The organism is Pseudomonas sp. H3_E07 (assembly GCF_054668895.1).
Genome location: NZ_CP162795.1, coordinates 1,344,383 through 1,457,017, shown reverse-complemented (window position 1 = coordinate 1,457,017; position 112,635 = coordinate 1,344,383). Strand labels below are relative to the sequence as shown.

104 protein-coding genes (2 of these 104 only partly in view) are annotated in these 112,635 nt (G+C 60.6%); 65 read left to right on the top strand and 39 right to left on the bottom strand.

From position 1 onward, the window contains the following. The 4 genes from AB4O08_RS06650 to recX all read left to right on the top strand — a co-directional run. Positions 1 to 365: the 3' portion of a lysis system i-spanin subunit Rz gene (locus AB4O08_RS06650; RefSeq protein WP_010212694.1), read on the top strand. It extends 130 nt beyond the left edge of the window; only the last 365 of its 495 coding nucleotides appear in the window; its start codon lies off the left edge, out of view; the stop codon is at positions 363 to 365. A gap of 81 nt (positions 366 to 446) precedes the next feature. After that, positions 447 to 947 (top strand): CinA family protein, encoded by a 501-nt coding sequence (locus tag AB4O08_RS06645; protein ID WP_010212691.1) that lies wholly within the window; start codon positions 447 to 449, stop codon positions 945 to 947. Between the two features lie 84 nt (positions 948 to 1,031). Further along, a complete protein-coding gene (recA, locus tag AB4O08_RS06640) occupies positions 1,032 to 2,090 on the top strand; it encodes a recombinase RecA (RefSeq protein WP_003189042.1) in 1,059 nt (352 codons plus the stop codon). Positions 2,091 to 2,098: 8 nt separating this feature from the next. Then, positions 2,099 to 2,566: a recombination regulator RecX gene (recX, locus tag AB4O08_RS06635; protein WP_021492459.1), complete on the top strand. Its 468-nt coding sequence runs from the start codon at positions 2,099 to 2,101 to the stop codon at positions 2,564 to 2,566. Between the two features lie 62 nt (positions 2,567 to 2,628). On the opposite strand, the gene AB4O08_RS06630 is transcribed toward recX, so the two are convergent. Together AB4O08_RS06630 and AB4O08_RS06625 are read right to left on the bottom strand one after the other, a co-directional pair. Further along, entirely contained in the window at positions 2,629 to 3,741 is a 1,113-nt protein-coding gene (locus tag AB4O08_RS06630; RefSeq protein ID WP_010212688.1) for an LOG family protein, read from the bottom strand. Between the two features lie 276 nt (positions 3,742 to 4,017). Next, positions 4,018 to 4,458: a PA3611 family quorum-sensing-regulated virulence factor gene (locus AB4O08_RS06625; RefSeq protein ID WP_010212685.1), complete on the bottom strand. Its 441-nt coding sequence runs from the start codon at positions 4,456 to 4,458 to the stop codon at positions 4,018 to 4,020. Positions 4,459 to 4,637: 179 nt separating this feature from the next. On the opposite strand from AB4O08_RS06625, the gene AB4O08_RS06620 reads away from it, so the two are divergent. From AB4O08_RS06620 to AB4O08_RS06610, 3 genes are all read left to right on the top strand, one after another. Further along, positions 4,638 to 5,357, top strand: coding sequence for a tRNA-uridine aminocarboxypropyltransferase (locus tag AB4O08_RS06620; protein WP_460114764.1), 720 nt, complete (start codon positions 4,638 to 4,640; stop codon positions 5,355 to 5,357). A gap of 138 nt (positions 5,358 to 5,495) precedes the next feature. Further along, on the top strand, positions 5,496 to 6,146 hold the full coding sequence (gene erdR, locus AB4O08_RS06615) for a response regulator transcription factor ErdR (RefSeq protein WP_021492458.1): 651 nt from the start codon (positions 5,496 to 5,498) through the stop codon (positions 6,144 to 6,146). 75 nt (positions 6,147 to 6,221) lie between these two features. Next, a complete protein-coding gene (locus AB4O08_RS06610; RefSeq protein WP_010212679.1) occupies positions 6,222 to 6,584 on the top strand; it encodes a diacylglycerol kinase in 363 nt (120 codons plus the stop codon). Positions 6,585 to 6,587: 3 nt separating this feature from the next. On the opposite strand, the gene AB4O08_RS06605 is transcribed toward AB4O08_RS06610, so the two are convergent. After that, positions 6,588 to 7,514: a LysR family transcriptional regulator gene (locus tag AB4O08_RS06605; RefSeq protein ID WP_010212678.1), complete on the bottom strand. Its 927-nt coding sequence runs from the start codon at positions 7,512 to 7,514 to the stop codon at positions 6,588 to 6,590. A 123-nt stretch (positions 7,515 to 7,637) separates the two neighbouring features. On the opposite strand from AB4O08_RS06605, the gene fpr reads away from it, so the two are divergent. Continuing rightward, positions 7,638 to 8,417, top strand: a complete 780-nt coding sequence (fpr, locus tag AB4O08_RS06600) for a ferredoxin-NADP reductase (RefSeq protein ID WP_003189055.1) — start codon at positions 7,638 to 7,640, stop codon at positions 8,415 to 8,417. A gap of 147 nt (positions 8,418 to 8,564) precedes the next feature. Here the strand turns inward: fpr and tsaA are convergent, their stop codons facing one another. The 5 genes from tsaA to rimO all read right to left on the bottom strand — a co-directional run bounded on the left by tsaA (position 8,565) and on the right by rimO (position 12,535). Next, positions 8,565 to 9,260: a tRNA (N6-threonylcarbamoyladenosine(37)-N6)-methyltransferase TrmO gene (tsaA, locus tag AB4O08_RS06595; RefSeq protein ID WP_154847032.1), complete on the bottom strand. Its 696-nt coding sequence runs from the start codon at positions 9,258 to 9,260 to the stop codon at positions 8,565 to 8,567. Between the two features lie 3 nt (positions 9,261 to 9,263). Continuing rightward, positions 9,264 to 9,725 carry a YehS family protein gene (locus AB4O08_RS06590; RefSeq protein ID WP_010212675.1) on the bottom strand — a complete coding sequence of 154 codons (462 nt, stop codon included), beginning with the start codon at positions 9,723 to 9,725 and terminating at the stop codon, positions 9,264 to 9,266. Positions 9,726 to 9,790: 65 nt separating this feature from the next. Further along, entirely contained in the window at positions 9,791 to 10,501 is a 711-nt protein-coding gene (locus tag AB4O08_RS06585; protein ID WP_042571732.1) for an rRNA pseudouridine synthase, read from the bottom strand. A 125-nt stretch (positions 10,502 to 10,626) separates the two neighbouring features. Continuing rightward, entirely contained in the window at positions 10,627 to 11,097 is a 471-nt protein-coding gene (locus tag AB4O08_RS06580) for a GNAT family N-acetyltransferase (RefSeq protein ID WP_021492456.1), read from the bottom strand. A 97-nt stretch (positions 11,098 to 11,194) separates the two neighbouring features. Further along, entirely contained in the window at positions 11,195 to 12,535 is a 1,341-nt protein-coding gene (rimO, locus tag AB4O08_RS06575; protein WP_005785474.1) for a 30S ribosomal protein S12 methylthiotransferase RimO, read from the bottom strand. A gap of 288 nt (positions 12,536 to 12,823) precedes the next feature. Between rimO and AB4O08_RS06570 the strand changes: the two genes are divergently transcribed. Together AB4O08_RS06570 and AB4O08_RS06565 are read left to right on the top strand one after the other, a co-directional pair. After that, the gene (locus tag AB4O08_RS06570; RefSeq protein ID WP_460114763.1) at positions 12,824 to 14,725 is read left to right on the top strand and encodes a potassium transporter Kup; all 1,902 of its coding nucleotides are present in this window, start codon (positions 12,824 to 12,826) and stop codon (positions 14,723 to 14,725) included. 127 nt (positions 14,726 to 14,852) lie between these two features. Then, positions 14,853 to 15,959, top strand: a complete 1,107-nt coding sequence (locus AB4O08_RS06565) for an NADH:flavin oxidoreductase/NADH oxidase (protein WP_460114762.1) — start codon at positions 14,853 to 14,855, stop codon at positions 15,957 to 15,959. Positions 15,960 to 16,006: 47 nt separating this feature from the next. Here the strand turns inward: AB4O08_RS06565 and AB4O08_RS06560 are convergent, their stop codons facing one another. Beyond that, positions 16,007 to 17,176, bottom strand: coding sequence for a DUF418 domain-containing protein (locus AB4O08_RS06560; RefSeq protein ID WP_047541328.1), 1,170 nt, complete (start codon positions 17,174 to 17,176; stop codon positions 16,007 to 16,009). Between the two features lie 2 nt (positions 17,177 to 17,178). After that, positions 17,179 to 17,775, bottom strand: a complete 597-nt coding sequence (locus tag AB4O08_RS06555; RefSeq protein ID WP_021492454.1) for a TetR/AcrR family transcriptional regulator — start codon at positions 17,773 to 17,775, stop codon at positions 17,179 to 17,181. Between the two features lie 255 nt (positions 17,776 to 18,030). On the opposite strand from AB4O08_RS06555, the gene AB4O08_RS06550 reads away from it, so the two are divergent. Continuing rightward, positions 18,031 to 18,216: a hypothetical protein gene (locus AB4O08_RS06550; RefSeq protein WP_010212665.1), complete on the top strand. Its 186-nt coding sequence runs from the start codon at positions 18,031 to 18,033 to the stop codon at positions 18,214 to 18,216. 100 nt (positions 18,217 to 18,316) lie between these two features. Here AB4O08_RS06550 and AB4O08_RS06545 read toward each other — a convergent pair whose 3' ends face one another. The 9 genes from AB4O08_RS06545 to AB4O08_RS06505 form a co-directional block, all read right to left on the bottom strand. Next, positions 18,317 to 19,942 (bottom strand): glucan biosynthesis protein D, encoded by a 1,626-nt coding sequence (locus tag AB4O08_RS06545; protein ID WP_010212664.1) that lies wholly within the window; start codon positions 19,940 to 19,942, stop codon positions 18,317 to 18,319. 345 nt (positions 19,943 to 20,287) lie between these two features. Then, on the bottom strand, positions 20,288 to 22,150 hold the full coding sequence (locus AB4O08_RS06540; protein ID WP_010212662.1) for a flavin monoamine oxidase family protein: 1,863 nt from the start codon (positions 22,148 to 22,150) through the stop codon (positions 20,288 to 20,290). A 63-nt stretch (positions 22,151 to 22,213) separates the two neighbouring features. Further along, entirely contained in the window at positions 22,214 to 23,638 is a 1,425-nt protein-coding gene (locus tag AB4O08_RS06535; RefSeq protein WP_198832086.1) for a gamma-aminobutyraldehyde dehydrogenase, read from the bottom strand. Positions 23,639 to 23,815: 177 nt separating this feature from the next. Further along, positions 23,816 to 24,625 carry an ABC transporter permease gene (locus AB4O08_RS06530; protein WP_021492451.1) on the bottom strand — a complete coding sequence of 270 codons (810 nt, stop codon included), beginning with the start codon at positions 24,623 to 24,625 and terminating at the stop codon, positions 23,816 to 23,818. Next, complete coding sequence (locus AB4O08_RS06525) at positions 24,615 to 25,544, bottom strand: ABC transporter permease (protein ID WP_460114761.1); 930 nt, start codon at positions 25,542 to 25,544, stop codon at positions 24,615 to 24,617. Before AB4O08_RS06525 ends, AB4O08_RS06530 begins: the two co-directional genes overlap by 11 nt. A gap of 1 nt (position 25,545) precedes the next feature. Beyond that, entirely contained in the window at positions 25,546 to 26,580 is a 1,035-nt protein-coding gene (locus tag AB4O08_RS06520) for an ABC transporter ATP-binding protein (RefSeq protein ID WP_010212654.1), read from the bottom strand. A 200-nt stretch (positions 26,581 to 26,780) separates the two neighbouring features. Beyond that, positions 26,781 to 27,932, bottom strand: coding sequence for a putative ABC transporter substrate-binding protein YdcS (gene ydcS / locus AB4O08_RS06515; protein WP_047541333.1), 1,152 nt, complete (start codon positions 27,930 to 27,932; stop codon positions 26,781 to 26,783). A gap of 71 nt (positions 27,933 to 28,003) precedes the next feature. Continuing rightward, positions 28,004 to 29,461, bottom strand: coding sequence for a gamma-aminobutyraldehyde dehydrogenase (locus tag AB4O08_RS06510; protein ID WP_010212652.1), 1,458 nt, complete (start codon positions 29,459 to 29,461; stop codon positions 28,004 to 28,006). Between the two features lie 133 nt (positions 29,462 to 29,594). Beyond that, positions 29,595 to 30,506: a LysR family transcriptional regulator gene (locus AB4O08_RS06505; protein ID WP_460114760.1), complete on the bottom strand. Its 912-nt coding sequence runs from the start codon at positions 30,504 to 30,506 to the stop codon at positions 29,595 to 29,597. 168 nt (positions 30,507 to 30,674) lie between these two features. Between AB4O08_RS06505 and AB4O08_RS06500 the strand changes: the two genes are divergently transcribed. The 17 genes from AB4O08_RS06500 (at position 30,675) to AB4O08_RS06420 (ending at position 47,955) form a co-directional block, all read left to right on the top strand. Continuing rightward, positions 30,675 to 31,385 (top strand): tellurite resistance TerB family protein, encoded by a 711-nt coding sequence (locus AB4O08_RS06500; RefSeq protein WP_010212650.1) that lies wholly within the window; start codon positions 30,675 to 30,677, stop codon positions 31,383 to 31,385. A gap of 148 nt (positions 31,386 to 31,533) precedes the next feature. Next, positions 31,534 to 33,156: a methyl-accepting chemotaxis protein gene (locus AB4O08_RS06495; RefSeq protein WP_010212648.1), complete on the top strand. Its 1,623-nt coding sequence runs from the start codon at positions 31,534 to 31,536 to the stop codon at positions 33,154 to 33,156. After that, positions 33,156 to 33,668: a chemotaxis protein CheW gene (locus AB4O08_RS06490; RefSeq protein ID WP_106118933.1), complete on the top strand. Its 513-nt coding sequence runs from the start codon at positions 33,156 to 33,158 to the stop codon at positions 33,666 to 33,668. The genes AB4O08_RS06495 and AB4O08_RS06490 overlap by 1 nt, the downstream gene beginning before the upstream one ends. Continuing rightward, on the top strand, positions 33,665 to 34,924 hold the full coding sequence (locus AB4O08_RS06485) for a CheR family methyltransferase (protein ID WP_460114759.1): 1,260 nt from the start codon (positions 33,665 to 33,667) through the stop codon (positions 34,922 to 34,924). Before AB4O08_RS06490 ends, AB4O08_RS06485 begins: the two co-directional genes overlap by 4 nt. Further along, positions 34,921 to 35,622, top strand: coding sequence for a chemotaxis protein CheW (locus tag AB4O08_RS06480; protein WP_010212644.1), 702 nt, complete (start codon positions 34,921 to 34,923; stop codon positions 35,620 to 35,622). The genes AB4O08_RS06485 and AB4O08_RS06480 overlap by 4 nt, the downstream gene beginning before the upstream one ends. Then, the gene (locus AB4O08_RS06475) at positions 35,619 to 37,883 is read left to right on the top strand and encodes a hybrid sensor histidine kinase/response regulator (RefSeq protein WP_010212643.1); all 2,265 of its coding nucleotides are present in this window, start codon (positions 35,619 to 35,621) and stop codon (positions 37,881 to 37,883) included. Before AB4O08_RS06480 ends, AB4O08_RS06475 begins: the two co-directional genes overlap by 4 nt. After that, positions 37,880 to 38,890 carry a chemotaxis response regulator protein-glutamate methylesterase gene (cheB, locus tag AB4O08_RS06470; RefSeq protein ID WP_010212641.1) on the top strand — a complete coding sequence of 337 codons (1,011 nt, stop codon included), beginning with the start codon at positions 37,880 to 37,882 and terminating at the stop codon, positions 38,888 to 38,890. The genes AB4O08_RS06475 and cheB overlap by 4 nt, the downstream gene beginning before the upstream one ends. Positions 38,891 to 38,941: 51 nt before the next feature. Beyond that, positions 38,942 to 39,943, top strand: coding sequence for a response regulator (locus AB4O08_RS06465; RefSeq protein ID WP_010212639.1), 1,002 nt, complete (start codon positions 38,942 to 38,944; stop codon positions 39,941 to 39,943). Between the two features lie 239 nt (positions 39,944 to 40,182). Next, positions 40,183 to 41,278, top strand: a protein-coding gene (gene prfB, locus AB4O08_RS06460; RefSeq protein WP_100215725.1) for a peptide chain release factor 2 whose coding sequence is annotated in 2 segments (ribosomal slippage) — positions 40,183 to 40,254 and positions 40,256 to 41,278 — 1,095 coding nt in all. Because the reading frame shifts where the segments join, the coding sequence is not laid out codon by codon here. An 83-nt stretch (positions 41,279 to 41,361) separates the two neighbouring features. Then, positions 41,362 to 42,861 carry a lysine--tRNA ligase gene (lysS, locus tag AB4O08_RS06455; RefSeq protein WP_044286716.1) on the top strand — a complete coding sequence of 500 codons (1,500 nt, stop codon included), beginning with the start codon at positions 41,362 to 41,364 and terminating at the stop codon, positions 42,859 to 42,861. A gap of 106 nt (positions 42,862 to 42,967) precedes the next feature. After that, complete coding sequence (locus AB4O08_RS06450; RefSeq protein ID WP_016979842.1) at positions 42,968 to 43,684, top strand: TetR/AcrR family transcriptional regulator; 717 nt, start codon at positions 42,968 to 42,970, stop codon at positions 43,682 to 43,684. A gap of 145 nt (positions 43,685 to 43,829) precedes the next feature. Next, positions 43,830 to 44,378: a hypothetical protein gene (locus AB4O08_RS06445; RefSeq protein ID WP_021492448.1), complete on the top strand. Its 549-nt coding sequence runs from the start codon at positions 43,830 to 43,832 to the stop codon at positions 44,376 to 44,378. A 21-nt stretch (positions 44,379 to 44,399) separates the two neighbouring features. Then, positions 44,400 to 45,677, top strand: a complete 1,278-nt coding sequence (locus AB4O08_RS06440; RefSeq protein ID WP_010212629.1) for a flavohemoglobin expression-modulating QEGLA motif protein — start codon at positions 44,400 to 44,402, stop codon at positions 45,675 to 45,677. 156 nt (positions 45,678 to 45,833) lie between these two features. Continuing rightward, positions 45,834 to 46,739 (top strand): alpha/beta hydrolase, encoded by a 906-nt coding sequence (locus tag AB4O08_RS06435; protein WP_010212627.1) that lies wholly within the window; start codon positions 45,834 to 45,836, stop codon positions 46,737 to 46,739. Then, positions 46,736 to 47,062: a hypothetical protein gene (locus AB4O08_RS06430; protein ID WP_010212625.1), complete on the top strand. Its 327-nt coding sequence runs from the start codon at positions 46,736 to 46,738 to the stop codon at positions 47,060 to 47,062. Before AB4O08_RS06435 ends, AB4O08_RS06430 begins: the two co-directional genes overlap by 4 nt. Before the next feature lie 168 nt (positions 47,063 to 47,230). Beyond that, positions 47,231 to 47,575, top strand: coding sequence for a hypothetical protein (locus tag AB4O08_RS06425; RefSeq protein WP_010212624.1), 345 nt, complete (start codon positions 47,231 to 47,233; stop codon positions 47,573 to 47,575). A gap of 185 nt (positions 47,576 to 47,760) precedes the next feature. Continuing rightward, the gene (locus AB4O08_RS06420) at positions 47,761 to 47,955 is read left to right on the top strand and encodes a hypothetical protein (RefSeq protein WP_460114758.1); all 195 of its coding nucleotides are present in this window, start codon (positions 47,761 to 47,763) and stop codon (positions 47,953 to 47,955) included. 29 nt (positions 47,956 to 47,984) lie between these two features. Here the strand turns inward: AB4O08_RS06420 and AB4O08_RS06415 are convergent, their stop codons facing one another. From AB4O08_RS06415 to AB4O08_RS06405, 3 genes are all read right to left on the bottom strand, one after another. Beyond that, the gene (locus tag AB4O08_RS06415) at positions 47,985 to 48,770 is read right to left on the bottom strand and encodes an OmpA family protein (protein WP_010212622.1); all 786 of its coding nucleotides are present in this window, start codon (positions 48,768 to 48,770) and stop codon (positions 47,985 to 47,987) included. 55 nt (positions 48,771 to 48,825) lie between these two features. After that, on the bottom strand, positions 48,826 to 49,251 hold the full coding sequence (locus AB4O08_RS06410; RefSeq protein ID WP_010212621.1) for a DUF4398 domain-containing protein: 426 nt from the start codon (positions 49,249 to 49,251) through the stop codon (positions 48,826 to 48,828). A 270-nt stretch (positions 49,252 to 49,521) separates the two neighbouring features. Further along, entirely contained in the window at positions 49,522 to 49,866 is a 345-nt protein-coding gene (locus AB4O08_RS06405) for a hypothetical protein (RefSeq protein WP_010212620.1), read from the bottom strand. A gap of 185 nt (positions 49,867 to 50,051) precedes the next feature. On the opposite strand from AB4O08_RS06405, the gene ppc reads away from it, so the two are divergent. The 7 genes from ppc to AB4O08_RS06370 all read left to right on the top strand — a co-directional run bounded on the left by ppc (position 50,052) and on the right by AB4O08_RS06370 (position 57,269). Continuing rightward, positions 50,052 to 52,679, top strand: a complete 2,628-nt coding sequence (gene ppc, locus AB4O08_RS06400; RefSeq protein WP_042571737.1) for a phosphoenolpyruvate carboxylase — start codon at positions 50,052 to 50,054, stop codon at positions 52,677 to 52,679. A gap of 297 nt (positions 52,680 to 52,976) precedes the next feature. Further along, positions 52,977 to 53,624 (top strand): adenylate kinase, encoded by a 648-nt coding sequence (gene adk, locus AB4O08_RS06395; protein ID WP_010212617.1) that lies wholly within the window; start codon positions 52,977 to 52,979, stop codon positions 53,622 to 53,624. 90 nt (positions 53,625 to 53,714) lie between these two features. Further along, complete coding sequence (gene tsaB / locus AB4O08_RS06390) at positions 53,715 to 54,401, top strand: tRNA (adenosine(37)-N6)-threonylcarbamoyltransferase complex dimerization subunit type 1 TsaB (RefSeq protein ID WP_042571738.1); 687 nt, start codon at positions 53,715 to 53,717, stop codon at positions 54,399 to 54,401. A 160-nt stretch (positions 54,402 to 54,561) separates the two neighbouring features. Further along, on the top strand, positions 54,562 to 54,852 hold the full coding sequence (locus AB4O08_RS06385; protein ID WP_016979856.1) for a hypothetical protein: 291 nt from the start codon (positions 54,562 to 54,564) through the stop codon (positions 54,850 to 54,852). After that, entirely contained in the window at positions 54,852 to 55,712 is an 861-nt protein-coding gene (locus AB4O08_RS06380) for a DUF72 domain-containing protein (protein WP_042571740.1), read from the top strand. The genes AB4O08_RS06385 and AB4O08_RS06380 overlap by 1 nt, the downstream gene beginning before the upstream one ends. 27 nt (positions 55,713 to 55,739) lie before the next feature. After that, entirely contained in the window at positions 55,740 to 56,567 is an 828-nt protein-coding gene (locus AB4O08_RS06375) for an isocitrate lyase/PEP mutase family protein (RefSeq protein WP_042571741.1), read from the top strand. A gap of 3 nt (positions 56,568 to 56,570) precedes the next feature. After that, positions 56,571 to 57,269: an extensin-like domain-containing protein gene (locus tag AB4O08_RS06370; RefSeq protein ID WP_042571742.1), complete on the top strand. Its 699-nt coding sequence runs from the start codon at positions 56,571 to 56,573 to the stop codon at positions 57,267 to 57,269. Positions 57,270 to 57,272: 3 nt separating this feature from the next. On the opposite strand, the gene AB4O08_RS06365 is transcribed toward AB4O08_RS06370, so the two are convergent. Beyond that, positions 57,273 to 57,893: a hypothetical protein gene (locus AB4O08_RS06365; protein ID WP_010212611.1), complete on the bottom strand. Its 621-nt coding sequence runs from the start codon at positions 57,891 to 57,893 to the stop codon at positions 57,273 to 57,275. 96 nt (positions 57,894 to 57,989) lie between these two features. Here AB4O08_RS06365 and AB4O08_RS06360 point away from each other — a divergent pair, with 96 nt between their 5' ends. Next, entirely contained in the window at positions 57,990 to 58,772 is a 783-nt protein-coding gene (locus AB4O08_RS06360; RefSeq protein WP_021492440.1) for a class I SAM-dependent methyltransferase, read from the top strand. A 190-nt stretch (positions 58,773 to 58,962) separates the two neighbouring features. Here AB4O08_RS06360 and AB4O08_RS06355 read toward each other — a convergent pair whose 3' ends face one another. After that, positions 58,963 to 59,598: a TetR/AcrR family transcriptional regulator gene (locus tag AB4O08_RS06355; RefSeq protein ID WP_010212608.1), complete on the bottom strand. Its 636-nt coding sequence runs from the start codon at positions 59,596 to 59,598 to the stop codon at positions 58,963 to 58,965. A 93-nt stretch (positions 59,599 to 59,691) separates the two neighbouring features. Here AB4O08_RS06355 and AB4O08_RS06350 point away from each other — a divergent pair, with 93 nt between their 5' ends. Continuing rightward, a complete protein-coding gene (locus AB4O08_RS06350) occupies positions 59,692 to 60,792 on the top strand; it encodes an efflux RND transporter periplasmic adaptor subunit (protein WP_021492439.1) in 1,101 nt (366 codons plus the stop codon). Positions 60,793 to 60,798: 6 nt separating this feature from the next. Then, positions 60,799 to 63,864 (top strand): efflux RND transporter permease subunit, encoded by a 3,066-nt coding sequence (locus AB4O08_RS06345; RefSeq protein WP_010212605.1) that lies wholly within the window; start codon positions 60,799 to 60,801, stop codon positions 63,862 to 63,864. A 437-nt stretch (positions 63,865 to 64,301) separates the two neighbouring features. Here AB4O08_RS06345 and AB4O08_RS06340 read toward each other — a convergent pair whose 3' ends face one another. The 3 genes from AB4O08_RS06340 to plsB are packed head-to-tail and all read right to left on the bottom strand — an operon-like array spanning position 64,302 to position 68,005. Next, a complete protein-coding gene (locus AB4O08_RS06340) occupies positions 64,302 to 64,991 on the bottom strand; it encodes a DUF4197 domain-containing protein (protein WP_010212601.1) in 690 nt (229 codons plus the stop codon). Positions 64,992 to 65,032: 41 nt separating this feature from the next. After that, the gene (locus AB4O08_RS06335; protein ID WP_176332289.1) at positions 65,033 to 65,434 is read right to left on the bottom strand and encodes a YbaY family lipoprotein; all 402 of its coding nucleotides are present in this window, start codon (positions 65,432 to 65,434) and stop codon (positions 65,033 to 65,035) included. Between the two features lie 51 nt (positions 65,435 to 65,485). Next, positions 65,486 to 68,005 (bottom strand): glycerol-3-phosphate 1-O-acyltransferase PlsB, encoded by a 2,520-nt coding sequence (gene plsB, locus AB4O08_RS06330; RefSeq protein WP_021492436.1) that lies wholly within the window; start codon positions 68,003 to 68,005, stop codon positions 65,486 to 65,488. A gap of 182 nt (positions 68,006 to 68,187) precedes the next feature. On the opposite strand from plsB, the gene AB4O08_RS06325 reads away from it, so the two are divergent. Then, positions 68,188 to 68,397, top strand: coding sequence for a cold-shock protein (locus AB4O08_RS06325; RefSeq protein ID WP_003219353.1), 210 nt, complete (start codon positions 68,188 to 68,190; stop codon positions 68,395 to 68,397). Between the two features lie 140 nt (positions 68,398 to 68,537). Here AB4O08_RS06325 and AB4O08_RS06320 read toward each other — a convergent pair whose 3' ends face one another. The 4 genes from AB4O08_RS06320 to AB4O08_RS06305 all read right to left on the bottom strand — a co-directional run bounded on the left by AB4O08_RS06320 (position 68,538) and on the right by AB4O08_RS06305 (position 73,777). After that, the gene (locus AB4O08_RS06320) at positions 68,538 to 68,915 is read right to left on the bottom strand and encodes a hypothetical protein (protein ID WP_010212596.1); all 378 of its coding nucleotides are present in this window, start codon (positions 68,913 to 68,915) and stop codon (positions 68,538 to 68,540) included. 54 nt (positions 68,916 to 68,969) lie between these two features. Beyond that, positions 68,970 to 69,779, bottom strand: a complete 810-nt coding sequence (locus AB4O08_RS06315) for a putative RNA methyltransferase (RefSeq protein ID WP_010212595.1) — start codon at positions 69,777 to 69,779, stop codon at positions 68,970 to 68,972. Continuing rightward, positions 69,779 to 70,930 (bottom strand): succinyl-diaminopimelate desuccinylase, encoded by a 1,152-nt coding sequence (gene dapE, locus AB4O08_RS06310; RefSeq protein ID WP_021492435.1) that lies wholly within the window; start codon positions 70,928 to 70,930, stop codon positions 69,779 to 69,781. The genes AB4O08_RS06315 and dapE overlap by 1 nt, the downstream gene beginning before the upstream one ends. A gap of 255 nt (positions 70,931 to 71,185) precedes the next feature. Beyond that, positions 71,186 to 73,777, bottom strand: coding sequence for a glycosyltransferase (locus AB4O08_RS06305; RefSeq protein WP_176332288.1), 2,592 nt, complete (start codon positions 73,775 to 73,777; stop codon positions 71,186 to 71,188). A gap of 217 nt (positions 73,778 to 73,994) precedes the next feature. On the opposite strand from AB4O08_RS06305, the gene tcdA reads away from it, so the two are divergent. Beyond that, positions 73,995 to 74,804, top strand: a complete 810-nt coding sequence (gene tcdA, locus AB4O08_RS06300) for a tRNA cyclic N6-threonylcarbamoyladenosine(37) synthase TcdA (RefSeq protein ID WP_010212589.1) — start codon at positions 73,995 to 73,997, stop codon at positions 74,802 to 74,804. Between the two features lie 112 nt (positions 74,805 to 74,916). Here the strand turns inward: tcdA and AB4O08_RS06295 are convergent, their stop codons facing one another. From AB4O08_RS06295 to AB4O08_RS06280, 4 genes are all read right to left on the bottom strand, one after another. Then, positions 74,917 to 75,330: a SufE family protein gene (locus tag AB4O08_RS06295; protein ID WP_010212588.1), complete on the bottom strand. Its 414-nt coding sequence runs from the start codon at positions 75,328 to 75,330 to the stop codon at positions 74,917 to 74,919. Beyond that, positions 75,327 to 76,532: an aminotransferase class V-fold PLP-dependent enzyme gene (locus AB4O08_RS06290; protein ID WP_010212587.1), complete on the bottom strand. Its 1,206-nt coding sequence runs from the start codon at positions 76,530 to 76,532 to the stop codon at positions 75,327 to 75,329. Before AB4O08_RS06290 ends, AB4O08_RS06295 begins: the two co-directional genes overlap by 4 nt. 64 nt (positions 76,533 to 76,596) lie before the next feature. Then, positions 76,597 to 77,631 (bottom strand): 2,3,4,5-tetrahydropyridine-2,6-dicarboxylate N-succinyltransferase, encoded by a 1,035-nt coding sequence (gene dapD / locus AB4O08_RS06285; protein ID WP_010212585.1) that lies wholly within the window; start codon positions 77,629 to 77,631, stop codon positions 76,597 to 76,599. Between the two features lie 33 nt (positions 77,632 to 77,664). Then, a complete protein-coding gene (locus AB4O08_RS06280; protein ID WP_231501198.1) occupies positions 77,665 to 77,973 on the bottom strand; it encodes an arsenate reductase in 309 nt (102 codons plus the stop codon). Positions 77,974 to 78,240: 267 nt separating this feature from the next. On the opposite strand from AB4O08_RS06280, the gene AB4O08_RS06275 reads away from it, so the two are divergent. Beyond that, the gene (locus AB4O08_RS06275; RefSeq protein WP_021492431.1) at positions 78,241 to 79,884 is read left to right on the top strand and encodes a Na+/H+ antiporter; all 1,644 of its coding nucleotides are present in this window, start codon (positions 78,241 to 78,243) and stop codon (positions 79,882 to 79,884) included. Between the two features lie 13 nt (positions 79,885 to 79,897). Here the strand turns inward: AB4O08_RS06275 and dapC are convergent, their stop codons facing one another. The 3 genes from dapC to map all read right to left on the bottom strand — a co-directional run bounded on the left by dapC (position 79,898) and on the right by map (position 84,810). Beyond that, a complete protein-coding gene (gene dapC, locus AB4O08_RS06270) occupies positions 79,898 to 81,097 on the bottom strand; it encodes a succinyldiaminopimelate transaminase (protein WP_010212472.1) in 1,200 nt (399 codons plus the stop codon). Positions 81,098 to 81,245: 148 nt separating this feature from the next. Then, complete coding sequence (locus AB4O08_RS06265) at positions 81,246 to 83,948, bottom strand: [protein-PII] uridylyltransferase (protein ID WP_021492430.1); 2,703 nt, start codon at positions 83,946 to 83,948, stop codon at positions 81,246 to 81,248. A 73-nt stretch (positions 83,949 to 84,021) separates the two neighbouring features. Next, positions 84,022 to 84,810, bottom strand: a complete 789-nt coding sequence (gene map / locus AB4O08_RS06260; RefSeq protein WP_010212469.1) for a type I methionyl aminopeptidase — start codon at positions 84,808 to 84,810, stop codon at positions 84,022 to 84,024. A gap of 387 nt (positions 84,811 to 85,197) precedes the next feature. On the opposite strand from map, the gene rpsB reads away from it, so the two are divergent. The 23 genes from rpsB to ispD all read left to right on the top strand — a co-directional run bounded on the left by rpsB (position 85,198) and on the right by ispD (position 111,394). Further along, positions 85,198 to 85,935 (top strand): 30S ribosomal protein S2, encoded by a 738-nt coding sequence (rpsB, locus tag AB4O08_RS06255; protein ID WP_102061743.1) that lies wholly within the window; start codon positions 85,198 to 85,200, stop codon positions 85,933 to 85,935. A 203-nt stretch (positions 85,936 to 86,138) separates the two neighbouring features. Further along, the gene (gene tsf, locus AB4O08_RS06250; protein ID WP_010212467.1) at positions 86,139 to 87,002 is read left to right on the top strand and encodes a translation elongation factor Ts; all 864 of its coding nucleotides are present in this window, start codon (positions 86,139 to 86,141) and stop codon (positions 87,000 to 87,002) included. 211 nt (positions 87,003 to 87,213) lie between these two features. Beyond that, positions 87,214 to 87,957 (top strand): UMP kinase, encoded by a 744-nt coding sequence (gene pyrH / locus AB4O08_RS06245; RefSeq protein WP_003172271.1) that lies wholly within the window; start codon positions 87,214 to 87,216, stop codon positions 87,955 to 87,957. Beyond that, the gene (gene frr, locus AB4O08_RS06240; RefSeq protein ID WP_010212461.1) at positions 87,954 to 88,511 is read left to right on the top strand and encodes a ribosome recycling factor; all 558 of its coding nucleotides are present in this window, start codon (positions 87,954 to 87,956) and stop codon (positions 88,509 to 88,511) included. Before pyrH ends, frr begins: the two co-directional genes overlap by 4 nt. 17 nt (positions 88,512 to 88,528) lie before the next feature. Then, positions 88,529 to 89,284: a polyprenyl diphosphate synthase gene (gene uppS / locus AB4O08_RS06235; protein WP_010212460.1), complete on the top strand. Its 756-nt coding sequence runs from the start codon at positions 88,529 to 88,531 to the stop codon at positions 89,282 to 89,284. Next, entirely contained in the window at positions 89,285 to 90,091 is an 807-nt protein-coding gene (locus AB4O08_RS06230; RefSeq protein WP_010212458.1) for a phosphatidate cytidylyltransferase, read from the top strand. Next, positions 90,088 to 91,278: a 1-deoxy-D-xylulose-5-phosphate reductoisomerase gene (gene ispC / locus AB4O08_RS06225; RefSeq protein WP_021492428.1), complete on the top strand. Its 1,191-nt coding sequence runs from the start codon at positions 90,088 to 90,090 to the stop codon at positions 91,276 to 91,278. The genes AB4O08_RS06230 and ispC overlap by 4 nt, the downstream gene beginning before the upstream one ends. Before the next feature lie 53 nt (positions 91,279 to 91,331). Beyond that, entirely contained in the window at positions 91,332 to 92,684 is a 1,353-nt protein-coding gene (gene rseP, locus AB4O08_RS06220; RefSeq protein ID WP_010212455.1) for a sigma E protease regulator RseP, read from the top strand. A 74-nt stretch (positions 92,685 to 92,758) separates the two neighbouring features. Further along, positions 92,759 to 95,146, top strand: a complete 2,388-nt coding sequence (gene bamA / locus AB4O08_RS06215) for an outer membrane protein assembly factor BamA (RefSeq protein WP_021492426.1) — start codon at positions 92,759 to 92,761, stop codon at positions 95,144 to 95,146. Positions 95,147 to 95,191: 45 nt separating this feature from the next. Beyond that, positions 95,192 to 95,695, top strand: a complete 504-nt coding sequence (locus AB4O08_RS06210; protein WP_003219314.1) for an OmpH/Skp family outer membrane protein — start codon at positions 95,192 to 95,194, stop codon at positions 95,693 to 95,695. A 3-nt stretch (positions 95,696 to 95,698) separates the two neighbouring features. Next, positions 95,699 to 96,754 (top strand): UDP-3-O-(3-hydroxymyristoyl)glucosamine N-acyltransferase, encoded by a 1,056-nt coding sequence (lpxD, locus tag AB4O08_RS06205; RefSeq protein ID WP_010212451.1) that lies wholly within the window; start codon positions 95,699 to 95,701, stop codon positions 96,752 to 96,754. A 111-nt stretch (positions 96,755 to 96,865) separates the two neighbouring features. Then, positions 96,866 to 97,306, top strand: coding sequence for a 3-hydroxyacyl-ACP dehydratase FabZ (gene fabZ / locus AB4O08_RS06200; RefSeq protein ID WP_003172281.1), 441 nt, complete (start codon positions 96,866 to 96,868; stop codon positions 97,304 to 97,306). Further along, on the top strand, positions 97,303 to 98,079 hold the full coding sequence (gene lpxA, locus AB4O08_RS06195) for an acyl-ACP--UDP-N-acetylglucosamine O-acyltransferase (protein ID WP_010212450.1): 777 nt from the start codon (positions 97,303 to 97,305) through the stop codon (positions 98,077 to 98,079). Before fabZ ends, lpxA begins: the two co-directional genes overlap by 4 nt. Before the next feature lie 2 nt (positions 98,080 to 98,081). Continuing rightward, positions 98,082 to 99,221 carry a lipid-A-disaccharide synthase gene (gene lpxB / locus AB4O08_RS06190; protein ID WP_021492425.1) on the top strand — a complete coding sequence of 380 codons (1,140 nt, stop codon included), beginning with the start codon at positions 98,082 to 98,084 and terminating at the stop codon, positions 99,219 to 99,221. Positions 99,222 to 99,223: 2 nt separating this feature from the next. Beyond that, positions 99,224 to 99,850, top strand: coding sequence for a ribonuclease HII (gene rnhB, locus AB4O08_RS06185; protein ID WP_031290979.1), 627 nt, complete (start codon positions 99,224 to 99,226; stop codon positions 99,848 to 99,850). A 73-nt stretch (positions 99,851 to 99,923) separates the two neighbouring features. Then, a complete protein-coding gene (gene dnaE, locus AB4O08_RS06180; protein WP_042570667.1) occupies positions 99,924 to 103,445 on the top strand; it encodes a DNA polymerase III subunit alpha in 3,522 nt (1,173 codons plus the stop codon). 137 nt (positions 103,446 to 103,582) lie between these two features. After that, positions 103,583 to 104,530, top strand: coding sequence for an acetyl-CoA carboxylase carboxyltransferase subunit alpha (locus AB4O08_RS06175; protein ID WP_010212445.1), 948 nt, complete (start codon positions 103,583 to 103,585; stop codon positions 104,528 to 104,530). A 174-nt stretch (positions 104,531 to 104,704) separates the two neighbouring features. Next, entirely contained in the window at positions 104,705 to 106,024 is a 1,320-nt protein-coding gene (tilS, locus tag AB4O08_RS06170; protein WP_457244165.1) for a tRNA lysidine(34) synthetase TilS, read from the top strand. A 273-nt stretch (positions 106,025 to 106,297) separates the two neighbouring features. Next, on the top strand, positions 106,298 to 107,929 hold the full coding sequence (locus AB4O08_RS06165; protein ID WP_010212443.1) for a CTP synthase: 1,632 nt from the start codon (positions 106,298 to 106,300) through the stop codon (positions 107,927 to 107,929). Positions 107,930 to 107,934: 5 nt separating this feature from the next. Then, complete coding sequence (gene kdsA / locus AB4O08_RS06160; protein ID WP_010212442.1) at positions 107,935 to 108,780, top strand: 3-deoxy-8-phosphooctulonate synthase; 846 nt, start codon at positions 107,935 to 107,937, stop codon at positions 108,778 to 108,780. Positions 108,781 to 108,937: 157 nt separating this feature from the next. Next, the gene (eno, locus tag AB4O08_RS06155) at positions 108,938 to 110,227 is read left to right on the top strand and encodes a phosphopyruvate hydratase (RefSeq protein WP_460114757.1); all 1,290 of its coding nucleotides are present in this window, start codon (positions 108,938 to 108,940) and stop codon (positions 110,225 to 110,227) included. Between the two features lie 184 nt (positions 110,228 to 110,411). Further along, the gene (gene ftsB, locus AB4O08_RS06150) at positions 110,412 to 110,690 is read left to right on the top strand and encodes a cell division protein FtsB (protein ID WP_003231201.1); all 279 of its coding nucleotides are present in this window, start codon (positions 110,412 to 110,414) and stop codon (positions 110,688 to 110,690) included. Next, positions 110,687 to 111,394, top strand: a complete 708-nt coding sequence (gene ispD, locus AB4O08_RS06145; protein WP_010212439.1) for a 2-C-methyl-D-erythritol 4-phosphate cytidylyltransferase — start codon at positions 110,687 to 110,689, stop codon at positions 111,392 to 111,394. Before ftsB ends, ispD begins: the two co-directional genes overlap by 4 nt. Before the next feature lie 129 nt (positions 111,395 to 111,523). Here ispD and AB4O08_RS06140 read toward each other — a convergent pair whose 3' ends face one another. Then, entirely contained in the window at positions 111,524 to 112,420 is an 897-nt protein-coding gene (locus AB4O08_RS06140) for a LysR substrate-binding domain-containing protein (RefSeq protein ID WP_010212436.1), read from the bottom strand. 109 nt (positions 112,421 to 112,529) lie between these two features. Between AB4O08_RS06140 and AB4O08_RS06135 the strand changes: the two genes are divergently transcribed. Continuing rightward, a protein-coding gene (locus tag AB4O08_RS06135) for an S-(hydroxymethyl)glutathione dehydrogenase/class III alcohol dehydrogenase (protein WP_010212435.1) crosses the window boundary here: on the top strand, positions 112,530 to 112,635 show its beginning. It continues 1,007 nt past the right edge of the window; only the first 106 of its 1,113 coding nucleotides appear in the window; its start codon is at positions 112,530 to 112,532; its stop codon lies beyond the right edge, outside the window.

The window sequence follows — 112,635 nt, the reverse complement described above, 5'->3', positions numbered from 1 at the left end:
CAGCGCAGACGCAGGCAGCCCTGTACCAGAAGCAGGTCGAGCAGGATAAGCGGCTGGCCCTTGAGCAACAGCTCAGTGCCGATGATCAACGACATGCCCGGGAGTTGAGCGATGCCCAACGTAACCAAGCTATTTTGCGCGACCGCCTGGCCACTGCTGATGTGCGGTTGTCAGTCCTTCTCGACGCTTCCAGTGGCTGTCCGGTGCCAGCCTCCACCGCCCCCGGCAGCGTGGTTCATGCAGCCCCGCGAGCCCGACTTGACCCGGCGCATGCTCAGCGAATTATCGGCATCACCGACGACGGTGACAGCGCCTTGATCGCCTTGCGCGCGTGCCAGGCTTACGTGCGTGCCGTCGCCCGTTAGCGTCTTGAGACAGTCCGTCACTTGCGCGTGCGAGCGGCTCCTGTAGGGTAGGCGAACCCCCGCCCACGTCTGGAGACGACCGTGAAGGAAATCACTCAACTGGCTGCTGAATTGGGGCGCCGCTTGCAGGTGCTCAATGCCCATGTCACCACTGCCGAGTCCTGCACTGGCGGTGGAATCGCGGAAGCCATCACGCGGATTCCGGGGAGTTCGGCCTGGTTCGAGGCGGGGTATGTCACCTATTCCAACCGTCAGAAGACCCGGCAGCTGAATGTGCCGGAAATGCTGTTTTCAAAAGTCGGCGCTGTCAGCCGGGAAGTGGTGGAAGCGATGGTCCGCGGCGCACAGGAAAAAAGCCTGGCGCGTTTTGCTGTCGCCGTCAGCGGTGTGGCGGGGCCGGATGGCGGTTCGCCGGACAAACCGGTGGGCACTGTATGGCTGGCTTTCGGCGTGGGCGAGGACGTCACGGCCGAAGTTGAACACTTCACCGGCAACCGCGACGAGGTCCGCCGACAAACGGTAAAGGCCGCGCTAGAGGGCTTGTTGCGACGAGCTGCAGCAGAAATAGAAAATCAGGGGTAGGCGATCTCCGATCTTTGTGGAACAATACTGTCTACTTATACAGGTGTTGGCCGCCCCGGCCTTATTGATTACGTGAGGACTTTAATGGACGACAACAAGAAGAAAGCCTTGGCTGCGGCCCTGGGTCAGATCGAACGTCAATTCGGCAAGGGTGCCGTAATGCGTATGGGCGATCACGACCGTCAGGCGATCCCGGCTATTTCCACTGGCTCTCTGGGTCTGGACATCGCGCTCGGCATTGGCGGCCTGCCAAAAGGCCGTATCGTTGAAATCTACGGTCCTGAATCTTCCGGTAAAACCACCCTGACCCTGTCGGTCATTGCCCAGGCGCAGAAAATGGGCGCCACCTGTGCGTTCGTCGACGCCGAGCACGCCCTGGACCCTGAATACGCCGGCAAACTGGGCGTCAACGTTGACGACCTGCTGGTTTCCCAGCCAGACACCGGTGAGCAAGCCCTGGAAATCACCGACATGCTGGTGCGCTCCAACGCCATCGACGTGATCGTGGTCGACTCCGTGGCTGCCCTGGTGCCTAAGGCTGAAATCGAAGGCGAAATGGGTGATATGCACGTGGGCCTGCAAGCCCGTCTGATGTCCCAGGCGCTGCGTAAAATCACCGGTAACATCAAGAACGCCAACTGCCTGGTGATCTTCATCAACCAGATCCGTATGAAGATCGGCGTGATGTTCGGCAGCCCGGAAACCACCACCGGTGGTAACGCGCTGAAGTTCTACGCTTCGGTCCGTCTGGATATCCGCCGTACTGGCGCGGTGAAAGAAGGTGACGAGGTTGTGGGTAGCGAAACCCGCGTCAAAGTCGTGAAGAACAAAGTGGCTCCGCCTTTCCGTCAGGCCGAGTTCCAGATTCTCTACGGCAAGGGTATCTACCTGAACGGCGAGATGATCGACCTGGGCGTGTTGCACGGTTTCGTCGAGAAATCGGGTGCCTGGTATGCCTACAACGGCAGCAAGATCGGCCAAGGCAAGGCCAACTCGGCCAAGTTCCTGGCGGACAACCCGGACATTGCTGCCACACTTGAAAAGCAGATTCGCGACAAGCTGCTGACCGCCGCTCCAGACGTGAAAGCTGCCGCCAACCGCGAGCCGGTTGAAGAAGTGGAAGAAGCTGATACTGACATCTGAAGCACGCGATGACAGTTGTACTGGATACACTCGTCGCCGTTCGGCGCACTGCGATGGACCTGCTCGCTCGCCGCGAGCATGGTCGAGTCGAGCTGACGCGTAAACTGCGTCAGCGCGGCGCGGAGCCCGAAATGATTGAAACCGCCCTCGACCGCCTGACGGAAGAGGGACTGCTTTCCGAATCCAGATACCTCGAAAGCTTTGTCTCCTACCGAGCCCGCTCCGGCTACGGCCCGGCGCGGATTCGCGAGGAGCTGAGCCAGCGTGGCCTGCAACGCGCCGATATCGACCTTGCCCTGCGAGAGTGCGGGATCAGCTGGCAGGCGCAGTTGGAAGACACCTGGCGGCGCAAGTTCTCTGGCCATCTACCGATTGATGCCAAGGAACGGGCGAAGCAGGGGCGATTCCTGAGCTATCGGGGGTTTTCGATGGAGATGATCAGCCGATTATTGAGCGGCAGGGATTTGGACGACTGATCTCTTGAACAAGCAAAAGACCCACTATGAAAATAGTGGGTCTTTTTTTTTGCCTCAGAAAATCACGCCGGCTCCGGCGCCACCCGTTGCTGTGCCTTGCCCTGAGCCTGAGCCCAGTTCTCCGGCAGGTTGATGTAGTCCACCAGCTCCCGTAGCCGGCCCTGATCGCGCCCGTTGAAGTTGAACACCAGCCGCGTCAAATGGCTGAACCTCGGTTCATCATGTTCCTCGCCGGTATACGCCAGCTGTTGGAACTCTCCACTCAGCCGCAGGCTGGCAAACTCGCTCTGTAAATGGGCCAATGCTCGTTCACTGAGTGGGTGGTTCATGCGCACCACAAACTCGCGTTTCAGCCAGCGGGTGGAGTGGAAGTTGGCATAAAACTGGTTGATCTCGTCCACCGCCTCTTCGGCGCTGTACACCAGGCGTATCAGCTTGAGGTCAGTGGGAAGGATGTAGCGATTGGCTTCCAGCTGGCTGCGGATAAAGTCCAGGGCGCCTTGCCAGAACCCGCCACCGGGTGCGTCCAGCAGCACCACCGGGACCAGAGGGCTCTTGCCGGTTTGAATCAGGGTCAGCACTTCCAGTGCTTCATCCAGGGTGCCGAAGCCGCCTGGGCACAGCACCAGGGCATCGGCTTCCTTGACGAAGAACAGCTTGCGGGTAAAGAAGAAGTGGAAGGACAGCAGGTTCTCAGTGCCATCAATCGTTGGGTTGGCATGTTGTTCAAACGGCAGGGTAATGTTGAATCCCAGGCTGTGTTCCAGGCCCGCGCCTTCGTGGGCGGCGGCCATGATGCCGCCCCCACCGCCGGTGATCACCATCAGGTCCGAGCGCGCCAGTGCCGCGCCGACTTCCCGGGCCAGTGCATACAACGGGCTTTCCACCGGGGTGCGAGCCGAGCCGAATACCGTCACCTTGCGGCGACCCTTGAACTGTTCGAGTACGCGGAAGGCATTGTCCAGTTCGCGGATGGCTTGCAAGGTGATCTTGGCGTTCCAGCGATTGCGGTCGTCCTGGGCCATGCGCAGCACGGTGAGGATCATGTCGCGATACAAGGGGATGTTCGGGCTGTTGGGGGCGATCAGCTGGAGTTGTGCGTCGACCTGCTGCGTGAGGTCGGTACCGTGTTGTTCAAAATGTCGGAGCAGGCGGTCATTCGGTTCGTAAGGCATTCAACTTCTCCTTCTTGCAGGGCACCTTCGCCGGAGGCTACGACACTGCTTGTGTCGCTGTTTGCCGCAGGGAGGCAACCTTCTTTTGCCCTGAAAATGTTACAGAACAGCATGAAAAGCGCTGTGAATGAAAGGTCGGGATGACTTGATCATGGGCCGGAAAACCCTTGGCTGGCAACCACTTATTGGCCGCCCAGTAGGGAGTCTAGCTGCCTGGTAGGACTTGAAGCGGGGGGAGTGCGCGCCACCGGACGGTAGCGCGCGAAGGTCAAGCCGTTACTTTTTCTTTTTTGCCGCAGCCGGTGCCGGGCAATCCGCTTCCACGAACTTTACTGAAGCCACAGGACGGTTGGTCTTGTTCTCAGTGATTTCGTAACGCATCACCGCACCCTTGGCCATCAGCTCGCGGTAGCCCTTGTTCAGGCATACGCTCTGGCCGAGCTGGAAATACACAGCCTTGGGGTTGGCGCGCATCTGTTCGGCGCGATCAGGCAAGACGCTCAGGTGATCGATCAGTTGCATGCCTTCAACGGTGTAGGCCACTTCCAGGGTTTTTTCGTCGATTTCCCGGGGCAGGTCTTTGTTGCTCTCAGCCGCAACGCTTTGCAGCTTCCGGTTCATTTGGGCCTCCAGCAGCGAGGCCGCCTGGGCGCACACGGGCAATACCAGCGCGAGGGCGACGGATGGGGCGACAAGACGCAGCATGGAACGCAGCATGAAACTCTCCTGATTCGGTTACTGGTGCATAGACCAGCCACTGCGCTGTGCGTTCAGTGGCGCGCAATTATAGGTGAGCCCTGGCCACTACAGCCAGGCGTATCGCTGGTAAACTGCCACCACTTCAGCCGTCCACGAGTTTTCTCCGTGTCGATTTACCCGTTCCACCGGCGCATCCAATGAGCCACGCCGTTTCCCGACTGCGCACCCAGCGCCTGGCCCGTGCCGTCCGTCCGTTCCTCAATCGTGGTTCGCGTGCCGAGCGCTGCCCCGGCTGCCGGGTCATTCCTGAGTATTGCCTGTGTGCCTGGCGACCCAAAATCGCCGCAACCTCAGCGATGTGCCTGCTGATGCATGACGTGGAACCCATGAAACCCAGCAATACCGGTTGGCTGATCGCCGATGTGATCGACGACACCACGGCGTTCGCCTGGTCGCGCACCGAGGTCGATCCTGACCTGCTGACCTTGCTGGCTGACCCGCAGTGGCAGCCCTATATCGTATTCCCCGGCGAATTCGTCGCGCCGGAGCGTGTGGTCAGTGAAGTGAAGGTGGGACAGAGCAAGCGCCCGCTGTTCATCCTGCTGGACGGCACCTGGAGTGAGGCGCGCAAAATGTTCCGCAAAAGCCCCTACCTGGAGCATTTGCCGGTGCTCAGCCTGGCGCCGGAACAGCTGTCGCGCTACAAGTTGCGGCGTTCCAAGCGCGACGACCACTTCTGCACCGCCGAAGTCGCCGCTCTGTGTCTTGAATTGGCGGATGATCGGGTAGCCAGTGAAGTCCTGGACGCCTACCTGGATGTATTCAGCACCCATTACCTGGCCGCCAAGTTCCAGATGCCGCTGGATCCGGCGGACTCTGTTCATGCGCGCCTTGCTCCCTATATTTCGACGGTATAACCAGTCGACGTTTGCATGATGGCACCACGAACCCGCAACCCGCTAAAATCCCCACGGGCGTAGCGCTTGACCCTCCAGGCTACGCTGGGCATGCTGGGCGCCGATCAGGGCACCCCTGAAAACAGGATCATTTAATCAATGGCCACATACGAAATCCTGATAGCCGATGACCACCCGCTGTTTCGCAGTGCACTGCACCAGGCCGTGACCTTGGGCCTTGGTTCGGACGTACGCCTGGTCGAAGTGGCCAGCATTGCCGAGCTGGAAGCCCGCCTCACCGAAAAATCCGACTGGGACCTGGTGCTGCTCGACCTGAACATGCCCGGCGCCTACGGTTTCTCGGGATTGGTGCTGTTACGCGGTCAATATCCTCAGATCCCCGTGGTGATGGTCTCGGCCCAGGAAGAGGCCGACGTGGTGGTGCGTTCCAAGGAGTTTGGCGCCAGTGGTTTCATTCCCAAGTCCAGTGCGATGGAAGATATCCAGAAAGCCGTGCGCACCGTGCTCGATGGCGATGTGTCCTGGCCGCCGCGGGCGTTTGAAGAAATCAACGTGTCCGACGAAGCCAAGGCTGCCCGTGATGGTCTTGCCAGCCTGACACCGCAGCAGTTCCGCGTGCTGACCATGGTCTGCGAAGGCTTGTTGAACAAGCAGATTGCCTATGAGCTGAGCGTGTCGGAAGCGACGATCAAGGCCCATGTGACGGCGATTTTCCGCAAGTTGGGCGTGCGAACGCGTACCCAGGCGGCGCTGCTCTTGCAACAACTTGAGTCAATTTCGCAGCACTAAGCGGCCCCCGATTCACGCTTTTTTGACTTTGCGTGATCTAGTTTCCCCACTCCTTTGGTTCAGTTGCCTACGTCTATGTCGCCTTTCAAGGGTCAAACCGGTATCAAACGTATCTTCAATGCAGGGGGGTATTCCCTCGATGGCCTGCGCGCAGCATTCACTGGCGAGGCGGCGTTCCGTCAGTTGGTGTTGCTCAACGTCATCCTGATCCCGCTGAGTTTTTTCCTGAATGTCAGCCGGGTCGAGCGTGCCTTGCTCATCGCGGTGTGCCTGCTGGCGTTGATCGTCGAGTTGCTCAATTCGGCGGTGGAGGCGGCGATCGACCGCATCTCCCTGGATCGACACCCGCTCTCGAAAAATGCCAAGGACATGGGCAGCGCCGCCCAATTCGTCGCGCTGACCATGATCACCCTGGTCTGGGGCGTGATCCTGATCTAACCCTCAGGCAATGCTCGGCAGCACGATCTCGTCGCTGCGCTGCACCCCAGCGGTGAAGGCGCGGCACAGCTCCAGGAATTCTCGCATCGCCGAGGTCTGGTACTTCTGTTTGTGCCAAATGAAGTAGAACTGCCGGGCCAGGTCGAGATCCGGGGTTTCCACCGGCACCAGGCTGCCACGGCGAAACGCGTCACGCAGCGCCAGCCGTGAAATGCAGCCAATCCCCAGCCCTGACTCCACCGCTCGTTTGATCGCCTCGGTATGCTCCAGCTCCAGGCGGATATTCAGCGCGCTACGGTGATGGCGCATGGCTTGGTCAAAGGTCAGGCGTGTGCCTGAGCCTTGTTCCCGCAGGATCCACGCCTCATGGGTCAACTCGTCCATGCTCGCCACGCCACGCTTGGCCAGGTGATGCTGCGGCGCGCAAAACACCACCAGTTCATCTTCCACCCAGGTTTGCACCTCGATGTCCGGGTGGCTGCAGTCGCCTTCTATTAGACCCAGGTCAATTTCGTAGTGCGCTACCTGGTGCACGATATGGGCAGTGTTCTGCACATGCAGCTTCACCTGGCTCTCGGGATGTTGCTGCATGAAGCTGCCAATCAACAGGGTCGCCAGGTAATTGCCGATGGTGAGGGTGGCGCCGACCGCCAAGGAACCGAAGCCTGACTTGCCGTTGAGCAAGTCCTCGATCTCCTTGGCCTGGTCCAGCAGCGCCACCGCCTGGGGCAAAAGCTGATGACCGAGCGCGTTGAGGCTCAGGCGCTTACCCGCGCGGTCGAATAATTGGCAGCTGGATTGGCGCTCCAGCTCAGTGATCGAGGTGCTGGCGGCGGATTGAGATAAGGCCAGAAGGCCAGCAGCGCGCGAGACGCTTTCCTGCTGGGCGACGGCGACGAAGACTTGCAGTTGACGGAGAGTAAATCGCATATCGATATAACCGATAACCCTTATCTTAATAATCCAGTTAACAGATATTGTCGCCGCCATTAGAATGCTGTGCAATTGCGCAACTACATTTGGCGCAGACCCATTTCCAGGAGTCCCCCGTACATGAGCAACATGAACCACGAGCGTGTCCTCAGTGTTCATCACTGGAACGACACTCTGTTCAGCTTCAAGTGCACCCGCGATCCGGGCCTGCGCTTCGAGAACGGTCAGTTCGTGATGATCGGCCTGCAACAACCCAACGGCCGCCCGCTCATGCGCGCTTACTCCATTGCCAGCCCGAACTGGGAAGAGCATCTGGAGTTCTTCAGCATCAAGGTGCCGGATGGCCCGCTGACTTCCCAATTGCAGCACTTGAAGGAAGGCGACGAGATCATCATCAGCAAAAAACCGACAGGCACCCTGGTGCTTGACGATTTGAAGCCGGGCAAACACCTGTACCTGCTCAGCACGGGCACTGGCCTGGCTCCCTTCATGAGCGTGATCCAGGACCCGGAAACCTACGAGCGCTTTGAAAAAGTGATCCTGTGCCACGGCGTGCGTTACGTCAACGAAGTCGCGTATCGCGAATTCATCACAGAGCACCTGCCGCAAAACGAGTTCTTCGGCGAAGCCCTGCGCGACAAGTTGATCTATTACCCGACCGTGACCCGCGAGCCGTTCGAAAACGAAGGGCGCCTGACCGACCTGATGCGCAGCGGCAAGCTGTTCAGCGACATCGGGCTGCCGCCGATCAACCCCGAGGACGACCGCGCGATGCTGTGCGGCAGCCCAAGCATGCTGGACGAAACCAGCGAAGTGTTGAACAGCTTCGGCCTGAAAGTTTCGCCACGGATGCGTGAGCCGGGTGATTACTTGATCGAGCGGGCGTTCGTCGAGAAATAAACACTGATCCAAAAATGTGGGAGCCAGCTTGTGTGGGAGCAGGCTTGCCTGCGATGCAGACGCCTCGGTCTTTAGTTAAACCGAGGTGATGCAATCGCAGGCAAGCCAGCTCCCACAAAAAGCAGCTCCCACACTGGTTTTCGGGGTTTATCCCGCTGGAAGCACTTCCAGCACACAAATCACCCCAGCCTCGGGATAGTGCCAACGCACATCCACGTCCCAGAACTGTGCGCCATATTCCCGTTCTGGCCCTGGCGTCTGGTACGCCGGCCGTGGATCCTGTGCCAGGCACTGATCGATCAGTTCCACCAGTGGCTCGCCAAGGCGCTGGGCATGGCCTTGTGCCTGTTGCAGGGCAGTCTTCAGCCACTGCACGGGGATCAGCTGCGGCGCGCCGCTGGCGATGTCGTTGGTGGCCGTGTCGACGATGTCGGCATACGGCACATACGGCTTGATATCCAGCACCGGTGTGCCATCGAGCAGATCAATCCCGGAGATCCACAGCCGCCCCGGCTCCATCTTGTCCAGCTTCACCACTGACTGGCCGATGCCATTCGGGCGGTGCGTGGCGCGGGTGGCGAACACGCCCATGGACGTATTGCCACCCAGGCGAGGCGGGCGCACTTTCAGGCGGGGCTTGTCTTCCAGGGCTTGGTGGAACAGGAACAGCAACCACACATGGCTGACCTGCTCCAGGCCCTGTACTGCCTCGCCACCGTCGAACGGCGCCACCAGCTCCAGCACGCCACGGGCGGCCGGTGCCAGTTGCGGTTGGCGTGGGATGGCAAACTTCTCCTTGAAGCAGGAGCGCACGAAGCCGACGGGCGAGACGTTGTAACTCATGGCTTACGCGCGAACCCGCAGGGTCAGGCCCTTGAGGAAGTTGCGCAGCAACTGGTCGCCGCATGGGCGATAGTTGGTGTGGCCGAACTTGCGGAACAGCGCGCTCAGCTCAGGCTTGGACACCGGGAACTCGGCGGCTTTGAGGATGGCGTGCATGTCGTCTTCCTTCAGCTCGAAGGCCACGCGCAGCTTCTTGAGGATGATGTTATTGGTCACCGGGGTTTCGATCGGCTGTGGCGGACGGCTTTCGTCCTTGCCGCGCTTGAAGATCACCAGGCCATCGAGGAAGTGCGCCATGACTTCATCCGGGCAGAACACGAAGCCTTCTTCCTCATCTTTCTTGAGGTAGGTCAGCAGGTCGTCCTTGGTCACGTCCATGCCGCCGAGCTTGATGATCTCGACCATCTTGTTGTCGCTGATGTCGAGCATGTAGCGCACGCTGCGCAGTACGTCGTTGTGAATCATGGTGGGCAATCCTGGTATTCAACTGAGGGCGCCGCCCATCAGGCGGCGCCGGGAAAAAGGGCGGCTTAGAACTTCTCTTTGCCGGACAGGTAACGCCATTGGCCGACCGGCACCTTGCCGATGGACACGCCGCCGATGCGGATACGACGAATGGCGATGACTTTGAGGCCAACCGCTTCACAGAACAGCGCGATCACGCCTGGCTGCGGGTTTTTCATCGCGAAGCGCAGGCGGTTTTCGTTCTGCCAGCTGGCTTTGACCGCCGGCAGTTCCTTGCCTTTGTAGGTCAGGCCGTGGTTCAGGCGATTGAGGCCGTGGGCAACCATGTCGCCTTCGACTTCCACCACATACTCCTGTTCGATCTTGGCGGCATCGGCGGTCAACTTGCGCAGAATCTTCCAGTCCTGGGTAAACACCAGCAGGCCGCTGGCCTTGGCTTGCAGGTCGGCACTGGCGGTGAGGCGCAGGAAGTGGCCCTTGAGCGGGCGCTTGCCGAAGCGGTGTTCCTCCGAGAGCGTCTCGGCGCTGATCGATGCCATGGCCGTCTCGGCATCTATGCCGGCCGGGGCGTGCAGCAAGATGGTCACCGGCTCGGGCACGGTGGCCTTGGCGTCCGGGTCGAGTGCGACCTTCTGGGTGGTGACCTTGAACTGTGGTTCGTCGATCACTTCACCGTCCACCGAGACCCAGCCGCCTTCGATGAACAGCTCAGCCTCCCGACGGGAGCAACCGACCAGTTCGATAAGGCGTTTGGAGAGGCGTATGGGGTCAGTCATGACATGGGCCGTAGCAAAAGGGGGCAGCTATTGTACCTGCCTGGCGCCGGTTAATCCCGGCCCCATTTCAGTGCCGTCGCTTTTTGTGGGCGCTGGCTTGCCTGCGATGGCATCGCCTCGGTTCGTCAGCCACTGCGCAGGTGTTGCTGCTGGCGCAAACGCATATGCAGCAACGGATAGGGCTGGCCCAGGCCGTCATGTTCCGTGCGCCCGATCACCTCGAACCCCTGTTTGAGGTAGAAGCCCAAGGCCTGGGGATTCTGCTCGTTCACTTCCAGCTCGTCGGCATTCATATGCTCGATCGCATAGCGCAGCAATTGCCGGCCAAGGCCCTGGCCACGGTGCTGCGGGTCGATAAACAGCATCTCGACCTTGCCTGCGGCGACGCCGGCAAACCCGGTGATGCGTTGGTGCGAGTCTTTGGTGCAAATCAGCATCACCGTGTCCAGGTAGTGAGTCAGCACGAGGTTCCTCAGTAGCTCGATGTAGCTGTCCGGCAGGAAATCATGGGTAGCCCGCACCGAGGACTCCCAGATTTCAGTCAGTTTTTGATAATCGCTGGATTTAGGTGTGTGGATAACCGAATGCCGACGCATGCTCGCTGCCCCTGCCGATGATTGGCGATGGGCAAACGATAGACCTAAAAAAGCCCCACATCTTGATCAGATGCAGGGCTTTTTACAGTGTTACCGATCAGTCGCGCTTTTCAGCCCACAGGTCGTATTCGTCGGCATCGGTCACGGTGCACCAGACCTTGTCGCCCGGCTTCAGGCCGCTGGCGTCGTCGATAAACACGTTACCGTCGATTTCCGGTGCATCGAAGAAGCAACGACCAACCGCGCCTTGTTCATCGACTTCGTCGATCAGGACTTCGATTTCCTTGCCGATGCGCAGTTGCAGGCGCGCCGAGCTGATGGCCTGCTGGTGCGCCATGAAACGCTCCCAACGGTCCTGCTTGACGTCGTCCGGCACCACGGCCAGGTCCAGCAGGTTGGCCGGGGCACCTTCAACCGGCGAATACTGGAAGCAGCCGACGCGGTCCAGTTGGGCTTCGGTCAGCCAGTCCAGCAGGTACTGGAAGTCTTCCTCGGTTTCGCCGGGGAAGCCGACGATGAACGTCGAGCGGATGATCAGTTCCGGGCAGATCTCGCGCCAGTTCTTGATGCGCGCCAGGGTCTTGTCTTCGAAAGCCGGGCGTTTCATGGCCTTGAGCACTTTCGGGCTGGCGTGCTGGAACGGAATGTCCAGGTACGGCAGGATCTTGCCGGCGGCCATCAGCGGGATCAGCTCGTCCACATGCGGGTACGGGTAGACATAGTGCAGGCGCACCCACACACCCAGGCTGCTGAGGGCTTCGCACAGTTCGGTCATGCGGGTTTTTACCGGCGCGCCGTTCCAGAAACCGGTGCGGTATTTCACGTCGACGCCGTAGGCGCTGGTGTCCTGGGAGATCACCAACAGCTCTTTGACGCCGGATTTGACCAGGCGCTGGGCCTCGTCCAGTACGTCGCCGACCGGGCGGCTGACCAGCTTGCCGCGCATCGATGGAATGATGCAAAAGCTGCAGCTGTGGTTGCAGCCTTCGGAAATCTTCAGGTATGCGTAATGGCGTGGTGTCAGCTTGATGCCCTGCGGCGGCACCAGGTCGATCAGCGGGTTGTGGTCCTGGCGCGGTGGCACCACGTCGTGCACCGCGTTGACTACCTGCTCGTACTGCTGCGGGCCGGTCACCGCCAGCACGCTCGGGTGCACGTTGCGGATATTGCCTTCTTCCACGCCCATGCAGCCGGTCACGATGACCTTGCCGTTTTCCTTGATCGCTTCGCCGATCACTTCCAGGGATTCCGCCTTGGCCGAATCGATAAAGCCGCAGGTGTTGACCACCACCACGTCGGCGTCCTGGTAAGTGGACACAACGTCATAGCCTTCCATACGCAGTTGCGTGAGGATGCGCTCGGAGTCGACCAGAGCCTTCGGGCAACCCAGGGAAACAAAGCCAACCTTGGGGTTGGCCTTTGCGATGGTGGTGGACATGTCTAACCTCGGTATTGAATGACGCCGCCAGTCGGGCACGACAGGGCTGCGGACGGGCGCTTGGTGCGCCTCTGATCAAAAAGTGCGCAATTCTAGCGACGGGCAACGCACTTGACCAGCTTTATGCAGGGAAATGCGACGAGTGCTGCGCTATGCTTCGCGCCGTTGCGCGTAGGTAAAGTCCTAAGGTCAACAAAACGTCTGTTACGAGAAGTAAAACAGCGCATGCTAGGGTCAGCTTAGACGCGTTGTAATAAAAGACCGCAGGTCAAAGGGCAGGAGTTGTTGATGGGTCACGCGAGTAATCAGGCAGCAGGTGCCGAGCATTCAAACGCCAAGCCGATTGGTATGCTGGTGGCAGCGGTTGGGGTGGTTTATGGCGATATCGGGACCAGCCCGCTCTACACCCTTAAAGAGGTGTTCAACGGCGGTTATGGGGTTCAGGTCAATCATGACGGCGTGCTGGGGATCCTGGCGCTGATCTTCTGGTCGCTGATCTGGGTGGTGTCGATCAAATACATGCTGTTCGTGCTGCGCGCCGATAACCAGGGCGAGGGCGGCATCATGGCGCTCACCGCACTGGCACGACGGGCGGCGGGGGAGCGCAAGAAGTTGCGCAGTTTCCTGGTGGTGTGTGGCCTGTGCGGCGCGGCGCTGTTCTACGGCGACAGCATGATCACCCCGGCGATTTCCGTCTTGTCCGCTGTTGAGGGCTTGGAGCTGGCCTTCGACGGCCTGGAAAAATGGGTAGTGCCGATCGCCCTGGTGGTTCTGGTCGCGCTGTTCCTGATCCAGAAACATGGCACCGACCATATCGGCAAGCTGTTCGGTCCGGTGATGGTGACCTGGTTCCTGGTGCTGGGTGGTTTGGGTGTGTATGGCATCACCCTGCACCCTGAAGTGCTCAGTGCCATGAACCCGATCTGGGCGGTGCGCTTCTTCGAGGCTCATCCTGGGATTGGCGTGGCCATCCTCGGCGCGGTGGTGCTGGCACTGACCGGCGCCGAAGCCCTCTACGCCGACATGGGCCACTTTGGCCGCAAACCCATCGCTCGCGCCTGGTTCATGCTGGTGTTGCCGGCGTTGGTGCTCAATTATTTCGGCCAGGGCGCCATGCTGCTCGGTGATCCGGAAGCCGCGCGCAACCCGTTCTACTTGCTGGCGCCTAGCTGGGCGCTGATCCCGCTGGTGGTGTTGTCCACCCTGGCCACGGTGATTGCGTCCCAGGCGGTGATTTCCGGTGCGTTCTCGTTGACGCGCCAGGCGATCCAGCTGGGCTACATCCCGCGCATGCATATCCAGCACACTTCCAGCGCCGAACAGGGCCAGATCTACATCGGCGCGGTGAACTGGTCGCTGATGGTCGGTGTGATCCTGCTGGTACTGGGCTTCGAATCGTCCAACGCATTGGCATCGGCCTACGGCGTGGCGGTGACCGGCACCATGCTGATGACCACCATTCTGGTGTCGGCAGTGATGCTGCTGCTGTGGAAGTGGCCTCCGATTCTGGCCGTGCCGGTCCTGGTCTGCTGCCTGTTGGTGGACGGCCTGTACTTCGCTGCCAACGTGCCGAAGATCATCCAGGGCGGCGCCTTTCCGGTGCTGGCGGGGATCGTGCTGTTTGTGCTGATGACAACCTGGAAACGCGGCAAGCAATTGCTGGTGGACCGCCTCGACGAGGGCGGCCTGCCGTTGCCGATCTTTATCGGCAGTATCCGCGTGCAGCCGCCCCATCGCGTGCAGGGCACCGCCGTGTTCCTCACCGCGCGCCCGGACGCCGTGCCCCACGCGCTGTTGCACAACCTGCTGCACAATCAGGTGCTGCATGAGCTAGTGGTGCTGCTGACGGTGGTCTACGAGGATATTCCCCGCGTGCCGGCCGCACGGCGGTTCGAGGTGGACGCCTACGGCGAAGGCTTTTTCCGCGTGATCCTGCACTTTGGTTTTACCGACGAGCCGGACGTGCCCGAAGCGCTGAAGTTGTGTCACCTCGATGACCTGGACTTCAGCCCGATGCGCACCACCTACTTCCTCAGCCGCGAAACGGTGATCGCCTCGCGGATCAAGGGCATGGCCCGCTGGCGTGAGGGGTTGTTCGCCTTCATGTTGAAGAACGCCAACGGCAACCTGCGCTTCTTCAAACTCCCGGTAAACCGGGTGATCGAACTGGGTACCCAGGTCGAAATGTAAGCTGTTGCTGCACGGGGGCCGGCAATCGGCTCCCGCTTTCCTTTCTGAACCCTGTGCAATCCAGCGTTGTCGACTAGGCTCTAAGCACCGTTTGAATAGTGCCCACAGAACCCAGAAGAGGTGCGCCATGAGTCAGCTGCTCGAACCCTACACGCTCCGTCAATTGACCCTACTAAACCGCATCGCGGTCTCGCCGATGTGCCAATACTCGGCGCAAGATGGCCTGGCCAATGATTGGCACCTGGTGCACCTTGGCAGCCGTGCCGTCGGTGGTGCCGGGCTGATTTTCACCGAAGCCACCGCCGTAACTGCCGATGGCCGCATTACCGCCCAGGACCTTGGGTTGTGGAATGACGCACAGATCGAACCGCTGCAACGCATCACGCGTTTCATCGCTGCCCAAGGCGCGGTGGCCGGTATTCAACTGGCCCACGCCGGGCGCAAGGCCAGCACTCATCGGCCTTGGATCGGCAAGCATGGCAGCGTCAAAGTGGAAGAGGGCGGCTGGACACCGGTGGGGCCATCACCCATTGCCTTCGACCCCCAGCACACCCCACCCAAGCAGTTGGACGAAGGCCAGATCCAGCAAGTGATCGCCGACTTCGTCGCCGCCGCCAAGCGCGCGTTGACCGCAGGCTTCGAAGTGGTGGAAATCCACGCGGCTCATGGTTATCTGCTGCATCAATTTCTCTCACCCATCAGCAACCAGCGCCAGGACCAGTACGGCGGCTCGTTCGAAAACCGCATCCGCCTGGTGCTGCAAGTGACCCAGGCTGTGCGTGATGTCTGGCCCCAAGAGCTGCCGCTGTTTGTGCGGGTCTCGGCGACCGACTGGGTGGAAGACGGCTGGAACCCCGATGAAACCGTGGAGCTGGCGCGTCGCCTGAAGGACTTGGGGGTGGACCTGATCGACGTCTCGTCCGGTGGCACCGCCGCCAATGCCGAGATTCCCACCGGCCCCGGCTACCAGACCCGCTTCGCCGAGCGCGTGCGCAAAGAGTCGGGCGTGGCCACCGGCACCGTTGGCATGATCACCGAGCCAGCCCAGGCCGAGCACATCCTGCGCACCTGTCAGGCGGATATCATCTTCCTGGCCCGCGAGCTGTTGCGTGACCCGTACTGGCCGTTGCATGCCGATGATGACCTGGGCGGGCGCAAGGCCATCTGGCCGGCGCAATATCAGCGAGCGACGCACCGGGATCAGCCGATTCATGAGTCGGACCTGCGCGATTGACCTTCTGGGCTCTGCCATAACCCACCGCTGACCACGGTGGGTTTTTTCTAGGCCGTGCGCCGCCAGTTCGGCCAGGCCCACAGCGTCGCCGCGCGTAGCAGCCACTCCATCGGCCCATAAGGGTGGGTACGCAGCCAGCGTGCACTCAGCCACAGTTGCAGGGCAAAGATCCCAAGTGCCACAGGCAACATCAGCAGCGGGGCGAGCGTGTTGATCAGGCCTGCGCCATAGCCGCTGAACAGCAACCCCAGCAGTACCGATTGCAGCAGGTAGTTGCTCAGGGCCATCTTGCCCACCGGGGCCAGCCAGTGGCACAGCCAAGGCCCGGCGGCAGAGCTGAACAGTGCGAGCATCAGCAGGGCATAGGCGGCGCTCAATAACGGTGCCGTGAGTTGCCCCACGCCAAAGGCAAAGGTTTCCAGGCCGCCACCGGGGGCATAGGCGGCGCTCAAGGCATAGATCATTGCGCCCAACAGGCCTGCGGGCAGTGTGATGAGCAGCAAGCGGCTTAGGCGCGGCTGCCAGGCGTACGGGGCTACCAACAGCTGGCGTCGTCCGGCGGCATAACCGAAGAAGAACATCGCCAGGGCGCTAGGCCCTTGCAACAACCATAACGCCTGCACGGTGCTCCACAGATGGCCACTGTGAAAACGCAGGGTATCCACTGCACTGCCAGTAAACGCCACGAGTTTGTCTGCGGCGTCGGGGCTTGAGACCCCGGTCAGGTTGCCTTCCAATGCTTGCAGCACACCCAGCAGCATCCACGCCGAACAGGCGGTCACCACCAGGCAAATGCCCCAACGGTACGCCTTGGCCGGAGACAGGTTGCGAGCCGCCAATAGCACCAGGCCGAGCAAGGCATAGGTGGAAAGAATCTCCCCGTAATACAGTGCAGCGCCGTGGGCCAGCCCCAGGGCCAGCAGGGCCAATTGCCGGCGCACCATTCGCGGTGCGAAAGCAGCATTGGCACGTTCGGCGGCGGCCATCTGTAAGGTAAAGCTGTAGCCGAACAGAAAGGAAAACAGCAGGTAGAACTTGGTTTCGAACAGCAGCGAAATGACAAACCGGACCACGTGGTCGACGGTGCCGGCATAGTCGGGGTTGGTGAGGGTTGATGCGTAATAAGGGTCGGCGAACGCGCAGATATTCACGGCCAGAATGCCAAACAGGGCAAAGCCGCGTAACGCATCGACGTGCACCAAGCGTGTCGGGGTCATCTTCAGCGCCCTTGCAGCAGGTGCACCACCAGGCCGCGCAGCACTTGCGTCTGTTGGTCCGGGTGGAAGTCCGCATCGGCTGCGACGCGGGCGAACATGCCATCGATCAGGGTGGCCAGCCAACTGGCGGCTTCAGGCGCAGAGAGTGATGTGTGAAGTTGCCCGGCGCGGTCGGCGGCCTTGATCAACGCTTCCAGGCCTTCGCGCAAATAGCGGTCGTTGGCCTTCATCAGGTGTGCCACCGCTTCATCGCGGTGGCCCAAAGCGGAAATCTCCAAGGCCAGGCCGGCGTAGTGGCGGTCGCAGGCCAAATGGCAGGTGTGGTCGACAAACGCCAGCAAAGTCGCCATCGGGTCTTCGGCGTCGGCCAGAGGTGCCATGCCCTGCCGAATCTGCTCACCTTCGCGCGCCACCAACGCCAGCAGCACTTCATGCTTGCTGGCGAAGTAATGGAACAGGTTACCGGCGCTCATTCCGGCGGCGGTGCAGATGTCGGCTGTGCGGGTAGCGACAAACCCGGCTTCGGCGAAACACCGGGATGCGGCATCAAGCAGCGCCATGCGCTTGGTTTCGCGTTGTTGCGGATCGACGGTGCGCATAGTGGGTTCATTAATTAATTGAGTGGTCACTCAATTAAATGGTGCGTAGGAAAATACTGCAAGCTTTTTGCTCAAAACCCATTATTTAAGTTTTTACTCTAAAAAATCCCACGCTTGGCAAGATCGTTTCTACGCTTAGAGTAAGTCTGATTTCTGGCCCAGGAAGTCAGTCGGTTTGTTCATTGAGGCATTGCGCTTCATGGGCGGCGGTTATGGGCAAAGGGAGTATTTGATGGATATCAGGAGAAGCAGTCCATGGCCAAGTCCTATGGTGTAGCGGGGGTGGTGGCGTCGTTTCTGGCCCGCAGTGTGTCTTTACGGGGCCGAAGGCTGAGTTCGGATGAGGTGGAACTGCTGACGCAGTATCGCGCCCTGACCGAGAGCGATCAGGTGGCGATGCGCTATTTGATGGGGGCGATGAAGAGTGTGTCGCGGTTTTGAGCACCTGTAGGCGCTGGCTTGCCAGCGATGCAGGCACCGCGATGCGTCAGTCGCACCGCAGTGATGCCATCGCCGGCAAGCCAACGTCTACAAGGGACGATCAGGTGTACTTACGCTGGTCCGGTGCCGGCGGGAAGTACTGATACAACCAGGTTTCACTCAAGGTGCGGTCCTGGGTGCGGATAAACAAGCGCAGTTCCACCGGCTCCACGCTGTCGCTGGTCGGGTACCAGTCAAACAGAATGCGGTAGCCCTTGATGTTATCCAGCACCAGCACGCTGAAATCCTTGACCTGACCGTGGGAGCACGTCACCACCGGCTCGATCCCGGTGCCCGGTGGCAGGCGATCCAGGCCGCCGCCCTTGAAGTCCACGGCAAAACGGCGCGCCCACACCGGTGGGTAGTGTTCACCTGGTGCCCAACCTTCAGTAAAGCCTCCCATCCCCGAACGAGTAGCGTCGACTTGCGCCAACGGTGTGCTTACCGGCGGCAGCGCGCTCCAGTACAGCTTGTAGCCGTAGTTGAGCGAGTCGCCGGCCGCCACGGGTTTTTTCGGGGTCCAGAAGGCCACGATGTTGTCGAGGGTTTCGCCGGTTGTAGGAATTTCCAACAGGTCGATGGAGCCTTCGCCCCACGCAGTGGTCGGTTCGACCCACAGGCTTGGGCGCTTGCTGTACCAGTCCACAGTGTCCTGGTAGCTGGCGAACTCATGGTCGGTCTGCACCAGGCCGAAGCCTTTCGGGTCTTTGTCGGCGAACGCGTTGAATTGCAACTTGGCCGGGTTGTTCAGCGGGCGGCAGATCCACTCGCCGTTGCCGCGCCACATCGCCAGGCGGTCCGAATCGTGGATCTGCGGGTGGATGGTGTCGCACATACGGCGTTCGTGAGTACCGCAGCTGAACATGCTGGTCATTGGTGCGATACCCAGTTGTTCAATGGTGGTACGCGCATTGATGTGCGCGTCGATCGCCATCACCACCTGGTTGGCCTGGCAGTCGATATCGAAGCGGTAGGCGCCGGTAGCGCTCGGCGAATCGAGCAGGGCATAGACCACGAAGCGTGTGGCGTTCTTGTCCGGGGTTTCAAACCAGAACTGCGTGAAGTCGGGAAACTCCTCGCGTTTTTTTGCGTAGGTGTCGATGGCCAGGCCACGGGCCGAAAGGCCGTACTGCCCGGTACTGTCCACCGCGCGGAAGTAGCTGGCGCCGAGAAACGACAGCACGTCATGACGGTCCAGCTCCGGCGCCTTGAACAGCTTGAAGCCGGAAAAGCCCAGGTCGCCAGTCAGTTGCTGGGTGTCGACGGTGGTCTTTTCATAGTTGAACAGCGACGGCCGGAAATGTACCTCTCGCGCTTCGCGGGTCTTGGGGTCAACACTGTGCATGCGCACCGGGGTCTTGAAGCCCATGCCGACGTGGAAGAACTGCACATCCAATTGGCCGTTCAATTCCTTCCACAGCGAATGGTTACCGTCGTAGCCGATGGCGTTGAAATTCTGTGGCGTCATGGTCGCCAGTGTCGGCGGCAGTACCTGTTTGGTGTCCTTGTAAGCGGTCCCGGCGAGTTGTTTGGCCTGGGCCTTGAGCGATTCGAAGTCGAACGCCACGGCCTTGCCATCGGCAGCACGGTTCCCCGCCCAGGCCTGGGCGGCGAGCAGGCCGCTGGCCGACAAACCGGTGTAAGCCGCAATGGCCATGGACGCTTTGAGCAAATTCCTGCGGTGCATAGAGACAACCTGTCGTGAGCAAATCCCGCGCCGTTCCTGGCACGTGCTGGATCAGAAATTACGGTTCGGACATGCCTTCGACCAAACGCAACGGACATTAAACAGACGCTGGATAGCTTAAGCGGTTCGATGACGTAGGAAAATTGATTGATGGCGGGGTGATGGCGTTGCAAGTGAAACAAGGTGTTGCAGGGGGGGCGAGCGAACACACTCCTCAGGAAAGAAGACGACCCCATGTAGGAGCGGGCTTGCCTGCGATGGCATCAGCTCGGTCAGACTGGAGGCCGAGTCGACCGCATCGCAGGCAAGCCCGCTCCCCCATTAGGTTCAGGCGTCAGGTCACGTTCAGGCCACTTCGCCCGCTGCCCTGTACGCCTCATCAATCGCCGCATGGGCATACGCACTCCACGCCGCATCCGAGTTAGCGATACTCACATGCCCCACCGGCTTTTTCGCCAGCTTCATCAACGCTTCGCTTTCATCGGCATCATCGAACAAGCTGTTGGAGAAGGTCGCATAACCGTGTGACCAGCGGTTGACAGTGATCGCCAGGATGTCGGTCTCATGGTTGAACCCACCCGGCCCGAGCATACGTTGCAACTGATCACGCAACTGCGCTTCCAACTGCTCGAACGTCTGCCCATACAGTTTGCCCCGCCCGGCACGGGCCTGGTCGCGGGCGTTCATGCCGCTGTTGGGGCTGGTGGGCACGTAGACCATGTGCAAGCCGATCGGCTGTGTCGGGTCGCGCGGGTGGTCGTAGCCTCCCATGCTCACCGGGTAGTCCAACTTGATGCGGCTGTAAGGCTGGGTCGCCGCGTAGATCTCATGCACGCCCAGTGTCTGGAACGACTGCCAATTACGGATCACCACCTTGGTGTACACCAGCGGGTATTTTACGTTCTGGCTCAGGGCATGGGCCTGCGGCGCCGGCAGATCCTTCAACAGGTACGGGATCATCATGTTGTAGCAGGCCAGGATGCAGCGTTTGCCGCGCACCTGTGCGAGTTGTCCGCCACGGCTGTAGCCGATATGCACGCCGTTGTCGACGTTACGCACGCTGACCGCCGTGCTGTTCAAGCGCAATCGCACGGCTGCCTTGGGCTGGTCGAGCTTGGCGTAGTCGAACGTCGCCAGCACGATATCGTCCATGGTATGCCCTGGCGCCACCCCCGGGATCAGGCTGCGCACCAGCAAGCGCGCCACCGAGGCATTCCCATCGGGGAAGTGGTAGATGTAGGGCTCTTCCATTTCCGCTGCCGCTTCTTCGCTGATGGGCGCCAGGTTCATCCCGGCAAAGCCTGGGAAACCCACGCTGTAGGCGTCAGCCGAAGCGACGGCATCAATGCTCAACGCCATGAAGTCATTGGTGCGGCTCTGGAAATACTTCACCGCGCCTTCCGATAATCCTACGTTCTTGAGCAGAAAATCGCGGTAGCTGGTTGCTGCCAAGTAGTCGGCCTTTTCTTCGGCAGTCTTGCCCGGCAGGTAATCCTTGGGCGCCATGTGCAGCTCGATCAGGGCCTGGCGGTCTGCCGCTGGCAATGGGAAGTCATTGATGAAATCGCGGATGGCGCGGGCATTCAGCTGGCCTGGTGCAACATCGTCAGCCACCATCGGGGTCGGGTCGCCGGTCACCAGTTTGTCTTCGCCGAAGTTTTCCTTGTCGAAGAACACCCCGCGCGACAGTCCCAGGCCTGGGTAGAACTGGCGATCGAAGGCGGTTTCAAAGCGCTTTATATTCACCCCGAGCGTTTTCAACAGCCCGTTCACTTCCTTGCTGTACAGGTGGTTGGGCGACTGGAAAGCCTCGCTCCCGCCGTAGCCGATGATCATGCGGCCACCGGCCTGGAATTCGTTGCGCTTGGCGTGGCCGCCGAAGTCGTCGTGGTTTTCCAAGATCAGGATCTTCGCCTTGGGGTGTTTTTCGCGGTAGAACCACGCCGCCGACAAACCACTCAAGCCACCACCGACCACCACCAGGTCGTAATCCTCGGTGATCGGCAGTTTGTCGGTGTCGAACACCTTCTTTTCCCAGCCCATCTGGTGCGCCACTTCGAACGAGCCGGCATGGCTGCCGCGCAGGCCGGTGAGGGCAGGTGGGTAGTAACGGCCATCGGGGGCGGCTTGCAGGATTTGCAGCGGGGTCATGCCAGCGGCAATCGTGATGGCGACGCCGTTGAGGAAGTCGCGGCGGGTGATATCCATGGGAGATCCTGAAAATTATTGTTATAGGTTCCCGGCATCCAGAACGGATGCCGGGTTAAATCGTCAGTGCTTGAACATCACATGGCGCACGCTGGTGTAGTCCTCCAACCCATACATGGACATGTCCTTGCCATACCCGGACAGTTTCTGACCGCCGTGGGGCATTTCGCTGACGAGCATGAAGTGGGTATTCACCCACGTGCAGCCGTACTGCAGGCGTGCGGCCAAGCGGTGGGCGCGTCCTACATCGGCGGTCCACACGGACGACGCCAGGCCGTAGTCCGAATCGTTGGCCCAACCGAGCACCTGCGCTTCATCAGTGAACCGAGTCACCGATACCACCGGCCCGAACACTTCGCGGCGCACGATCTCATCGTCCTGCTGCGCGTCGGCCAGCACGGTCGGTTCAAAGAAGAAGCCATTGCCTTCCACCGCCTTGCCGCCGGTGACCAGGCGAATGTGCGACTGCGCCACGGCGCGTTCGACGAAACCTGCGACACGGTCGCGATGCTGCGCGGTAATCAATGGGCCCAGCTCGGTGGCCGGGTCATCCTGCAAGCCGTACTTGATGCTGGCGACCGCCGCGCCGAGTTTCTCGACAAACTGCTCGTAGATCTCCGCTTGCGCGTAAATCCGACAGGCTGCGGTGCAATCCTGACCGGCGTTATAGAAGCCGAAGGTGCGGATGCCTTCCACGGCGGCGTCGATGTCTGCGTCGTTGAAGATGATCACTGGCGCCTTGCCACCCAGCTCCATGTGCATGCGCTTCACGCTGTCGGCGGTGCTGGAGATGATGTTTGCGCCGGTGGCGATGGAGCCGGTCAGCGACACCATGCGCACTTTCGGGTGGTTCACCAGCGGGCTGCCGACGGTTGGCCCGCGGCCGAACACCAGGTTGAGCACACCGGCCGGGAAGAGGTCAGCGGCCAGTTCGACCATGCGCAGGGCCGTCAGCGGGGTTTGTTCCGACGGCTTGAGCACCACGGTATTGCCGGCGGCGAGGGCCGGGGCGATTTTCCAGGCAACCATCATCAGTGGGTAGTTCCACGGTGCGATGGACGCAATCACGCCCACCGGGTCGCGGCGGATCATCGAGGTGTGGCCGGGCAGGTATTCACCGCCTGCCGAACCGCTCATGCAACGGCTGGCGCCGGCAAAGAAACGGAATACATCGGCAATCGCCGGGATCTCATCATTCAAGGCGGCGCTGTAGGGCTTGCCGCAGTTGTCCGATTCCAGCTGGGCCAGCTCTTCGCCATGGGCTTCGATCACGTCCGCCAGTTTCAGCAGCAACAGCGAGCGGTCTTTGGGTGCGGTTTGCGACCAGCTTTCGAACGCCGCATCGGCTGCGCGCACGGCGGCGTCGACCTGGGCTTCGCTGGCTTCGTTGATTTCCGCCAGCACGCGGCCGAGCGCCGGGTTGAATACAGCCTGGGCCGGGCCTTCGCCTTCTACCAGTTGGCCGTTGATCAGCAGTTTGGTTTGCATGGTTCAGCTCTCCTAAAACGAGTGTTTACCCCTGAGCAAATGCGGTTCAAATGTGGGCGCTGGCTTGCCCGCGATAGCGGTGGATCAGCCAGCCGATTCATCAACTGACAGCCTGCGATCGCAGGCAAGCCAGCTCCCACACTGAACCGTGTTTCTTCAGTGGCAGGGTCTTGTCAGTTATTTACCGCCACTCCCCGCCACGCTTTCACCGCCGCGGGTCAGGTAATAGGCACCGAGAATCGGGAACATCGTCACCAGCATCACCAGCATGGCGACCACGTTGGTCACCGGCACATCCCGTGGGCGGCTGAGCTGGTTGAGCAGCCACAAGGGCAAGGTGCGTTCGTGGCCGGCGGTGAAGGTGGTGACGATGATTTCGTCGAACGACAGCGCAAAGGCGAGCATGCCGCCGGCCAGCAGTGCCGAGCCCAGGTTGGGCATGATGATGTAGCGGAAGGTCTGCCAGCCGTCGGCACCCAGGTCCATCGACGCTTCGATCAGGCTGTGGGAGGTGCGGCGCAAACGTGCGATGACGTTGTTGTAGACGATCACTACGCAGAAGGTCGCGTGGCCGACGATGATGGTGAACATCCCCGGCTCGATGCCCAGCGTCTTGAAAGTCGCCAGCAACGCGATACCGGTGATGATCCCCGGCAGCGCAATCGGCAGGATCAACATCAGCGACACACCTTGCTTGCCGAAGAACTCGCGGCGATACAGCGCAGCCGAGGCCAGGGTGCCGAGCACCATGGCAATCAGGGTAGCGATGGCCGCAATCTGCAACGACAGCTTGATGGCTTCCAGCACGTCCGGCCGGGCGAACGCCACGCTGAACCACTTCAGGGTGAAGCCCTGGGGCGGAAAGCTGAACGCGGCTTCTTCGGTGTTGAAGGCGTAGAGAAAGATGATCAGGATCGGGAAGTGCAGAAATACCAACCCGCCCCAGGCTGCAATCTTCAGACTCATACTTGATTTTTCAGAGTGCATCGAAGGCCCCCAGGCGTTTGACGATGGACAGGTAAACCGCGATCAGCACGATCGGTACCAGAGTGAACGCCGCCGCCATGGGCATGTTGCCGATGGCGCCTTGCTGGGCGTAGACCATGCCGCCGACGAAGTAGCCGGGCGGGCCCACCAGTTGCGGCACGATGAAGTCGCCCAGCGTCAGCGAGAAGGTAAAGATGGAGCCGGCGGCAATCCCCGGAATCGACAGTGGCAGGATCACCTGCATGAAGGTCTGACGCGGCTTGGCGCCAAGATCCGCCGAGGCTTGCAGCAACGACGGCGGCAGTCGTTCCAGGGACGCCTGGATCGGCAGGATCATGAACGGCAGCCAGATGTAAACGAACACCATGAAGCGCCCCAGGTGCGAGGTGCTCAAGGTGCTGCCGCCCACGCCGGGAATGCCCAGCACGAACTGCAACACCGGCTCCAGGCCCAGGTGCTGCACGAACCACTGCGCCACGCCGCCCTTGGCCAGCAGCAAGGTCCAGGCATAGGCCTTGACGATGTAGCTGGCCCACATCGGCATCATCACCGCGATGTAGAAAAACGCCTTGGTCTTGCCCGTGGTGTAGCGCGCCATGTAGTAGGCAATCGGGAAAGCAACGATGGCGCTGGCGATCGACACCGCGATCGCCATGCTCAGGGTGCGCACGATGATGTCGAAGTTCGACGGCTGGAACAGCGCGGCGAAGTTGGCCAGGGTCAGGTCCGGCGTGACCGCCATGGTGAAGTCGTCAAACGTATAGAAGCCTTGCCACAGCAGGGTCAGCAGCGAACCCAGGTAGATCGCGCCGAACCAGATCAGCGGCGGCACCAGCAGCATCGCCAGGTAGAGGTTGGGCTTGCGGTACAGCAGGTTGGAAAACCTGCGCATCGGCGGTTGGGAAAGGGCCAGGGTCATGTCACACCTCGCCTGCGATATCGGTCAGCGGCACCATGGCTTCACGGGCCCAGCGCGCGGTGAGGGTCTGGCCGACCTGGTGGCCGGCAGTGGTGTCCAGCCACTGGTTGTTGGCGCGGCTGATATTCAGGGCCTGGCCGTTTTCCAGCTTCAATTCATAGCGGGTGGCGCTGCCCTGGTACTGGATATCGTGGAGCAAACCGCTGATTTCCACTTCGCCGGTGCCCAGCGGGCCTTCGGCAAACCGCACATGTTCCGGGCGGATCGAGAAGGGTTGCGCGGTGCCGCCGAGGCGCTGGGCCAGCTCGCCACGAATCACGTTGGAGGTGCCGACGAACTCGGCGACGAACGACGTGGCCGGTTTCATATAGAGGTTGCGCGGCGTGTCGACCTGTTCGATGCGGCCTTTGTTGAACACCGCTACGCGGTCGGACATCGACAACGCTTCGGTCTGGTCGTGGGTCACGAAGATAAAGGTGATGCCCAGTTGGCGTTGCAGCTTCTTCAACTCACTTTGCATCTGCTCGCGCAGCTTGAGGTCGAGGGCTCCCAGGGGTTCATCGAGCAGCAACACCCGTGGGCGGTTGACCAGAGCGCGAGCCAGGGCGACACGTTGGCGTTGGCCGCCGGAGAGCTGTACCGGCTTGCGGTCGCCATAGCCGCCGAGGGCGACCATTCCCAGGGCTTCTTCGGCACGGTTCATACGCTCGGTCTTGCCCACGCCCTTGACCTTGAGGCCGTAGGCCACGTTGTCGCGCACATTCATATGGGGGAACAGCGCGTAATCCTGGAATACAGTGTTGACGTCACGCTGATACGGCGGCAACCCCGCGGCTTCCTCGCCATGGATGCGGATCGAGCCCGCGCTCGGCTGCTCGAACCCGGCTATCAGGCGCAGGCAGGTGGTCTTGCCCGAGCCGGAAGGGCCGAGCATGGAAAAGAACTCGCCGTCCTGGATATCGATGGAAACCCGGTCAACGGCTTTCACTTCGCCGAACTGACGGGAAACGTGAGTGAATTGGACTGCAAGCGTCATGGTGCGGTGCTCCAAAAAGGCGCGGGTCGTCGCAGCGGCCGGCCTGGACTTCTGAAAAAACGGGATAGCGGTGTACGCGGTCAAAATGTGGGAGCGGGCTTGCTCGCGAATGTGGTGTTTCAGCCAACACATCTGTAACTGACCCACCGCTTTCGCGAGCAAGCCCGCTCCCACCTTTTGTCCTGCGTTGTCAGGAAGGCTTAGCGGCCGCCCATGATCGCGATGTAATCCTGGGTCCAGCGGCTGTACGGCACGAACTTGCCGCCTTCAGCCTGCGGGGTTTTCCAGAAGGCGATCTTTTCGAACTGGTCGAAACCGTTGGTCTTGCAACCCTCGGCGCCGAGCAACTCGCTTTCCTTGCACGCCGCGGGCACCGCCGGCAGCGAACCAAACCAGGCGGCAACGTCGCCCTGGACTTTCGGCTGCAGCGACCAGTCCATCCACTTGTAGGCGCAGTTCGGGTGCTTGGCCTCGGTGTGCAACATGGTGGTGTCGGCCCAGCCAGTGGCGCCTTCCTTAGGAATGGTCGAGGCAATCGGCTGCTTCTCGTTCTGCAGGCCGTTGACCTGATACGGCCAGGCGCTGGAGGCCACCACACCTTCGTTCTTGAAGTCACTCATTTGCACGGTGGTGTCGTGCCAGTAGCGGTGGATCAGCGGTTGCTGGGCGCGCAGCAGTTCGAGCACGGCCTTGTACTGGGTTTCGGTCAGTTCGTAGGGGTTCTGGATGCCCAGTTCCGGCTTGGTCGACTTGAGGTACAGCGCCGCATCGGCGATGTAGATCGGGCCGTCATACGCTTGCACGCGGCCTTTGTTCGGCTTGCCGTCCGGCAGGTTCTGCGCGTCGAAAATGACATTCCAGCTGGTGGGCGCGGTCTTGAACACGTTGGTGTTGTACATCAACACGTTCGGGCCCCACTGGTACGGGGTGCCATAGGTTTGTTGGCCGACCACGTACCACGGCGCATCTTTCAGGCGTGGGTCGATGTTCTTCCAATTGGGAATCAGCGCGGTGTTGATCGGCTGCACGCGCTTGCCGACGATCAACCGCAGTGACGCATCGCCCGACGCGGTCACCAGGTCATACCCGCCCTTGGCCATCAGGCTGACCATTTCGTCAGAGGTGGCGGCGGTTTTCACATTGACCTTGCAGCCGGTTTCCTTCTCGAAACCGGTGACCCAGTCGTAGGCCTTGTCACTTTCGCCACGTTCGATATAGCCGGGCCAGGCGACGATATCCAGCTGGCCTTCACCGGCGCCCACCGCTTTGAGCGGTTCGGCGGCCTGGAGGCTGGCGCTGGCCAGCAGCGCGGTGGTCAGGGCACTGAGCAGTGCAGTCTTGTGCGCAGACATGGGGGTTCCCTCTTCTTTAATTATGGTCGGGGCAGTGTTTGAAGCCGGTAACGCAAAGCTTAATTGTTGTTTTAAAGATGCTGGCCGTGGCGCGCCATGATGTGGCGCACCACGCTGTAGTCCTGCAGCGAATCGCTGGACAGATCTTTCCCATACCCCGAGCGCTTCAAGCCGCCGTGGGGCATTTCGCTGACCAGCATGAAATGGCTGTTGATCCAGGTGCAGCCGTATTGCAGGCGCGCCGCCACCTGCATGGCCTTATCAAGGTTCTGGGTCCATACCGAGGACGCCAGGCCGTATTCGGAATCGTTGGCCCAGTCCACCGCCTGTTCCAGCTCATCGAAGCGCGTCACCGTGACCACCGGGCCGAACACTTCGCGCTGCACGATTTCGTCGTTCTGTTTACAGCCGGCGAGCAGGGTGGGCTGGTAATAGAAGCCCGCGCCGGAATGCACGGCGGCACCGGTGATGCGTTCGATATGCGGTTGGCCGAGGGCACGCTCGACAAAACTGGCGACCCGGTCGCGCTGGCGCGTGCTGATCAGCGGGCCGAGTTCATTGTCGGCATCACGTTTACCGGCAAAACGCAGGCTGCTGACCGCTGCGCCCAGCTCGGCGACCAGTTTGTCGTGGATACCGGCCTGGGCGTAGATGCGGCACGCGGCAGTGCAGTCCTGACCGGCGTTGTAATAGCCGTAGGCGCGTACCCCGTCGACCACGGCGTGCAGGTCGGCGTCGTTGCATACGATCACTGGGGCCTTGCCGCCCAGTTCCAGGTGCGTGCGTTTTAGGGTTTTTGAGGCGGCTTGCAGAATCTTCTGCCCGGTGACGATATCGCCGGTCAACGAAACCATGCGCACTTTGGGATGGCTGACCAAGTGACTGCCGACGCCTTCGCCGCCGCCACACAGAATGTTGATCACGCCGCGTGGCAACAGTTCTTTCAGGACCGGAGCCAGGGCCAGGATCGACAGCGGCGTGTGTTCCGATGGTTTGAACACCAACGTATTACCGGCGGCCAAGGCTGGGGCGATTTTCCACGCAGCCATCATCAGCGGGTAGTTCCACGGCGCAATGGATGCCACCACGCCAATCGGGTCGCGACGCACCATGCTGGTGTAGCCCGGCAGGTATTCACCGCTCAGTTGTCCGGTCTGGCAGCGCACGGCGCCGGCGAAGAAACGGAACACGTCGACGGTGGCGCTCAAGTCATCCTGGCGGGCCAGGTGCAACGGCTTGCCGCAGTTCAGGGACTCCAGGCGGGCCAGGTAGTCGGCTTGTTTTTCGATGGCGTCGGCAATGCCGAGCAGGATGTTCGAGCGCTGCTGCGGCGTGGTACGCGACCAACCGGCAAAGGCGCGGTGGGCGGCGAGGATCGCGGTTTCCACCTGCTCGGCGCTGGCTTCGGCGATTTGGGTAAGCACTTCACCGGTGGCCGGGTTGAGGATCGGCTCGGCAAAACCCTGGCCATGAACCAGTTCGCCGTCGATCAGCAACGCAGTGAGTAGCGGGGTGGGCGCGCCGGGCATTTTTCGCGATCTCTTTTCTTGTGTGGCCATGGGCGTTCTCTTACAAGGCGCCTGACCTTCTCTTATGGGATGAACAGAGACTAGAGGTCAGGCGCGAGGTCAACAAATACTAAATACTGAATGCAGCATTCGATTAAATAGATGGCTTGCGTGGGTGCGGCTGTTCGCGGGCGACGGTTAGGAACGGGTCTACCAGCGTCGGACGCGCGGTGCCACGGCGCCACGCCAGGCCGACATCGAGGGTCTGGCTGAGGTCGGCAAGCGGCCGCGCTTCAATGATGTCGCCCTCAAGCGACCAGGGCCGGTAGGTCATGTCCGGCTGGATCGATACGCCCAGGCCGGCGGCCACCAGGCTGCGAACGGCCTCGGTAGAGGCGGTGCGCAAGGTCACGCGGGGTTGCAGGCCCGCACTCGTCCACATGCGCTGGGCGTTGTGGCCCATTTCGTCGACGTTCAACTGAATCAGCGGCTCACGCGCCACATCGGCCAGGTTGATACTGTCGTGTTCCAGCAATGGATGTTGCGCCGGTAGCCACAAACGGTGGGGCGAATGGGTAAGGACTTCGGTCTGCAGGGCGTGGCGGTCTTCCAGGTTGGAGAGAATCAGCACGCCCACGTCGATTTCGCCGCTGACCAGCAAATGCTCGATATACGGGCGTTCATCCTCCATCACGCGGATTTCCACATTAGGATAGGCGCGCTGGAAGCGGGTCAGCAGGTCCGCGAGGTAATAGCCCGCCACCAGGCTGGTCACGCCGATGGTCAACTGTCCGGCGACTTGATCGGTGCTCTGTTGCAGGCTGCGCTTGGCGTTGTCGACGGTGGCCAGAATGAGGTGTGCCTGGCGCAGGAATTGATGGCCCTGGTGGGTCAGGGTCATGCCCTTGGCGTGACGGTTGAACAGGTTGACGCCGATTTCCTGCTCCAATTGCTGGATCGCCAGGGTCAGGGTGGACTGGGAAATAAACGCGGTCTGCGCGGCGGCAGAGATCGAGCCGGTCTCGGCCACTGCAATAAAGTGCCGGATTTGACGCAAGGTCATCATGCTGGAATTACCAGTGAGCTATTTTTATAGATGTGTTCGAGTGTATATCGATTTAAGCGAAGGGCGGCTGCGTTACATCTGGAAGCACTCTAGATCGGGGCTTTTTGGCACTTAGTTTTACGCTGGGAGCCTATTGGTCTTATGAACCCTAGTGTCTGGAGGCTACGAATGAATACCCGTGGATTGCTCGATCAGTTGCTCAAGTCCGGCCAGGACATGTTGCAAAACAAGGCTGGCGGCCAGCGTAAACAGGACGACAAAGGTGCGTTGGGCGGTTTGCTTGGCGGTGGTGGCCTGGGCAGCCTGCTCGGTGGTGCGGGCGGCGGCGCCCTGGCGGCCGGCGCGATGGGTCTGCTGCTGGGCAACAAGAAAGCCCGCAAGTTCGGCGGCAAGGCCCTGACCTACGGCGGCTTGGCGGCATTGGGCGTTATCGCCTACAAAGCCTACGGCAACTGGCAGGCCAGCCAGGCCAATGCGCCCCAAGGCGAACCGCAGACCATCGACCGCTTGCCACCGGCGCAGGTCGAGCAACACAGCCAGGGCATCCTCAAGGCGCTGGTCGCCGCCGCCAAGGCCGACGGCCATGTGGATGAGCGCGAGCGCGAACTGATCGAGGGCGAATTCACCAAGCTGGATAACGACCGCGAGTTGCACAGCTGGCTGCATGCCGAACTGAACAAGCCCCTGGACCCCGCCGACGTGGCGCGGGCCGCCGGCACGCCGGAAATGGCGGCCGAGATGTACATCGCCAGCGTGATGCTGGTGGACGAGGAAAACTTCATGGAGAAGGCCTACCTCGACGAGCTGGCACGCCAACTGAAACTGGAGCCAGGCTTGAAGCTGGAGCTGGAAAAACAGGTACGCCAAGCCACCCTCTGAGGCTGCCGCCTGACCACCAACACCCCGGTTGCCAGCATGGCCCGGGGTGTTTTTGCATTCTGTGAGCGCTACATCAAAACCCGTTGATAAATGAGGGCTTGCGCTCAGCTATACTCCCCCCATTTGAATGGCCCTTCGAGGAATTACTGTGAAGAACTGGACCTTGCGCCAACGGATCTTGGCGAGCTTTGCGGTCATTATCGCGATCATGCTGCTGATGGTCGTGGTGTCCTACTCGCGGTTGCTGAAGATCGAAGCCAGCCAGGAAGCAGTCCGGGACGATGCGGTGCCGGGGGTCTACCTCAGTTCGATGATCCGCAGCGCCTGGGTCGATAGCTATTTGGAGACCATCGATATCATCGGCCTGCGCGACGAAAAAGACCTTACCAATTCGGATAAGTCGGACTACAAGTCCTTCGAGGCGCGTATTGCGCAGCAGATGGCCACCTATGAAAAAACCATTCATGGTCAGGCCGACCGAATGGAGTTCGATAACTTCAAGGCAGCGCATATCACCTACAACAAAGTGCTCGCGCAACTGCTGGAGCGTGTCGATGCCGGTGACCTGCCGGGTGCGCGTACGTTGCTGGAAGAGCAATTGACGCCGATCTGGGTCGAAGGGCGCATGAAGCTCAACGACATCATTACCGAAAACAAGAACGTCTCCGACCGCGCCACCGCGGCAATCGACGAGTCGGTGCTGTCGGCCAAGGTCAGCATGGCCGTGTCGTTGGTCATCGCCGTCCTCGCCGCCGGCCTGTGCGGCCTGCTGCTGATGCGCGCGATCATGGCGCCGATGCAGCGCATCGTCGACATCCTCGAAACCATGCGCGACGGCGACCTGAGCAAACGCTTGAGCCTGGAGCGCAAAGACGAGTTTGGCGCAGTGGAAACCGGCTTCAATGACATGATGACCGAGCTGACCGCCCTGGTCTCCCAGGCTCAGCGTTCGTCGGTGCAGGTCACCACCTCGGTGACCGAGATTGCCGCCACCTCCAAGCAGCAACAGGCCACCGCCACTGAAACCGCGGCCACCACCACCGAAATCGGCGCCACCTCCCGCGAGATCGCGGCCACGTCCAAGGACCTGGTACGCACCATGACCGAAGTGTCCACTGCCGCCGACCAGGCGTCGGTTGCCGCCGGTTCCGGCCAGCAAGGCCTGGCGCGCATGGAAGAAACCATGCACTCGGTCATGGGCGCCGCCGACCTGGTCAACGCCAAGCTGGCGATCCTCAATGAGAAGGCCGGCAACATCAACCAGGTGGTGGTGACTATCGTCAAGGTCGCCGACCAGACCAACCTGCTGTCGCTCAATGCCGCGATCGAGGCCGAAAAAGCCGGTGAATATGGGCGTGGCTTCGCCGTGGTGGCCACCGAAGTGCGTCGCTTGGCCGACCAGACGGCTGTCGCCACCTACGACATCGAACAAATGGTGCGCGAGATCCAGTCGGCGGTGTCCGCTGGCGTGATGGGCATGGACAAGTTCTCCGAGGAAGTGCGTCGCGGCATGTTCGAAGTGCAGCAAGTGGGCGAGCAGTTGTCGCAGATCATCCATCAGGTGCAGGCCCTGGCGCCGCGGGTGTTGATGGTCAATGAAGGCATGCAGGCCCAGGCTACGGGCGCCGAGCAGATCAACCACGCCCTGGTGCAACTGGGCGATGCCAGCAGCCAGACTGTCGAGTCCCTGCGTCAAGCCAGCTTTGCCATTGATGAGCTGAGCCAGGTCGCGGTCGGTCTGCGCAGCGGCGTGTCGCGTTTCAAAGTCTGATGAGCGACCTCGCGGCTAAAAGCGGCGCCGTCCCGGCAGCGAAGAAAGCGTTGTTTCTGGTGTTCCACATCGGCGACGAACGTTACGCCCTCAAGGCCACGGAAGTGGCCGAGGTGCTGCCGCGCCTGCCGCTCAAACCCATTGCCCATGCACCGGTATGGGTGGCGGGCATCTTTGCCCACCGCGGCACGCTGGTACCGGTCATTGACCTCAGCGCCCTGACGTTCGGCAAGCCGGCCCAGGCCCGTACCAGTACGCGCCTGGTGCTGGTCAATTACCAGCCGCAGCCTTGGGTTGAACCCCGCAGGTTGGGACTGGTCCTGGAGCAAGCCACCGACACCCTGCGTTGCGACCTGGGGGAGTTCAAGCCCTACGGCCTGGACAACCGCGAGGCGCCGTACCTGGGGCTGGTGCGTGAAGATGCCTTGGGCTTGATGCAATGGATTGGCGTCAACGAACTGCTCACTGATGACGTGCGCGCCTTGCTGTTTTCTGCCGAGCTGAGCCTATGAGCAGCGATCCGCGTTTCTTTGCCTTCCTCAAAGAGCGCATCGGCCTGGATGTCGCGTCGGTCGGCGAAGCCATCATCCAGCGTGCGGTGCGCCAACGCAGCCAGGCCGTTAATGCGCAAACGACCGGTGAGTACTGGCAGCACCTGCAAAGCTCCGAGGATGAGCAACAGGCGCTGATCGAAGCGGTGATCGTTCCGGAAACCTGGTTTTTCCGTTATCCCGAATCGTTCGCGACCCTGGCCCGTCTGGCCAAGGCGCGACTTGCCGAGATCAAGCAGATGCGCGCCCTGCGCATCCTCAGCCTGCCATGCTCTACCGGTGAAGAACCGTATTCGATTGCCATGGCCTTGCTGGATGCTGGCCTGGCGCCGCACCAGTTCAAGGTGCTGGGCCTGGATGTCAGCCCGCTGTCGGTAGAGCGCGCGCGGCGCGGGGTGTATGGCAGAAATTCTTTCCGTGGTGGCGATATTGCCTTTCGCGACCGCCATTTCACCGAGTATGACGACGGTTACCACATTGCCGAGCGCGTGCGCGAGCAGGTGCGCCTGCAAGTGGGCAATCTGCTCGATCCTGGCCTGCTGGCGAATGAGGCGAGCTATGACTTCGTGTTCTGTCGCAACCTGCTGATCTACTTCGACCAACCGACCCAGAAGCAAGTGTTCGATGTGCTCAAGGGCCTGACGCACGTGGACGGCGTGCTGTTCATCGGCCCGGCCGAGGGCAGCCTGCTGGGGCGTCATGGCATGCGTTCGATTGGGGTGCCGCAGTCCTTTGCGTTCAGTCGGCATGCCGAGCCGGTCAAGCCGGAACCCGTGTTTGTGCCGATCGCCGCGCCCATCCCGCCAAGCAGTGCGGCTCCGATTCCGACCAAGCCTCGGCCGTTCAGCACGGCCAGGGCCCAGGTGGTGCCGATCAAGGCGCCGCACACCGACGCGGGTGACCTGCTCGGTCGCATCGCCACCCTGGCCAATGAAGGCAAGAGTGCCGAAGCCCGTGCCGCGTGCGAACAGTATTTGAGCAATCACCCGCCGGCCGCCCAGGTGTTCTACTGGCTCGGGTTGCTCAGCGACGTGGCCGGCAGCGCCCTGGAAGCCCAGGGCTATTATCGAAAAGCCTTGTACCTGGAACCCCAGCACCCGCAGGCCTTGATGCACTTGGCGGCATTGCTCGAATCCCAGGGCGACAGTGCGGGAGCGCGCCGCTTGCAGGCGCGGGCCGCCCGTAGCGAGCGAGCTGACAGTGAGTCCAAACGATGAGTAACACCGACGCGCTCGACACCGGGGGCCTGGACCTGACCCTGGCCGACACCCAAGCCATCGATGACTGCTGGAACCGCATCGGCATCCATGGCGACAAATCCTGCCCGCTGCTGGCGGACCATATCCATTGCCGCAACTGCTCGGTGTACTCGGCGGCGGCCACGCGTTTGCTGGATCGCTACGCCTTGCAGCAGGACGCGCATCGCCCGCATGCCGCTGTCGAGTTGGGTGAAGACGTGGTCACCCGTTCGTTGCTGATATTCCGTCTCGGCGAAGAATGGCTGGGCATCGCCACGCGTTGCCTGGTGGAAGTGGCGCCGCTGCAACCGATCCATTCCCTGCCGCACCAACGCTCGCGCGCCTTGCTTGGCGTGGCCAACGTGCGCGGCGCGCTGGTGGCGTGCCTGTCGTTGGTGGAACTGTTGGGCCTGGACGTGACCAGCAACGGCGCCAGCGGTGGGCGCATCATGCCGCGCATGTTGATCATTGCGGCAGAGGATGGCCCGGTGGTGGTGCCAGTGGATGAAGTCGACGGTATCCACGCCATCGATGAGCGCACCTTGAAGGCGGCTTCGGCCTCCGGCCCTCAGGCCAGCGCACGCTACACCCAAGGCGTGTTGCAGTGGAAAGGCCGCAGCCTGCGTTGGCTGGACGAGGCGCAATTGTTGTCCGCCGTGACCCGGAGCCTCACATGACCCCCGACCAGATGCGCGATGCCTCGCTGCTGGAACTGTTCAGCCTGGAAGCCGACGCGCAGACCCAGGTACTGAGCGCGGGCCTGCTGGCCCTGGAGCGCAACCCCACCCAGGCCGACCAGCTCGAAGCCTGCATGCGCGCCGCCCACTCGCTCAAGGGCGCGGCGCGTATCGTCGGGGTAGACGCCGGGGTCAGCGTCTCCCATGTCATGGAAGATTGCCTGGTCAGTGCCCAGGAAAGCCGCCTGTACCTGCAACCTGAACATATTGACGCGTTGTTGCAAGGCACCGACCTGCTGATGCGCATCGCCACGCCCGGCAATAATGTGGGGCCGGCCGATATCGAAGCCTATGTGGCGTTGATGGAGCGCCTGTTGGACCCGTCCCAGGCGCCGGTCAAGGCGCCGCCGCCGGAGCCTGTGCCTGTCGTTGAAGCACTGCCGCCGGAGCCTGAGCCCGCGCCGCCGGTGGTCGCCGAGCCGCCGCGTCACAACAAACGCATGACCGAAGGCGGCGAGCGCGTGCTGCGTGTGACGGCCGAGCGCTTGAACAGTCTGCTGGATCTGTCGAGCAAATCCCTGGTGGAAACCCAGCGGCTCAAACCGTACCTGGCTAGCCTGCAGCGCCTCAAACGCATTCAAAGCCAGAGCGTAAGGGCCCTGGACACGCTGGACGGGCAACTCAAGACTGAGAATTTGAACCTCGAAGCTCAAGAGGCCCTGGCCGATACGCGTCGCCTGCTCAGCGAAGCCCAGGCCTTGTTGGCGGAAAAGACCGCCGAACTGGATGAATTCGGCTGGCAGGCCGGGCAGCGCGCCCAGGTGTTGTATGACACCGCGCTGGCCTGCCGCATGCGTCCGTTTGCCGATGTGCTGGCCGGTCAGGTGCGCATGGTGCGTGACCTGGGCCGCAGCCTCGGCAAGCAGGTACGCCTGGAGATCGAGGGTGACAAGACCCAGGTCGACCGTGACGTGCTGGAAAAACTTGAAGCGCCGCTCACGCATTTATTGCGCAATGCCGTCGACCACGGCATCGAAATGCCCGAACAACGCCTGCTCGCAGGCAAGCCGGCTGAAGGCCTGATCCGCCTGCGCGCGTCCCATCAGGCCGGTCTGCTGGTGCTGGAATTGAGCGATGACGGTAATGGCGTCGACCTGGAACGCCTGCGCGGCACCATCGTCGACCGGCATCTGTCGCCGCTGGAAACGGCCCAGCGCCTGAGCGAAGAAGAGTTGCTGACGTTCCTGTTCTTGCCGGGGTTCAGCCTGCGCGACAAGGTCACCGAGGTGTCCGGGCGCGGCGTCGGCCTGGATGCGGTGCAGCATATGGTCCGTCAGCTGCGCGGTGCGGTGGTGTTGGAGCAGACGGCAGGGCAGGGCAGTCGTTTCCACCTGGAAGTACCCTTGACCCTGTCGGTGGTGCGCAGCCTGGTGGTGGAAGTCGGCGAAGAAGCCTACGCGTTCCCTCTGGCTCACATCGAGCGCATGTGCGACCTGGCGCCGGACGACATCGTGCAACTGGAAGGTCGCCAGCATTTCTGGCACGAGGGCCGGCATGTTGGCCTGGTTGCCGCCAGCCAGTTGTTGCAGCGCCCGACGGGGCAGAACCCGTCGGACACTTTGAAAGTCGTGGTGATCCGCGAGCGCGATGCTGTGTACGGGATTGCCGTGGAGCGCTTTATCGGCGAGCGTACCCTGGTGGTCTTGCCGCTGGATGATCGCCTGGGCAAGGTCCAGGATATTTCCGCCGGCGCGTTGCTGGATGACGGCTCGGTGGTGTTGATCGTCGACGTTGAAGACATGCTGCGTTCGGTGGACAAGCTGTTGAACACCGGCCGATTGGAACGGATTGCTCGGCGCAGCCAACAAAGCACCGAGGCTCCGCGTAAACGGGTGTTGGTGGTGGATGACTCACTGACCGTGCGCGAGCTGCAACGCAAATTGTTACTTAATCGTGGTTATGAAGTGGCCGTGGCGGTCGATGGCATGGACGGCTGGAACGCCCTGCGCTCCGAAGACTTTGACCTGTTGATCACTGATATTGATATGCCTCGTATGGACGGTATTGAATTGGTCACACTCTTGCGCCGTGACAGTCGCCTGCAATCGTTGCCGGTGATGGTGGTGTCCTACAAGGATCGCGAAGAAGACCGACGCCGTGGACTGGACGCCGGCGCCGACTATTATTTAGCCAAAGCCAGTTTTCATGATGACGCCCTGTTGGACGCCGTGATGGAACTGATCGGAGGCGCGCGGGCATGAGGATTGCGATCGTCAATGACATGCCCCTGGCGGTGGAGGCCTTGCGCCGCGCCTTGAGCTTCGAGCCCGCGCATCAAGTTGTCTGGGTGGCCGCCAATGGCCTGGAAGCGGTGCAGCGCTGCGCTGAACTGACGCCGGACCTGATCCTGATGGACCTGATCATGCCGGTGATGGACGGCGTGGAAGCCACCCGCCAGATCATGGCCCAGACCCCGTGCGCCATCCTTATCGTCACCGTCGACCGCCAGGCCAACGTGAGCCGAGTGTTCGAAGCCATGGGCCACGGCGCCCTCGACGTAGTGGACACCCCGACCCTGGGCGTGGGCAACCCCAAGGATGCGGCGGCGCCGCTGTTGCGCAAGATCCTCAACATCGGCTGGCTGATCGGTCAGCGCGGCAGCCGCGTGCGTGCGGAAGCTCTGGCCCCGCGCATCACCGGCAAACGCCAGAGCCTGGTGGCCATCGGGTCCTCTGCGGGCGGCCCGGCCGCCCTGGAAATCCTGCTCAAGGGCTTGCCCCGTGACTTTCCCGCGGCCATCGTGCTGGTGCAGCATGTCGACCAGGTGTTCGCTGCCGGCATGGCCGAGTGGCTGAGCAGCGCCTCCGGCTTGCCAGTGCGCCTGGCCCGCGAAGGTGAGCCACCGCAAAGCGGCGTGGTGCTGCTGGCCGGCACCAACCACCACATTCGTTTATTGAAGAACGGCACGCTAGCCTATACCGCAGAGCCGGTGAACGAGATTTACCGGCCTTCGATCGACGTGTTTTTCGAAAGCGTGGCCAGCCACTGGAATGGCGATGCCGTCGGCGTACTGTTGACCGGCATGGGGCGCGACGGGGCCCAGGGCCTCAAGTTACTGCGTGAACAAGGTTATTTGACCATCGCCCAGGATCAGCAAAGCTCGGCGGTGTATGGCATGCCCAAAGCGGCGGCGGCGATTGATGCTGCTGTTGAAATTCGCCCACTGGATAGAATTGCGCCCCGACTGCTGGAGGTATTCGCCAAATGAACACGACCTCCCGCAGCACCGGCTTGCCGGCAGTAATTCAGGTGACTGCACATGAATGATTTACAGATCGACGACATCAAGACCGACGAAAATGCTGCCATGGTGTTGCTGGTCGACGACCAGGCCATGATCGGCGAAGCCGTGCGGCGTGGCCTGGCTCATGAAGAAAACATCGACTTTCACTTCTGCGCCGACCCGCACCAGGCGATTGCCCAGGCGATCCGCATCAAACCGACCGTTATCCTGCAGGATCTGGTGATGCCGGGCCTCGACGGCCTGACCCTGGTGCGTGAATACCGCAATCACCCGGCCACGCAGAACATCCCGATCATCGTGCTTTCCACCAAGGAGGACCCGCTGATCAAGAGCGCGGCGTTCTCGGCGGGTGCCAACGACTACCTGGTCAAGCTGCCGGACAATATCGAACTGGTGGCGCGGATCCGCTATCACTCGCGCTCGTACATGACCTTGTTGCAACGGGATGCAGCCTATCGCGCGCTGCGGGTCAGCCAGCAACAGTTGCTGGACACTAACCTGGTGCTGCAGCGGTTGATGAACTCCGATGGTCTTACCGGGCTGTCCAACCGGCGTCATTTCGATGAATACCTGGAACTGGAATGGCGCCGTGCCATGCGTGACCAGACTCAATTGTCGCTGCTGATGATCGACGTGGACTTCTTCAAGACCTACAACGACAGCTTTGGGCATGTCGAAGGTGACGAGGCCTTGCGCAAGGTTGCCGCCGCCATCCGCGAAGCCAGCAGCCGCCCCTCGGACCTGCCGGCGCGCTACGGCGGTGAAGAGTTTGCTCTGGTGCTGCCGAATACCTCGCCGGGCGGTGCTCGGTTGGTAGCCGAAAAGCTGCGCATGGCGGTTGCCGCGCTGAAAATCCCGCATAACGCACCGACCGAGGGCTCAAGTCTGACCATCAGCATTGGGCTCTCGACCCTGACGCCGGTGCAGGGCACGGACTGTCGTCAATTGATCATGGCGGCGGATAAGGGGTTGTATACGGCCAAGCATAATGGGCGCAATCAGGTGGGGATCGAGTGACCTGAAGGCACTGGACATCTAAATGTGGGAGCGGGCTTGCTCGCGAATGCGCTGGGTCGGTTGATATATCTGTGACTGAACCGCCGCATTCGCAAGCAAGCCGGCTCCCACATTTGATCCGTATCGTTCTACGGATCGTGTACAAACCCCACGCCTTTTCGCCAAGCGGACTGCCGTTCCCCCCCATTTGCCGTTATACTCGCCGGCTTTCAAAAGTTCGCCAACGAGTGCTGCCCGCCATGGAAATCAACCCGATCCTTAACACCATCAAGGACCTGTCCGAGCGCTCCGAAACTATTCGGGGGTATCTTTGACTACGATCAAAAGCATGAGCGTCTGACCGAAGTCAATCGCGAGCTTGAAGATCCTGCTGTCTGGAACAAACCTGAATACGCCCAGGAACTGGGTCGCGAGCGCGCTGCGCTGGCGCAGATCGTCGACACCCTCGACGAACTGAACACCGGCCTGGCCGATTGCCGTGACCTGCTGGACATGGCCGTCGAAGAAAACGACGAAGGCGCAGTGGGCGATGTCGTCGCCGAGCTGGCCCGTCTCGAGGAAAACCTCGCCAAACTCGAATTCCGCCGCATGTTCAGCCACGAGATGGACCCGAACAACGCCTACCTCGACATCCAGGCCGGTTCCGGCGGCACCGAGGCCCAGGACTGGGCCAACATCCTGTTGCGCATGTACCTGCGCTGGGCGGACAAACGCGGTTTCGAAGCGACCATCATGGAACTGTCCGCCGGTGAAGTCGCCGGTATCAAGGGCGCGACCGTGCACATCAAGGGTGAATACGCCTTTGGCTGGTTGCGCACCGAGATTGGCGTGCACCGCCTGGTGCGCAAGAGTCCGTTCGACTCCGGCAACCGTCGTCACACTTCGTTCTCTGCGGTGTTCGTCTCCCCAGAGATCGACGACAAGGTCGAGATCGAAATCAACCCGGCCGACCTGCGCATCGACACCTACCGTTCCTCCGGTGCCGGTGGTCAGCACGTAAACACCACCGACTCGGCCGTACGTATTACCCACGTACCGACCAACACCGTGGTCAGCTGCCAGAACGAACGTTCCCAGCATGCCAACAAGGACACCGCCATGAAAATGCTGCGGGCCAAGTTGTACGAGCAGGAAATGCAGAAACGCAATGCCGCGTCCCAAGCGCTCGAAGACACCAAGTCGGATATCGGCTGGGGTCACCAGATCCGCTCTTATGTGCTCGATGCGTCGCGGATCAAGGATCTGCGCACTAACATCGAACGCAGTGACTGTGACAAGGTGCTCGACGGTGATATCGACGAATACCTGGAAGCCAGCCTGAAATCCGGCCTGTAACACCCTATGTGGGAGCGGGCTTGCCCGCGATCCCCAGGCCGCAGGCCTGGGGGCAACGAACCTGTGATGGAAAATTTAAAGACATGAGCGACCAACAACTCGACCAGGCCCTGCAACAGGAAGAAAACTCCCTGATCGCCCTGCGCAAGGAAAAGCTTGCTGCCGAGCGCGCCAAGGGCAATGCCTTCCCCAACGACTTCCGTCGCGAAAACTACTGCGATGCCTTGCAGAAACAGTACGCGGACAAGACCAAGGAAGAGCTGGCAGAGGCTGCGATCCCGGTCAAGGTGGCAGGTCGCATCATGCTCAACCGTGGCTCGTTCATGGTGATCCAGGACATGACCGGTCGTATCCAGGTCTACGTCAACCGCAAGACCTTGCCTGAAGAAACCCTGGCCTCGGTGAAAACCTGGGACATGGGCGACATCATCGCCGCCGAAGGCACCCTGGCCCGTTCCGGCAAGGGCGACCTGTACGTCGAGATGACCCACGTGCGCCTGCTGACCAAGTCGCTGCGCCCGCTGCCGGACAAGCACCACGGCCTGACCGACACCGAGCAGCGCTACCGCCAGCGCTACGTTGACCTGATCGTCAACGAAGAAGTGCGCCACACGTTCCGTGTGCGTTCGCAGGTGATCGCGCACATCCGTACCTTCTTGATGCAACGCGACTTCCTGGAAGTGGAAACCCCGATGCTGCAAACCATCCCCGGTGGTGCCGCAGCCAAGCCGTTCGAAACTCACCACAACGCACTGGACATGGAAATGTTCCTGCGTATCGCGCCGGAGCTGTACCTCAAGCGCCTCGTTGTTGGCGGCTTCGAAAAAGTGTTCGAGATCAACCGCAACTTCCGTAACGAAGGCGTTTCGACGCGTCACAACCCAGAATTCACCATGTTGGAGTTCTACCAGGCCTACGCCGACTACGAAGACAACATGGACCTGACCGAAGAACTGTTCCGCGAGCTGGCGCAGCTGGTCCTGGGCAGCACCGACGTGCCGTATGGCGACAAGGTGTTCCATTTTGGCGAGCCGTTCGTGCGCCTGTCGGTATTCGACTCGATCCTCAAGTACAACCCTGAGCTGACCGCCGACGACCTGAACGACATCGACAAGGCCCGTGCGATCGCCAAGAAAGCCGGTGCCAAGGTGCTGGGCTTCGAAGGCCTGGGCAAACTGCAGGTGATGATTTTCGAGGAGCTGGTGGAGCACAAGCTGGAACAGCCGCACTTCATTACCCAGTACCCGTTCGAAGTGTCGCCGCTGGCCCGTCGCAACGACGAGAACCCGAACGTCACCGATCGTTTCGAACTGTTCATCGGTGGTCGCGAGATCGCCAACGCCTACTCCGAGCTTAACGACGCGGAAGACCAGGCCGAGCGTTTCATGGCCCAGGTGGCCGACAAGGACGCCGGCGACGACGAAGCCATGCACTACGACGCTGACTTCGTCCGCGCCCTGGAATACGGCATGCCGCCAACGGCCGGTGAAGGTATCGGCATCGACCGTCTGGTGATGCTGTTGACCAACTCGCCGTCGATCCGCGACGTGATCTTGTTCCCGCACATGCGGCCGCAAGCGTAACCGAAGCGAAATCCGAAGCCGCCTTTTATAAGGCGGCTTTTTTATGTGGCGTCAATAAGCGTCAAGCAAACAGCGCCAGGTTTTGATCTATTCAAGGATGTGAGTCGTGAACCGCGTAACCGCTCAAGAAGGCGCCGCCGGCATTGCCGCTGCCGTGGCTGAAAGCGTCCAGTACCAAGGCCGCAAGGCCAGCCGTCGGGGTAGCGAGCAACGCAGGCAAGACATTCTCGATGCAGCCATGCGCATCGTAGTGCGCGATGGCGTGCGCGCCGTGCGCCATCGCGCGGTGGCGGCGGAGGCGGGGGTGCCCTTGTCGGCCACCACCTACTATTTCAAGGACATCGACGATCTGCTCACCGACACCTTCGCCCAATACGTCGAGCGCAGTGCAGCGTTCATGGGCAAACTGTGGGTGCGTAACGAAGGCCTTTTGCGCGAGATGGTCGCCTATGGCGATGGCAGCCCGCAGTCACGCTCGCAACTGGCCGATGACATTGCGCGGCTGACCGCCGATTACGTCTTGCGGCAACTGACCAACCGTCGTGAACACCTGATGGCCGAGCAGGCGTTCCGTCAGGAAGCCTTGCTCAACCCGCGCCTGGCCGAGTTGGTGCGTTCCCACCAGCAGATTCTGTTGCAAGGCACCGGGCAGTTTTTCCAGGTGTTGGGCTCCCGCGAGCCACAACAGGATGCCAAAGTGTTGACGGCGATAATCAGTCGGATGGAATATCAGGGCCTGCTGGGCGGCGCAGAGCCTCTGACCGGTGAAGAAATGCTTGAGATCCTCAAGCGTTACATGCATTTGGTCTTGGCCTCGGTGTAGTCATTTACGGAACGTGCTTTATGTGGGAGCGGGCTTGCTCGCGAATGCGCAGTGTCAGTCGATACACATTTGGCTGAGCCACCGCTTTCGCGAGCAAGCCCGCTCCCACACAAAACGGTTCCACCCATACCCCGTGGAGTACTCGATGAAAGCCTGGCGAATCGCGGTAATTGCCTTGTCATTCCTGCTGCTCAGCGGCTGCCTGGTGACCTTCAAGGACCCGATGCCGGCCCGTGAAGCCGCACCCGCGGGCTTGCTGGGGAAATGGTCGAGCAAAAACGCCTGGGGCGAGCCGCTCAACCTGCGAATCACGCGCGTCGGTGAACACCGTTATAAAGCCGTGAGCTACCCTACAGCCAAGCCGAACCAGCGTGATGAGTACTTGTTTACTGTGTCCCGGCATGGCAACCGCTGGTACTTGTCGGCGCCGCTGCCGGCCAAGCTCGGCGGGCATTTCATCCTTGCGGGCTTCGAAATCAACGAAAAGCATGAATTGGTGGTCTACAACCTCGACCTGGAGCAGATCCATCAAGCCATAGGCCAAAAGGCGTTACAGGGCAGCACGGTGGAAACCGTCGAAGGGCCCGGGGTGCTGGTCGACGGCCCGCTGGACCAGGTGTTTGCCTACCTGGATGACCCGGCCAACGCCGATGTATTCGTGGAAGCCGTGCGCTACCAGCGTGCGGGCAAATAACGTTTAAAGAGGAAGCACCGGGTGGACGATTACCAGCAGACGATACGCACCTTGTCTGATCGCATTGTGCTGGCGCAAACACCGATTCGCGTCCTCGACGCCGTGAAGTGGGACGAGAACATTCGCCAGGGGTTCCTCAAGGCCAAGGGCAAGGAAATGCCGGCGGTCAGCCGCGACTACTACCTCAACCGGCCGCTGTCGTTCGATTCCAGCGCGGTGAAGCTGGAGTTCCAGAACATCGAGCGCGACATCACCCGTCGTCTCGGCCAGTTCAGTCCGGTGGGGCAGATCATGCGCCGCATGTGCAAGGAATACCGCATGGTGGTGCGCATGCTCGAAGCACGCGGCACCGAGGATTTCGGCCTGATTTCACAAGAGCTTTATGGCGCTGCTTCCGATGCGTTCCACGCGGGTGACCCGACCCTGGCCGATCTGGGCCTGATGCTTTCGGACTATCTGAACAACATCGATGGCCGTGGGGACTTGAAGGATGAGGCCAAGACCCTCACCGCCAAGGACGCCGTGGCCCTGCTGCAAACCCGCCTGAACAAGGTGTTCGGCGAGGCCGAAGAGACTATTCGCGTGTTTGAGTCCGACGGTATCGTCGCCGACGCGGCGGCGGGTGCGGACTACATCAAGATCCGCGCCGATGCGATGTTCAACGACCGCGACGTACGCGCCCTGGAAGTGCATGAAGGCCTGGTGCACGTGGGCACCACGTTGAATGGCCAGAACCAGCCGATCTGCACGTTCCTGTCCAAAGGCCCGCCGTCGTCTACCGTGACCCAGGAAGGCCTGGCGATCCTGATGGAAATCATCACCTTCGCCTCCTACCCGAGCCGTCTGCGCAAGCTGACCAACCGCACCCGCGCTATCCACATGGTGGAAGAGGGGGCCGACTTCCTGCAGGTGTTCGAGTTCTTCCGCGAGCAAGGCTTTGAGATGGCCGAAAGTTACGGCAACGCCAGTCGGGTTTTCCGAGGTTCAGTGCCGACTGGTCTGCCGTTTACCAAGGACCTGTCCTACCTCAAGGGCTTCATCATGGTCTACAACTACATCCAGCTCGCCGTGCGCAAAGGCAAGCTGGAACAAGTGCCGCTGCTGTTCTGCGGCAAGACCACCCTGGAAGACATGCGTACCCTGCGCCAACTGGTGGACGAAGGCCTGGTGGTGCCGCCCAAGTACCTGCCAGAGCAGTTCCGCGACATGAACGCACTGGCGGCGTGGATGTGCTTCTCCAACTTCCTCAACCATTTGAGCCTGGATCGGATCGAGGCGGATTACTCGAATATCCTTTGACGAAACCGGATCGACTGGTGGGAGCGGGCTTGCTCGCGAAAGCGGAACATCAGATATACATAAGTTGACTGACACACGGCTTTCGCGAGCAAGCCCGCTCCCACCTTTGAATCGCTGAAAGATTTAAAATTTCGAATAATAGCGAGGCTTCAACGGATGAGAATCCTCGGCATTTTGTGCCTGCTACTCACATTGAACGGCTGCAGCTCATTGCTGTTCTACCCCGAACCCGGCCTGCCGTTCACGCCGGAAAAAGCACACCTGCAGTACCGTGATGTCACCTTGACCAGCGCCGACGGCGTGAAGCTCCACGCCTGGTGGTTGCCGGCCAAGCCCGGTGTGCCGCTCAAGGGCACGGTGCTGCATTTGCATGGTAACGGCGGCAACCTAGCCTGGCATCTGGGCGGCAGTTGGTGGCTGCCAGAGCAGGGTTACCAAGTGCTGCTACTGGACTATCGAGGCTACGGCTTGTCGGAAGGCAAACCCTCGCTGCCAGCGATCTACCAGGATGTGGATGCGGCCTTCAGCTGGATCGACAAGGCGCCTGAAACCCAGGGCCAGCCGCTGATCGTCCTCGGTCAAAGCCTGGGCGGGGCGCTGGCGGTGCACTACCTGGCCGCTCACCCGGAGCGCCAATCCCAGCTCAAAGCCCTGGTGCTGGACGGCGTGCCTGCCAGTTATCGTGACGTAGGACAATTCGCCCTGAGCACCTCCTGGTTAACATGGCCATTGCAGGTGCCCCTGTCCTGGCTGGTGCCGGATGCTGACAGTGCAATCCATGCCATGCCCCGGCTCACTGGCGTGCCCAAGCTGCTGTTTCATAGCCTGGATGACCCGATCGTGCCGGTGGCAAATGGCATCCGCCTGTACCAGGCCGCACCGCCGCCACGGGTGTTGCAGTTGACCCGGGGCGGGCATGTGCAGACTTTTGCCGACAAGACCTGGCAAACCGTGATGCTGCGCTACCTGGATGACCCGCAACACTTCAACGGCCTGCGCCGCCTGGGCGAAATTCCGAACTACCCCATTCCTAAAGTTGATTCATCAGAGAGCCCGCAATGAGCGAAGAACGCAACATGATCCCGCTGATCCTCACCGGCATTGGCACCATCATCGGCACCGTCGGTTGCCTGTGGTTCTACGGTTACCTGCACTTCGCCAAGCCGGAAGACGCCCTGCTGCTCAGCGATTTCACCATGCTCAAAACGGTGCCAGGCGAGGACTACAAGATCTCCTTGACCCCGGCCGCGCAAGTGGCGCAGTGCGTGGATGGCGTGCTGGTGATGTTCGACACCGAGCAGAAAGGCCTCAGCGGTGTGCTGGTGAACAACAAGAAGCAGGCCGTGCGTTGCATGGGGCAGGAAACCCCGCAATTACAGGAGTGAACGCTGTTTTTCCCACTGTGGGAAAGCTCCGTTTTGAGTACCGACTAATGATTTAACGCATGCCAGGCGCTCGGCCGACCGGAACCGGCCGGGTGCGCTCACCACAGATCATGGACTGATTGGCTTTGCTGATCGGTCCATTTTTTCATTAGTCTGGAGTGAGCCTATATGGCGGGTATAAACGGAGTATCGGGTGTAGGAAACATGGGCAATGGTGGGAATGTCGGTGGGGGTGCCTCATCAGGCCAAGGCCTCGATCAGCAGATCCAGGACGTCCAAAGTAAAATCAAAGATATGCAGTCACAAGGTGCTAAAGGTGGTCAGGGTAGCCAGGGCGGAGGTGAGCTCGACGAACTGATGAAACTACTGGAAAAGCTGCTTAAGCAAAAAAATGATCAAGGTGCACAGGGCGCGCAAGGTGATCAAGGCGCCCAAGATGGTCAAGGTAGCGGCCAGGGACAGGGCCAGATCCAAATGCCGGAGACCCAGGGCACCGGTAAGGTCGGTGGTTGAACGGCACCTCTCAAAAACCGCCCTTTCGGGGCGGTTTTTTCGTGCTGATCAGCTATTCAGCCTGTAGCGACGTGGGGGGCGTAATACAGGCTGCCGCATGTCATGCAACTGAAATGGAAATGTCTGGAACCGCTTCGACTTAAATGCCACATAAAATGCTGAAACCTACATAGATTGGGTCGAGGATGAAAATACACATTCCTGTGTTGGAAAACATGTTGACCATGGCAAGGCAGCATGTAGCGCTGGAACAGGAAGCCGCTCGCAGGTACAAGCGCGATCAACGGGTGGATGAGCAGGCGGGCGCGAAGATTGAAATGCCAGCCGAGGACACGAACCGCACTATTCAGTTTGATGAGCCGAAAAAAAACCCACCGTGAGGTGGGTTTTTTAAACCAATGCCAATCAATCAGTTAGCAACGGAAGACCGTGGCTTGACCGGCTGGTTGTCGTTGGAGATAGTCACTTCAACGCGACGGTTCATGGCTCGGCCCGACACGCTGCCGTTGTCGGCAACCGGGTATTCCTTGCCGTAGCCCTGGGTCACGATGCGCGAGATATCCACGCCTTGTTGAGCCAGTGCGCGTTGTACCGAAGCCGCACGACGCTCGGACAGGCTCTGGTTGTACGAATCGGAACCGGTGCTGTCGGTGTAGCCTTCGACGATCACTTTGCGATCCGGGTTGTCGCGCAGGAACTGAGCCAGTTTGGTGATGTTCACCAGGCCGCTGGATTTCAGGTCAGACTTGTTGGTGGCGAACAGCACGTCACCGAAGGTCACCAGCGTACCGCGATCGGTCTGCTTGGCGTTCAGGCTGTCCTGCAGTTGCTTGATCTGCGCATCGCGGGCATCCAGCAAGGCGCGGGCACGCTCGTCGCCAGCGTTTTTCAGCTTGGCTTCGGATTCACGCAGCACGATGGTGTCTTTGGCCACTTCAACGCGCTGGTTGGTCAGGTAAGCCAGTTGGTCGACTTTCTTCTCGTCTTCCTTGTCGCGGTAGGCCTTGTCAGCCTTGTCCAGCCATTCGCTGGCGTCCTTGGTTTCCAGGGCCGCGAGCTTAGTGGCTTGCGGGTTGGTCTGCAGGGACGAGAAGTTGGTCCGTGCATTTTCCAGGTTCGCGTTTGGCGGGGTGGAGCAGGCCGCCAGTGCAACGCTCATCGCCAGCAGGGCAGGGATCATCAATTGTTTACGCATAGTCGTGTCGTCCTTTCAATTCGATATCAGGTGCGATTTGGTCACAGGAAGCGTCTTACTTCTGCTGGATAGCAGCCGGACGCATGCCTTCCTTACGCAACTCATCAACAGCCTTCTGGGAATCCTTCACAGCCTGTTCAGCCTTGGCGGCTTGAGCCTTGCGTTCTGCGACGCGAGCGTCCCACTCGGCTTGTTCAGCCAACTGGCGAGCTTTGTCGTAGTTCTTGTCGTGCATGGCAATTTCGGCTTCTTTGAGCTTGTCCTGGGCCGACTTCATTTCCACAGCCGCGTACTCAGTGCCGCCAGCGCTGACGGCGCTGTTCACGGCGGACTGGGTGACCGCGTACTGCTCGGTCGGAGGGTTGCCGGCGCAGCCCGCCAGGACGAAGCTGGTGCCGATTGCCAGCGCGGCCAATTTAAGCCCGCGCAGGTGGTTAAACGAGGATTTGGCAGTGCTGGTCTTCATCGTCTTCAACTCCATTGGATAACTCCTGAAAAACATTAAAATCCATGTCACTGGTCTGCGGCGGCGGGGCTGGCACTGGTGCACAAATTGCCCTTTAAAACGACCGTTCCAAGTGATGGCTTACTGGCTGTGACCGGAGGCTTTTTTCAAAAGTTCAGAGAAGATGGCGATTTGCCTAAAAAAATATCTGACTGATTGGTCAGCATAAAAAATTGGAACTTCTGCGTTGCGCAGTGGTACGCCGGGCCCGTCAGGAGCCCGGAATACAGGGGTTTGGTAAGGGTGTCAGTGTTTCTGTTCGTCAGTGCTCGCCGACAAATCATGCAGATAGCGGCGCGACAGCGTCAGAAAACGTGGGGTAGGGCCGACGTCCTCGTACAGCGGATCGCCTTCTTCATCGGTGGCAATCACCTGCTGGCCCTTGATGTAAGGGAAGCTGGCTTCCAGCTCTTCAAGGGCGGCACCGATCAACTCACCGAGCAATTCTTCAGGGTGGCGTTTGGGGTACATCTCGGTAATGGCCGCCAGCCGCGCGGCGGACTCCATATCCAGATGGATGGCGTATTCGGTCTTGGTCAGGCGACCCTTGGCGTTCTCTTCCCAGTGCTGGGCCAGTTCTCGAATTTTCATGGCAACCTCAATGAAGCCCGCGTTTAGCAGGCGGTGATGAGTGTCCAGTCGCCTGCGTGGATAAACGCGACGACTTAACCTTGAGACTAGCCGCAACTCACAAGGTTTAAAGTCTTGTCATAAATTGATGCTGGCGGCACTCTGGCAAACCTGCGCGTCCCGGATTTCTGGCTGGAGATTGGCTGATGAGTGATATCGATGCACGCTTGCGTGAGGATGTTCACCTGCTGGGTGAGCTGTTGGGCAACACCATTCGAGAGCAGTACGGCGATGATTTCCTCGACAAGATCGAGCAGATCCGCAAAGGCGCCAAGGCGGACCGTCGGGGGGCCGGGGATGAGCTGAGCACCCGCCTCAACCAGTTGCAGGAAAATGAACTGTTGCCGGTAGCACGGGCGTTCAACCAGTTTCTCAACCTGGCCAACATCGCCGAGCAGTACCAACTGATCCACCGGCGTGATGAGTCCCAGCCGGCACCGTTCGAGTCCCGCGTATTGCCCGAGTTGCTGGCGCGCCTGCAAAGCGAAGGCCACAGCAACGAATCTCTGGCCCGCCAGTTGGGGCGCCTGGAGATCGAACTGGTGCTCACCGCTCACCCTACCGAAGTGGCGCGTCGCACCCTGATCCAGAAATACGATGCCATCGCCGCCCAACTGGCGGCGCAAGATCACCGCGACCTCACCACCGCAGAGCGCGAGCAGATCCGCCAGCGCCTGCAACGCTTGATCGCCGAGGCCTGGCACACCGAAGAAATCCGCCGCACCCGGCCTACGCCGGTGGACGAAGCCAAGTGGGGCTTTGCGGTGATCGAGCATTCGCTGTGGCACGCGATACCCAATTATCTGCGCAAGGCCGATCAGGCGCTGCATGCCGCCACCGGTTTGCGCTTGCCCCTGGAAGCCGCGCCGATCCGCTTTGCCTCGTGGATGGGCGGCGACCGTGACGGCAACCCGAATGTCACGGCGCCGGTCACCCGTGAAGTCTTACTGTTGGCGCGTTGGATGGCTGCCGACCTCTACCTGCGCGATATCGACCACTTGGCCTCCGAGCTGTCGATGCAGCAAGCCAGCCCGGCGTTGCAGGCCAAGGTCGGTGATAGCGTCGAACCTTATCGCGCCTTGCTCAAGCAACTGCGCGAGCGCCTGCGGGCGACGCGCCAATGGGCGCACACCGCGTTGAGCAGCAGTACCCCGGCGCCGGCCGACGTATTGCAGAACAACCGTGACCTGCTGGAGCCGCTGGAGCTGTGCTATCACTCGCTACACGCGTGCGGCATGGGGGTGATTGCCGATGGCCCGTTGCTCGACTGCCTGCGTCGGGCGGTGACGTTCGGGCTGTTCCTGGTGCGTCTGGATGTGCGTCAGGATTCCAGTCGCCATTCGGCCGCCATGACGGAAATCACCGATTACCTCGGCCTGGGTCGGTACGAGGACTGGGACGAAGAGGCCCGTATCAGTTTCCTGATGAAGGAACTGGCTAACCGTAGACCCCTGCTGCCGGGCTATTTCAAGCCGTCGGCGGACACTGCCGAGGTGCTCAACACCTGTAAGGAAATCGCCGCCGCACCGGCTGCATCGTTGGGCTCTTATGTCATCTCCATGGCCGGCGCTGCCTCGGACGTGCTTGCAGTGCAACTGTTGCTTAAAGAGTCGGGCGTGCAACGGCCGATGCGTGTGGTGCCACTGTTCGAAACCCTGGCCGACCTGGATAACGCCGGCCCGGTGATCGAGCAACTGTTGCTGTTGCCGGGCTATCGCGCGCGTTTGCAGGGGCCGCAGGAAGTGATGATCGGCTACTCGGACTCGGCCAAGGACGCCGGCACTACCGCGGCAGCCTGGGCACAGTACCGCGCGCAGGAACGGCTGGTGGATATCTGCCGCGAGCAGCAGGTGGAGCTGCTGTTGTTCCACGGTCGGGGCGGCACCGTTGGCCGTGGCGGCGGCCCGGCCCACGCTGCGATCCTGTCGCAGCCACCGGGTTCGGTGGCGGGGCGGTTCCGCACCACCGAACAGGGCGAGATGATCCGCTTCAAGTTCGGCCTGCCGGATATCGCCGAGCAGAACCTCAATCTCTATCTGGCTGCGGTATTGGAAGCGACCCTGCTGCCACCACCGCCGCCAGAGCCGGCCTGGCGCCATTTGATGGATGAATTGGCGGCAGACGGTGTCAGCGCTTACCGCGCCGTGGTGCGGGAAAATCCGCAGTTCGTCGAGTATTTCCGCCAATCCACGCCGGAACAGGAGCTGGGTCGCTTGCCTCTGGGCAGTCGCCCGGCCAAACGCCGTGCGGGTGGAATTGAAAGCTTGCGTGCGATTCCCTGGATCTTCGGCTGGACCCAGACTCGCCTGATGCTGCCGGCCTGGCTCGGGTGGGAGGCGGCGCTGAGCAAGGCGCTGGAACGCGGAGAAGGCGAGCTGCTGGGGCAGATGCGCGAGCAGTGGCCGTTCTTCCGTACCCGCATCGACATGTTGGAAATGGTGCTGGCCAAAGCCGATGCCGATATCGCCCGCCTGTATGACGAGCGCCTGGTGCAGCCGGACCTGCTGCCATTGGGTGCACATCTGCGCGACCTATTGTCGCAGGCGTGCAGCGTGGTGCTTGGCCTGACCGGCCAGTCGCAACTGTTGGCCCATAGCCCGGACACCCTGGAGTTCATCCGATTGCGCAACACCTACCTTGACCCCTTGCACTTGCTGCAGGCCGAGTTGCTGGCGCGCTCACGCCAGCAGGAAGCGGCACAGGACAGCCCTCTGGAACAGGCGCTGCTGGTCTCCGTGGCCGGTATCGCCGCTGGTTTGCGTAACACTGGCTAGGGTTTTTTGCGTGTTCTCAATAGCTTGCAGATAAACCACGGCGGCCGCCCTGAAACGGGCGGCCGGCGTTTATGGGGCCGGGTTGCACCCAGGCACACCCTACCTATGACGTAAGCGCTGCGCGGGTTCCTGCGACTTTTGGCGGCTTGTGTGGTTAAGGCCTGCTGTGTATCTTGATCAGCCTTTGGCCGTTTGGGCGGCCCGAATTCTATTTTTACGAGCCACACTTCTACGAGATTTGCCCCCACGCGGCGAATCCGAGCGTCATCTCTATATAAAAAATTGAGGAGCACATCGATGCGCGTCATTCTGCTGGGAGCTCCCGGGGCCGGTAAAGGTACTCAGGCAAAGTTCATCACTGAAAAATTCGGCATTCCACAAATCTCCACCGGCGACATGCTGCGTGCGGCCGTCAAGGCTGGTACCGAGCTGGGCCTGATCGCCAAGAGCGTGATGGACAGCGGTGGCCTGGTTTCCGATGACTTGATCATCAACCTGGTCAAGGAACGCATCAGCCAGGAAGACTGCAAGAACGGTTTCCTGTTCGACGGCTTCCCACGCACCATTCCCCAGGCTGAAGCCCTGGTGAAGGCCGGCGTTGAGCTGGATGCCGTGGTTGAAATCGCGGTGGAAGATGAAGAAATCGTCCAGCGTATTGCCGGTCGTCGCGTTCACGAAGCCTCTGGCCGCGTGTATCACACCGTCTACAACCCGCCAAAGGTGGAAGGCAAGGACGATGTGACCGGCGAAGACCTGGTGCAGCGCAAGGACGACACCGAAGAAACCGTGCGTCATCGCCTGTCGGTCTACCATTCCCAGACCAAGCCGCTGGTGGATTTCTACCAGAAGCTGTCCGCCGCCCAGGGCAAGCCGAAGTACAGCCACATTCCTGGCGTCGGCTCGGTTGAAGCGATCACCGCCAAAGTGCTGCAAGCACTCAGCTGATCCCTCTGCCGGCTACACGGATAACGGCCCGCTTGCGGGCCGTTGTTGTTTATACTGGCGCACTTTTTTTCGACTTGGACACCTACACCGATGAGCACCCTGCTGGCCCTGGACACCGCGACTGAAGCTTGCTCCGTTGCCTTGCTGCACGATGGCAAGGTAACGAGCCACTACGAGGTGATCCCGCGCCTGCATGCGCAGAAGCTGTTGCCAATGATCAAGCAACTGCTGGAAGACGCCGGCACTACGCTGGCAGCGGTAGATGCCATCGCCTTCGGCCGTGGCCCGGGTGCGTTTACCGGTGTGCGTATCGCTATCGGCGTGGTGCAGGGCCTGGCGTTTGCCCTGGAGCGCCCGGTGCTGCCGGTGTCCAACCTTGCCATGCTGGCGCAGCGCGCCTTGCGTGAACACGGCGCCCAGCAGGTGGCAGCGGCCATCGATGCGCGTATGGATGAAGTCTATTGGGGCTGCTACCGCGAAACAGCGGGTGAAATGCGCCTGGTCGGTGTGGAAGCCGTGCAGGCACCGGAGTCATCGGTATTGCCTGTCGATGCCAGCGGCGACTGGTTCGGTGCTGGCACCGGCTGGGGTTATGGCGAGCGCATCGCTGTGCCGTTGGTGGGCCAGGATGCGGCGATGTTGCCCCACGCTGAAGACTTGTTGACCCTCGCGCGCTTCGCGTTCGAACGCGGCGAGGCGATTCCTGCAGACCAGGCTGCACCTGTGTACCTGCGCGATAAAGTGGCGCAGACCAAGGCCGAACGCGGGATTATTTGACGCCAAAAATGATGGCAGTTTGGGGCTAACTTCACCAATCGTCAGAATTTGCCCCCGATTTAAAACCTTTTTCAAATTATGTGTTCTAGTTATCACCAGAGCATTTGCGCACCACGGATGATGCTGCCAAAATGCCACTACTGATAGCGAGTTCGCGCCCATGCGTATTGATGGCTTTTCCTCACAGTCCTACCCGATCAAGCGCAAGCCGCGTAAGGCAAACGTCACGGTAGACGAGTCCGTCGAGGATTCGCCGGACTTCATCGAGGTCCAGTCCGACGCGCAGGCCAACGCTCAAGCACGCATCAGTGGTCTTCCCGCCCGTCAGCAAGACATGGTCTTCCCGCGCTCCATGAGCAAAAGCGTCGCCACCGCCCTGGCCAGCTACCTGACCACCGCCGGTTTTGTCGAATGGGATATGGAAGTGCTGGGCCTCGACATCCACATCTGATGCGTCTGCCTTACTACCTCGGTTGCCCGTCCTGGAGTGAAAACGCCTGGCGCGAGTACCTGTACCCCGCGGATGCCCGTTCCAGCGACTACCTTGCGCTTTACGCCCAGGTCTTCAACGCTGTTGAAGGCAACACCACGTTCTATGCCCGCCCATCGACCGCCACGGTGCAACGCTGGGCTGAGATCATGCCCGACGATTTCCGTTTCACGGCCAAGTTTCCCGGTGATATCAGCCACAGCGGCAACCTGATTGAACAGCTACCGGCTGCGGAAAGCTTTGTGGGCTTGATGAGCCCATTGGGTGAGCGCGTATCGCCGCTGTGGTTGCAGCTGCCCGCGACGTTCACACCGCAGCGTCTGGGGGAGTTGGCAGGTTTCATTGATGGTTTGGAGCGGCCCCTGGCGGTGGAAGTACGCCATCAGGCGTTCTTCGCCAAAGGCGACGCGGAGCGCATGCTTAACCGCTTGTTACGGGATCGGGGCGTGGAGCGTATCTGCCTGGACCCGCGCGCGTTGTTCAGTTGCACCTCTACATCGGCTGCCGTACTGCACGCCCAGTCGAAAAAACCCAAGGTGCCCCCCCGGCCGGCGGCACTGACGCAGTTTCCTCAGGTGCGTTTTATCGGTCATCCCGAACTGGAAGCCAACGATCCGTTTCTGGTGCCTTGGGTGGAAAAAGTCGCAGGTTGGATCGAAGAAGGCCGCACCCCCTACGTATTCCTGCACACCTCGGATAACCGCCTCGCCGCCCAACTGGCCCTGCGTTTTCATGACCAGTTGATGGCGCGTCTGCCCGGTCTGCCAGCCTTACCTGTGCTGGATCGTGCCCCCGCCGTGGAGCAACTGGGGTTACTCTAGGGCTCCTTTCCCCGCCAGGAGCCAGACATGGATGCCCAAACCCTTCGCGCCGAAACCTTCAAGGCCCTGCATGAGCGTGACCGTGCGTTCGTGATGCCCAACCCGTGGGATGCAGGCTCTGCCGTGATGCTGGCCAGCCTGGGGTTCGAAGCCCTCGCCACCACCAGTGCGGGCTACGCGTTCAGCCTGGCGCGCCCGGATGCGGAAGGGGCGTTGTCCCTGGAAGACACCCTGATCAATGCCAGCATGATTGCCAAGGCCACGGCGTTGCCGGTATCGGCGGATCTGGAGAACGGCTTCAGCGACACCCCGAAAGGCTGCGCCCAGACCATCCTGCGTGCCGCTGCCACCGGTATCGTCGGCGGTTCCATCGAAGACGCGACGGGCATTGCCGCTGACCCGATCTATCCTTTCGACCTGTCCGTGGAGCGCGTCGAAGCTGCGGTGGCCGCCGCGCGTAGCTTGCCATTTCCCTTTACCCTGACCGCCCGCGCGGAAAATCTCCTGCATGGTCGCCTGGATTTACCCGACACCATCCGCCGCCTGCAAGCCTACGCCGAAGCCGGTGCCGACGTGCTGTATGCGCCGGCCCTGCGCAGTGCCGAGGAAGTGCTGGCGGTGGTCAAGGCGGTGGCGCCCAAACCGGTGAACGTATTGATGTCCGGCGGCTTGAACCTCAGCGTCGCGCAGCTCAGCGCGATGGGTGTGCGGCGCATCAGCGTCGGCTCGGCCCTGGCGTTGGCTGCCTATGGTGAGTTCTATCGCGCAGCCCAGGAAGTGTACGAACTGGGCACGTTCACCTTCACTGAGCGCAAGATGCCGTTCAGCCAGGCCAACCAATTCTTCAAGGGCTAAGGGGTGAGTTTTTTCAAAGTGACAGGCGTGTTGCTGATCCTGGCCGGCGCCTGTGCCGTTGGCGTTTGGCGTGGCTGGGTGCCGCTGCCGGCCGATTGGAACCCGTGGGCACCGTTGGATGTGCGCGCTAGCCCGAATCTGTTGACGCGCTACAAGCTGGGGCGTCTGCAGGATGACCCGGCGTTGTGCGACCAGGTGCTGGTAACCTCGGGCCTGCGCGTCAGCCATCAAGCCGATACGCCCGCCGATGCCGCGTGTCCGCTGCGCAATACCTTGCGCGTTCAGGGGGCGGCGGTTGGACTCAGCAGCAGTTTTCTCGCCAGTTGCCCGCTGGCGGTGGCATTCGCCCTGTTTGAGCGCCACAGCCTGCAACCGGCGGCCCAGGCCGTGTTCGGCCAGGCGGTGACGCGGGTCGATCATCTAGGCAGCTTTGCCTGCCGCAATATGTATAACCGCGCCGAAGGGCGACTCAGCCAGCATGCGTCGGCCAATGCCCTGGACATTGCCGGTTTCCGCCTGGCGGACGGTCGCACTGTCAGCGTGCTCAGGGATTGGCCGGGGGAGGGGGAGAAGGCGCGGTTCTTGCGAGAGGTCCGCGATAGCGCCTGCGATGATTTCAACGTGGTACTGAGCCCGGACTACAACGCCGCGCACCGCAACCATTTTCATCTGGATATGGGGCGTTGGTGGGTGTGTCGCTGAGTGTCAGGCGGCCAGACGCAGGTTTTGGGTGACCAGCGGGCGAGCCCAGTAGTAGTCGAAGTCCAGCGCCTTTTGTTGCGCAACCAGTTCTTCGGTCGGGTACGGCGTGGCAGCGGGCGGCAGCAGGTCGAGTTCGAACTCGGCGATAGGCAGGTGCAGTGGGCGTGGCTCCGGCGCCGGGCCAGGCTCCGGCAATGGTTGGCCGGCGGTCAGCACGATCGGGCGCACCCAACCGCTTTCGAAGTTCTGCTGGCGCTGCTGGGCGACGATTTCTTCTTCAGGGAACGGCGGGGCGGCGGGTGGCAGCAAGTCGGTCTCGAGCTCGGCGATTGGCAGGAACAGCGGTTCCGGTGGGGCGATCTCGGTGTCTCTCACATCGCATTCGCGCTGGGTGAGGATCTGCGCCAACAGATCGGCGCCTTCGCTGGGCTCTACCGCTGGATCCGCCGGTACCGGCGCCTGCACAGCCAGCGCGTCCGGCGTATCGCCGAGCTGCTCGGCCAATGCACGGGCGAAGAAGTCCTGCCACACATGACTCACCCCGGCCAGCGCTTGAGTATTGCGCAGGCCGTAGTGGTTATGGGTCGGCAGTACACCGATGGTTAGGGGAAGAATGTCTGACATTTTTCTCGGTCGACGCTCAGCTCTGGCAAAATACCTGACTGTTGTTTTTATCGGCCGCTGTTTGCCGATCCTTAATATTTTTGAGCGTAGTGATTGATGAGCGAACAACCAGCGGCCAGCCGCATCCAGGTCGAGGCCTTGGGCGAAGGTTTCCAGGGCCGTGCCGAACAGTGGGCGTCACTGCTGGGTTTGCCGATGCACGTGGCGGATGCGGACTTTTCCTTGCAAGTGGGGGAGCACGGCCTACAGCTGCAACAGCTCGGGCCCGACGCGCCTGGACCGGTGCGGGTGGACTTTGTCGAAGGCGGGGCAGCGCACCGGCGCCTGTACGGTGGTGGTAGCGGGCAGATGATCGCCAAGGCCGTGGGCATCGCCCAAGGCGTGCGCCCCAGGGTGCTGGACGCCACAGCCGGCCTGGGCAAGGACGCTTTTGTGCTGGCCAGCTTGGGCTGCGAGATGAGCCTGATCGAGCGCCAACCGTTGATCGGCGCCTTGCTCGAAGATGGTTTGGCGCGTGGCGCGGATGATTTTGAGGTGGCACCGATTGTGGCGCGCATGAAGTTGCTCAAGGGCAACTCCATCGACGTGATGCTCAACTGGGAAGGCGAGCCGCCCCAGGTGATCTACCTCGACCCGATGTTCCCGCACCGTGAGAAAACCGCCCTGGTGAAGAAGGAAATGCGCCTGTTCCGACCGCTGGTGGGCGATGATCCGGACGCGCCGGCGCTGTTGGCTGCGGCCCTGGCCCTGGCCAGCCACCGCGTGGTGGTGAAGCGCCCGCGCAAGGCACCGTGCATTGACGGGCCCAAGCCGAGCCATGCGCTGGATGGCAAGTCCAGCCGGTATGACATCTACCCCAAGAAAGCCCTCAAACCCTGAAGCTGCTTTAGGTTTGAGGCCCTCATCGCCGCATAGATGTCTACACACTTGTCGGTGTGGCGCTGGGCCCGTGGCGAGGGAGCTTGCTCCCATGACGGCCTGATAGTCGCCCGAGCCCTATCAGGTGTAAATCGGTCGAAAATGTGGGGGCTGGCTTGCCTGCGATGAGGCCCTTAAGGTCAATGAAAATTCAGGGCCGATAAGCCCGCATAAACAACCCCACCACGTCCTGCACATGGGCTTCGGCAGCTTCTTCGCTCAGTTGCCCGCCGCAGCCATACAGCAAGCAAAAGTTCGCCGTGCCCTTGAGCAGGCAGAAGAAGTGCTCGGCTGCCGTGAACGGTTTGTCGATGCTCAGGGCGCCGCTCTGGTCGATTTTGCCAAGCAGGCGCTCCATGCCTTGCAACATGCGCATCGGGCCCGCCTCGAAGAAGATCTGCGAGAGTTTCACGTCCTGATTGCCAGTGGTCATCATCAGGCGATGCAGGTTGACCGACTCCTCGCTGTTGATCAGGCGGTGGAACCCCCGCGCGATATTCAGCAACACAGTCTCCACGGGCATGCCCGCAGGCAACTCGAAGTACATCACCGGCAGTTGTTCTTCGCACTTGGCCACCACCGCGGCGGTGAACAAGGTCTCTTTATCGTTGAAGTGGCTGTACACGGTCAGTTTCGACACGCCGGCCTCAAGGGCCACGGCATCCATGCTGGTACTGGCGTAGCCATTGCTCAAAAACAGGATTTTCGCCGCTTCGAGGATTGCCTGGCGTTTTGCCATGTCCTTGGGACGCCCGGGGCTATTGGTGTTCACAGGATTGTCGGACATTTTCACCTTTAATACTGGACTGGTGAGTTTGGTATTAATAACATACCCGCCAGTATAATTATTCTTAGCTCCATTTGCGAAAGGTCCTACAGCATGCGCAGTACTTTCCTGCCCTTTGCGTTGCCTGTCAGTCTGGTCTTCCTGTTGGCCGGATGCGGCCATGAAGAAGCGGCCCAGACCACCATCCGTCCGGCCATGGTGGTGCAGCCACAGCCTTCTTCACAGTCGATGGACAGCTACCCCGGTGAAGTGCGCGCCCGTTATGAACCGGACCTGGCCTTTCGCATCGGTGGCAAAGTCAGCAAGCGGTTAGTGGAAGAGGGCGAGCGGGTCAAGGCCAACCAGGCGCTGGCCGAACTCGACCCGCAAGATGTGCGCCTGCAACTGGAAGCCACCCGTGCCCAAGTCGCCGCCGCCGAGGCCAACCTGAGCCTGGTGCGCGCCGAGCGTGACCGCTACAAGACCCTGATGGACCGTCAGATGGTCAGCCGCTCCCAGTACGACAATTCCGAAAATCTCTACCGAGCCGGTGTTGCTCGTCTCAAGCAGATCAAGGCCGAGTTCGACGTGGCCAGCAACCAGGCCGGCTATGCGGTGCTGCGTGCGCCACAGGATGGGGTGGTGGCCAAGCGTGCGGTAGAAGTTGGCCAGGTGGTGTCCGCCGGCCAGACCGTGTTTACCTTGGCGACCGATGGCGAGCGCGAAGTGCTGATCAGCCTGCCGGAGCAGGGTTTTGGCCGTTTCAAGATCGGCCAGCCGGTGTCGGTCGAGCTGTGGAGCCAGCCTGACCAGCGCTTCACCGGCCGCATTCGTGAACTGTCACCGGCCGCCGATCCAAAGTCGCGTACGTTTGCTGCCCGCGTGGCATTCACCGGCGGCAAAGTCCCGGCGGAACTGGGCCAGAGCGCACGTGTATTCATACAGGTCGACGGCGATATTCCTCTCTCGGTCCCACTGTCGGCTCTCAGTGCGGAGAACGGTGCGTCCTACGTCTGGCGTGTGCAGCCCGACAATACCCTTAAGCGCACACCGGTACGCATCGGTGCTTTCGGTGAAAAAACCGTACCGGTACTGGAAGGGTTAAGCCCTACGGATTGGGTCATTGCTGCGGGTGTGCATGTGCTCCACGAGGGCCAGCAGGTGCGCCCGGTGGATCGCTCCAACCGTGTGGTGAATCTGGCGGCCAAGGAGTAGTCCCCGATGGGTTTCAATCTTTCCGAATGGGCGTTGCGTAATCGCCAGATCGTTCTGTTCCTGATGATCCTGCTGGCAGTGGTTGGCACCTTGTCCTACTCCAAGCTGGGACAAAGCGAAGACCCGCCGTTCACCTTCAAGGCCATGGTGATCAAGACCAATTGGCCTGGCGCCACGGCCCAGGAAGTGTCGCGGCAAGTCACCGAGCGCATCGAGAAAAAACTCATGGAAACCGGTGAGTACGAGCGCATCGTCTCGTTCTCGCGCCCCGGCGAATCCCAGGTCACCTTTATCGCCCGTGACTCCATGCATTCAGCGCAGATTCCTGAGCTGTGGTACCAGGTGCGCAAGAAGATCAGCGATATCCGCCAGACCTTGCCGCCGGATATCCAGGGGCCGTTTTTCAATGATGAGTTCGGCACCACCTTCGGCAATATCTATGCCCTGACCGGCGACGGCTTTGACTACGCCGTACTCAAGGACTACGCCGACCGTATCCAGATTCAGCTGCAGCGCGTGGCGGATGTGGGCAAGGTCGAGCTGCTAGGCCTACAGGACGAAAAAATCTGGATCGAACTGTCCAACCTCAAGCTGGCGACCCTCGGTTTACCGCTGGCGGCAGTCCAGCAGGCGTTGCAGGAGCAGAATGCTGTTTCCACGGCCGGTTTCTTTGAAACCCCGAGCGAACGTGTGCAACTGCGCGTGTCGGGTAACTTCAAGACGGTGGAAGAAATCCGCAACTTCCCGATTCGCGTGGGCGACCGTACCTTCCGCATCGGCGACGTAGCCGACATCCACCGCGGCTTCAACGACCCACCGGCACCGCGCATGCGCTACATGGGGGCAGACGCGATCGGTCTGGCCGTGGCCATGCGTGATGGCGGCGACATTCTGGTGTTGGGTAAAGCCCTGGAAGGTGAATTCGCACGCCTGCAGAAGAACCTTCCGGCCGGCATGGAGCTGCGCAAGGTGTCAGACCAACCGGCAGCGGTGAAAACCAGCGTCGGCGAATTCGTGCAAGTGCTGGCCGAAGCACTGGCCATCGTGTTGCTGGTGAGCTTCTTCTCCCTCGGTGTGCGTACCGGCATGGTAGTGGCCCTGGCGATTCCGCTGGTGCTGGCGATGACGTTTGCCACCATGTACTACCTCGGCATCGGCTTGCACAAGATTTCCCTCGGCGCTCTGGTGCTGGCGTTGGGTTTGTTGGTGGACGACGCGATCATCGCCGTGGAAATGATGGCGATCAAAATGGAGCAAGGTTACGACCGGCTCAAGGCCGCGAGTTTCGCCTGGACCAGCACCGCGTTCCCGATGCTCACCGGTACGCTGATCACCGCAGCGGGCTTCCTGCCGATTGCCACCGCGCAATCGAGCACTGGCGAATACACCCGTTCGATCTTTCAGGTAGTGACCATTGCGTTGCTCGCCTCCTGGGTGGCTGCGGTGGTGTTCGTGCCCTACCTGGGGGAAAAGCTCCTGCCGGACCTGGCGAAGATTCATGCGGCCAAGCACGGCACCGATGGGCCGGATCCCTACGGCACACCCTTCTATCAGCGCGTAAGACGCATGGTGGAGTGGTGCGTGCGCCGGCGCAAAACCGTGATCGTCCTCACCCTGCTGCTGTTTATCGGCTCGGTGGCGCTGTTCCGTTTTGTGCCGCAGCAGTTCTTCCCGGCATCTGGCCGTCTGGAGCTGATGGTGGATCTGAAGCTGGCGGAAGGCGCCTCCCTGAGCAACACCGCCGACCAGGTCAAGCGCCTGGAAGCCTTGCTCAAGGAACACGCGGGCATCGACAACTACGTGGCCTACGTCGGCACCGGTTCGCCGCGTTTCTACTTGCCGCTGGACCAACAACTGCCGGCCGCCAGCTTTGCCCAGTTTGTCGTGCTGGCCAAAACCATCGAGGAGCGCGAAAGCCTGCGCACCTGGCTGATCCAAACCCTGAACGAACAGTTCCCTGACCTGCGCTCACGGGTCACACGCCTGGAGAACGGCCCGCCTGTGGGCTATCCGGTGCAGTTCCGCGTGACTGGCGAACATATCGAGGAAGTCCGCGCCCTGGCTCGGAAAGTCGCGGTGAAGGTTCGCGAAAATCCCCACGTGGCCAACGTGCACCTCGACTGGGAAGAGCCGAGCAAGATCGTCTACCTCAATATCGATCAGGACCGCGCCCGCGCCCTCGGCGTGAGCACGGCCAACCTGTCGAAATTCCTGCAGAGCTCGTTGACCGGTTCCAGCGTCAGCCAGTACCGCGAGGACAACGAGTTGATCGAAATCCTCCTGCGCGGCACCGTGCATGAACGCACCGAACTGTCGTTGCTGCCCAGCCTGGCGGTGCCGACCGACAATGGCAAAAGCGTAGCACTGTCGCAGATCGCCACCCTCGAATACGGTTTTGAAGAAGGCATCATCTGGCACCGCAACCGTCTGCCCACGGTGACCATTCGCGCGGACATCTATGGCAAGGAGCAGCCGGCGACGCTGGTCCAGCAGATCCTGCCGACCCTTGAAGGCGTGCGTGCTGAACTGCCGGATGGTTACCTGCTGGATGTCGGCGGTACGGTGGAAGATTCCGCCCGTGGCCAGAACTCGGTCAAAGCCGGCGTGCCATTGTTTATCGTGGTGGTGCTGACCCTGTTGATGCTGCAACTGCGCAGTTTCTCACGCACTGCGATGGTGTTCCTGACAGCGCCGCTGGGCCTGATTGGCGTGACGCTGTTCCTGCTGGTATTCCGCCAGCCGTTCGGCTTCGTGGCCATGCTGGGCACCATCGCGCTGTCCGGGATGATCATGCGCAACTCGGTGATTCTGGTCGACCAGATCGAACAGGACATCAAGGCGGGCCTGGCGCCCTGGCAGGCGATTATCGAAGCCACGGTCCGACGCTTCCGCCCGATTGTGCTGACAGCCCTCGCAGCAGTGCTGGCCATGATCCCACTGTCACGCAGTGTGTTCTTCGGGCCAATGGCCGTGGCCATCATGGGCGGTCTGATTGTGGCGACGGCGCTGACGCTGTTGTTTTTGCCGGCCTTGTACGCAGCATGGTTCCGGGTCAAACCACAGGCTGGGTAAAGAGTTGTCGTAGGGTTTTTCACAAAGGGGATGCGGAGGCGGGAACGCTTCCAAGGTGTGGGGCCACTCATTGATTACCTGATTGTCAGGTCTTTCGCCAATCAGGGTTCACGCCTGTTGGTGGACGCTTCAATTCAATGATTCAAGGAGTGCTTATGGGAATGCTTAATATCAATATCAGCGCGTCTAAGTCGAGCTGGGGTTGTAATCCTTGCGGGCCTAGCAAGCCTGAACCTGCCAAGCCTACCAACCCTTGCAAGGATCCTTGCAAGGACTCTTGCAAGCCCAACAAGAGTATGACCATAGGCTTCGGTGTGATGCCCCTAGGCATGATCGCATTCGGTGGTTTTGGTTTAGGAAAGTTCTTCTGATCGTAGAAGAACTGCTTGGAACCGGGCAGGTGAGCCCCCCACACCTGCCTGGATTCATTCCCGGTTTTACAGTGCGCCGAAGACTTTCTTCGCCAGGCTGGTCGCGGCGGCCGCAGGGTTCTCGCGAATGGTTTCTTCCTGCTTTGCAATCATCTTGAACAACCCATCCAGCGCCTGTTCGGTCACGTAGTTTTCGACGTTGGCGCTCTTGGCGTCCACTGCGCCAAAGGCAGCGGCTTTGCCGGCCAGGGCATTGTATTGCTGGGCGACGCCGACCTTGTCGGTCGCGGCCTTGACGATCGGCAAGAACTTGGCGCGGATCTGTTCGCGGCTGCTTTTGTTCAGGTACTGGGTGGCCGAGTCCTGGCCACCACTGAGGATGCCCTTGGCGTCAGTCACGCTCATGTTCTTTACGGCGTTGACCAGGATCGGCTGGGCCTGGGTCACGGCGGTTTCGGCGGCCTTGTTCATGCTGGTTTCCAACTGGGTCACCTGGTCACCCATGCCGAACATTTTCAGTTTGTCGGCGACTTTGCCCAGCTTGCCAGGCAGACCGATCTTCACTTCCGGGTTGTTGCTGAAACCACCCGGTACGCCCAGTTGCTTCACGGCGATCTGCGCGCCTTGGGTCAGGGCGTCCTTGAGGCCGCCACTGGCGTCGCCCTGGGACAGGCTGCTCAAGTCCAGGGCCATGGCGTTGGCACCGAGCAGCAGGCCGGCACACAGGGCAGTAAAACGAAGGGAGTTACGGAGCATGGGCGCTTCCTTTTTTAATCTGGCTTAAGTTCTGGAGACTATCAGTGGGCGACAGCATCAACCCGCAGGCGCAGGGGTTGCGCGTCTTGGCCATTGAGCTGCACAGCGTGCCGTTCGGTGGTGATAAACAGTAGCTTGCCATCCACTTCGATGCGAGCGCTCACCGAATAAGTGTGGCCAGGTTTGACTTGCGCCGGGTCATAGCTCAGGTGAAACGGCAGCGGCACCTGGCCTTTGACCGGGCCTTTCTGCTCAGCCAGGGTCACGGCCGGCGCATCCATCAGCGACACGTCCTGCAGGCTGACGCTCAAGGTCGCGGTGGGCGGCAGGGCGATGCGTTGCAGATAGAACACTTCGCCGTCGAGGCTGGCTTTGGGGGCGGGGCTCATGGATTGGCAGGCTCCGAGCAGGGCAGTCAGGCCCAGGAGGATGATTTTTTTCATGGTGTTGCTCCTTTTCAACGGCGCCGGAATCCATCCGGCGCCTGTTTAAATCTAGCGGGTTTCTTCAGGTGCAGTGGCTTCGGGGTCGACGGGTGCCTCGGCGGCGCCGTCCACGCGATGCAATGCCACTTGGCGGATCGACAGGCGAATCTCCGCCGGCAGCACGCGTTTGGCCGCGCCTTCGGCCAGTTCGCCGAGCAGGTCGTGATAACTCAGTTTGCCGGCCTCGTCGCGGCGCAGCACATCTTGCTCCAGCAAGGTCTGGATGAAATGTCGGAAAAGGCTCTTGTCGAAGAATTCCGGGGCGTTGAGGCCATGCAGGATCGACAGGCGCTGGGCCATGATCGTGCACAGGTCTTCCAGTTCTTCGGCGCTGATGCTGTTCTGGCCGCTGTTGAGCAGCAGCGAAATCGCCATGTAGAAGCGTTGCAGGGTTTGCGCGATGGTTTTGGACAGCAGGGTCAACAGCACAAAATGCCGCGAACTCGGCGCCGGGCGCAGGTACACGTTGTTCTCGAAGCGCAGCAGCCCTTGCTCGACAAAGGCCTCCAGCCATTGGTCGATCACCGTGTCCAGCTCTTCCAGCGACCAGCGAATGAACAGTTCCGATTGCAGGTACGGGTACAGCGCGTGGGTGTAACGCAGGATCTGCTCGCGGCTCATCCGCGAGCTGCTCTGGAAGAAGCTCGCCAGCAGCGCCGGCAGGGCAAAGATGTGCAGCACGTTGTTGCGGTAATAGGTCATCAGGACGGCATTCTGCTCGTCCAGGTACAGAATCTTGCCCAGGGCGTCGCTCTGCTCCGACAGCAGGTCCATGTCCTTGACGTGCTTGATCAGCGCCAGACCATCGCCGTCGGGCAGGGTGGTGTGGGGCGAGTAGGGCACGCGGCGCAGCAGCGCCAGGTACAGGTCCAGTTGGCGCGCCATTGCTTGTTCGTCCAGGGCCAGGCGGGTGGTGGACAGCAATGCCAGGGCCACCAGGTTGACCGGGTTTACCGCCGCGGCTTCGTTCAAGTGGCGTGCCACTTGTTCGCCGAGGCGGTTGGTGGTTTCGTTTAGCCAGGCCGGTTTGTAGTTCGGGGCCAGGTCCTGGGCGCGCCAGCCCGGTTGTTCGCTGTCGAGGAATTCGGCCAGCTTGATCGGTTCGCCGAAGTTGACCGCAACCTGACCAAAACGCTGCTTGAGCGCGCCTACTACCTTGAAGATGTCGAAGATCGACTCTTTCTTCTTGCTCGCACCGCGTAGCTCGCCCAGGTAGGTGCGGCCTTCCAGTACGCGCTCATAACCGATGTAAACCGGCACAAATACGATGGGCATGCGCGAAGAACGCAAGAAGCTGCGCAGGGTGATCGCCAGCATTCCGGTCTTTGGTTGCAGCATGCGCCCGGTGCGCGAACGGCCGCCTTCGACGAAGTACTCCACCGGGAAGCCCTTGGTGAACAAGGTGTGCAGGTATTCGTTGAACACTGAGGTGTACAGCGGGTTGCCCTTGAAGGTGCGGCGCATGAAAAACGCACCGCCACGGCGCAGCAGGCTGCCGATCACCGGCATGTTCAGGTTGATGCCGGCGGCGATGTGCGGTGGGGTCAGGCCATTCTTGAACAGCAGGTAGGACAGCAACAGGTAGTCGATGTGGCTGCGGTGGCACGGTACGTAGATCACCTCATAACCCTGGGCAACCTTTTGCACACCCTCGATGTTGTTGACCTTGATGCCGTCGTAGATCTTGTTCCAGAACCAGCTCAGCACCACTTCGAGGAAGCGGATCGCGGTGTAGGTGTAGTCCGAGGCGATTTCGTTGCCGTAGCGCAGGGCCTGGGCCTTGGCTTTTTCCGGGCTGATCTTCTCCCGTTCGGCCTCATCGGCAATGGCCTGGCGCACCAGCGGCATGTTGACCAAGCCCTTCACCAGGTTGCGGCGGTGTGACAAATCGGGACCGATCACCGCCGTCTTCAGGTTACGAAAGTGCACGCGCAGGATGCGTTGGGCCATGCGCACGGTACGTTCGTGGCCTTTATTGTGCTCGATCAATTCACGCAGGTTGATAGGCGCGGAGAATTGCACCCGAGTCTTGCGACCCAGGATCAGGATGCTTAACAAGCGGCGTAGACGCCCGGTGACCGCCCAGCTGTCGGCAAACAACAGCTTCCACGGGCTGGACTCGCTCTCGGGGGATTGGCCCCAGAACACGCTGACCGGAATGATTTGTGCATTCTCTTCTGCGTGCTCGGTGAGGGTGCCGACCAAACGGGTCAGTGTGGGCGGCGCGCCGCGCTTGTCCTGGCGGCCGAGCCAGTCCGGCTCCGGCGTCAGGTAGAAGAACGCCGCGGGTTCCATCAACGGGCCGACCGAGACCGGCAGCACCGGGCGCGGCAGGCCGGCCTTGGTGCACTCGGCATCGACCACGGCCAATTCGGTGAGGGAGGGTGATTGCAGGACATAGAACACCGGCCGGCTGCGGTCCAGGTTAAGGGTCAGGGACGACTGGTTGATCGTCTCCGAGCGGACCCAGAGGTACAACAGTCGGCGCAAGGTGCCGAACACTAGACGGCGAAACGGGGAACGGGTCATAGGCGTGCTGCTTCAAGTGGAAAAAACCGAGCAGGCGCTCGGGCGAGTAGTGTGCCGTATTCGCCGAAAATCGGCAAAAAAGCAGCGATGTAAACTTGAGTTGATCGTTTTTGAGCCTGTCTTATACTCGGCAGTTCAATGCGAGCGGCTCAACAATAAAAATGCATGTGGGAGTAAGACAGATGGCAACGCGTGAAACCGGCAATGTGAAGTGGTTCAACGATGCAAAGGGCTATGGGTTTATCCAGCGCGAAGACGGTAAGGACGTGTTTGTGCACTACCGCGCCATTCGCGGCGAAGGCCATCGCTCCCTGGCCGAGGGCCAGCAGGTGGAATACGCCGTGGTGACCGGCGAGAAGGGGTTGCAGGCGGAGGATGTGGTCGGTCTATAAAGCCCCTGGCTGGGTAACCCAACCAACTGTGGGAGCTGGCTTGCCTGCGATGCAGACACCTCGGTCTATTCAGTAAGACCGTAGTGATGCCATCGCAGGCAAGCCAGCTCCCACAGTTTGATTGGGTTCACCATTCAGGATCAGGCAGTTTTCCAGGTGATCTGTTCTTCACCGTCTTCGCTGATCCGAATCCAGGTGTCAGCGCTTTCCTCACCTTCTTCCTCAACCCAGGTCCCCGGTGCACAACGCACTTCCACGTTCAGCGCAACAAATGCAGCGCGGGCGCAGGCGATGTCGTCGTCCCATGGGGTCTGGTCGCTTTCCAGGTACAGGCTGTTCCATTTGCCGACGGCTTTCGGCAGCCAGGTGACAGGCACGTTGCCGGCCTTGCATTTGTAGGTCTGGCCTTTCTGGACCCAGTCGGAGCACGGACCCAGGGCGGCGCCCAGCCAGGCGGCGATGGCCTTGTGGTCGACGTCGGCGTCCTTGAGGTAAATCTCGATATCGGGTTGGCGCATGGATGTTCCTCGTTGCGGGATTCGAAAATCCATTCGCGGATACTGGAAAGTTATTTATTGAAGCACGAAATAGTCGTAGCGCATCGACACAGTGACCACCAGCGGCTCGGCCGCCTCGATCACCTGTGCGCGGCGCTCGGCGCTGGCACGCCAGCCGTGCGGGGTCATGGCCAGCAGGTTGGCGCGGTCCTGGGGCTCGGCCAGGCTCAGGGTGAACGCCAACGTCTCGCTGTGCGCCAGGCTCATACCGTCCGGCACCAGGGCCAAGTGTTTGTCGTCGGTGTACTCACGCACTTCGTCGTACAGACGCTCGCGCAGCTCCATCAGGTGGCCGCTGGTCGGGCCGACTTTCATCAAGCCGCCGCCGGGGCTGAGCAGGCGCTTGGCCTCTTCCCAGTCCAGTGGGCTGAACACGCTGGCGAGGAACTGGCAACTGCCTGACGCCAACGGCACACGGGCCATGCTGGCGATCAACCAGGTCAGCGCCGGGTTGCGCTTGCAGGCACGCTTGACCGCTTCCTTGGAGATATCCAGTGCATAGCCGTCGGCGTGGGGCAAGGCGTCGGCGATCTGCGCGGTGTAGTAACCCTCGCCACAGCCGATGTCGACCCAGCGCGCCGGCGCACGTTCAGCGGCCAGCTCGGCCAGGCGCTGGGCCACTGGCGCGTAGTGCCCGGCGTTGAGGAAGTCGCGGCGCGCTTCCACCATCGCCAGGTTATCGCCGGGGTCGCGGCTGTTCTTGTGCTGCACCGGCAACAGGTTCAGGTAACCCTGGCGTGCGCGGTCGAAACGATGCCCTGCCGGGCACGCCACACCATTGTCCACCGCGTTCAGCGGTGCGCTGCAAATGGGGCAGGCCAGCATCAGGCGAGCAACTTGATCAGGGTCTGGTAGTAGATTTCGGTCAGCACATCGAGGTCGCTGGCGAGGATGCGTTCATTGACCTGGTGGATCGTCGCGTTGACCGGGCCCAGCTCGACCACTTGGGTGCCCAATGTGGCGATGAATCGCCCATCGGAGGTACCGCCGCTGGTGGACGCCTGGGTTTCGCGACCGGTGATCGCCTTGATGCTGGCCGACACGGCATCCAGTAGCGCACCCGGTTCGGTGAGGAACGGCAGGCCCGACAGCGCCCACTCCACGTGCCAGTCCAGGCCGTGTTTGTCGAGAATCTCGGCAACCCGCTGCTGCAGGCCTTCGACGGTGGATTCGGTGGAGAAGCGGAAGTTGAACACCGCCTTCAGGTCACCGGGGATCACGTTGGTCGCGCCGGTGCCGGAATTGAGGTTGGAGATCTGGAAGCTGGTGGGTGGGAAGAAGGCGTTGCCGTCATCCCAGTGCTCGGCGGCCAATTCGGCCAGGGCCGGCGCCGCCAAGTGGATCGGGTTCTTCGCCAGGTGCGGGTAGGCCACGTGGCCTTGGACACCGCGTACCGTCAGCGTGGCACCGAGGGAGCCGCGACGACCGTTCTTGACCACATCGCCCACCAGTGTGGTGCTCGACGGTTCGCCAACGATGCACCAGTCCAGGCGCTCCTTGCGTGCGGCCAGGCGTTCGATCACGGCCTTGGTGCCGTGGTGCGCCGGACCTTCTTCATCGCTGGTGATCAGGAAAGCCACCGAGCCCTTGTGGTCCGGGTAATCGGTGACGAAACGTTCAGCCGCCACCAACATGGCCGCCAGGCTGCCTTTCATGTCCGCCGCGCCACGCCCGCAGAGCATGCCGTTTTCATCGATCAGCGCGTCGAACGGATCGTTCTGCCACGCCTGCACCGGGCCGGTCGGTACCACGTCGGTGTGGCCGGCAAAACACAGCACCGGGCCATCGTGTTTGCCATGGGTGGCCCAGAAGTTGTCCACGTCCTCGATGCGCATCGGTTCCAGCGCAAAACCGGCGTCGCCCAGGCGCTGCATCATCAGCTTCTGGCAATCGGCGTCGATCGGCGTCACGGAGGGGCGACGGATCAGGTCGATGGCAAGTTGAAGGGTCGGCGAAAGGTCGGCATGGGCCGTCATGGGGAAACTCCGGAAAGCGTGTAATGGGCGCAGGACGAATGTGGAATACAACCTGTGAAGTGGCGCAGAGCCAGGTGGGAGCTGGCTTGCCTGCGATGCAGACACCTCGGTCTATCAGTCAGAACGCGGTGATGCTATCGCGGGCAAGCCCGCTCCCACGTGAAAGCAGTGGTCCAGGCCAAGTCTTGCAAAACGGCCGTTATCTTATAGCAAAACGGCGGCCAGAGGCCGCCGTTTAGTGCATTGCGCAAGTTTTTACGCGGCTGTGACGGGCTCAGCCTTCGCCGAAGGTTTCGGCAGCGACGACAGGAACGCCATGATCAGCGCCGCCACGTACGGCAGCGACTGCACCAGCAGCATCACCACCCAGAAGCGGATGTCATTGCTTGGCAGGCCCTGCACCAGGTAGATCCCCAGTGCCGCGCCCCACAACAGCAGCATGATGAACATCTCTTCGCGGGCTTCGGAGATGGCTACCCAGAAGCCGTGGTTATCCGCGTTTTTCGGTGTGCGGAAGAACGGAATGCTGGTGGTGAAGAAACCGTACAGCACCGCTTTGGCGATGGTGTGCGACAACGCCAGACCGGCCAGGGCCGCACAGAACGCATCCTTCAAGTTCACGCCTACCGCTCGACGGTAGAGGAAGATGATCTTGCCCACCTTGAACACAAACAACGCCAACGGCGGGATTGCGAAAATCAGCAGCGGCGGATCAACCCGCGTCGGCACAATGATCATTGCCGCCGACCATAACAACGCGCCAACGGTGAAGAAAATATTCATGCCATCCGCCACCCACGGCAACCAGCCCGCGAGGAAGTGGTAGCGCTGGCCACGGGTCAGCTCGGTGTCCTTGCCGCGCAGCAGGCTGGCGGTGTGGCGCTTGATGATCTGGATCGCGCCGTAGGCCCAGCGGAAACGCTGTTTTTTGAAGTCGATAAAGGTATCCGGCATCAAGCCTTTGCCGTAGCTGTCGTGGTAATACGCCGCCGACAGACCCTTCTCGAATACGCGTAGGCCCAGTTCGGCATCTTCGCAGATGCACCAGTCAGCCCATCCCAATTCCTCAAGCACCGAGCGACGGGTCATGGTCATGGTGCCGTGCTGGATGATCGCGTCACGGTCGTTGCGGGTGACCATGCCGATATGGAAGAAGCCCTTGTATTCCGCGTAGCAGAGCTTCTTGAAGGTGCTTTCGTTCTGGTCGCGGTAGTCCTGCGGCGATTGCACCACGGCGATTTTCGGATCGGCGAAGTGCGGCACCATGTGCTTGAGCCAGTTTGGCGACACGCAGTAGTCGGAGTCGATCACTGCGATCACTTCGGCATCCTTGGCGGTGTGCGGGATCAGGTAGTTCAGCGCGCCACCCTTGAAGCCAGCCAAAGGCGCGACGTGGAAGAACTTGAAGCGCGGGCCCAGGGTTTCGCAGTAGTCGCGCACCGGTTCCCATACCGCCGGGTCCTTGGTGTTGTTGTCGATGATCAGGACTTCGTAGTCCGGGTAATCGAGGGCGGCCAGGGCGTCGAGGGTCTGTTTGACCATTTCCGGCGGCTCGTTGTAGCACGGCACATGGATCGACACTTTCGGGCGGTAGTCCGAATCCCCTTTAACCGGCAGGAATTCACGCCGACGCTTGTGGGTCCACACCGCTTCCGCCAGTTCGTGGGCTTCGGTCAGCAACACGATAAACACACCCAGGGCGCCGAGCGCGAGAAGGATGCCCACGGTGACACTGAACCAGGTGCTGTATTGCTGGCTGTAGTCGTAGCCGATCCACACCAGCACCGAACCGCAGAGGAACGCGATAAAGGTCAGGAAGGTGCGACCACGCTGGCGCAAGGCCGAGCCGTCGATCATCAACAGGGTCAGGGACAGCAGCGCGAGTACCACCGAACCGATGGCCAGCACACGCCATTGCGGAATCGCGACCACGGGCCCTTCAAAGTTGAATTTCTGCTGGCGTGCAGCGTTGTACACGCCCCAGTAAGCACCCGCCGAGCCTTCGTCGCTGACTTTCCACGGCTGATCGAAGGCCTCGATCACGAAGTAGTTGAAGCCCTGGCGGTTCAGTTTGTTCACCAGCGTACGCAGGTAGATCGCCTGGTCGGCCGGGGAGGTTTCATTGCCTCCGCGCATGCGGCCGTTGCTCGGCCAGCCTACTTCCGAGAGCAGCAGCGGCTTTTTCGGGAACAGTTTCTTCAGGTCCCGGGCGCGGTCGAGTACGTACTGGCCGGCCTTGTCCATCGGGATGTATTCCCAGAACGGCAGGATGTGCGCGGCGATCAGGTCGACGTGCTTGGCCAGTTGTGGGTTCTTCTCCCAGATGTCCCATTGCTCGGAGGTTGTCACCGGCACTTTTACAGCGGCGCGCACTCGATCCAGCAGCACGATCAGCGCTTCTGGCGTGATGTCCTTACGGAACACCGCCTCGTTACCGACCACCACCCGCACTACGCTGCGCGAGGTGTTGGCGATTTCGATGGCTCGCTGGATTTCCCGCTCGTTGCGCTCAAGGTCCGGGCTGATCCAGATCCCGAGGGTCACGCGCAGGCCGAATTCTTCCGCCAACTTGGGGATATCCCCCAGGGTGCCGTCGACCGAATAAGTACGGATGTTGTCCGTCAGCTTGCTCATGATCTCAAGGTCACGACGCATCTGATCGTCGGTCGGGAATTGATTTTTCTGGGGGTACTGGCCTTGCTGGAACGGCGAGTAGGAAAAACCGGAGATCTGTTCAGGCCAGTTGGGGGTGGTGACGGGGCGGTTGATCAGCGCCCAGAAACCGGTGAACAGCGCGGCAATTGCCAGCACGATCACCAGGTTGAGTCCAAATTTACGCGATGCCATGGCTATTTCGGGTTCCAAAGGGTGTGGAACGAAAAGAGGTGTCGGCCTGCGCCGAACGGCGCGCATCCTACACCGGCCCCTCCCTGACCGTACAGCAAGCAGAGAAAAACCGGACATTAGTCAGCGAAAGGCCATCTAAGTTCTTTACTTGTAGCTTGTCGCTTCGAACTTGTCGCTCTGTAGTCCATAATGCGCGCCGGTTTTTGGGGTAATGGTCATGAGTACAGAAGATCCACGGTTTGCAGGCGTCGCCCGCTTGTATGGCATTGAAGGCCTGGAGCGCTTGAAAGCAGCCCATGTGGCGATCGTCGGCGTCGGCGGCGTGGGCTCGTGGGCGGCGGAAGCCATCGCCCGTTGTGGGGTGGGTGAGATCTCGCTGTTTGATTTGGATGATGTCTGCGTCAGCAACAGCAACCGCCAGTTGCACGCGCTGGACAGTACCGTGGGCAAGCCCAAGGTCGAGGTGATGGCAGAACGCCTGCGCGGCATCAATCCGGATTGCACGGTGCATGCGGTGGCGGACTTCGTGACCCGCGACACCATGGCTGAATACATCACGCCCACTATTGATTGCGTGATCGACTGCATCGACGCGGTCAACGCCAAGGCTGCGTTGATCGCCTGGTGCAAGCGCCGCAAGATCCAGATCATCACCACCGGCGGCGCCGGCGGGCAGATCGACCCGACACTGATCCAGGTCTGCGACTTGAACCGTACGTTCAATGATCCGCTGGCCTCGAAAGTGCGTTCCACCTTGCGTCGCGACTATGGGTTTTCACGTACCGTGACTCGCCATTACAGCGTGCCGTGCGTGTTTTCAACCGAACAGCTGCGTTATCCCAAGCCGGACGGCAGCATTTGTTTGCAGAAGAGTTTTGTCGGGGACGGCGTGAAACTGGACTGCGCGGGTGGGTTTGGTGCGGTGATGATGGTGACGGCCACCTTCGGCATGGTCGCGGCCACCAAGGCGGTCGATAAGATCGTGGCCGGTGTGCGCAGGCCATCCGAGCGGGTCAAACCCACTTAAATCTTAATGCCGTGCACCGCTTGAAATGTGGGAGCTGGCTTGCCTGCGATAGCATCACTGCGGTCTGACTGACAGACCGAGTTGCCTGCATCGCAGGCAAGCCAGCTCCCACTTAGTTTGGTGTATGGCTTAGTGCACGCATGCGCTGCAGCACGGCATTCAGGCCATTGCTGCGCGACGGTGAGAGTTGGCGGGACAGGCCCAACTGGTTGAACCAGTCAGGCAGATCCACCGCCTGCAATTCTGTGGCGGACAACCCATTGACCCGCGCCAACAGCAACGCCACCAACCCGCGGATCATGCGTGCCTCGCTGCTGGCGGCGAACTGCCAGTGGCCATCGTCCAAGCGGCCGACCAGCCACACCAGGCTCTCGCAGCCCTGCACGAGATTAGCCTCGACTTTATCCTCATCGGCCATGGCAGGCAGACGCTCGCCCCATTGCATCAGCATCCGCGCGCGTTGCTCCCAACTGCCGACGGCCTGAAAAGCTTCCAGTGCAGCCACTGCATCAACCGGCAGGCTCATCGCAACATATCCAAGGCTTGGTCCAGCGCTTCAAAGAAACGCTCCAGATCGTCGGAATCGTTATACAGCGCCAGGGACACACGGATCGCCCCCGACAAGTGCATCGCTTTGAGCAGCGGCATGGCGCAGTGATGACCGGCGCGCACGGCAATGCCTTGCTCGGTGAGCAGGTGCGCGAGGTCGGCGTTATGCACACCTTCGACGACAAAACTGACCAACGCCACTTGGGGCGAACCCAGCACGTGTACGCCATTGCGGGCTTTCAGCCCGCGCAACAGGTAGTCATGCAACGCCGCTTCATGGGCGATCACTGCCTGCTGATCCAGCGAACTCAGGTAATCCAGGCTGGCGCCCAGGCCAATCACGCTGGCAATCGGCGGTGTGCCGGCCTCAAAACCCAGCGGCGCGGGGCGGAAGCTGGCGCTGTGGTAATCGGCCTGCTGCACCATCTCGCCGCCGAACTGCCAGTGGCGCAGGTGGTGCAGGGCTTCATTGCGCCCAAACAGCACGCCGACGCCGTCCGGGCCGTACAGCTTGTGGCTGGAAAACACATAGAAGTCGCAACCCAGGGCCTGTACGTCATGGCGGCCATGAACGATGCCTTGGGCGCCGTCGATCACGGTCAGGGCACCGTGTGGCTGGGCCAATGCCAGCAGGGCTTCCAGCGGCTGCCAGGCGCCGAGCACGTTGGACAACTGGCTCACTGCCAGCAGGCGCGTGCGCGGGCCGATCAACTCGGCGGCGGCGTGCAGGTCGATGACGCCGTCATCACCCAGTGGCAACACCACCAGCGTCAGTGCGCGTCGCTTGGCCAGTTGCTGCCAGGGCAACAGGTTGGCGTGGTGTTCCAGGGCGCTGATGACAATTTCATCGCCCGCATTGAATAAGTGCTCAAGGCCATAAGCCAAGAGGTTCAGCGCAGACGTCGCGCCGTGGGTAAACACAATCTGCCCGCTGTCGCCTGCATTCAACCACTGCGCGACCTTGCTGCGGCTGTCTTCGAACGCCTGGGTCGCATGGGCACCTGGCAAATGCTGGGCACGGTGCACATTGGCTGCGCCGTTGGCGTAGTAATGGCTGATGGCATCCAACAAGGCCTGGGGCTTTTGCGTGGTGGCGGCGTTGTCCAGGTAAGTCTGGTCTTGCCGCTGCAGGGTGGCGATGGCCGGGAAGTCGGCGCGCCAGGGGGAGGGCACTAGCATGGTGTTCAAGACTCGTATAAGCGAGCCCCAGGGTCGGGGCCCGCTAGTGGCATCGAGTGGCTGCTTAGTTGTGAGCGTGCAGCGCTTCGTTCAGTTCGATGGCCGATTTGTGGGTTTTGCACTCCACGGCACCGGTCTCGGAGTTGCGACGGAACAGCAGGTCCGACTGGCCGGCCAGCTCGCGAGCCTTGACCACTTTGACCAGTTGGTTCTGCTCGTCCAGCAGCGCAACCTTGGTGCCGGCGGTGACGTACAGGCCCGACTCCACGGTGTTACGGTCGCCCAACGGGATACCGATACCGGCGTTGGCGCCGATCAGGCAGCCTTCACCGACCTTGATCACGATATTGCCGCCGCCCGACAGCGTGCCCATGGTGGAGCAACCGCCACCCAGGTCCGAACCCTTGCCGACGAACACGCCTGCCGATACACGGCCTTCGATCATGCCCGGGCCTTCGGTGCCGGCGTTGAAGTTGACGAAGCCTTCGTGCATCACGGTAGTGCCTTCGCCCACGTAGGCACCCAGGCGGATACGCGCGGCATCAGCGATACGTACACCGCTCGGCACCACGTAGTCGGTCATTTTCGGGAACTTGTCCACCGAGAACACTTCCAGCAGTTCGCCACGCAGGCGCGCTTCCAGCTGGCGTTCGGCCAGTTCGGCGATGTCGATCGCGCCTTGGCTGGTCCAGGCTACGTTCGGCAACTGCGGGAATACACCGGCCAGGCTCAGGCCATGGGGCTTGACCAGGCGGTGGGACAGCAGGTGCAGCTTGAGGTAAGCCTCAGGCGTGGAGGTCAGTGCGGCGTCTTCGGCCAGCAGGGTGGCGACCAGCGGCGTGTGGCTTTCGGCCAGGCGATTGAGCAACGCGGCTTGGGTAGCGTCGACATTCTTCAGTGCATCAGCCAGTTGCAGCGCTTGGCTGATGGTGAAAGTGATGGCCTGGTTGCCTTCGGTGTAGCCGAGGATCGGCGCAACGGCGGCGACGATTTCTGCCGACGGGTTGAGCAGCGGTTGTGCGTAAAACACTTCCAGCCAAGCACCTTGGCGGTTCTGAGTGCCAACGCCGAAGCCCAGGCTGAACAGGGAATGGGACATGCTGTTACCTCTACAAAAATGGTAAGGGCTGGCCTACTTGAGGGCCGCCGAATAACTATCTGGCTTGAAGCCAATCAGGGTTCTGTCACCGAGATCAAGCACCGGGCGCTTGATCATCGAGGGTTGTGCGAGCATCAATTCAATGGCTTTCGACTGATCGAGATCGGCTTTGCGTTCGTCTTCGAGTTTGCGAAAGGTGGTGCCCGCACGGTTCAAAACCACCTGCCAACCGTGCTCGTTGCACCATTGGGTCAAGTGTTCGCGGTCGATACCGGCCGTTTTGTAATCGTGGAACTCATAGTTGACGCCGTGCTCATCGAGCCAGGTGCGCGCCTTTTTCATGGTGTCGCAGGCTTTGATGCCGAAAAGGTGCAACGTTTTGCTTGAAGCGGTCAAGGAATTGCCCCCCTTTGGACCAAGTGGAAACGAAAGGTCACGGATTATGCCATGACCAGCGGGCCGGTGCCCCTCGTCATGCTGGTGTGCGACGTATGTGCAAATGCCGGCCGGCAGCATGGGCGGTAACATAGCTGGGTAATATGGCACTTCAAAGGCGAGTTGTTGCCTGATGTGTGTCGTTGCAAGTCGATTGTCCGGGAAACCCGCTTTATGCAAACCGCCTACACCGTTCTTATCCTGCTGATGCTGGTCAGCGTTTCGCGTCTTGTCGGGCGTGTCATTCCTCTGCCGTTGCCTCTGGTCCAGATTGCCGCCGGTGCCTTGCTCGCCTGGCCTACGCTTGGCCTGCACGTAGCGCTGGACCCCGAGTTGTTCCTGTTTCTGTTTCTGCCGCCGTTGCTGTTCTCCGATGGCTGGCGCATGCCCAAGCGGGAATTGTGGCGGCTGCGCGGGCCGATCCTGACGTTGGCGGTGGGCCTGGTGCTGTTTACGGTGGTCGGCGCCGGTTACTTCATCCATTGGCTCTTGCCTACGATCCCGCTGCCGGTGGCCTTCGCCCTGGCGGCCGTGTTGTCGCCGACGGATGCCGTGGCAGTGTCGGCCATTTCCCAGAATCGTTTGCCCACGCCGCTGATGCACATGCTCCAGGGCGAGGCCTTGATGAATGATGCATCGGGCCTGGTGACCTTCAAGTTCGCCCTGGCGGCAGCGCTGACAGGTGTGTTTTCCCTGGCGGATGCCAGCCTCACGTTTGTCTTGGTGGCAGTGGGTGGCCTGGCGGTAGGCGTGGCCCTGAGCTGGCTGGTCGGCCGCCTGCGCGCGTGGATGATCGCCCGCGGCTGGGACGACCCGGCGACCCACGTGGTGTTCATGTTGTTGTTACCGTTTGCGGCCTATGTGCTGGCCGAGCGCCTGGGGGCATCGGGCATTTTGTCGGCGGTGGCGGCGGGCATGATGCAAAGCTGGCTCGACCTGCTGCCACGCCAGACCAGTACGCGCTTGCTCAATCGCAGCGTGTGGTCACTGCTGGAGTTTGCTTTCAATGGTTTGATTTTCCTGCTGCTGGGCCTGCAACTGCCGGACATCATCAAGGCGGTGGTCAGCCATGAGCCGACGCTCTGGCCGACCTTGTTTTATCGCTGCCTGGATGTGGTCGCGATCTTCCTGGTGCTGGTGGTGTTGCGCTTTATCTGGGTGCAGAGCATCTGGCGGTTGTCGGGCTTGCTGCGCAGGCTGCGTGGGAAAAGTGAATTGACGCTGGTGCCGACGGCCCGTTCCTGCTGGTTGTTGACGGTCGGTGGGGTACGCGGTGCGGTGACGTTGGCGGGTGTGATGTCGGTGCCATTGTTGCTGGCGCCTGGACAGGATTTTCCGGAGCGTGACTTGCTGATCTTTATCGCCGCCGGGGTGATTCTGTTATCGCTGATCGCCGCCTGTATCACCTTGCCATTGTTGCTGCGGGGCATTGAAAAGAGCCCGGACGAGAAGCGCCACAAGGAGGTGCGTGAAGCCTGGAAGAAAACTGCCGTCGCGGCAATTCACGCGCTTGAAGCGGAGGAACCCGCAGAAGTCGAAACCCAGGACGCCGCCCAGGCCGCGCTCGCCACTGAGCTCAAGGCACGGCTGATGTCGGAATATCGCCATCAGTTAGAAGTGTTCAACGACTCCGCCGAAGCCCAGGCGCTGGCGCAGCAGATGGACTTGCTGGAGCGAAAGCTGCGCCTCAAGGCCCTGCGGGCGCAGCGGTTGGAGTTGTACAGCCTGAGCCGTCATCACCAGATTGGTGATGACGTGCTGAGGGAGGTGTTGGCGGAGCTGGATATGAGTGAGGCGAATCTGGGCCAGGTGAAGTGAACCCGGTCAGGTCTTAGCGGCGACGCTGGATGAAATCCCGAATCCGCTCTGCCGCTTCCACACACTCCGCCAACGGCGCGACCAGTGCCAGGCGCACACGGCCGGCGCCAGGGTTGAAGCCGTCCACTTCCCGCGACAGGTACGAACCCGGCACTACGGTCACGTGTTCTTCCACAAACAGGTCACGGCAGAACCCGGCGTCGTCGCCATTCACATTCGGCCACAAGTAGAAGCCGCCATCCGGGCTCTCGACGTCCAGCACCGGTTTGAGAATCGCCAGCACCGCATCGAACTTCTCGCGGTACAGGTCACGATTGGCGAGCACGTGGGCTTCGTCCTGCCAGGCAGCAATACTGGCCAGTTGCGTTTGCACTGGCATCGCACAGCCGTGGTAGGTGCGGTACAGCAGGAAAGCCTTGAGGATGTCTGCGTCGCCGGCCACGAAACCGGAGCGCAGGCCCGGCAGGTTGGAGCGCTTGGACAGGCTGTGAAACACCACGCAGCGTTTGAAGTCCTGGCGGCCCAGTTCGACGCAGGCACTCAACAGGCCCGGCGGCGGGCTTTGTTCGTCGAAGTACAACTCGCTGTAGCACTCGTCGGCGGCGATGACGAAGTCGTATTCGTCGGCCAGGGCGATGAGTTTTTTCAGGGTGTCGACCGGGATCAGCGCGCCGGTCGGGTTGCCGGGCGAGCACAGGAATAGAATCTGGCAGCGTTTCCAGATGTCCGGTGTTACGGCCTCGAAGTCCGGGTTGAAGCCGTTGGCGTCCAGGCACGGCAGGTAGTGCGGTTTGGCCCCGGCCAGGAACGCGGCGCCTTCGTAGATCTGGTAGAACGGGTTCGGGCTCACCACCAACGCGTCGTCGCCACGGTTGACCACGGTCTGGGTGAAGGCGAACAGTGCTTCACGGGTGCCATTGACCGGCAGGATATTGCGCGCCGGGTCGAGCCAGCCCTTGGGCACGTTGAAGCGACGCTCACACCAGGCACCGATGGCTTCTCGCAGGGCCGGGATGCCCAGGGTGGTCGGGTACACGGCCATCTGGTCGAGGTTGTTGCTCAGCGCTTCGGCCACGAAGGTTGGCGATTTATGTTTCGGTTCGCCGATGGAGAGCGCGATAGGGCGCTTGTCCGGGTTGGGCGTGACGCTGCCCAGCAGGGCGCGCAGTTTCTCGAACGGGTAGGGCTGTAGCTGGTTCAGGGCGTTGTTCATGAGGGCCTCGATCAGGAGGAGGACGGCTTTTTGTGGGAGCTGGCTTGCCTGCGATGCGTACACTCGGAGTATCAGCCATACCGAGTCGATGCCATCGCAGGCAAGCCAGCTCCCACAGGGACCGTGCCCACTGGGACGTTAAATTAATTCAAATGGTCAGTCTGGTCAGCTCGACGCCGGGTTCCTGGGTAACGCTCAGCTGCTGGACGATGGCTTCCTGCAAGCGCAGGCACAGTTCCGGGTCGGACAACGGCTGGTTGTCGGCATCGGTGATGAAGAACACGTCTTCCACACGCTCGCCGAGGGTCGCGATCTTGGCGTTCTGCAACGACAGGTCGAACTCCAGGAAAATCCCGCCGATGCGGGCCAGCAGGCCTGGGCGATCCGGGGCGCTGAGCTCCAACACCGTCACCGGTCGTTGGGCGTCGTTGGAAATGGTCACCTGGGGCGCAAACGCAAAGTGCTTGAGTTGGCGCGGCACCCGACGCTGGATGATGGTCGGGTATTCGTCAGGGTTGCGCAGGGCCTCGGTCAGGCCTTCGCGGATCTTTTTCACCCGTGCCGGATTGTCACCAATCGAGTCGCCATCGGTGTCGAGCACGATATAGGTGTCGAGGGTGAACTGGCTGCTGGAGGTGATGACACGGGCGTCATGGATGTTCAGGTTGAGCTGGTCCATGGCTGCCACGGTCACGGCGAAGAAGTCGTGCTGGTCGGGCGCATAGATGAAGATCTGCGTACCGCCTTCGAATTCGCGTTGGGTGGTTTCCTTGATCAGTACCAGCGGGCCGCCATCGGCGGGCTGTTGCAGGATTGCATCAGTGTGCCAGGCGACATCGCCCGCGGTGTGGCGCAGGAAGTAGTCATCCCCCAACTGCGACCACAACTGCTCGACGTCGTCCGGATCGTTGCCGCCGCGTACCAATATGTCCAGGGCCGCGCTCTGGGTGCGGCGGATCTGCTCTTCGCGGTCCACCGGGTTTTCCAGGCCTCGGCGCAGGGCACGCTTGGTCTCGGTGTACAGCTGGCGCAACAGGCTGGCGCGCCAGGAGTTCCACAGCGTGGGATTGGTGGCATTGATATCCGAGACGGTCAGCACGTACAGGTAGTCGAGACGGGTTTCATCGCCGACGGTCTGCGCAAAGTCGTGGATCACCTGGGGATCGGACAAATCCTTGCGCTGGGCTGTGGTCGACATCACCAGGTGGTTCTGCACCAGCCAGACGATCAGGCGGCTGTCCCACACGGGCAACTGGTGGCGTTGGCAGAAAGCCTCGGCGTCAACTGCGCCCACCTCTGAGTGGTCGCCATGCCGGCCCTTGCCGATATCGTGGTAAAGGCCGGCCAGGTAGATCAGCTCGGGCTTGGGCAGTTTGGCCATGAGTTTGCTGGCCAGCGGGAATTTCTCTGACACCTGGGTGTACTGCAGCTTACGCAGGTGCTTGATCAGGTTCAGGGTGTGGGCGTCCACGGTATAGATGTGGAACAGGTCGTGCTGCATCTGCCCGACAATAAAGCCGAACTCTGGGAGGTAGCGCCCGAGGATGCCGTAACGGTTCATGCGCCGCAGGTTGCGGTGGATACCGATCTTGCACTTGAACAGCTCGATAAACAGGCTGGTGTTGCGGATATCGTTGCGGAAATCGTCGTCGATCAGGTGACGGTTCTCCCGCAGCAGGCGGATGGTGTCGGCGCGCACGCCTTTGATTTCCGGCTGCTGGGCCATCAGTACGAAGATTTCCAGCATGGCGAACGGCGTGCGGCGGAACACGTTGTCGTTGCGAGCCTCGATATAGCCGTCATGCAGTTGGAAGCGTGCGTTGATCGGCTGCGGCGGCGCTTCGTCTTCGGGGGCCAGGATCACCTCTTCGAAGTGCTGGATGATCAGGTCGCTGAGCTGGGCAATGCTCATGACCACCCGGTAATACTGCTGCATGAAGCTTTCGATGCTGGTCTTCGCGTCCTCGCCTTCAAAGCCCAGCAGGGTGGCGATGGAGCGCTGGTGGTCGAACAGCAGCCGGTCTTCGGAACGCCCGGCGAGCATGTGCAAGGCGTAGCGCACCTTCCACAGGAATTCCTGGGACGAGGCCAGCAGGGCGTTTTCGCTCTCTACCAGAAAACCTTCGCCAGCCAGGGCGCGCAGGTTAAGGGTGCCGTATTGGCGACGGGCCACCCACAAAATCGTCTGGATATCCCGCAGGCCGCCGGGCGAGCCTTTGACGTTGGGTTCCAGGTTGTATTCGGTGTCGTTGTACTTGTGGTGCCGGGCCTTCTGCTCGGCACGCTTGGCCAGGAAGAAGTCCTTGCTCGGCCACATGTGCGCGGTGCTGGTGACTTCGAGCATGCGCTGGCGCAGGCGCTCGGGGCCGGCGATGGTGCGGCTTTCCATGAGGTTGGTGATGACGGTGAGGTCGGCGCGGGCCTCTTCGGCGCACTCGTCGACCGAGCGCACGCTTTGGCCGACTTCCAGGCCAATGTCCCACAACAGCGTCAGAAAACGCTCGATGGAATCGCGAAAGATCTCATGGTCGGCGCTGTCCAGCAGAATCAACAGGTCGATGTCGGAATAGGGGTGCAACTCGCCACGCCCGTAGCCGCCGACCGCCACCAGGGCGATGTCGGCGTCTTCGCTCCAACTGAACTGCTCCCAGGCCTTTTGCAGAATGTTATCGACGAACCAGGCGCGGTCCTCGATCAGTCGGCGGATATCCCGGCCACTGCGAAAACGCTGATCAAGCACCTCGCGGGCCTGGCGGATGGCCTTCTTGAACGCGGCGATAGGGCTCGCCTTCAGGGCCAGTTCGGCCTGGAACTGGCCACGGTCGAAGAGTTCGGGATCCACCTGGGGCATTGATCGGCTTTCCTTTCTATCTATCAGTCAGTCACAACATGGCGTGGGAAAACCAAAGCAACGTTGCCTACACCTAAGCGGCACCCGAGACGCGTGGGATCGTATCGTCGGCGCGCAGGGTGAAGATTTCGTAACCGGTTTCGGTGACCAGCAGGGTGTGTTCCCACTGGGCCGAGAGCTTGCGGTCCTTGGTGATGGCGGTCCAGCCGTCGCCCAGTACCTTGGTGTCGGCCTTGCCCTGGTTGATCATCGGCTCGATGGTAAAGGTCATGCCTGCTTTGAGCTCCATGCCGGTGCCGGCGCGGCCGTAGTGCAGGATCTGCGGCTCTTCGTGGAACACGGTGCCGATACCGTGGCCGCAGAATTCGCGCACCACCGAGAAACCATTCTTTTCAGCATGCTTCTGGATCACTTCACCGATGTCGCCCAGGCGGCAGCCGGGTTTCACGATCTCGATGGCCTTGTACATGCATTCCTGGGTCACCTGGGACAGGCGCTCGGCCCAGACCGGCACGTTGCCGACGTGGAACATGCGGCTGGTGTCGCCGAAGTAGCGGTCCTTGATCACGGTGACGTCGATGTTCAGCGTGTCGCCGTCCTTCAATGGCTTGTCACCTGGAATTCCGTGGCAGACCACGTGGTTGACCGAGGTGCAGATCGACTTGGGAAAGCCCTTGTAGTTCAGCGGCGCAGGGATGGCGCCCTGTACGTTGACTATATAGTCGTGGCAGATCTGGTTCAGGGTTTCGGTGGTCACGCCGGGCTTGACGTGTTCGGCGATCATCTCCAGCACGTCGGCAGCCAGTTTGCCGGCGATGCGCATGCCAGCGATGTCTTCGGCGGTTTTCAAACTAACGGTCATACAGGCTCTCTCTAGCGCGACGCGCTGAAATCAATACGGTTTACGGGCGTGCGACAAAAGGTTGCAGAATTCGCACAAGCCACAGAAAACGCGATTCTAACAGACGATGGCATCAAATCATGAGCCTCTGATGATCGCTTCTTTCTATAAGGTAGGGCTATGTTGGCTCTATTCAAGGGGTTACACGAACGCGGACGGCGGCAAATGTGATTGCGTGTTCCGTTTTTGCCGATGCTGTGGTATAAAATGCGCCGCTTTCCGGGGATGCCCCGAAAGGCTTAAATCCACACACGTGTCGACACGATGACCTGGGTGCCGGAGGCTTTGAAGTCGCTGGTTGGTCATTGGGATACGTGGAGGCCAAACCCGACTTATTAAGGAACTATCATGTCCCAAGTCAACATGCGCGATATGCTGAAGGCCGGTGTGCACTTCGGTCACCAGACCCGTTACTGGAACCCGAAAATGGGTAAATACATTTTCGGCGCGCGTAACAAGATCCACATTATCAACCTTGAAAAAACCCTGCCAATGTTCAACGAAGCTCTGACTTTCGTAGAGCGCCTGGCCCAGGGCAAAAACAAGATTCTGTTCGTCGGCACCAAGCGTTCCGCTGGCAAGATCGTTGCTGAAGAAGCAGCACGTTGCGGTTCGCCGTACGTCGATCACCGCTGGTTGGGCGGCATGCTGACCAACTTCAAAACCATCCGTGCTTCCATCAAGCGTCTGCGTGACCTTGAAGTACAAGCCGAAGACGGTACTTTCGCCAAGCTGACCAAGAAAGAAGCGCTGATGCGCTCCCGTGACCTGGAAAAGCTCGATCGTTCCCTGGGTGGTATCAAGGACATGGGCGGTCTGCCTGACGCACTGTTCGTTATCGACGTTGATCACGAGCGCATCGCGATCACCGAAGCCAACAAGCTGGGCATCCCTGTTATCGGCGTAGTCGATACCAACAGCAGCCCGGAAGGCGTTGACTACATCATCCCAGGCAACGATGACGCAATCCGCGCTATCCAGCTGTACATGGGTTCGATGGCTGACGCTGTAATCCGTGGTCGTAACCACGTTGCTGGTGGTGCCGAGCAGTTCGTTGAAGAAGCTCCGGTAGCTGCCGCTGAGTAATTGACGCCCTGGCGTTGACTCAGTAAGCAAAAAGGGGGCTTGGCCCCCTTTTTGCCACCTCGAAAACCGTTTGTCGGCGCTCACGTATGATGGCGCAACCTAGCGACTGTAACGTGCAGCAGCCTACAACGGAGATTCGGGAAGAATTGATCGCCCGTTTGATCGGGTGGAATGGTTGAAAACCTATCCAAGAGGATTTTGAAATGGCAGAGATTACTGCAGCGTTGGTTAAAGAACTGCGTGAGCGTACCGGCGAAGGCATGATGGATTGCAAAAAGGCCTTGACCAAGGCCGGCGGCGACATCGAAAAAGCCATCGACGACATGCGTGCCTCGGGCGCCATCAAGGCCGCCAAGAAAGCCGGCAACGTCGCTGCTGAAGGCGCTATCGCCCTGGTAGAAGACGGTAAAGCCGCCGTTCTGCTGGAAGTGAACTCGCAGACCGACTTCCTTGCCCTGCAAGACGACTTCAAGGCATTCGTTGCTTCCAGCGTCAAAAAAGCATTCGACGAGAAGCTGACCACTGTCGAGCCTCTGATCGAAGCTCAAGAAGCTGATCGCCTGGTACTGGTCGGCAAGGTTGGCGAAAACGTCAATATCCGTCGCCTGACTCGCGTTGAAGGTGATGTTGTTGGTGGTTACCTGCACGGCAACAAGATCGGTGTAGCTGTTGTTCTGAAAGGCGGCAACGTTGAGCTGGCCAAAGACATCGCTATGCACGTTGCTGCAAGCAACCCTGAGTTCCTGCTGCCTTCGGAAGTTTCCGAGGAAGCAATCGAGCGCGAAAAAGCTGTGTTCCTGAGCCTGAACGCCGACAAGATCGCCGGCAAGCCAGAAAACATCGTTGAAAACATGATCAAAGGCCGTATCAGCAAGTTCCTGGCTGAAGCGAGCCTGGTTGAGCAGGCGTTCGTCAAGAACCCTGAAGTCAAGGTTGGCGAACTGGCCAAGAAAGCCGGTGCTGAAATCGTTTCCTTCACTTACTACAAAGTAGGCGAAGGCATCGAGAAGCCGGTCGACAACTTTGCTGAAGAAGTTGCTGCCCAGCTGGCTGCCGCCAAGCAATAAGACAGTTTTAAACTGTCGCCCAAGAGAGGCTGCCCGCTCACGCGCGCAGCCTCTTTTCAAATGGGAAGGCCGATTTTAATTGGCTTCCCTTCGGAACTGGCTTACAAAGCCGTGTTCCGATGGCGCTGTAGCAGCGTCCAGCTAGAGTGAACGCAAGCCGTAAACGGCTCGCCAAGAATTTTTGAAAAATACGCCGCAGGAGAGATTCGCAATGGCTCAGCAGGGCAGTGGTTATCAGGCTCGCTATAAACGCATTCTACTCAAGCTTAGCGGCGAGGCCCTGATGGGCTCGGAAGAGTTCGGGATCGATCCCAAAGTCCTCGACCGCATGGCGCTGGAAGTCGGCCAACTGGTCGGTATCGGCGTACAGGTCGGCCTGGTGATCGGCGGCGGCAACCTGTTCCGTGGTGCGGCACTGAGCGCTGCTGGCATGGATCGGGTCACTGGCGACCACATGGGCATGCTGGCCACTGTGATGAACGCCCTGGCCATGCGCGACGCCCTGGAACGCGCCAATATCTCGGCTATCGTGATGTCGGCTATTTCCATGGTCGGCGTGACCGATCACTATGACCGCCGCAAAGCCATGCGCCACCTGAACGCCAAGGAAGTGGTGATCTTCGCCGCTGGCACGGGTAACCCGTTCTTCACCACCGACTCGGCAGCGTGCCTGCGCGCCATTGAGATCGATGCTGACGTGGTGCTCAAGGCGACCAAGGTCGATGGCGTGTACACCGCAGACCCATTCAAAGATCCGCATGCCGAGAAGTTCGATCATCTGACCTACGATGAAGTACTGGATCGCAAGCTGGGCGTGATGGACCTGACGGCTATTTGCCTGTGCCGCGACCACAAGATGCCGCTGCGCGTATTTAACATGAACAAGCCCGGCGCCCTGCTGAACATCGTACACGGCGGCGCAGAAGGGACTCTGATCGAGGAAGGCCAACAATGATCAACGAAATCAAGAAAGACGCCCAGGCGCGTATGCACAAATCCCTGGAATCCCTGAGCCATGCATTCGGCCAGATCCGTACCGGCAAGGCGCACCCAAGCATCCTGGGCAGCGTGATGGTGCCTTACTACGGTTCCGATACCCCTATCAGCAGCGTTGCCAACATTACCGTTAAAGACTCGCGCACCCTGCAAGTCGTAGCGTTCGAGCGCAACATGCTGGGTGCTGTCGACAAGGCCATCCAGAGCGCCGGTTTGAACCTCAACCCGACCAACCTGGGTGAGCTGCTACTGATCTCCATGCCGGCCCTGACCGAAGAAACCCGTAAGGGCTTCACCAAGCAGGCGCGCAGCGCAGCCGAGGACGCGCGTGTTGCCGTGCGCAACATCCGTCGCGATGCCCTGGGTGACCTGAAGAAGCTGGTCAAGGACAAGGAAATCAGCGAAGACGAAGAGCGTCGTGCCGTCGCTGATATCGACAAGCTGACCAAAGATGCCGAGGCCCAGATCACCAAGGCCACGGAAGAAAAAGAAAAGGACCTGATGGCCGTATAAGGGGTCAGGACGCCTTCATGGAAAAGACCAAGCAGACTGTGCCCTCTGTGGTGCCGCGCCACGTCGCGATCATCATGGATGGGAATAATCGCTGGGCGAAGAAACGCTTTATGCCGGGTGTTGCCGGGCATAAAGCGGGTGTCGATGCGGTTCGGGCTGTGATCGAGGTATGCGCCGAGGCCAAGGTCGAAGTGTTGACCTTGTTCGCCTTCTCCAGTGAGAACTGGCAGCGGCCCGCCGAAGAAGTCAGTGCCTTGATGGACCTGTTCTTCAAGGCCTTGCGTCGTGAAGCCAAGCGGCTCAACGACAATAACATCAGCCTGCGCATCATCGGCGATCGCTCCCGCTTCCACCCCGAACTGCAAACCGCCATGCGCGAAGCCGAGGCGATTACAGCGGGTGCCAACCGATTTGTGCTGCAGATCGCCGCCAACTACGGTGGCCAGTGGGATATCGCCCAGGCTGCACAGCGTCTGGCGCGCGAAGTGCAGGCCGGTCATCTACGGCCGGACGACATTACGCCCGAACTGTTGCAAACCTGCCTGGTGACTGGCGACCTGCCGCTGCCTGACTTGTGCATCCGTACCGGGGGTGAGCACCGCATCAGCAATTTCCTGTTGTGGCAGCTAGCCTATACCGAATTGTACTTCTCCGACCTGTTCTGGCCGGACTTCAAACACGATGCCATGCGTAAAGCACTGGCCGATTTCGCTTCCCGTCAGCGTCGCTTTGGTAAAACGAGCGAGCAGATCGAAGCTGGAGCCCGGGTTTAAATGCTTAAACAACGAATCATCACAGCACTGATCCTGTTGCCGATCGCCTTGTGTGGGTTTTTCCTGCTCGACGGTTCTGCCTTTGCGCTGTTTATCGGCCTGGTGGTCACCCTGGGGGCCTGGGAGTGGGCGCGCCTGGCGGGTTTCAACACGCAATTGCCGCGCGTTGTGTACGCCGCTGTGGTGGCTGCCTTGGCATTCCTCCTGTACATCCTGCCGGACATTGCGCCGTGGGTGTTGGGGGCGGCGGTGCTGTGGTGGGCGCTGGCGACATTCCTGGTGTTGACCTATCCACGCACCAGTGGGAAGTGGTCCAGTGTGGCCTGCAAGCTGGTGATTGGTTTGCTGATCTTGTTGCCGGCGTGGCAAGGGTTGGTGGAGATCAAGCGTTATCCAATGGGTAACTGGCTGATCCTGGCGGTCATGGTGCTGGTATGGGGTGCTGATATCGGTGCCTACTTCTCCGGCCGGGCCTTCGGCAAGCGCAAGCTGGCGCCGGCGGTCAGTCCGGGCAAGAGCTGGGAGGGCGTGTATGGCGGGTTGGCGTTGACGCTGGTGATCGCGCTGGTGGTCGGTGTGGTGCGTGGCTGGTCGGTGAAGGACATCTTCCTGGCGCTGCTGGCCACTGCCATTGTGGTATTTATTTCGGTGGTGGGTGACCTCACCGAGAGCATGTTCAAGCGTCAGGCCGGGATCAAGGACAGCAGCAACCTGCTGCCGGGTCACGGCGGCGTGCTGGACCGTATCGACAGCCTGACCGCTGCCATTCCGATCTTCGCCGTACTGTTGTGGATGACCGCTTCGTGAGCCGCCTGCAGCAAGTCACCGTGCTGGGTGCAACCGGCTCGGTGGGGTTGAGCACCCTGGACGTGATTGCTCGTCACCCTGATCGCTATCAAGTCTTTGCCCTGACCGGGTTTACCCGTCTGAGTGAGTTGCTGGCCTTGTGTGTGCGTCACGCGCCGCGCTTCGCCGTGGTGCCTGAGGGCGCAGCGGCCCGTGGCCTGCAGGATGATCTGCGGGCTGCCGGGCTTGCCACTCAAGTGCTGGTAGGGGAGCAGGGGTTGTGCCAGGTCTCGGCCGACGCCGAGGTGGATACCGTGGTCGCCGCTATTGTCGGCGCTGCGGGCCTGCGCCCAACCTTGGCTGCCGTGGATGCTGGCAAGAAGATCCTGTTGGCCAATAAAGAAGCGCTGGTCATGTCCGGTGCGCTCTTCATGCAGGCGGTGCGCAAGAGCGGTGCGGTGTTGTTGCCACTGGACAGCGAGCACAATGCAATTTTCCAATGCATGCCCGGCGATTTTGCGCGTGGCCTGAGCCAGGTGGGGGTGCGTCGGATCCTGCTGACCGCCTCCGGTGGCCCATTCCGGCAGACTCCACTGGCCGAGCTGGAGCATGTATCGCCCGACCAGGCGTGCGCTCATCCGAACTGGTCCATGGGGCGTAAAATCTCCGTGGATTCGGCAAGCATGATGAACAAGGGGCTGGAGCTGATCGAGGCGTGCTGGTTGTTCGATGCGCGCCCGGATCAGGTCGAGGTGGTGATTCACCCGCAAAGTGTGATTCATTCCCTGGTCGACTACGTGGACGGGTCGGTCCTGGCGCAGTTGGGTAACCCCGATATGCGCACGCCGATTGCCAATGCCCTGGCCTGGCCGGAGCGGATCGACTCGGGCGTAGCGCCATTGGATCTGTTTGCGGTGGCCCGGCTGGACTTTGAGGCCCCGGATGAGCAGCGCTTTCCTTGCCTGCGCCTGGCGCGGCAAGCGGCTGAAGCGGGTAACAGCGCACCGGCGATGTTGAACGCGGCCAATGAAGTGGCTGTGGCAGCGTTTCTCGAACGGCGCATCCGCTTTCCGCAGATCGCGAGTATCATCGAAGACGTCCTGGCGCTTGAGCCTGTTGTGGCGGTCAATGAACTGGCGGCGGTATTCGAGGCTGACACCAAGGCCCGAGCCTTGGCAGAACAATGGTTGAACCGCAACGCGCGTTAGTCTGTGGGCAGGTTTGAGCCTTCAGGCACTGGATTGGAATGCGGAGAAATTAGATGAGTGCGCTTTACATGATTGTCGGCACCCTGGTTGCTCTGGGTGTGCTGGTTACCTTCCACGAATTCGGCCACTTCTGGGTGGCGCGTCGTTGCGGCGTCAAGGTACTGCGCTTTTCCGTCGGTTTCGGCATGCCGCTGGTGCGCTGGCACGATCGTCACGGCACCGAGTTCGTGATTGCGGCCATTCCTTTGGGCGGCTACGTCAAGATGCTCGACGAGCGCGAAGGCGAAGTGCCGGCAGATCAGTTAGACCAATCGTTCAATCGCAAGACCGTTCGTCAGCGCATTGCCATCGTCGCCGCCGGCCCGATCGCCAACTTTCTGTTGGCGATGGTGTTTTTCTGGGTCTTGGCCATGCTGGGCAGCCAGCAGGTGCGTCCGGTCATCGGTGCGGTCGAGTCGGACAGTATTGCCGCCAAGGCAGGGTTGGTTGCCGGGCAGGAAATTGTATCTATTGATGGCGAACCCACCACGGGCTGGGGTGCGGTCAATTTGCAGTTGGTGCGTCGCCTGGGTGAAAGCGGCATCGTCAAGGTGGTGGTGCGCGAGCAGGATTCCACCCGCGAAACCCCGCGTGAGCTGGCCCTCGACCATTGGCTCAAGGGCGCTGATGAGCCTGATCCGATCAAGTCTCTGGGCATACGTCCATGGCGTCCGGCCTTGCCGCCGGTCCTCGCGGAGCTGGACCCGAAAGGTCCGGCCCAGGCTGCCGGCCTGAAAACCGGTGATCGCCTGTTGGCCCTCGATGGTCAGCCGCTGGGCGACTGGCAGCAGGTGGTCGACCTGGTCCGTGTACGTCCTGATACTAAAATTATGCTGAAAGTTGAGCGCGACGGTGCTCAAATCGACGTCCCCGTTACCTTGTCGGTTCGTGGGGAGGCCAAGGCGGCCGGGGGTTACCTGGGTGCCGGGGTCAAAGGTGTCGATTGGCCGCCATCGATGGTGCGTGAGGTGAGTTACGGGCCGTTGGCTGCAATTGGCGAAGGTGCAAAACGCACTTGGACCATGAGTGTGCTGACCCTCGAATCCCTCAAGAAAATGTTGTTCGGCGAGCTCTCGGTAAAAAACTTGAGTGGACCGATAACCATTGCTAAAGTGGCGGGCGCTTCTGCCCAGTCGGGTGTCGCGGATTTCCTGAATTTCTTGGCTTATCTGAGTATTAGCCTGGGTGTTCTGAATTTGTTGCCCATTCCTGTACTGGATGGGGGGCATCTGTTGTTTTATCTGGTCGAGTGGGTGCGTGGTCGCCCCTTGTCGGATCGGGTGCAGGGTTGGGGGATACAGATCGGTATCAGTTTGGTGGTCGGGGTGATGTTATTAGCCTTGGTCAACGATCTGGGTCGACTGTAACGCTTCGCTGAATTGCGAATCTGCCGCATTTTGCGGCAGTTTGTTTATTGCCAGTTGGAATAAGAAAGGACTTCATGAAACGTCTGCTGCTAACTGCGGTTCTCACCGTATTGATGATCGCCGAAGTTCACGCCGAGTCCTTCACCATCTCCGATATTCGCGTCAATGGCCTCCAGCGGGTTTCCGCGGGTAGCGTCTTTGGTGCATTACCGTTGAACGTCGGTGAACAGGCTGATGACCGTCGCCTGGTGGAATCCACTCGTGCGCTGTTCAAAACCGGTTTCTTTCAAGACATCCAACTGGGTCGCGAAGGCAACGTCCTGGTCATCACCGTGGTCGAGCGACCTTCCGTCGCCAGTATCGAGATCGAAGGTAACAAGGCGATCTCTACTGAAGACCTGATGAAAGGCCTGAAACAGTCTGGCCTGGCCGAAGGCGAGATCTTCCAGCGCGCCACCCTCGAAGGTGTGCGTAACGAACTGCAACGCCAGTACGTTGCCCAGGGTCGCTACTCCGCAACCGTGGAAACGGAAGTGGTCCCGCAACCGCGTAACCGTGTCGGCCTCAAGGTCAACATCAACGAAGGCACCGTGGCGGCGATTCAGCACATCAACGTGGTGGGTAACACCAAGTTCGCTGATGAAGACCTGATCGACCTGTTCGAGCTCAAGACCACCAACTGGTTGTCGTTCTTCAAGAACGATGACAAGTACGCCCGTGAAAAGCTGTCCGGTGACCTGGAGCGCCTGCGTTCCTACTACCTGGACCGTGGCTATATCAACATGGATATCGCTTCGACCCAGGTGTCCATCACCCCGGACAAGAAGCACGTCTACATCACGGTCAACGTCAACGAAGGCGAGAAGTACAAGGTTCGTGACGTAAAACTGAGCGGTGACCTTAAAGTACCTGAAGACCAGGTCAAGGCGCTGCTGCTGGTGCAGAAGGACCAGGTGTTCTCGCGCAAGCTGATGACGACCACCTCTGAACTGATTACCCGCCGCCTGGGCAACGAAGGCTACACCTTCGCCAACGTCAATGGCGTGCCGACGCCTCATGATGATGACCACACCGTGGACATCACTTTCGTGGTCGACCCCGGCAAGCGTGCTTATGTGAACCGTATCAACTTCCGCGGCAACACCAAGTCTGCGGACGAAGTGCTGCGTCGTGAAATGCGTCAGATGGAGGGCGGCTGGGCGTCGACTTACTTGATCGACCAGTCCAAGACCCGTCTTGAGCGCCTGGGCTTCTTCAAGGAAGTCAACGTCGAAACCCCGGCCGTACCGGGTGTGGATGACCAGGTTGACGTGAACTACGCCGTGGAAGAGCAGGCATCGGGTTCGATCACCGCCAGCGTCGGCTTCGCACAGAGCGCCGGTCTGATCCTCGGTGGTTCGATCACCCAGAACAACTTCCTGGGTACCGGTAACCGCGTCTCCATCGGCCTGACCCGAAGCGAATACCAGAGCCGATACAACTTCGGCTATACCGACCCCTACTGGACTGCTGATGGTGTGAGCCTGGGCTACAACGCCTTCTACCGCACCACCGACTACAAAGACCTCGACGTTGACGTTGCAAGCTATGCGATCGACAGCCTCGGTGCCGGTGTCAACGTGGGTTACCCGATCAGCGAAACGTCGCGCCTGACCTTCGGCCTCACTGCACAGCAGGATGAGATCAAGACCGGTGTGTACACCGTGGACGAAATCTTTGACTTCACCCGTCGTGAAGGTGACAAGTTCCTGAACTTCAAGGCGTCTGCCGGCTGGTCCGAGTCGACCCTGAACAAGGGCGTACTGGCGACCCGTGGCCATTCCCAGAGCCTGACCCTGGAAACCACCACGCCGGGCAGCGACCTGTCGTTCTTCAAGCTCGACTACCGTGGCCAGTTGTTCACGCCGTTGAGCGACAACTACACCATGCGCCTGCACACTGAGCTGGGTTATGGCGATGGTTATGGCTCCACCAATGGTCTACCGTTCTACGAGAACTACTATGCGGGTGGCTTCAACTCCGTACGTGGTTTCAAAGACAGCACCTTGGGCCCACGTGGTACTCCAAGTCGTGGTGTTGGCGTAACCGGTAACCAGGGCACTGTGGCTGACTCGGACAATGACCCGCTGCCATTCGGTGGTAACGTCTTGATCCAGGGCGGTGCGGAAATCCTGTTCCCGCTGCCGTTCGTGAAGGATCAGCGTTCCCTACGGACTTCGGTCTTCTGGGATGTGGGTAACGTGTTCGATTCCAAGTGCGAGCAGATCAAAAACCCGAGTGGTGTGAAGTCCAACACCCAGTGCAACGATGTGAGCCTGAGCAACCTGGCAAGCTCCGTGGGTGTGGGTGTGACCTGGGTGACTGCGCTTGGCCCATTGAGCTTTGCTCTGGCCATGCCGATCAAGAAACCGGATAACGCTGAAACCCAGATTTTCCAATTCTCCCTCGGCCAGACGTTCTAAGCGTCTGACCCAAGATAACGACAACGGATTCTGTAGGAGTACATCGTGCGTAAGTTGACTCAATTGGTGCTGCTGGCAACTGTGTTGGTAGCGACCCCGGCCTTCGCCGAAATGAAAATCGCCGTCCTGAACTATCAGATGGCCCTCTTGGAATCCGATGCGGCCAAGAAATACGCCGTGGATGCCGAGAAGAAATTCGGCCCGCAACTGACCAAGCTCAAGACCCTGGAAAGCAGCGCCAAGGGCATCCAGGATCGTCTGGTGGCCGGTGGCGACAAGATGCAGCAAGGCGAACGCGAGCGTCTGGAGCTTGAGTTCAAGCAAAAGGCCCGTGACTACCAGTTCCAATCCAAGGAACTGAACGAAGCCAAGGCTGTTGCTGACCGTGAAATGCTGAAACAACTGAAGCCGAAGCTCGATAGCGCTGTGGAAGAAGTCATCAAGAAAGGTGCCTTTGACCTGGTGTTCGAGCGTGGCGCTGTGATCGACGTCAAGCCTCAATACGACATCACCCGTCAGGTGATCGAGCGCATGAACCAGCTGAAGTAAGCCATGACCGCGACTATCAAGCTCGGCGAGTTGGCCGAGTTCCTGGGGGCCACCTTGCGTGGCTCCCCGGAGAAGGAAATCACTGGGCTAGCCACCTTGCAGGAGGCTGGCCCAGCTCAGTTGAGCTTCCTCGCAAACCCCCAATACCGTAAATACCTGGTCGACAGCCAAGCTGCAGCCGTGTTGCTGAAAGCCGCTGACGCCGAAGGGTTTGCCGGGGATGCACTGGTGGTGCCCGATCCGTACCTCGCGTATGCGCGGGTTTCGCATCTGTTCGATCCCAAACCCAAGGCTGCCGCCGGTATTCATCCGTCTGCGGTGGTTGCCGACGATGCCCAGGTTGATCCTGCGGCCAGCATCGGTGCCTTTGCGGTGATTGAGAGCGGTGCACGCATCGCGGCCGGTGTCACGGTCGGTGCCCATTGCTTTATCGGTGCGCGCTGCGAAATCGGCGCCGGCGGTTGGCTGGCTCCCCGCGTGACCCTGTACCACGATGTGCGTATCGGTGAGCGCGTGGTCATTCAGTCGGGTGCCGTAATTGGCGGTGAAGGCTTCGGCTTTGCCAACGCCAAGGGTATCTGGAACAAGATCGCCCAGGTCGGTGGCGTATTGATCGGCGACGACGTGGAGATTGGCGTGAACACCGCTGTCGATCGCGGGGCCCTGGCCGATACCGTGATCGGCAACGGCGTGAAGCTCGACAACCAGATCCAGATCGCCCACAACGTGCAGATTGGCGATCACACCGCCATGGCGGCCTGCGTGGGTATCTCCGGCAGTACCAAGATCGGCAAGCATTGCATGCTCGCCGGTGGCGTCGGGTTGGTCGGGCATATCGATATTTGCGACAACGTCTTCATCACCGGCATGACCATGGTCACTCACTCGATTACCGAGCCTGGGGCCTACTCTTCCGGTACCGCCATGCAGCCCGCGGCTGAATGGCGCAAGAGTGCAGCTCGGTTGAGGCAGCTTGACGACATGGCTCGACGTCTCAAACAGCTGGAAAAGCGTGTTGGGGACGTGACCCCTGGCGGTAATGCTTCATCAGAAGGCTGATACCATTTCCATATCAAGTGTGCACAGCCGCTAGACTGCCTCCTTGATTTGCTAGCGGGGCGTGCTTTTAGTTCGCCCGCCCCCAATCTTTATTACAGGCTTCCCCCCGAAATGATGGACATCAACGAGATTCGCGAATACCTGCCTCACCGTTACCCGTTCCTGCTGGTGGATCGCGTAGTGGACCTCAACGTCGAGGAAAAGCGCATTCGTGCCTACAAGAATGTCAGCATCAACGAACCGTTCTTCAACGGTCACTTTCCCGCGCATCCCATCATGCCGGGTGTGTTGATCATCGAAGCGATGGCCCAGGCTGCCGGTATCCTTGGTTTCAAAATGCTCGACCTCAAGCCTGCCGACGGCACGCTTTACTATTTCGTGGGCTCCGACAAGTTGCGTTTCCGCAATCCGGTGACCCCTGGCGACCAGTTGATCCTGGAAGCCAAGTTCATCAGCTGCAAGCGCCAGATCTGGAAGTTCGAATGCCAGGCCTCGGTGGACGGCAAGCCGGTGTGCTCCGCTGAGATCATCTGTGCGGAACGCAAACTATGAGTTTGATTGACCCTCGCGCAATCATCGATCCGTCGGCCGTTCTGGCCGCCGACGTTGAGGTCGGCCCCTGGTCGATCATCGGCGCAGGTGTGGAAATCGGCGAGGGGACTGTCATCGGGCCGCACGTGATCCTCAAAGGTCCGACCCGCATTGGCAAACACAATCGCATCTACCAGTTCTCCTCGGTAGGCGAAGACACCCCGGACATGAAGTACAAGGGCGAAGAGACTCGCCTGGTCATCGGTGATCACAACATCATCCGTGAAGGCGTGACCATTCACCGTGGCACCGTTCAGGATCGGGCCGAAACCACCCTGGGTGATCACAACCTGGTCATGGCTTACGCGCACATCGGTCACGACAGCGTCATCGGCAACCACTGCATCCTGGTCAACAACACCGCGTTGGCCGGGCATGTGCACGTTGACGATTGGGCGATCCTGTCCGGGTTCACCCTGGTGCATCAGTACTGCCATATCGGCGCTCATAGCTTTTCCGGCATGGGCACGGCCATTGGCAAAGATGTTCCGGCATTCGTCACGGTATTCGGTAACCCGGCGGAAGCACGCAGCATGAACTTCGAAGGCATGCGCCGTCGCGGGTTCAGTGAAGACGCCATCCATGCCCTGCGACGTGCCTACAAGGTGGTTTACCGCCAAGGGCTCACCGTTGAGCAGGCATTGACCCAACTGGCCGAGCCGGCAGCGCTGTTCCCGGAAGTCGCGGTGTTCCGTGACTCAATCCAGGCGTCGACTCGCGGCATCACCCGCTAATCATGGCCAATCTGCGTATCGCACTGGTGGCCGGGGAAGCTTCCGGCGACATTCTGGGCGCAGGTCTCATGCGGGCCCTCAAGGCCCAGCACCCTGCGGTGGAGTTCATTGGCGTCGGTGGTCCGCTGATGCAGGCTGAAGGGCTTACGTCCTACTTTCCCATGGAACGTTTGTCGGTCATGGGGCTGGTCGAGGTGCTGGGTCGCCTGCGCGAGCTGCTGGCCCGTCGCAAGCTGCTGATCCAGACGCTGATCGAAGAAAAACCCGACGTGTTCATCGGCATCGACGCGCCGGACTTCACCCTCAATATCGAACTCAAGTTACGTCAGGCCGGGATCAAGACCGTGCACTACGTCAGCCCGTCTGTGTGGGCGTGGCGGCAGAAACGCGTGCTGAAGATCCGCGAAGGTTGTGATCTGATGCTGACTCTGCTGCCGTTTGAGGCCCGGTTCTATGAAGAGAAGGGCGTGCCGGTGCGGTTTGTCGGGCATACCCTGGCCGACGCGATTCCGCTGCAGGCTGATCGCGCCGCTGCGCGTGCCGAGTTGGGCTTGCCCGATGGCCCGCTGGTCGCGCTGATGCCTGGCAGCCGTGGCGGCGAAGTCGGCCGTCTGGCCTCGGTGTTTTTTGACGCTGCCGAACGCCTGCTGGCCTTGAAGCCGGGTGTACGTTTCGTGCTGCCTTGCGCCAGCCCGCAACGGCGCGCGCAGATCGAAACACTGCTGGAAGGCCGCAACCTGCCGTTGACCTTGCTCGACGGCCAGTCACACCTGGCCCTGGCGGCCTGTGATGCGGTGCTGATCGCTTCGGGCACCGCTACCCTGGAGGCCTTGCTGTACAAGCGCCCAATGGTAGTGGCCTACCGCCTGGCGCCGCTGACGTTCTGGATTCTCAAGCGCATGGTCAAAAGTCCTTACATCTCCCTGCCCAATCTGCTGGCCCAGCGCCTGTTGGTGCCGGAGTTGTTGCAGGACGATGCAACGCCCGAGGCGCTCGCACAAACGCTATTACCCTTGATCGACGGTGGCGAAGAACAGACCCGTGGTTTCGACGACATTCACCGCATACTGCGCCGTGATGCCTCGAACCAGGCGGCCGATGCCGTGCTGACCCTGATCGGCCATAAACAGGAAAGCCTATGACGATGCAAATGGGCCTGGATTTCAGCCTGGTCGCACAAGCCCATGAGCTGGTGGCCGGCGTTGACGAAGTCGGGCGTGGGCCTTTGTGCGGCGCGGTGGTCACGGCGGCGGTGATCCTCGATCCGAACCGCCCGATCCTCGGCCTCAACGACTCGAAGAAACTCACCGAAGCGCGCCGTGAAAAGCTTTACGACGAGATCATTGAGAAAGCCCTGAGCTGGCATATCGCCCGGGCTGAAGTCGAAGAAATCGACGAACTGAACATTCTCCACGCCACCATGCTCGCGATGCAGCGTGCGGTTGAAGGCCTGCATATCACGCCAAAAATGGCGATGATCGATGGTAACCGTTGCCCCAAGCTGGCCATGCCTTCTGAGGCGGTGGTGAAGGGGGATAGCAAGGTGCCTGCTATCGCGGCCGCCTCGATCCTGGCCAAAGTCAGCCGTGATCGTGAAATGGCCGCGTTCGAACTGATCTATCCAGGCTACGGCATTGGCGGCCATAAAGGCTATCCGACGCCCGTTCATCTGGAAGCCCTGGCTCGCCTGGGTCCGACGCCGATTCACCGCCGCTCGTTCGCCCCGGTTCGCCAGGCCTACGAGTTGCGCGAGAGCCTCAACGAGGTGTAGTCGCAAGGCTGATGTTTTGCTCAAGGCCCGGTACAATCCGGGCCTTGTTGTTTTCCACGTATAAGAGATCACTATGCCGGCTTCATTCGTTCACCTACGCCTGCACACTGAATACTCCCTGGTCGACGGCCTGGTACGGATCAAACCGCTGGTCAAAACCCTGGTGGGTATGAACATGCCTGCGGTCGCGGTGACCGATCAGAACAACATGTGTTCCCTGGTCAAGTTCTACAAGAACGCCATGGGCGCCGGTATCAAGCCGATCTGCGGCGCTGACCTGTGGCTGTCCAACAAAGACCCGGATAACCCCCTGAGCCGTATCAGCCTGTTGGCGATGAACGGCGTGGGTTATCGCAACCTTACCGAACTGATTTCCCGCGGTTTCATCGATGGCCAGCGCAATGGTTCGATCATCATCGAGCGCGAATGGGTTGCCGAGGCCAGCGAAGGCCTGATCATGCTGTCGGCCGCCAAAGAGGGCGAGATCGGTATCGCGCTGCTGGGTGGCAACCCCCAGGAAGCTGAAGTACTGGCCAAGGAGTGGATGCAGGTCTTCCCCGATCGCTTTTACCTGGAAGTCCAGCGCACCAATCGCCCCAACGATGAAGAGCACCTGCACGCCGCCGTGGCCCTGGCCGACAAGCTGGGGGCGCCACTGGTCGCCACCAACGACGTGCGCTTTATCAAGAAGGAAGATTTCGAGGCCCACGAAACCCGCGTGTGCATCGGTGAAGGCCGGGCCCTGGATGACCCGCGCCGCTCCAAGAACTACAGCGAAGAGCAGTACCTCAAGAGCGCGGAGGAGATGGCCGAGCTGTTCAGCGACCTGCCCGAGGCCCTGGAAAACTCCGTCGAAATCGCCAAACGCTGCAATATCGAAGTGAAGCTGGGCAAACACTTTTTGCCCAACTTCCCGATTCCCGATGGCATGACCATCGATGAGTACTTCCGCAAGGTGTCGTTTGATGGTCTGGAGGAGCGTCTTTCCGTCCTGCTGCCCAAGGACACCACCGAAGATTACGAGGCCAAGCGCCAGGTTTATGTCGATCGGCTGAATTTCGAGCTGGATATCATCATCCAGATGGGCTTCCCCGGTTACTTCCTGATCGTAATGGACTTTATCCAGTGGGCCAAAAACAACGGCGTACCGGTAGGGCCGGGCCGGGGGTCGGGTGCCGGCTCGCTGGTGGCCTACGTGCAGAAGATTACCGACCTGGATCCGCTGGAATATGACCTGCTGTTCGAGCGGTTCCTGAACCCGGAACGGGTTTCCATGCCCGACTTCGACGTCGACTTCTGCATGGACGGCCGTGACCGCGTGATCGAATACGTGGCCGAGAAATACGGCCGCAACGCGGTAAGCCAGATCATCACCTTCGGTTCCATGGCGGCGAAGGCTGTAATTCGCGACGTGGCGCGCGTTCAGGGCAAGTCCTACGGCCTGGCGGATCGTCTGTCGAAGATGATCCCGTTCGAAGTCGGCATGACCCTGGAAAAAGCCTACGAGCAGGAAGAGATCCTGCGCGACTTCATCAAGATCGATGAAGAGGCCGCCGAAATCTGGGACATGGCCCGCAAGCTTGAAGGCGTGGTGCGTAACGTCGGTAAACACGCCGGCGGTGTGGTGATCGCGCCTACAAAACTCACCGACTTTTCGCCGATTTATTGCGATGAGGAAGGCGGCGGCCTGGTCACCCAGTTCGACAAGGACGACGTGGAGGCGGCCGGCCTGGTGAAGTTCGACTTCCTTGGCCTGCGAACCCTGACGATCATCGACTGGGCGCTCAAGACCATCAACCGCGACCGCGCCAAGGTCAATGAAGAGCCGCTGGATATCGCGTTTATCCCGCTGGACGACAAACCGACTTACACCTTGCTGCAAAAAGCCGAAACCACGGCGGTGTTCCAGCTTGAGTCGCGGGGCATGAAAGAGCTGATCAAAAAGCTCAAGCCCGACTGCCTGGAAGACTTGATCGCACTGGTGGCCCTGTTCCGTCCGGGTCCGCTGCAGTCCGGCATGGTGGACGACTTCATCAACCGTAAGCACGGTCGCGCCGAGCTGGCGTATCCGCACTCCGACTATCAGTACGAAGGCCTCAAGCCAGTACTGGCGCCGACCTACGGCATCATCCTGTATCAGGAACAGGTGATGCAGATCGCCCAGGTGATGGCCGGCTACACCCTCGGCGGCGCGGACATGCTGCGTCGAGCCATGGGTAAGAAAAAACCCGAAGAGATGGCCAAGCAGCGCGGCGGTTTCATTGAGGGTTGCGCGACCAACAATATCGACGCGGACCTGGCCGGTAACATTTTCGACCTGGTGGAAAAATTCGCCGGTTATGGCTTCAACAAATCCCACTCCGCCGCGTACGGCCTGGTGTCGTACCAGACCGCCTGGCTGAAAGCGCACTACCCGGCGCCGTTCATGGCGGCGGTACTCTCGGCGGATATGCACAACACCGACAAGGTCGTGACCTTGATCGAGGAAGTGCGCACCATGAAGCTGCGTCTCGACGCACCGGACGTGAACGCCTCGGAGTTCAAATTCACGGTAAATGACGAAGGCCGCATTATTTATGGGTTGGGCGCGATCAAGGGGGTGGGTGAAGGCCCGGTGGAAGCCATCACCGAAGCGCGCCAGGACGGACCCTTCAAGGATCTGTTCGACTTCTGCGCGCGGGTTGACCTCAAGCGCATCAACAAACGGACCCTCGATGGTCTGATCCGTAGCGGTGCGCTCGACCGTCTCGGCCCGTATTTTTACGACGAGCCCAAGGCTTACCAAGCGAATATCGACCGGAACCGTGCGGTATTGCTCACCGCCATGGAAGAAGCGATCAAGGCCGCCGAACAAACCGCCCGTACCCACGACAGCGGCCACGCCGATCTGTTTGGCGGTTTGTTCGTCGAAGAGGATGCCGATGTATATGGCAACCATCGCAAGGCCAAGGAGCTGACGCTCAAGGAGCGCCTCAAGGGTGAGAAAGACACCCTGGGCCTGTACCTCACCGGCCACCCGATTGACGAATACGAAGGTGAAATCCGCCGTTTCGCCCGTCAGCGAATCATCGACCTGAAACCTGCGCGGGATACCCAGACCGTCGCCGGCATGATCATCGCCCTGCGGGTGATGAAGAATAAAAAGGGCGACAAGATGGGGTTCATCACCCTCGACGACCGTTCGGGGCGCATCGAAGCCTCGCTGTTCGCCGACGCGTTCCACTCCGCGCAGTCGCTGTTGCAGACCGACGCCATGGTGGTAGTGGAAGGGGAGGTCAGCAACGATGACTTCTCCGGCGGCCTGCGCCTGCGGATCAAGCGGGTGATGAGCATGGAAGACGCGCGCACCAATCTGGCCGAAAGCCTGCGCTTGAAGGTGAAAACCGAGGCGCTCAAGGGCGATCAGCTACGCTGGTTGGGTGAGTTGCTCAAACGCCACCGTGGCGCGTGCCCGGTGACCATGGAGTACACCGGCAGTGACGCCAAGGCCATGTTGCAGTTTGGGGAGACCTGGCGAATCGATCCGGCTGATGGCTTGATTCAAGCATTGCGTGACCAGTTCGGCCGTGACAACGTCTTCCTCCAATACCGTTGACGGCCAGGCACCGCAATTCGCCTGTTCTCGACGAAACATTTAATCTCGACCTGGACGCGCCTCTCCCTTAAGGTAGGGCGCGAACAGACAACCGGCTGGCCAGGCACTCCCTGGCCGTCGACCCAAGACGGACGCTTATGAACCCGAATTTTCTTGATTTCGAACAGCCGATCGCTGACCTGCAAGCCAAGATCGAAGAGCTGCGCCTGGTCGGCAATGACAATTCGCTGAATATCGGCGATGAGATCGCTCGCCTGCAAGACAAGAGCAGCTCGCTCACCGAAGACATCTTCGGCAAGCTGACCAGTTGGCAGATCGCGCGCCTGGCCCGCCACCCGCGCCGTCCGTACACGCTGGACTATATTCAGCACATATTCACCGAGTTCGACGAGTTGCACGGCGACCGCCACTTCTCCGACGACGCGGCCATCGTGGGCGGTATCGCTCGCCTGGACGATCAGCCGGTGATGGTGATCGGTCACCAGAAAGGCCGTGAAGTGCGCGAGAAGGTCCGCCGCAACTTCGGCATGCCGCGTCCTGAAGGCTACCGCAAGGCGTGCCGCCTGATGGAAATGGCCGAGCGCTTCAAGATGCCGATCCTGACCTTCATCGACACCCCGGGTGCCTACCCAGGTATTGACGCTGAAGAGCGCAACCAGAGCGAGGCTATCGCCTGGAACCTGCGCGTCATGGCCCGCCTGAAAACCCCGATCATCGCCACCGTGATTGGTGAAGGGGGATCCGGCGGCGCTCTGGCCATCGGCGTCTGCGACCAGCTGAACATGCTGCAATACTCGACCTACGCGGTGATTTCGCCGGAAGGTTGCGCCTCGATCCTGTGGAAAACCGCCGAAAAAGCGCCGGACGCTGCCGAAGCCATGGGCATCACCGCCGATCGCCTCAAAGGCCTGGGTATCGTGGACAAAGTGATCGCCGAGCCTCTGGGCGGTGCCCATCGTGACCCGGCTGCGGCTGCCGCGACTATCCGCGCTGAACTGGGTTCGCAGTTGGCGATGCTCAAGAAGCTGGATAACGAAGCGCTGCTGGCTCGTCGTTACGAGCGTCTGATGAGCTACGGTCTCTAAGCCGACGCTGTACCCAATGTGGGAGTCGGCTTGTGTGGGAGCTGGCTTGCCTGCGATAGCATCACCTTGGTATCACTGATAGACCGAGGTGCCTGCATCGCGGGCAAGGCCGGCTCCCACATTTGTTTTGTGTATGCTGACGAACGTATTCCAGCTTTGCGGCGGTGACGTGTGATGAAACCAACCCTGCCGGCCACACTCCTGCGCACCCTGGCCCCCTGGCGCAACGCGCCGGCCTGGCATATCGCATTCTCCGGCGGTCTCGACTCCACCGTCCTGTTGCACCTTCTGGCCTCGCTGGCCAAACTTGAAAATCTGCCTGTTCTCAGTGCCGTCCATATCCACCATGGCCTGCAAGCTGCTGCCGATGCGTGGCCCGCGCATTGCCAATCGGTCTGCGACAGCCTGGGCGTGCCCTTGCGGGTCATGCGCGTGCAAGTCAGTCCTGGTGCGAGCCTTGAACGTGCGGCCCGCGATGCGCGTTACCAGGCGTTCATGCAGGTAATAGGGGCAGGGGAGGTGCTTTTCACCGGCCAGCATCGCGACGATCAGGCCGAAACCCTGATCTTTCGTCTCTTGCGCGGGGCAGGGGTGCGAGGGTTGGCGGCCATGCCTGGGTATCGCCCATTGTCGGGCGGGCATGTGGTACGGCCATTGTTGAATGCCTCCCGTGGTGAATTGGAGGCCTACGCCCACCAGCATCAATTGAAGTGGATCGAAGATCCCTCCAACGCCGATCCACGTTTTTCCCGCAATTACCTGCGCCATCATGTATTCCCGACCCTGACGCAACGCTGGCCCCAGGCAGTCTCCAGCCTGGCGCGCACGGCCGAACACTTGGCCGAGGCACAGGGTCTGCTTGACGAGTTGGCGCAGATGGATCTGCGGGCTGCCGATCAGCCTTCAGCGTTTGCCTGGTTGCCTTTGCCTTCATTGGCGCTTGCGCCATTACGAGAACTTTCCGATGCCCGCCAGTGCAATGCCTTGCGGCATTGGTTGGCTCCGCTGACTCGAATGCCTGACACCGACCACTGGGCCAGTTGGTATGCCCTGCGTGATGCCAAAGGCGATGCACAACCCGTGTGGCACCTGGCCGACGGACAACTGCATCGTTGTGGTGAGCGCATCTGGTGGTTACCTTCAGCGTGGTCGGCGTTTTCTGACGCATCGGTGCGCTGGCCCGATCCGCAAAACCCACTAGAGTTACCGGGCAACGGTCAGCTGAGATTTATCGGCAACGTCCCCGAATGCCCATTGGTGATCCGCTATCGCCAGGGGGGCGAAATCGTCGAAGTGCCAGGTCGAGGCCGGCGCGACCTGAAGCGCCTGCTGAATGAAAGTGGTTTGCCGGGCTTCGTCCGTGGCAGATTGCCGCTGGTCTATCGGGGCGAGCAATTGCTGGCTGTCCCAACCGTCGCGGGGGCATGGGCCAGCTCAACGGATGACCGGCAATTACATTGGATGCCACAGACCTGCGATCAAGGTTTGAGCTGATAGAGCCTTTCCGGTAGACTACGCTCCCTTCTTGATACAACTTCTGTGGATTCAACTGAATCGCAGCAGTTGCCGATTACCAAGCAGTCTTTGCTGGGCGATTCCAAAAAATGTGTAGCGATCAACGTACCGGTGTTCCATTGCTGGTCTGTCACAACGCGGCGGTTTTTTTGAAAGGTGCACTGTGATTAATGCAGGTGATCGGGGGCTTCGGCCTTCCTTCGCTTTCCCCGGCGGCTCGGACCGCTTTAACGCAGACTTCTAGGGTTTTTCATGACGCGCTACATATTCGTCACGGGCGGTGTTGTTTCTTCATTGGGGAAAGGCATTGCCTCCGCTTCATTGGCGGCCATCCTGGAGGCGCGGGGACTTAAGGTCACCATGCTCAAGCTGGACCCGTACATCAACGTTGACCCGGGCACCATGAGCCCGTTCCAGCACGGTGAAGTGTTCGTCACCCACGACGGCGCCGAGACCGACCTGGACCTGGGCCACTACGAGCGGTTCATCCGCACGACCATGACCCAGAACAACAACTTCACCACCGGCCGTGTCTACGAGCACGTGCTGCGCAAGGAGCGCCGTGGTGACTACCTGGGTGCAACCATCCAGGTGATCCCGCACATTACCGACGAAATCAAGCGCCGCATCATCAAGGGTGCAGGCGATGCCGACGTGGCGATGGTCGAGATCGGTGGCACCGTGGGTGACATCGAATCCCAACCGTTCCTCGAAGCCATCCGCCAGCTGCGTTTCGAAGTCGGCGCCAAGCGCGCGATGCTGATGCACCTGACGTTGGTGCCGTACATCGCCACGGCCGGCGAAACCAAAACCAAGCCTACCCAGCACTCGGTCAAGGAACTGCGTTCCATCGGCCTGCAGCCGGACGTGCTGGTATGCCGCTCCGATCACCCGATCGACATTTCCTCGCGTCGCAAGATCGCGCAATTCACCAACGTTGAAGAACGTGCGGTGATCGCGCTGGAAGACGCCGACACCATCTACAAAATCCCGGGCATCCTGCACTCCCAAGGCCTGGACGATTTTGTGGTCGAGCGTTTCGGCCTGCAATGCAATGGCGCGGACCTGTCCGAGTGGGAAGCCGTGGTCGACGCCAAGCTCAACCCTGAGCATGAAGTCACCATCGCCATGGTCGGCAAGTACATGGAGCTGCTGGACGCTTACAAGTCGCTGATCGAAGCGATGAGCCACGCCGGTATCAGCAACCGTACCAAGGTCAACCTGCGCTATATCGACTCTGAAGACATCGAGAACCAGGGCACTGCGCTGCTCGAAGGTGTGGACGCTATCCTCGTGCCAGGCGGTTTCGGCCTGCGTGGCGTGGAAGGCAAGATCACGGCTGTTCAATATGCTCGCGAGAACAAGGTGCCGTACCTGGGTATCTGCCTGGGCATGCAAGTGGCCGTCATCGAGTTCGCCCGAAACGTGCTGGGTTGGAAAGACGCCAACTCCACCGAGTTCGACAGCAAGAGCGGCCACCCGGTCGTGGGCCTGATCACCGAGTGGGAAGATGCCACCGGCGCGGTCGAAACCCGTACCGAAGCCTCCGACCTGGGCGGCACCATGCGCCTCGGCGCGCAAGACTGCCTGCTGGAGCCGGGCTCGCTGGTTCACGACTGCTACGGCAAGGACGTGATCGTCGAGCGTCACCGTCACCGCTACGAAGTGAACAACAACCTGTTGCCGCAGATCAAAGAGGCTGGCCTGAAAATCTCCGGTCGCTCCGGTGATGGCGCGTTGGTTGAAGTGGTTGAGGCGCCGGATCATCCGTGGTTCGTGGCGTGCCAGTTCCACCCTGAGTTCACCTCGACGCCGCGCGACGGTCACCCGTTGTTCAGCGGTTTCGTCAAAGCAGCACTGACGCAACATCAGAAGAAGGCGTAACCCTGATGGCCCAGAAGATCATTCGCGTAGGCGACATCGAGATTGCCAACGACAAGCCCATGGTGCTGTTTGGCGGCATGAACGTGCTGGAAAGCCGCGACATGGCGATGCAGGTCTGTGAAGAGTACGTAAAGGTCACCGAGAAACTCGGTATCCCTTACGTATTCAAGGCCAGCTTCGATAAGGCCAACCGTTCGTCCGTGACCTCCTATCGCGGCCCGGGCCTTGAAGAAGGCATGCGGATCTTCCAGGACATCAAGCAAGCCTTCGGCGTGCCAATCATCACCGACGTCCACGAGCCTGAACAGGCTGCCGTGGTCGCCGAGGTGTGCGACATCATCCAGTTGCCGGCCTTCCTGTCGCGCCAGACCGACCTGGTCGTTGCGATGGCCAAGACCGGCGCTGTGATCAATATCAAGAAAGCCCAGTTCCTCGCGCCCCAGGAGATGAAACACATCCTGAACAAGTGCGTGGAAGCGGGTAACGACCAGTTGATCCTCTGCGAGCGGGGTTCGAGCTTCGGCTACAACAACCTCGTGGTGGACATGCTCGGTTTCGGCATCATGAAACAGTTCGAATACCCGGTGTTCTTCGACGTGACCCACGCATTGCAAATGCCCGGTGGTCGCGCCGACTCCGCTGGCGGGCGTCGTGCCCAGGTACTGGACCTGGCCAAGGCGGGCATCAGCCAGTCTCTGGCGGGCCTGTTCCTGGAAGCCCACCCGGATCCGGACAACGCCAAATGCGACGGCCCATGCGCCCTGCGCCTGGACAAACTGGAGCCATTCCTGGCCCAGCTCAAGCAGTTGGACGAACTGGTCAAGAGTTTTCCGACGGTAGAGACCGCGTAAGCGTCGTTTCTCCGGTAGACTTTCCCACGCTTTACGCTCAGGCCTGCGGGCCTGAGCCTTGTCGCCTGCAAGCCTGCCCCGTTGTTCCACCCTTGCGGTCGGTCAAAAGATTCCCTTCAGCTGCGTCGTTTTCGTCAACTTTGGAGTGTTTACAACAATGGCAAAAATCGTCGACATCAAAGGTCGTGAAGTTCTCGACTCCCGTGGCAACCCCACCGTCGAAGCCGACGTGCTTCTCGATAACGGCATCATCGGCAGCGCCTGCGCGCCGTCCGGTGCTTCTACCGGTTCGCGCGAAGCGCTGGAACTGCGTGATGGCGACAAGAGCCGTTACCTGGGCAAGGGTGTACTCAAGGCGGTAGCCAACATCAATGGCCCGATCCGTGACCTTCTGGTGGGCAAGGACCCGCTGGACCAGAAAGCCCTGGACCACGCGATGATCAAGCTCGACGGCACCGAAAACAAAGGCAGCCTGGGCGCCAACGCTATCCTCGCTGTGTCCCTGGCCGCTGCCAAGGCCGCTGCCCAGGACCAGGACCTGCCGCTGTACGCGCACATTGCCAACCTGAACGGTACTCCGGGTGTGTACTCGATGCCGGTGCCGATGATGAACATCATCAACGGTGGCGAGCACGCCGATAACAACGTCGACATCCAGGAATTCATGGTGCAGCCGGTGGGTGCCAAGTCCTTCTCCGAAGGCCTGCGCATGGGCACCGAGATTTTCCATCACCTCAAAGCCGTACTGAAGGCCCGTGGCCTGAGCACTGCCGTGGGTGACGAAGGTGGTTTCGCACCGAACCTGGCGTCCAACGAAGATGCACTGAAAGTGATCTCCGAAGCCGTGGCCAACGCTGGCTACAAGCTGGGCACCGACGTGACCCTGGCCCTGGACTGCGCGGCCAGCGAATTCTACGAGGACGGTAAATACAACCTGTCCGGCGAAGGCCAAGTGTTCAACTCCGAAGGTTTTGCGGAATACCTGAAGGGCCTGACCCAGCGCTACCCGATCATCTCGATCGAGGACGGCCTGGACGAGTCCGACTGGGACGGCTGGAAAATCCTCACCGACAAGATCGGCGAGAAAATCCAACTGGTGGGCGACGACCTGTTCGTGACCAACACCAAGATCCTGAAAGAAGGCATCGATAAAAAGATCGCCAACTCGATCCTGATCAAGTTCAACCAGATCGGCACCCTGACCGAAACCCTGGAAGCGATCCAGATGGCCAAGGCTGCGGGCTACACCGCCGTGATCTCCCACCGCTCCGGCGAAACCGAAGATTCGACCATTGCCGACCTGGCCGTGGGCACCTCGGCGGGCCAGATCAAGACCGGTTCCCTGTGCCGTTCCGACCGTGTTTCCAAGTACAACCAATTGCTGCGTATCGAAGAGCAACTGGCAGGCAAGGCCAAGTACAACGGTCGCGGCGAGTTTCGCGGCTGATCGCTACTTGATGGTAAAACATGCTAAAAAGTCGGCGGATTGCGTCGGAAAACTCACGACAGTGTGTATTTCGACGCTAATCTGATGGCTATCAAGCACAAGCCTGGTTCTTCCAGGCTTCGTGCTATCAGTTGTTTCAAAAGTTTTGAATGGCTGTCTTTTTTCACTGGATACCCGATATTCGATGCGCAGTCCCAATTGGTTGTTCCTCGTCTTGCTCTTGTTGCTGGCTGGCCTGCAGTACCGCCTATGGGTGGGTAATGGCAGCTTTGCGCAGGTAAAAGACCTGACCGAGCAAATTGCTGCACAGCACGCCGAAAACGAGATCTTGCTGGAGCGCAACCGCGTCCTCGATGCCGAAGTGCTTGAGCTGAAAAAAGGTACGGAGACCGTTGAAGAGCGGGCCCGTCATGAACTGGGCATGGTCAAGGAGGGCGAAACCCTCTACCAGTTGGCCCAATGAATCGCAGTTTGCCGGCCTTCTGGGCCGTGATTCCTGCCGCGGGCGTCGGTGCCCGTATGGCCGCGGACCGTCCCAAGCAATATTTGCAGTTGGGCGGGCGCACTATTCTCGAACACAGCCTTGGCTGCTTTCTTGATCATCCAGACCTTAAAGGGTTGGTGGTCAGTCTTGCTGTAGATGATCCTTATTGGCCAAACCTGCCTTGCGCCAACGACCCACGCATTGTGCGTGCGGACGGAGGCGACGAGCGTTCGGGGTCTGTGCTCAATGCGTTGCTGCAGCTCAATGCCCTAGGTGCCAGCGATGACGATTGGGTGTTGGTGCACGATGCTGCGCGCCCCAATTTGAGTCGTGAAGACCTCGACAAACTTCTGTTTGATCTGGCGGATGACCCGGTGGGCGGCTTGCTGGCCGTGCCGGCCCGCGACACGCTCAAGCGCGTCGACAAGCACGGTCGTGTGGTCGAGACCGTCGATCGCAGCCTGATCTGGCAGGCTTATACACCGCAGATGTTCCGCCTGGGTGCTTTGCATCGTGCTTTGGCTGACAGCCTGGTGGCCGATGCCGTGATTACCGATGAAGCTTCGGCCATGGAATGGTCCGGCCAGGCTCCGCGCCTGATTGAAGGGCGCTCGGACAATATCAAGGTGACCCGGCCGGAGGATTTGGAGTGGTTACGGTTGCGGTGGGCGAACCGGCGGTAGTCAGTGACATCGAGTCGACCCCTTCGCGAGCAAGCCCGCTCCCACCTCTGACCGTGTTACCACTGGGGAAACGCGGCCAAGTGTGGGAGCGGGCTTGCTCGCGAAGAGGCCAGTGCAAACACTGAGTAATCAACCGCTGTACTCCGGCTTTTCAGCCAACCCTACCTTCAAAAAATCCACCAGCTTGCGAACCTTCGGCGACAAATGCCGCTGCTGGGGATACAACGCCCATACCGCCGTATTCGGCGGCTGATGCGCCTCCAGCAACGACACCAACGCGCCACTGTGCAGATGCTCCAGCACGTAATAGTCCGGCAGTTGGCACAATCCCACGCCCTGCAACGCCGCATCCAACACAGCCTGCCCACTGTTGCAGCGCCAGTTTCCCTGCACGCGCTGGGAAAATTCCCGCCCGTCCTGGGCCAGTTGCCAGATATCCGAGCTGCCGATCAGGCAGTTATGCCGGCTCAATTCCGACAAGCTATGCGGCCGACCGTACCGAGCGAGGTAGGACGGTGATGCACACAAGTACATGCGCCGAGGTGCGAGGCGGCTGGCGACCATGCGCGAATCCTGTAGACGCCCCAGGCGGATCGCCAGGTCGAGGCCCTCGTGTACCAGGTCCAGCTGGCGGTTGCTCAGCTCGATATCCACCCGCAACTGCGGATAGAGCCCCATGAACCGCGTGACCAGCGGCACGATAAAGCGCTCGCCGTAAGCCACGGCGCAGGTCATGCGCAACATGCCCTTGGGTTCGCTGGTGAGGTCGCCGACCGCGCGCAAGGCTTCTTCGCGACCGTCCTGCAGGCGCTGGCAATGTTGCAGGAAGGTCTGGCCCGCTTCAGTCAGGGTCACCTTGCGCGTACTGCGGTACAGCAAACGTGTTTGCAGGCGTTCTTCCAGGCGCGCCACCTGCCGGCTGATGTGAGACGACGACACTCCCAGTCGCTCTGCCGCGGCCGTGAATTGGCTGCATTCGGCCACGGCGACAAACTCATCGATACCTTCCCAGCGGTTCTCAAGCACGTCGATTGTCCCTGTACAGCAATAAAGTTTTGCTTTTGTCTGGATTATTCATCAGTCAGCCATGTTTTACACTCACCTTCTCAGTTTTCAACTCCCTGGAGAAACCCGGATGATCAAGTCCCGCGCCGCCGTAGCTTTCGAAGCCAAAAAGCCCCTTGAGATCGTCGAAGTGGATGTCGCCATGCCCAAGGCTGGCGAAGTGCTGTTGCGCGTGG

What these genes read in the sequence shown, in the direction of transcription:
- AB4O08_RS06525 (WP_460114761.1), bottom strand. Translation starts at nt 25,544, where the DNA reads ATGACCCTGGCCCTTTCCCAACCGCCGATGCGCAGGTTTTCCAACCTG.
- rpsB (WP_102061743.1), top strand. Translation starts at nt 85,198, where the DNA reads ATGTCCCAAGTCAACATGCGCGATATGCTGAAGGCCGGTGTGCACTTC.
- dnaE (WP_042570667.1), top strand. Translation starts at nt 99,924, where the DNA reads ATGCCGGCTTCATTCGTTCACCTACGCCTGCACACTGAATACTCCCTG.
- AB4O08_RS06540 (WP_010212662.1), bottom strand. Translation starts at nt 22,150, where the DNA reads ATGGATATCACCCGCCGCGACTTCCTCAACGGCGTCGCCATCACGATT.
- ppc (WP_042571737.1), top strand. Translation starts at nt 50,052, where the DNA reads ATGAGTGATATCGATGCACGCTTGCGTGAGGATGTTCACCTGCTGGGT.
- tcdA (WP_010212589.1), top strand. Translation starts at nt 73,995, where the DNA reads ATGAGTACAGAAGATCCACGGTTTGCAGGCGTCGCCCGCTTGTATGGC.
- AB4O08_RS06345 (WP_010212605.1), top strand. Translation starts at nt 60,799, where the DNA reads ATGGGTTTCAATCTTTCCGAATGGGCGTTGCGTAATCGCCAGATCGTT.
- AB4O08_RS06605 (WP_010212678.1), bottom strand. Translation starts at nt 7,514, where the DNA reads ATGCGATTTACTCTCCGTCAACTGCAAGTCTTCGTCGCCGTCGCCCAG.
- ydcS (WP_047541333.1), bottom strand. Translation starts at nt 27,932, where the DNA reads ATGTCTGCGCACAAGACTGCACTGCTCAGTGCCCTGACCACCGCGCTG.
- AB4O08_RS06545 (WP_010212664.1), bottom strand. Translation starts at nt 19,942, where the DNA reads ATGCACCGCAGGAATTTGCTCAAAGCGTCCATGGCCATTGCGGCTTAC.
- rimO (WP_005785474.1), bottom strand. Translation starts at nt 12,535, where the DNA reads ATGTCCACCACCATCGCAAAGGCCAACCCCAAGGTTGGCTTTGTTTCC.
- tilS (WP_457244165.1), top strand. Translation starts at nt 104,705, where the DNA reads ATGAAACCAACCCTGCCGGCCACACTCCTGCGCACCCTGGCCCCCTGG.
- AB4O08_RS06590 (WP_010212675.1), bottom strand. Translation starts at nt 9,725, where the DNA reads ATGATTCACAACGACGTACTGCGCAGCGTGCGCTACATGCTCGACATC.
- rnhB (WP_031290979.1), top strand. Translation starts at nt 99,224, where the DNA reads ATGCAAATGGGCCTGGATTTCAGCCTGGTCGCACAAGCCCATGAGCTG.
- AB4O08_RS06570 (WP_460114763.1), top strand. Translation starts at nt 12,824, where the DNA reads ATGGGTCACGCGAGTAATCAGGCAGCAGGTGCCGAGCATTCAAACGCC.
- AB4O08_RS06485 (WP_460114759.1), top strand. Translation starts at nt 33,665, where the DNA reads ATGAGCAGCGATCCGCGTTTCTTTGCCTTCCTCAAAGAGCGCATCGGC.
- lysS (WP_044286716.1), top strand. Translation starts at nt 41,362, where the DNA reads ATGAGCGACCAACAACTCGACCAGGCCCTGCAACAGGAAGAAAACTCC.
- dapC (WP_010212472.1), bottom strand. Translation starts at nt 81,097, where the DNA reads ATGAACAACGCCCTGAACCAGCTACAGCCCTACCCGTTCGAGAAACTG.
- AB4O08_RS06175 (WP_010212445.1), top strand. Translation starts at nt 103,583, where the DNA reads ATGAACCCGAATTTTCTTGATTTCGAACAGCCGATCGCTGACCTGCAA.
- adk (WP_010212617.1), top strand. Translation starts at nt 52,977, where the DNA reads ATGCGCGTCATTCTGCTGGGAGCTCCCGGGGCCGGTAAAGGTACTCAG.
- dapD (WP_010212585.1), bottom strand. Translation starts at nt 77,631, where the DNA reads ATGTCCCATTCCCTGTTCAGCCTGGGCTTCGGCGTTGGCACTCAGAAC.
- AB4O08_RS06230 (WP_010212458.1), top strand. Translation starts at nt 89,285, where the DNA reads ATGCTTAAACAACGAATCATCACAGCACTGATCCTGTTGCCGATCGCC.
- frr (WP_010212461.1), top strand. Translation starts at nt 87,954, where the DNA reads ATGATCAACGAAATCAAGAAAGACGCCCAGGCGCGTATGCACAAATCC.
- AB4O08_RS06340 (WP_010212601.1), bottom strand. Translation starts at nt 64,991, where the DNA reads ATGCTCCGTAACTCCCTTCGTTTTACTGCCCTGTGTGCCGGCCTGCTG.
- AB4O08_RS06425 (WP_010212624.1), top strand. Translation starts at nt 47,231, where the DNA reads ATGGCGGGTATAAACGGAGTATCGGGTGTAGGAAACATGGGCAATGGT.
- AB4O08_RS06585 (WP_042571732.1), bottom strand. Translation starts at nt 10,501, where the DNA reads ATGACTGACCCCATACGCCTCTCCAAACGCCTTATCGAACTGGTCGGT.
- AB4O08_RS06315 (WP_010212595.1), bottom strand. Translation starts at nt 69,779, where the DNA reads ATGCTGGCCTGCCCCATTTGCAGCGCACCGCTGAACGCGGTGGACAAT.
- AB4O08_RS06415 (WP_010212622.1), bottom strand. Translation starts at nt 48,770, where the DNA reads ATGCGTAAACAATTGATGATCCCTGCCCTGCTGGCGATGAGCGTTGCA.
- AB4O08_RS06405 (WP_010212620.1), bottom strand. Translation starts at nt 49,866, where the DNA reads ATGAAAATTCGAGAACTGGCCCAGCACTGGGAAGAGAACGCCAAGGGT.
- tsf (WP_010212467.1), top strand. Translation starts at nt 86,139, where the DNA reads ATGGCAGAGATTACTGCAGCGTTGGTTAAAGAACTGCGTGAGCGTACC.
- AB4O08_RS06325 (WP_003219353.1), top strand. Translation starts at nt 68,188, where the DNA reads ATGGCAACGCGTGAAACCGGCAATGTGAAGTGGTTCAACGATGCAAAG.
- lpxA (WP_010212450.1), top strand. Translation starts at nt 97,303, where the DNA reads ATGAGTTTGATTGACCCTCGCGCAATCATCGATCCGTCGGCCGTTCTG.
- AB4O08_RS06410 (WP_010212621.1), bottom strand. Translation starts at nt 49,251, where the DNA reads ATGGAGTTGAAGACGATGAAGACCAGCACTGCCAAATCCTCGTTTAAC.
- pyrH (WP_003172271.1), top strand. Translation starts at nt 87,214, where the DNA reads ATGGCTCAGCAGGGCAGTGGTTATCAGGCTCGCTATAAACGCATTCTA.
- AB4O08_RS06535 (WP_198832086.1), bottom strand. Translation starts at nt 23,638, where the DNA reads ATGCAAACCAAACTGCTGATCAACGGCCAACTGGTAGAAGGCGAAGGC.
- AB4O08_RS06510 (WP_010212652.1), bottom strand. Translation starts at nt 29,461, where the DNA reads ATGCCCGGCGCGCCCACCCCGCTACTCACTGCGTTGCTGATCGACGGC.
- recA (WP_003189042.1), top strand. Translation starts at nt 1,032, where the DNA reads ATGGACGACAACAAGAAGAAAGCCTTGGCTGCGGCCCTGGGTCAGATC.
- recX (WP_021492459.1), top strand. Translation starts at nt 2,099, where the DNA reads ATGACAGTTGTACTGGATACACTCGTCGCCGTTCGGCGCACTGCGATG.
- AB4O08_RS06520 (WP_010212654.1), bottom strand. Translation starts at nt 26,580, where the DNA reads ATGACGCTTGCAGTCCAATTCACTCACGTTTCCCGTCAGTTCGGCGAA.
- plsB (WP_021492436.1), bottom strand. Translation starts at nt 68,005, where the DNA reads ATGACCCGTTCCCCGTTTCGCCGTCTAGTGTTCGGCACCTTGCGCCGA.
- ftsB (WP_003231201.1), top strand. Translation starts at nt 110,412, where the DNA reads ATGCGCAGTCCCAATTGGTTGTTCCTCGTCTTGCTCTTGTTGCTGGCT.
- AB4O08_RS06560 (WP_047541328.1), bottom strand. Translation starts at nt 17,176, where the DNA reads ATGACCCCGACACGCTTGGTGCACGTCGATGCGTTACGCGGCTTTGCC.
- AB4O08_RS06320 (WP_010212596.1), bottom strand. Translation starts at nt 68,915, where the DNA reads ATGCGCCAACCCGATATCGAGATTTACCTCAAGGACGCCGACGTCGAC.
- eno (WP_460114757.1), top strand. Translation starts at nt 108,938, where the DNA reads ATGGCAAAAATCGTCGACATCAAAGGTCGTGAAGTTCTCGACTCCCGT.
- AB4O08_RS06625 (WP_010212685.1), bottom strand. Translation starts at nt 4,458, where the DNA reads ATGCTGCGTTCCATGCTGCGTCTTGTCGCCCCATCCGTCGCCCTCGCG.
- AB4O08_RS06565 (WP_460114762.1), top strand. Translation starts at nt 14,853, where the DNA reads ATGAGTCAGCTGCTCGAACCCTACACGCTCCGTCAATTGACCCTACTA.
- fpr (WP_003189055.1), top strand. Translation starts at nt 7,638, where the DNA reads ATGAGCAACATGAACCACGAGCGTGTCCTCAGTGTTCATCACTGGAAC.
- AB4O08_RS06280 (WP_231501198.1), bottom strand. Translation starts at nt 77,973, where the DNA reads ATGAAAAAGGCGCGCACCTGGCTCGATGAGCACGGCGTCAACTATGAG.
- cheB (WP_010212641.1), top strand. Translation starts at nt 37,880, where the DNA reads ATGAGGATTGCGATCGTCAATGACATGCCCCTGGCGGTGGAGGCCTTG.
- AB4O08_RS06375 (WP_042571741.1), top strand. Translation starts at nt 55,740, where the DNA reads ATGGATGCCCAAACCCTTCGCGCCGAAACCTTCAAGGCCCTGCATGAG.
- AB4O08_RS06620 (WP_460114764.1), top strand. Translation starts at nt 4,638, where the DNA reads ATGAGCCACGCCGTTTCCCGACTGCGCACCCAGCGCCTGGCCCGTGCC.
- AB4O08_RS06305 (WP_176332288.1), bottom strand. Translation starts at nt 73,777, where the DNA reads ATGGCATCGCGTAAATTTGGACTCAACCTGGTGATCGTGCTGGCAATT.
- AB4O08_RS06505 (WP_460114760.1), bottom strand. Translation starts at nt 30,506, where the DNA reads ATGATGACCTTGCGTCAAATCCGGCACTTTATTGCAGTGGCCGAGACC.
- AB4O08_RS06385 (WP_016979856.1), top strand. Translation starts at nt 54,562, where the DNA reads ATGCGTATTGATGGCTTTTCCTCACAGTCCTACCCGATCAAGCGCAAG.
- AB4O08_RS06165 (WP_010212443.1), top strand. Translation starts at nt 106,298, where the DNA reads ATGACGCGCTACATATTCGTCACGGGCGGTGTTGTTTCTTCATTGGGG.
- AB4O08_RS06475 (WP_010212643.1), top strand. Translation starts at nt 35,619, where the DNA reads ATGACCCCCGACCAGATGCGCGATGCCTCGCTGCTGGAACTGTTCAGC.
- bamA (WP_021492426.1), top strand. Translation starts at nt 92,759, where the DNA reads ATGAAACGTCTGCTGCTAACTGCGGTTCTCACCGTATTGATGATCGCC.
- AB4O08_RS06550 (WP_010212665.1), top strand. Translation starts at nt 18,031, where the DNA reads ATGGCCAAGTCCTATGGTGTAGCGGGGGTGGTGGCGTCGTTTCTGGCC.
- AB4O08_RS06530 (WP_021492451.1), bottom strand. Translation starts at nt 24,625, where the DNA reads ATGCACTCTGAAAAATCAAGTATGAGTCTGAAGATTGCAGCCTGGGGC.
- AB4O08_RS06290 (WP_010212587.1), bottom strand. Translation starts at nt 76,532, where the DNA reads ATGCTAGTGCCCTCCCCCTGGCGCGCCGACTTCCCGGCCATCGCCACC.
- AB4O08_RS06360 (WP_021492440.1), top strand. Translation starts at nt 57,990, where the DNA reads ATGAGCGAACAACCAGCGGCCAGCCGCATCCAGGTCGAGGCCTTGGGC.
- AB4O08_RS06555 (WP_021492454.1), bottom strand. Translation starts at nt 17,775, where the DNA reads ATGCGCACCGTCGATCCGCAACAACGCGAAACCAAGCGCATGGCGCTG.
- dapE (WP_021492435.1), bottom strand. Translation starts at nt 70,930, where the DNA reads ATGACGGCCCATGCCGACCTTTCGCCGACCCTTCAACTTGCCATCGAC.
- rseP (WP_010212455.1), top strand. Translation starts at nt 91,332, where the DNA reads ATGAGTGCGCTTTACATGATTGTCGGCACCCTGGTTGCTCTGGGTGTG.
- AB4O08_RS06500 (WP_010212650.1), top strand. Translation starts at nt 30,675, where the DNA reads ATGAATACCCGTGGATTGCTCGATCAGTTGCTCAAGTCCGGCCAGGAC.
- AB4O08_RS06380 (WP_042571740.1), top strand. Translation starts at nt 54,852, where the DNA reads ATGCGTCTGCCTTACTACCTCGGTTGCCCGTCCTGGAGTGAAAACGCC.
- uppS (WP_010212460.1), top strand. Translation starts at nt 88,529, where the DNA reads ATGGAAAAGACCAAGCAGACTGTGCCCTCTGTGGTGCCGCGCCACGTC.
- lpxB (WP_021492425.1), top strand. Translation starts at nt 98,082, where the DNA reads ATGGCCAATCTGCGTATCGCACTGGTGGCCGGGGAAGCTTCCGGCGAC.
- AB4O08_RS06435 (WP_010212627.1), top strand. Translation starts at nt 45,834, where the DNA reads ATGAGAATCCTCGGCATTTTGTGCCTGCTACTCACATTGAACGGCTGC.
- lpxD (WP_010212451.1), top strand. Translation starts at nt 95,699, where the DNA reads ATGACCGCGACTATCAAGCTCGGCGAGTTGGCCGAGTTCCTGGGGGCC.
- AB4O08_RS06420 (WP_460114758.1), top strand. Translation starts at nt 47,761, where the DNA reads ATGAAAATACACATTCCTGTGTTGGAAAACATGTTGACCATGGCAAGG.
- AB4O08_RS06610 (WP_010212679.1), top strand. Translation starts at nt 6,222, where the DNA reads ATGTCGCCTTTCAAGGGTCAAACCGGTATCAAACGTATCTTCAATGCA.
- AB4O08_RS06355 (WP_010212608.1), bottom strand. Translation starts at nt 59,598, where the DNA reads ATGTCCGACAATCCTGTGAACACCAATAGCCCCGGGCGTCCCAAGGAC.
- map (WP_010212469.1), bottom strand. Translation starts at nt 84,810, where the DNA reads ATGACCGTTAGTTTGAAAACCGCCGAAGACATCGCTGGCATGCGCATC.
- AB4O08_RS06295 (WP_010212588.1), bottom strand. Translation starts at nt 75,330, where the DNA reads ATGAGCCTGCCGGTTGATGCAGTGGCTGCACTGGAAGCTTTTCAGGCC.
- AB4O08_RS06430 (WP_010212625.1), top strand. Translation starts at nt 46,736, where the DNA reads ATGAGCGAAGAACGCAACATGATCCCGCTGATCCTCACCGGCATTGGC.
- AB4O08_RS06630 (WP_010212688.1), bottom strand. Translation starts at nt 3,741, where the DNA reads ATGCCTTACGAACCGAATGACCGCCTGCTCCGACATTTTGAACAACAC.
- AB4O08_RS06580 (WP_021492456.1), bottom strand. Translation starts at nt 11,097, where the DNA reads ATGCGTCGGCATTCGGTTATCCACACACCTAAATCCAGCGATTATCAA.
- AB4O08_RS06490 (WP_106118933.1), top strand. Translation starts at nt 33,156, where the DNA reads ATGAGCGACCTCGCGGCTAAAAGCGGCGCCGTCCCGGCAGCGAAGAAA.
- AB4O08_RS06480 (WP_010212644.1), top strand. Translation starts at nt 34,921, where the DNA reads ATGAGTAACACCGACGCGCTCGACACCGGGGGCCTGGACCTGACCCTG.
- kdsA (WP_010212442.1), top strand. Translation starts at nt 107,935, where the DNA reads ATGGCCCAGAAGATCATTCGCGTAGGCGACATCGAGATTGCCAACGAC.
- fabZ (WP_003172281.1), top strand. Translation starts at nt 96,866, where the DNA reads ATGATGGACATCAACGAGATTCGCGAATACCTGCCTCACCGTTACCCG.
- AB4O08_RS06365 (WP_010212611.1), bottom strand. Translation starts at nt 57,893, where the DNA reads ATGTCAGACATTCTTCCCCTAACCATCGGTGTACTGCCGACCCATAAC.
- erdR (WP_021492458.1), top strand. Translation starts at nt 5,496, where the DNA reads ATGGCCACATACGAAATCCTGATAGCCGATGACCACCCGCTGTTTCGC.
- tsaA (WP_154847032.1), bottom strand. Translation starts at nt 9,260, where the DNA reads ATGAGTTACAACGTCTCGCCCGTCGGCTTCGTGCGCTCCTGCTTCAAG.
- AB4O08_RS06445 (WP_021492448.1), top strand. Translation starts at nt 43,830, where the DNA reads ATGAAAGCCTGGCGAATCGCGGTAATTGCCTTGTCATTCCTGCTGCTC.
- AB4O08_RS06335 (WP_176332289.1), bottom strand. Translation starts at nt 65,434, where the DNA reads ATGAAAAAAATCATCCTCCTGGGCCTGACTGCCCTGCTCGGAGCCTGC.
- ispD (WP_010212439.1), top strand. Translation starts at nt 110,687, where the DNA reads ATGAATCGCAGTTTGCCGGCCTTCTGGGCCGTGATTCCTGCCGCGGGC.
- AB4O08_RS06265 (WP_021492430.1), bottom strand. Translation starts at nt 83,948, where the DNA reads ATGCCCCAGGTGGATCCCGAACTCTTCGACCGTGGCCAGTTCCAGGCC.
- AB4O08_RS06350 (WP_021492439.1), top strand. Translation starts at nt 59,692, where the DNA reads ATGCGCAGTACTTTCCTGCCCTTTGCGTTGCCTGTCAGTCTGGTCTTC.
- AB4O08_RS06465 (WP_010212639.1), top strand. Translation starts at nt 38,942, where the DNA reads ATGAATGATTTACAGATCGACGACATCAAGACCGACGAAAATGCTGCC.
- tsaB (WP_042571738.1), top strand. Translation starts at nt 53,715, where the DNA reads ATGAGCACCCTGCTGGCCCTGGACACCGCGACTGAAGCTTGCTCCGTT.
- AB4O08_RS06275 (WP_021492431.1), top strand. Translation starts at nt 78,241, where the DNA reads ATGCAAACCGCCTACACCGTTCTTATCCTGCTGATGCTGGTCAGCGTT.